We start from the raw sequence: 81,191 nt of genomic DNA on the forward strand, positions 1-81,191 counted from the left end.
TACTGAATATGGATTCGCTGGAACGGGCGATGCGTGCCGTTTACGAAACCGCGCAGAGCACCAATGTGGCTGCTGAGCGGGAACTCGAAGCGCTCGGGCTCACCTTCCCGACCGCGCAGGCGCTCTGGGCGATCGATCCGGACGCGCAGCCCCCCGCGATGAAAGAGCTCGCGACCAAGCTGCACTGCAACGCCTCGAACCTCACCTTCGTCTCCGACCGCCTCGTCGACCGCGGCCTCGTCGAGCGCCGGGAGAGCGAGCACGACCGACGCTCGCGGGTGCTGACGCTGACCACCGAGGGCAAGCGGGTGCGGAAGCTCGCGATCGCAGCGCTCAAGCGCGCATCGCCCCTCGCCGGCTGCAGCAGCACCGAGCTGAAGGCCATCGCGAAGAGCCTGACCTCCCACGACGCGTGACCACTTCCTCAGCCCCCGAGCGGGGGAGCGACTGATGGAGACGTGGACCGCCGCCTCCGTCGACGACCTCGTGTGCGTCGAGCTCCCACGCAGCTCTCGCCTGCTCGCCCTGGCCATGGGGGCCGCGAACGTCATCATGCAGCTCTCCAACCCCGCCGTCGGGCAGGGGGTCGCGCACAGCCGCGTCACCAGTGGGCGCCTCGACGTGCACCCCATTAAACGCACCAGGACGACCCTGAGCTACCTCGCCGTGGCCGTCCTCGGCACCGTGGAGGAGCGCCGCGCGTACCGCAGGGCGGTCACACGGCAGCACGCGAAGGTGCGCTCCGACCGTGACCCGCGAGCCACCGAGGAATACTCGGCCCTCCGCGTCGATCTGCAGCGCTGGGTCGCGGCATGCCTGTTCGTGGGCTCCCGCGACGTACTCGAGCTCGTCGAAGGACCACAGGCTGGCGCATCCGCAGAGCGCTTCCTGCTCGAAGGGCGCGTCTTCGGGACCACCCTGCAGATGCCGCCGAGCGCGTGGCCGGACAACACCGCCGCTTTCGAGGAGTACTGGCGCGGCGAGCTCACGAAGCTGCGCATCGACGACGAGGTGCGCAGCTACCTGCTCGACATCGCCAGGCTCGAATTCGCCGCGGCGGTGCTTCCAGAGCGGATGCGGGCCTGGCATCAGCGGCTCACGGTCGGCTTCCTGCCGCCCGAGTTCCGGCGCGCGCTCCGCGTCAGGTGGACGCCGGCGGACGAGGCCTGGTTCCGGCGGCAGCGCGCCGTCTTCGTGCGAATCGAGCGAGTGCTCCCGCTCGCCGCCTCCGGCCTCGTGTACCGGCTGCTGCTGGCCGACGTGCGCTGGCGCATCCGCCGCGACCGCCCGCTGGTGTGACGGACGCGGGCACCGTCGCCGTGCCCACGCTCGCCCCGCGAGCTCGCGTGCGAGACCCAGGGCGCGCACAGTCTCCCGACGCGTGAACGTAACGTGACGTCCACACTCCCGTAGCAGGGCCCGTCCAGGCTCACAGCATGACCACCCGCGTAGACCCGTTCATCGGCACAGAGCCCACCGCGCTGCCGACGCAGACGGGCCTCGCCGCGACCTGGTGGTGGCCGAAGCCGCAGATCGGCAACACGCATCCGGGCGCCACCTACCCACTCGGGATGGTCTCGGCCTGCGCCTACTCTGGCGCCTACCCGACCGGCTACGGCCGCTACGACCTCAGCCTCGAGGGCATCCCCGAGACGATCTACGACGGCACACTCGCCTCGGGATTCACGCACTTCCAGCAATCGGGCACCGGGGCGATCCGCAAGTACTACAACTACTTCCGCGTCACGCCCATGATCGAGCCGCTCGACGTGCTCGGGCGCACCTGGTCGCTCGACGACGAGGACGCCTCACCCGGCTACTACGCGGCGACGCTCGGCAATGGCATCCGCGCCGAGATCACCGTGGGTCCCAAGAGCGCCGTGCACCGATACACGTTCCCGAAGCACTCGAGCGCCAGGGTCGTCGTCGACTTCTCGCTCGGCGGCCTCGCCATCCCCTACGGAGCCACGGTCCCGCTGCGGGCCCACCTGGAGACCGTCAGGCCCGGCGTCGCGACGGGAGAGATCGTGGCAGAGGGGGCCCCGCTCGCCGTGCACATCGAGTGCGACACTCCCCAGTGGCGCCAGATGCTGTGGCACGATCGGCGCCTCATGCCCGGCGGCACGCGCCTCGACTTCGACCACATCCGCCCCACGACGCTGCGGCCCTTCGGCCTCATGTGGGCGGGGCCGAGCGAGGAGGGCCAGGTCGTCGAGGTGCGCATCGGCTTCTCTCTGCGCGGGGTCGAGCAGGCCGAGCAGAACCTCAGGGACGACTGCGGCGACGGGGAGGGCAGGTTCGCGGACCGACTCGCCGACACCGGGCGCGCCTGGCAGGAGCTGCTCGATGAGGTCCAGGTCGAGACGGGCTCTACCGAGCGCGAGACGGTCTTCTCGACGGCCATGTACCACTCGTTCGTCAAGCCCTCCTTCGCCCTCAACGAGAGCCCCTTCTGGCCAAGCGACGGACCCTTCGTCTTCGACCTGTCCACGATGTGGGACATCTACCGCACCCAGCTTCCCCTGCTCACTGCGCTGCGCCCGGACAAGGCCGTCGAGCTCGCCAACGCGCTCCTCACCATCTGCGAGGAGGAAGGCAACTTCCCGATCGGCTACCGCATGGCAAAGGGCAGCGATCGCTTCTCCCGGCAGGGCAGCGCGCTCGCGCACACCTTCCTCGCCGACCTCTGCCAGCTCGGGCTGCCTGGCATCGACTGGGACTGGGCGCTCGTGCACATGGCCGATGACCTGCGGCGCACGTACGGCGAGGAGTTCCTGCTGCGCGGCGTCGCGCATCCCATCACGCACACCCTCGACCTCGCGTTCGGGTACTGGTGCACGGCCCGCGTCGCGGCCCGAGTCGGCGACCTCCAGCTCGTCCAGCAGCTCGAGAAGCGCGCAGGGCAGTGGCGGGGCGCGTTCGACCCGGCCACGGGCCTGCTCGTCGACTCCAACTTCTATGAGGGCTCCAAGCACAACTACTCGTTCCGGATCCTCCACGACATGGCAGGGCGGATGCAGCTGAGCGGCGGGCCGGAGGGTTTCGTCGCGCAACTCGACGAGTTCTTCGGCTACGGTGCCCCGCCCGTCGTTCAGCCCGGCCGGTCACCCGGCATCGCGGAGCTCGCGGCCGGCTACGCCCTCGGGCGCTTCGAAGGCCTCAACAACGAACCCGACATGGAGGCACCGTGGGCGTACCACTACGCCGGACGCCCGGACCGGACCGCGGAGATCGTGCACGCCATCATCACCCAGCAGTACGCGACGGGCCGAGGCGGCCTGCCAGGCAACGACGACTCGGGCGGCCTCAGCTCCTGGTACGTCTGGGCCTCGCTCGGGCTGTTCCCCGTGGCGGGACAGGCGAGCTTCCTCATCAACGCGCCCGCCTTCGCCGAGTCGTCGCTCGCGGTCTACGGGGAGCGCTTCCGCATCACGACGACAGGGTTCCGCGAACCCGCGCACGGCGGCCCAGTCCAGTACGTGCAGAGCGCCCACCTCGACGGTAGGCCGCTCAGCAGGAGCTGGCTGTCGCCGAGCGAGCTCATGGCGGCGCAGGAGCTGCACCTGGAGCTCGGGCCCGAGCCGAGCGACTGGGGCACCCGCGAACAGGACCTGCCGTCGTCGTTCCCAGCACCAGCATCCGCCCCACCAGCCGCACCCACCTCACCCGCAGCATCCATCCCCGCCACCCCACCCCTCGTCGACGGCCAGCCGGCGACACCAAACCCGGGAGGACCCTCATGAACAAGATCCAGAACCGCCTCGTGATCGTCGTCCGCGCCGATCCAGTCATCTGCGGGCACTCCGTCGAGGCCCGCAACCTGGCGGAGGCCGCACGCCTGCGCGGCTTCGACGAGGTGCGCATCGTCACCTGGCCAATCGAGCGCCTGCAAGCGGCAGGGCTGCCGCTCAAGCCCCTCGAGACGGTCATGCCCTACAGCGATGGCATCTTCGTCGACCGCCCCGCCCCCGTCGGCGACTACAAGGTTCCGGACGGCCGCTACCTCGCTGGGATCGTCGGCCGCCTCGTCGAGCTCTTCACGGACGGGGTGCCGACCGTCTGCATGTCGCTCTACCTCAGCCCCCACACGCTCGCCGTGGCGGAGGCGCTCACCGTCGCCCGTTCGACGGGCCTGCCCGTCAACGTCACGACCATCGCCGAGGCCGTCGGCTCCGACGTCACCAACGTCGTCAAGCACGCCGTCGAGGAGGGCCGCCTCGGCGCGGCAGCCCACATCCTCTCGGCCTACCTGTCCCAGGACGTGTGCGTCGCCGTCTCCGAGTACACGCGCGATCTCATCGTCGGGGAGGCCGCCAAGGTGGACGCGCAGCACGGCACCCGCTACGCCCCCCAGTGCCAGGAGCGCATCGACATCTCCTACCCGGCCATCGACTCGAGCGCGTACGTCGACCTCGCTGACGACGACATCACCGCCGCCGTGGAGGCTCGCGGACTCAAGCGCGACGGCTACGTCATGTTCCTGTCGAGGCTGACAGAGGCGAAGGGCGTCGAGGATCTCATCGCGGGCTTCGAGCAGTCCCGCGTCGCCGACGACCCCGAGATCCAGCTCGTCATCGCGGGACGAGGGCCGCAGGCCGAGGAGCTGAAGGCGATCGGTGCCGGGTCTCCGCTGGCCGACCGCATCCACTTCCTCGAGGACGTGGGCGACGCCGAGAAGCCCTTCCTGATGGCCGGATGCGCGGCGTTCGTGCTGCCCACGAAGCCGCGCCCCGAGTTCATCGAGACCTTCGGCATCGCGCTCGCCGAGAAGATGCTCGCAGGCGGCGGGCCGGTCATCACGACCGTCACCGGCGGCGTCGGGGAGGCCGTGGGGGACCACGCGCTCATCGTGCCCGTCAACAGCCCATCGTCGATCGCGGATGCGCTCAACACGGCGGTCCTCGAGACGAGCGCCGCCGAGCGGCGGCTGCTTGCCGTCCAGGCGCGCGACTACGCGCTCCAGTTCGACCGGCTGGCGGTCTTCGACAAGCTCTTCGACCGGCTGCCTCGAGTCGCGATGGCGGCCTGACCCGCGCGGCACGAGAGTGCCTGCTCGAGTGTCTGTCCAACTTCAGTGCAATTCCGGGGGCTCGCGCCATCGCGAGGTCGATTGGGCCGAATATTGCACCGAAGTTGGACAGGCTGGTGGGTGCCCGCGTCCGCGAGACGGGGCGTCGGCCAAACGGGGCGGCTCAGGCTGCGAGGAGGGCGTCGAGCTTCTCGTACCCCTCTCGTACGCCGTGCTCCATGCCGCTCGCGACGAGCCCGTCGCGCATCTCGAACGACTCGAGCAGACTCGTGCTCGTCACCCGAGTGCGGCCGCCCTCGAGCGCCTCGAACACGATGGTCTCGAGGAGCACGCCGTCCGGAATCATCTCGAAGGTCTGCGTCTGCACGATGCGCTCGTTCTCCCGGACCTCGTGGAACGAGCCGTAGAAGGTCGCGATCTCCTCGCCGTCCTTGAGGTTCACCCACCGGTACGCGCCTCCTGTGGTCGCGTTCCAGTGGTCGATATTCGTCGAGACCTCGTGCGGGCCGACCCACTTCGTGAAGAGGTCAGGGTCGACGAACGCGCGGAACACGCGTTCCGGGGTGGCCTCGAACTCGCGGACGACGGAGACGTTCGGCACGTCTTCGCCAACCGTGACGGCGGTGTCGTTGGCTGATGTGGTGCTCATAATGTGGTTCCTTTCGCTGTTTCTGGGTCTGGTGCTGGGCGCTGCGTGGCGTCGTCCGGCAGGGTCTCGAGCAGCGCGTCGAGTCGGCGAAACCGCGCCTCTGCGGCTGCCTGGTAGCGCTCGATCCACGCGGTCATGAGGCTGAGGACCTCCGCTTCGAGGTGCCGGGGTGCGCGGACCGCGCTGCTCGTGCGGGTGACGAGGCCCGAGTCCTCTAGGACGCGGAGGTGCTTCGAGATCGCCTGCACGGAAACGTCGTAGGGGGCTGCGAGCTCTCCGACGGTCGCGTCGCCGCTGGCGAGCCTCGCGACGATGTCGCGTCTCGTCGGGTCGGCGAGCGCCGCGAAGACGGGGGAGAGCGCGTCGGTGGTCATAGCTCCTCGACTGGGTTCGTCAACCGTGTGGTTGATGAACCCAGTCTGCGACGCGCGGGAGCACTTGTCAACCTTTCGGTTGATGAACCTCAGGCTCGAAGGAGCTGGCGAGCCGCCTCGAGTGCGTCGCGTGCGGCATCGCCATCGACGCGCGCGATCGTCAGGGCGCCGACGACGGCCGCGGTCACGAGTGTGGCCGTGCCCTCAGTGAGGTCGAGCGCGCGGGTGCCCCGCGAGATCGCACGCTCGAGCGTCGCTCGGTAGTCGGTGATCGAGGCGCGAATCTCCCGGTCTTCGGAGAGTGAGCTGGAGGCCGTCGCGAGCAGGAGGCAGCCGCGGACGTCGTTGCGATGCTCCTGGGTCGCTACGGCATCTGAGAGGCGAGCCAGGTAGTCGTCGAGCGCGGATGCGGGTGTCGGATCCGCGAGCAGTGGCGCGAGCAGCGGGTGTACGACGTCGTCCAGGTAGCTCTGCACTGAGGCGTCGAAGAGGCCGCGCTTGCTGCCGAAGGTGTTGTAGATGCTCGATCTGCTCAGGCCGGTAGCGGCCTCGATGTCGCTCGTCGACGCGGAGTCGTAGCCCTGGCGCCAGAAGAGGGTGCGTGCGCCGGCGATGACGTCCTGGCGGTCGAAGCTCATCGTGCGTGCCATGTGGCCTCCGATACTGTAACGTTCGTTGCAGAATACACCGATCCTGGAGCTGACATGCTTATCGCCGCCCTCGTCTTCGCCGCCCTTGCGGCGCTTGTCCACGTCTACATCTTCATCCTCGAGTCGGTCCGCTGGACGGCGGAGTCGACGAGGAAGACGTTCGGCATCCCCTCCCTCGAGGTCGCCGAGACGACCAGGTCCATGGCCTACAACCAGGGCTTCTACAACCTCTTCCTCGCGATCATCGCCGGCCTCGGCGTCATCCTCGCGATCGCAGGGCAGAGCGTGATCGGCGCGACGCTGATCTTCGCCGGAGCGGGCTCCATGCTGCTCGCCGCGCTTGTCCTCGTCACGAGCGACCGCACGAAGCTGCGCGCCGGCACCGTACAGGGCAGCTTCCCGCTGCTCGCCGTGGTGCTGCTATGCATCGCAGCTGCCACGGGAGCGCTCGCCGCCTGAGTCGAGCTGGGCTGACGGGCAAGACGAGCGGGTACGCTCGATCCATGCAGGAAGCGTCCCCAGCACAGCAGGCCACGATCGCCGTCATCACGGTCTCGGATCGGTCTTCGCGGGGCGAGCGCGAGGACCTCTCGGGTCCAGCGGCGCTCGAGGCGCTCGCCCGGCACGGCTACACGGCGGTGACGCTCAGCGTCGTCCCCGACGGAGCCACGGTTGTCCGTGACGCCATCGCCCACGCGGCGGACTCGGACGCGCACATCATCCTCACCCTCGGCGGCACGGGCCTCTCGCCCCGCGACGAGACCCCTGAGGCCACCTGGCCCCTCATCACCCGCGAGCTTCCCGGCATCGCCGAAGCGCTGCGAGCGACAGCCCGCGACCGGGTCCCGACGGCCGTGCTGTCGCGCGGGCTCGCGGGCATCATCGACCGACCGGGGCGCGGAGCGCCGAGCCTCGTCGTCAATCTCGCCGGCTCACCGGGCGCCGCACGGGACGGCGTCGCGCTGCTGGCCCCGCTCATCCCGCACATCCTGGACCAGCTCCGAGGCGGAGATCACACTCCGTGAGTGCCAGCCCCCTCGCCCGAGTCACGAGCGACGAGCTGCTCCTCGCCGAGCACCTCGCCGCCGTCGAGGATCCCCACGCGGGCGCCGTCGTGACCTTCGTCGGCCAGATCCGAGACCACGACCCCGAGGCGAGCGGACGAGTCGTCTCACTCGACTACACCGCGCATCCCGACGCCGAGCACGTCCTCGAGAGCCTCGTCGCGCACCACGCCCGTGACGGCGTGCGGGTCGCCGTGAGCCACCGGATCGGACACCTCCGAGTGGGCGACATCGCCCTCATCGCCTGCGTCGCCAGCGCGCACCGCGGCGACGCCTACGAGGTGAGCCGGGCCCTCGTCGAGGCGGTCAAGGCCGAGGTGCCGATCTGGAAGCAGCAGCACGAAGCCGACGGCGCGACCTCCTGGGTGGGTCTGCCATGACCGGCGTCCCTGTCACGATCGCACGCCGCCCGAGGCTCGTGGAGCCGCAGCTCGAGCCTGCGCCTGGCGACCCGATCGTCGACAAGCACGGCCGGGTGCACCGCGACCTCCGCATCTCCCTCACCGACAAGTGCTCGCTGCGGTGCACGTACTGCATGCCGGCCGAGGGCGTCGAATGGCTGGCCAAGGCGAGCATCCTCTCCACCGAGCAGATCGTGCGCATCGCCCGGATCGCGGCGGCCTCCGGCATCACCACGTTCCGGCTGACCGGAGGCGAGCCGCTCCTGCGTCCGGACGTCGTGGAAGTCGTGCGGCGCATCTCCGAGCTCCGGGGTCCGGATGGCCCCGTCCAGGTCGCGATGACCACCAACGGCATCCGCCTCCCGCAGATGCTCCCCGACCTCATCGACGCCGGCCTCGACAGGCTCAACATCTCCATCGACACGATCAGACGCGAGCGCTTCACTGCGCTCACCAGGCGAGACAAGCTCGACGAGGTGCTCATCGGCATCCGCGCTGCCCAGAATTCCTCCCTGCGCCCCCTCAAGCTCAACGCCGTCGCGATGCGGGGCGTGAACGACGACGAGATCGTCGAGCTCGTGGAGTTCGCCATGGAGCACGACGCGCAGCTGCGCTTCATCGAGCAGATGCCGCTCGACGCCGGACACACCTGGGACCGCGCGCAGATGGTGACGCGCGAGGAGATCCTCGAGTCGCTCGGCGCGAGGTTCACGCTCGAGCCCGTGCCCGGCCGCGGCGGCGCCCCCGCCGAACGGTGGACGCTCGACGGCGGCCCGCACACGGTCGGCGTCATCGCCTCCGTCACGGCGCCCTTCTGCGGCAACTGCGATCGCCTGCGCCTCACCGCCGACGGTCAGCTGCGCAACTGCCTGTTCTCGACGAGCGAGTACGACCTCATGCCGATCCTCCGAGCCGAGGCCGCCAACGCAGGCGACGGTGATGCAGCGGCCGACACCGCGGCGAGCGCCGCCGCCACGGATCTCGCGATCGACGGCCTGCTGCGCTCGTGCATCCACAACAAGCTGCCCGGGCACGCCATCAACGACCCGAGCTTCCTGCAGCCAGCTCGTGGGATGAACGCCATCGGCGGCTGACGACCCGGCGTCGCTTCAGCCTCCCGCGAAGGGCGGCAGCACGTCGACGGATGCGCCCGGCGAGATCGGTGCGTCGGCGTCGGAGGTCCGCACTCCGTCGATCAGGAACGAGCACCGGGACAGCACCTCTGCGATGTGGGCGTCGCCCGAGGGGTTGAGCGTGCGGACGAGCGCGGCCACCGTCGCCGCTTCGATCGTGAAGTCGCTGCCACCGACAGCCTCCGCCGCTCCGGCGAAGACGCGGACGCGGCTCGGGGCGCTCACGACTCCTGCTCCCAGGAGAGCGCTCGAGCCGTCACGAGCTCAGCGAGTCGGCTGAGGGCTTCGGGGGAGTCGGCCGCGGAGCTCTGGCGGCCGAGGGCGAGCCCGAGCGCGAAGGTCGTGAGCGGTGCCGCTGGCCTGGCGACGTTGTGCGCGACATCCTTCGCGACGTCGAGGAGCGCGGCGATGTCGATCTCGTCGTCGATCTCGAGCACGCGCTTGGCCTCGGCGAGCCAGGCGTCGAGTGCTTCCGGTGGCAGGTGCTTGGGAGTCTCGGTCATGGTCTCTGGGCCTTTCCGTGAGCGGTGATGGTCTGCTGTGCGGCGCGGGCATGCTCGGCTGCGCCGTCGACCGAGTCGACCGAGTCGACCGAGTCGACCCAGTCGACCGAGCCGGCCGTGCCGGCAGCGTCGAAAGCTTCGATCGCCGCGTCGGCGCGTGCGGCTGCGAGCTGCTCTGGGGTATCGATGTCGGCGCTGGCGCCGCGCCGGTCAGGCACTCGGGTCAGCGCGAGGGACTCCAGGACGTGGCGGAGGGCCAGCCCGTGCACACCGGACGCTGCGGCCGCATGCTCGAGGGCGAGCCTGAGCGCTGTCGTGCGGTAGATGCCGGCCAGCCACTGCGGGCGTCCATCGCTATCGACGACCACGAATCCGTCGGGGCCGCCCACGGGTACGCCATGTGCCGAGGCAGCCCCCACGGCCGAGGCAGGCGGGGAGCCGTCCCCGTCAAAGTCAGATTCACTGTCAGATTCACCGTCGGACGCCGCCGGGCCGCGGCCGCTCGCCTCCGTGAGCAGCTCGACGAGCGCAGGAGCTCGGGGCAGGTCGCAGGCGAGCAGGAGCAGCCACGGCGCCGACACGCTGGGGAGGGCGGCCGCGAGGCCAGCTGCGGGGCCGCCGAACGCGGGGTCCTCGCGGATCAGCTCGGCGGGCGCCTCCACGGCGACCGCACCGACCACGATGGTGCGGATCGCGCCGGCGTCGTGAGCCGCGCCGAGCGCCACGTCGATGAGGCGCCTGCCCCCGACCTCGAGATCGCCCTTGCTGACGCCACCGAGACGGGAGCCGCGGCCACCCGCGAGGATGACCGCATCGAGACCCGGGGTCGGGCGGCGGCTGCGCGGCGGCGGCGCTACTGCTCGCGCTTCCACGGCCCCGACTTCCCGCCCGTCTTCGCGATGAGCTTGATGTCTCCGATCGTGACCGACTTGTCGATGCCCTTGACCATGTCGACCAGCGCGAGCGCTGCTACCGAGACGGCAGTGAAGGCCTCCATCTCGACGCCGGTGCGGTCGGCGGTGCGCACCGTCGCCGTGATGAGCACGCCGTCGCCTCGCAGCTCGAGATCGACGGTGGCGCCGTGCACGCCGATGATGTGGGCGAGCGGCAGGAGTTCAGCGCACTTCTTAGCACCCTGGATGCCGGCGATGCGCGCTACGGCGAACGCGTCTCCCTTCGGCACTGCGTCGTTGGTGAGGGCCTCGAGCACGTCGGCGCCGCAGTAGACCATGCCGGATGCCGTCGCGGCCCGCACTGTCGGCTGCTTCTCGGTGACGTCGACCATCCGTGCGTGGCCGGCTGCGTCGAGGTGCGTGAAGTTCGTCATGGTCAGAGTCTGGCACCCACGTCCGACATCAGGCGGACCACCTGCACGACGTCGCCCTCTTCAACCCGCTCGACACGCGCATCCACGATGGCGTAGCCGTTCGCGTCGGCGAGGCTGCCCACGAGGTGCGAACCCGAGCCCCGCGCGGCGGCCGGCGAGACCACGACCCCCGAGTCGGTGGTGCGGATGCGCGCCGGCAGGTACTGGCGGCGCCCGGGCGGCGTGCGCCAGCCGGTCGCGGCGCGCGCGCTGAGGCGCGGGTCCTCGACGACCGAGGCTCCCTGCAGGGCGCGCAGGCACGGACGGACGAAGACGAGGAACGACACCCAGGCGCTGACGGGGTTGCCTGGGAGGCCGAAGACGAGGGGGCCGAGCTCGCCCTCGCCGACCCACGGCTCGGCGAGGCGACCGAAGCCCTGCGGCTTGCCTGGCTGCATCGCGACCTTCTCGAACCGCACCTGGCCGCCAGGGGAGAGGAGCTCCTTGACGGGGTCGTAGGCGCCCATGCTCACGCCGCCGGTGAGCACGATCACGTCGCAGCGGCCCGCGAGCGCCTGCAGTGCGGCTTCCAGTTCGGTGACCTCGTCGGACACTCGGACGACGTCGACGAGCTCGCTTCCGTGCTCGATGGCCAGGGAGGAGATGAGGAGCGAGTTCGAGTCGGGGATCTGCCCGCGATCGAGCGCCTCGCCTGGCGCGACGAGCTCGCTTCCTGTGGCGATCACGGCGACGCGCGGGCGTCGCGCGACGGAGACCGTGCCGTACCCGGCCGAGGCCAGTGCGGAGAGCACCTCGGCGCTCCCGCGCGACCCTGCGGTGACGAGCGGGTCTCCGGGCTGGCGGTCCTCGCCGGCCGAGCGGATGTGCACGCCGCGCTTCGCCGGGGCGGTGATGCTCACCCGCCGCTCACCGCCGTCGGTCGCCTCGACGGGCACGATCGCATCGGCGTCCGCCGGGACGGGGGCGCCGGTCATGATGCGGGCGGCCTGTCCGCTCGCGAGGGAGGGGTCGGAGGCGGTGCCCGCTGGAAGGTCGGCCACGACGTCGAGGATCACCGGCGACTCGGGGCTCGCTGCGGCCACGTCGTCCGAGCGGACCGCGTAGCCGTCCATAGCTGAGTTCGTCCAGGGTGGCAGCGCGTATCGCGATACGAGGCTCTCCGCCAGGTACCTGCCGTGGGCTGCCGCCAGCGGAACGGTGTCGTTCGGAAGCTGGCGGGACTCGCCCAGCACGCGTGCAAGCTGCGTCTCGACCTCGATCATGCCCGTGCCCCCGTCTGAGACGCATCCACTCCGAGTGTGCCGCTGGAGGCTCGCAGCACCTGCAGCTGAGGTGTCTGCACCACTCGCACGTCGAAACCGTGCGGCGCGAGGAGCAGCGCCGCCCGCCTGGCCCTCGCGGCGGAGACGCAGTAGAGGTTGAACGGGGCATCCCGCGTGCCCGGGTGCCCTCCCGCGAGCCCGAGAAGTCGCGTTCTCAGCACCTCCGGCTCACGTTCCAGCTGGAGCAGCTCGCTGAGCGGCAGCGACTGGGCGCCTGGCAGCGCATCTACGGCGTACTCGTCCGGCTCGCGCACGTCGATCAGCTGGCCGCGCGAGTCCCGAACCGGATCGAAGTCGAGCGGGGCCGGCCTCGCCTGCGGGGCTGTTCGGTCCTCCTCCGGAGCGGGCGATGCTGTCGGCGGCCGCGAGCTTGCTGTCCGTTTGGCAGTGGTGCCTGCCACGTGGTCGCGGGCGGCGTGATCGGTTGCTCGGAGCGGCACCTCGGAGACGCGCATCGTGAGCGCCTCGACGACGAGGAGCCTGCCGAGCAGCACCTCGCCGATCCCGGTGATGAGCTTGATCGCCTCGGTCGCCATCATCGAGCCCACGACGCCGCAGAGCGCGCCGAGCACACCCGCCTCGGCACACGACGGCACCGAGCCCTCCGGTGGCGGCTCGGGGAACACGTCGCGCAGGGTGACGCCCTTCGCAGGCGCCGGCGGCGTCGACCAGAACACGGTGAGCTGCGCGTCGAAACGCAGCACGGAGCCCCACACGAGCGGCAGGCCGAGGCTCGTGCACGCGTCGGCCACGGCGTAGCGCGTCGGGAAGTTGTCGGCGCCGTCGAGCACGAGGTCGTAGCCCCCGAGGATGCGCTCGGCGCTCGTCCCATCGAGGCGCTCATCGTGCTCCACGACCGTCACCTCTGGCGCGAGGCGCCGGAGGCTGCGCGCGGCGCTCGCGGTCTTGCGAGCGCCGACGTCGTCGATGCCGTGGATGACCTGCCGGTGCAGGTTGCTCGGCTCGACCGCATCCGCGTCGATGATCCCGATCGTGCCGACCCCCGCCGCCGCGAGGTACTGCAGCGCCGGAGCGCCGAGGCCCCCGGCTCCCAGGACCGCGACCCGGCTGGCGGCGAGGCGGCGCTGCCCGATCTCGCCGAGCTCGGGCAGGCGGCGCTGTCGAGCGGTTCGGGCGAGCTCGTCGCCCCGGAGTTCTGGGGACGGTTCGACAAGCGGTGCGAGGCGCATGGCGTCACCCTACCGCCGCATCCCGCGCAGCCAACCGGCAGGCGACCCTGCCCGGTCCACCTCGCGCCCGCGACGCTCGCCGCACACGCCGCCCAGGGCTGACTTGTGGTCGCCATCCGCGAGGAATGACGACCATAAGTGCGCTTTCGGCAGGAATGGTGGGCGGGCGCGGCTGCGCGCGGCGAGCTAGCATGATGGCGTGGGTCGGATCACGGTGCGACGGAGCGTCACACGCCTGAGCCTCGGGAAGCCCCCGAGCAGGAAGGCCGACTTCCTCGCGGCCGAAGAGCCTCTCGAGATCCGCGTCGGCGGACAGCAGCTGGCGATCACGATGCGCACCCCGGGCAACGACTTCGAGCTCGCGGCAGGCTTCCTCGTCTCCGAGGGCGTCATCTCACGCGGCGAGCAGTTCCGCTCGGCGATGTACTGCGCCGGTGCCGACGGGAGCGCGGATGGTCTCAACACCTACAACGTGCTCGACGTCCGCCTCTCCGCTGAGACCCCGCCACCTGACCCCGACCTCGCGCGCAACTTCTACACCACGAGCTCCTGCGGGCTCTGCGGCAAGGCGAGCATCGACGCCGTCGAGCTGACCTCGAACTACGACGTGGCCCGCGACCCCGTCACACTCCAGGCGGCTCGACTCGTGACGTTCCCCGACAAGCTCAGGGAACAGCAGGAGGTGTTCGAGAAGACCGGCGGCCTGCACGCGGCGGCGCTCTTCGACGCCGCGACCGGCGATCTCCTCGTGTTGCGCGAGGACGTCGGACGGCACAACGCCGTCGACAAGGTCGTCGGCTGGGCGGTGCAGAACGACCGGCTCCCGCTCACCGGGACAGTGCTGCAGGTCTCCGGCCGATCGAGCTTCGAGCTCGTCCAGAAGGCCAAGATGGCGGGCATCCCCATCCTCGCGGCCGTCTCAGCCCCCTCATCGCTCGCCGCCGACCTGGCTGAGGCCAGCGGCATGACCCTCATCGGGTTCCTTCGCGGGGAGTCGATGGTCATCTACTCGCGCCCCGACCGCATCCTGGCTGCCGAGGAAGCAGCGCTCGACGCAGAAGCTGAGACCGACGCAGAGGCCGGGGCGGGAGCATGGAGCTAGCGAGCTGGGAGAGCTTCTTCGTGGCGACGGTGGGCGCCGGCGCCGCGCTCGCGGGCCTCATCATCGTCGCCATGTCCGTCAACGTCGCGACCATCATCGCGATCGAGAGCATGCCATCCAGGGCCGGGGCGACGATCGCCTCGCTGCTCCTCATCGTCATCGTCGGTGCGGCAGGTCTCATCCCCGCCATCAGTCTTCCGGCGTTCGGCGCAGTCACGCTCGCCTTCACCCTCGTCGTGGCCGTGCTCTACTGGCGCACGAGCGTCATCGGCTTCAGGAACCCTCACGGGCACCTGCGGGATCACGTGCTGCGCGCACTCTGGAGCATCCTCCAGCTGCTGCCCATGATCGTCGGAGGGGTGCTCGCCTTCGGGGCATCGGACGGTGCCCTGTACTGGGTCGCCGCGGGCTTCCTCCTCACCTTCGCCGGGGCGACGCTCAACGCGTGGGTGCTGCTCGTCGAGATCCTGCGCTAGCGAGCATCAGCGGCCCGACAAGCGCAGCTGCGGTTCGCACCAGAGCGCTGACCACGCACATGCGGGAGCGCGTGAGAAGATGCCCGCATGGCAGAACAGCGATACCGGGTCAGCGAGGCCGCATCGCTCCTCGGGGTCAGTGACGACACCGTTCGTCGCTGGGGTGCAAGCGGCCGCCTCGACCTGCAGGGAGACGCCGGCGCGAAGACCGTCGCGGGCGCTCAGCTCGCGGCCCTTGCCAAGGAACTCGCCGACGGCGACGCCAGAGCCGACTCGGCCGAGCTGCCGCCAGCATCCGCCCGCAACCGGATGCGAGGCATCGTCACCAAGCTGACGCTCGACACCGTCATGGCCCAGGTCGAGGTGCAGGCGGGCCCCTTCAGGATCGTGTCGCTCGTGTCACGCGAGGCCGTCGACGAGCTCGGGCTCGAGGTCGGGAGCCTCGTCGTGGCCAGCGTGAAGGCGACGAACGTGGGAATCGAAGGAGTGCACAGTGCCTAGGAAGCGGAGACCAGGAACGCTCCGGTCCGTCGCTGCCGCCCTCGGGATCCTTGTCCTGGGCACGCTCGCGGGGTGTGCTCCGATGGCAGCCCCGACTGGGCCCTCCGGCGAGGCGTCCGTGTCTCCGTCACCCAGCGAGACCGGCCCGACCGGCAACGTCACCGTGTATGCCGCATCCTCGCTCACCGAGACGTTCACGCAGCTCGCTGGGGAGTTCGAAGCGGAGCACCCCGGAGTCACCGTGACCCTGAACTTCGGCGGCAGCTCGACGCTCGCGGACGAGATCGTGGCCGGCAGCACTCCCGTCGACGTTTTCGCCTCCGCCGATGACGCGACGATGAAGACGGTCGTGGATGCGGGACTCGTCGAATGGACCCCCGCGACGTTCACTCGCAACGCGCTGGTCATCGTGACGCCCAAGGGTAACCCGGCCGGCGTCACGGGCCTCGAGGACTTCGCCGACCCCACGCTGAAGATCGCCGTGTGCGCGGCGAAGGTTCCCTGCGGCGCCGCGAGCGCCAAGCTGTTCGAGCAGAACGACATCGTTCCGAAGCCCGACACCAAGGAGAGCGACGTCAAGGCGGTGCTCACGAAGGTGCGTCTCGGCGAGGCCGATGCCGGACTCGTCTACGCGAGCGACGCGAAGGCCGCAGCGAGCGAGGTCACTGCGATCGAGTTCCCCGAGGCGCTCGACGCGGTCAACAACTACGGCATCGTCCCGCTCAAGGCTGCGCCCAATCCGGAGGCGGCCGCCGCCTTCACCGAGTTCATCCTCACGGCGCGAGGCGTCGAGGTGTTCGATGAGGCCGGCTTCCTCAGCATGACGTGAGCGACGCGCCGGGGAATGCGGAGGGCGGTCGCGGCGTTAACCCCGACCGTGCGGGCATGCCCGCGCGCCAAGATCTGAACCTCTCAAGGAGTACTGTGACCGACTCGCGCACCGCGACACGCGACGCCGAACCGACCCCAGCTGAGTCCGCATCCGCGGGCGCAGCCGCCTCCACGAGCGAGCTCGGCGCGGACCCGCGCACTCGCTTCGTGATCCCACTCCTGCTCGTCTCCGCGTTTGTCGTCATCCTCAACGAGACGATCATGGGCGTGGCGCTGCCGGCCCTCAACGCCGACCTCGGCATCCCGCTGGCGACCGGCCAGTGGCTTACGACCGCCTTCATGCTGGTCATGGCCGTCGTCATCCCCATCACGGGGTTCCTGCTGCAGCGGTTCCACGTGCGCCAGGTGTTCATGGCGGCGATGATCCTCTTCTCGCTCGGAACGCTGCTCTGCTTCCTCGCGCCCGGCTTCGAGGTCCTGCTCCTCGGCCGCATCGTGCAGGCCTCCGGTACCGCCATCATGATGCCGCTGCTCATGACGACCGTGCTCAACATGGTCCCGCCGGAGCGTCGTGGCCGCACGATGGGCAACATCTCCATCGTCATCTCGGTCGCACCCGCAATCGGACCGACGGTCTCCGGCCTCATCCTGCAGGTCTTCGAGTGGCGCTGGATGTTCGGCTTCGTCCTTCCGATCGCCATCGTCGCGCTTGTCCTCGGAGCCCTGTTCATCAAGAACGTCACCGAGCCGCGCCAGGCGAAGATCGACGTGCTCTCCGTCATCCTCTCCGCCTTCGCGTTCGGCGGCCTCGTCTACGGCTTCTCCGGGCTCGGCGAGAGCTCGGCGACGGCCGTCGTCCCCGCGTTCGTCCCGATCCTCGTCGGCGTTCTCGCGCTCGGCGCATTCATCTGGCGCCAGATCGCGCGCCAGAAGACGGACTCCGCGCTCCTCGACCTGCGCGTCTTCACGAGCCGCCAGTTCACGGTGTCGCTCATCCTCCTCGCGGTGAGCTTCATGTCGCTGTTCGGCACGATCATCCTGCTGCCCATCTACATGCAGGAGGTGCTCGGCTACGACACCCTCCGCGCCGGCCTCACCCTGCTGCCCGGTGGCCTCACGATGGGTCTGCTCGCGCCGTTCGTCGGCCGTCTCTTCGACCGGTTCGGCACCAAGCCGCTCATCATCCCCGGCTCGCTCGTCGTGAGCACGGCGATCTGGGGCATGACGATGCTCGGCGAGAACTCCGAGCAGTGGATGGTCATCGCCGCCCACGTCACCCTCTCGATCGGCCTCGCGCTCATGTTCACGCCGCTCATGACAAGCGCGCTCGGCGACCTGCCCAAGTCGAGGTACTCGCACGGCTCCGCCGTCGTGACCACGGCGCAGCAGCTGGCCGGAGCCGCAGGCACGGCGATGTTCGTCGTCGTCATGGCCAACTCGACGCTCGCGGCGGCCGGTGAGGGCCTCGCCCCCATCTCGGCTGAGGCGCAGGGCATCCACTCTGCCTTCCTCGTGGGTGCGTGCATCTCGCTCGTCACCATCGTCGGCACGTTCTTCGTGAAGTCGACGCCGAAGCGCGCCGACGCGGAGATCCCGATGGGTCACTGAGCCTGCTCAGCAGACGGAGGGCCCGGCACCAGAGACTTCTGGCGCCGGGCCCTCCGTTCGTCCCCGCCCGGAAGATCTTCCTCTCGAGATTTGCGAAGATGGGGAGTCGAACATCCACCGAGCTGAGGAGCGACCATGGCTGACGCGCCCGAGATCGTCGAGAAGTCCATCACTTTCGAGGCCGCACCGGAGCGGCTCTGGGCCATGCTCACGGAGCAGGAGTCGTTTGCGAGCTGGTACGCGTTCGGAGGCGCGACGATCGAGGCCGAGCCCGGGGGAGTGCTCGCCGTCCACTGGCCGGAGCACGGCACGTTCCGCGGCGAGGTGACGCTCGTGGAGTCGCCTCGTCGCTTCGGCTACCGCCTCGCCGCGGTTCCGGAGGAGGACCCTCAGCCGCAGAACAGCACCGTCGTCGAGTTCACGATCGAGCCGGCAGACGGCGGGTCTGCGCTGACCGTGCGCCATTCGGGTTTCGAGGGGCTCGAAGGGCTCGCTGCGGATTCGACGTCGGCCGAGATCGAGACGATGGCCTGGACGGCGGCGCTGCCGCTGCTGCGAGAGGCACTCGGCGAGGCCCCGGCAGAGGAGATCCCGCTGCTCTGATCCCGTTGCTCGCTCTGATCCCGCTGCTGTGTGACGGGCGCGGCATCGTGCTTGGACTCAGCAGAAGTTACGGGCTCGAAACATGGGCGTCACGTGCTCGGAAACGAGCAACCGTAGTTTCGCACTAGACAACGCATGATGTCGTGAGCGAAACTTCTCGGAGTCGCAACGACGCGACCACGAAAGGTTTTCACATGACCGACGTCGACCCCACCCTCGAGATGTCAGACGGCGCCTTCCACCGCCTCCTCGGCCCTGAGGCTGAACCCGGCTTCCTCGCCGACTCCGAGCTGCCCGCCTACTGGGGCCGCAAGTGGGGTGCACAGGACGAGGTCGGACGCCTCCGCACCATCATGATGCGCCGCCCCAGCGCCGGCCTCGAAGCCGTCGAGAAGGCGGGGGAATCGACCTGGATGCCCGAGATTGGCGCCTACGTCGACCCGGACCGCCGCTGGTACTGGTCTGGCCGCGAGTTCCCCGACCTCGAGAAGCTGCACAGCGAGTTCGACAGCTTCGTGAAGGTGCTCGAGGACAACGAGGTCGAGGTCGTCATGGCCCCCGACCTCGCCCCCAGCTTCACGAAGTCGGTCTTCACTCGCGACCCGCTCGTCACGATCCCCGGCGGCGCGATCATCGGCCGCCTCGCACCACGCATGCGGCGAGGCGAGGAGCAGTCGATCACGCAGACCGTTGCGGCCCAGGGCATGCCGATCCTCGGCACGATCACGGGCACAGGCCTCGTGGAGGGCGGCAGCTTCATCAAGGTTCGCCCCGACCTCGCGTTCTTCGGCACCTCCGTGCGCTGCAACGTCGAGGGGTACCGTCAGCTCAGGAACATCCTCGAGGAGCAGGGCATCGAGCTCGTCCACTCGCAGATGCCCGGCTACCAGATCCACCTCGACCTCTGCTGCGCCATGCTCGACGACGACCTCGCGCTCGTGAACTCGCGCATCGCCCCCTACGACTTCCTCGACGCGCTCTGGAAGCTCGGCATCGAGACCGTCGACGTCGCACCCCAGGAGGACTGGGCCTGCAACCTCCTCACCCTCGACCGCCGCAAGCTGCTCTTCCCCTCGCACCTGCCGCGCACGGCTGAGCTCCTCAACTCGAAGTACGGCGTGGAGATCATCCCCGTCACCTACCGCGAGATCAACAAGAACGGCGGCGGGCTGCACTGCTCGACGATGGAACTCCAGAGGGACTGGTAAGCGATGTCAGAGAAGGTCACCGGCGGAGAGCTCGTCATCCGAACGCTCGAGGCGCTCGGCGCTGAGCGAGTGGTCGGCCTGCCCGGCCAGCACGCGCTGCCCATGTTCGACGCGCTCGGCGACTCGTCGCTCGACTACCTCGGCGCGCGAGTCGAGAACAACGCGGCGTTCATGGCGGACGGGCACGCACGCGTCACCGGAACCGTCACCCCGCTCCTGCTCTCGGCCGGCCCCGGAGCGCTGACGGCGCTTCCCGGTCTGCAGGAGGCGGCGACGGCGAGCTCGCCCGTGCTGCTCATCTCGGCGCAGGTGCCGACCCCCGGCATCGGCGGCCAGGCCCACGGCTACCTGCACGAGCTGCGCGACCAGGAGTCGCACTTCCGCGGCATCGCCAAGGGCACGTGGAGCATCCGCTCGGTCGACCAGATCGTGCCGACCCTCGTCGAGGCGTGGCGCACGGCGCAGAGCGCCCCGGCTGGCCCCGTCTACGTCGAGGTGCCGCACGACGTGCAGCAGGCGAGCGTCGAACTCGTGGACGGGCAGCTCGGCGGCCTCGCGGCGGAGGCGTACGCGCTCGCTCCAGAGGCCACGGGTGCGCAGCTCGACGCCGTCGCGAGGCTCCTCGTCGAGTCCTCGACGCCGCGCATCTACGCGGGCGGCGGCGTCGTCCGCTCCGGCGCCGGGGAGCTGCTCGAGCAGCTCGCCGAGCAGCTGCAGGCCCCCGTCGTCACGACCTACGGCGGGCGCAGCGCCTTCCCGTGGGCGCATCCGCTCTCGGCCGAGGGGTGGATCGAGGACATCGCGACCACCGAGTTCCTCGAAGCCGCCGACGTGCTGCTCGTCGTCGGCACGGGCCTGAGCGAACTCTCGTCGAACTACTTCCGACTCGCCCCGACGGGCACCGTCATCCACGTCGACGCCGACGCACGTGTGCTCGGCGCGAACCACGAGGGCACGATCACGCTCCGCTCCGATGCCGGCCTGGCGCTCCAGGGAGTCCTCGACCGCCTCCGCGCGAGCGAGCTCGGAGAGCGAGCGGATGCGCGCCCCGCCATCGACGAGCTCCTCGCAACCGTGCGGAGCAGGCTCGACGCGCAGCCCCTCGCCACGGAGCGGGAGCTCATGGACACCCTGCGCTCGGCCATCCCCGACGAGGTCGCAACCTTCTGGGACATGACGATCAGCGCCTACTGGGCCTGGTCGGCGTGGGATGCGCGCGGCGGCGTGTACGAGAACGGGCAGTGCGGCGGGCTCGGCTTCGGGCTGCCGGCGGCCATCGGCGCCTCCTTCGCCTCCCGCTCGCGCGAGACGCCGAACGGCGCCCCCGTCGTCGCGATCTCCGGCGACGGCGGAGGGCTCTACGGTGTTGCCGAGCTGTCCACACTCGCGCAGTCGCAGCTCAGCGTGACCTGGCTGGTCGTCGACGACGGCGGCTACGGCGTGCTGCGCGGCTACATGAACGAGGCATACGGGCGAGCCACGGCGACCGAGCTCACGGGCCCTGACTACCTGGCGGTGGCGCGTGCGTTCGGCATCGAGTCGAGGGCCGTGGAGCTGGACACGCTCGCCGACGAGCTCGCCGCGAGCATCCGCACCCCCGGACCCCGCGTGCTTGTGCTGCCCGCCACCCTCGAGCTGTTCGAGGCGACCCACACGCACCGGCCGGCGGTCCACCGATGAGAGCCCTGCCCGTCGTGCCGCGCAACGAGCCCGCCGCCATCGGCGGCAGGCTCCGGTCGGTGCGCCAGCTTCGCCAGATGACGATCGAGCAGCTCGCCAGTGCGACGGGGCTCAGCAAGAGCTTCCTCAGCCGCGTCGAGCGCGACCAGACGTCGCCGAGCGTCTCCACGCTCGTGCTGCTCTGCGACGTGCTCAACATCGAGGTCGGCGAGCTCTTCAGCGCACCGGATGCGCAGCTCGTCCGCTTCGACGACGCACCGCAGATCAACCTCGGCGGCACCAACGTGTACGAGCGCCTGCTCAGCCCCCGCAACGACCCGCGCTTCCAGGTCGTGCGCTCCCGCGTCGACGCCGGCATGTCCGGAACAGGCGGGGAGGAGCTGTACTCCGTGAACTGCGAGGTCGACTTCCTGCACGTGCTGCGCGGGTCGATCACGGTGGTGCTCGCCTCGGAGACGTGGGACCTCGAATCCGGGGACTCGATAACGCTCGACGGTCGCGAGCCGCACACGTGGCACACGCGCGACTCGACCGAGGGGGTCGAGCTCCTCTGGGTGCTCGCCCCTGCCGCGTGGGGAGGCACGACCTGACCTTGCCCGACCCACTACTGTCGTTCACCGGCACAGACCGAGCGATCGCTCGGCACGTAACGCCCTTGTAAACCCTGCGTGACTTGGCGCCTCCGGCGGCAAGTTGCCTCCTAGATTACGCATGTTGCCTACAGATGATCACTGCTGGTGATCAAGAGAAGGAGAAATTCACATGGCATCCAAGAAGCTCATGAAGGCGGGCCTGGCTGGCGCCTCGTTCGTCGCCCTCACCGCACTGCTCGCCGGATGCTCGTCCGGTGACGCCCCGGAGGCCGACGTCTCCGAGGTCGCCGTCGACGAGGCGGCTGTCGCGCTCCTCCCGCAGGAGATCGCCGACGCCGGCACCCTCACGGTCGGCACCGAGGCGTACTACCCGCCCTACGAGTACCTCGACGCCGACGGTGCCACCGTCATCGGTCTCGACATGGACCTCATCAAGGCCGTCGGGCAGAAGCTCGGCCTCGAGGTGCAGATCGAGAACGTCGCATTCGACACGCTCCTCCCGTCGCTCGACACGGCACGCTACGACGTCGTCGTCGCCGCCATGACCGACACCCCGGAGCGCCAGGAGAACTACGACTTCGTCGACTACTTCAACGCCGGCCAGGGCATCGTCGTCGCAGAAGGCAACCCGGAGGGCATCACCGCCGAGGCCGACCTCTGCGGCAAGGCTGTCTCCGTGCTCCGCGACTCCGCGCAGCAGGGCATCCTCGAAGCCTTCAACACCGACATCTGCGCATCGAGCCCCATCGAGATCTCCGCGCAGGCCACCGACAACGACGCCCTCATCCAGGTGCAGTCCGGCCGCGCAGCAGCGTCGGTCAGCCAGTACCCGGTCGCGAGCTACAACGTCGAGCAGGCAAGCGGCTTCGAGCTCGCCAACGAGGAGCCCTTCCAGCCAGAGCCCCTCGGCATGGCGGTCGCGAAGGACAACCAGCTGAGCGCAGCCATCCAGGCGGCGGTCCAGTCCCTCATCGACGACGGCACCTACACCGAGATCCTGACCTCCCACGGTCAGGAAGGCGGAGCCGTCGAGGAAGTCACCATCAACGGCGCCGAATAGGCCCCGCGGAGACTGACGAACAACAACGGAGCTGAAGAACAGTGAACACCTCGACCGGCCCCTCCACGGGCGCGACGGGAGCGGTCACCACCGCCCCCGCCGCGCCCGCGGCCGACGCCCCCAAAATCGTCCCGCTGCGGCACTACGGCCAATGGATTTTCGCCGCGATCGTGCTCCTCTTCCTCGCGAAGCTTGTCTACGACGTCGCGACGGGATCGAGCATCCGCTGGGAGAAGGTCGGCTCGAGAGTCTTCGCAGAGGCCATCATGCAGGGCCTCCTCATCACCATCATGCTGACCGTGGTGAGCATGATCCTCGGCATCATCGGCGGCATCACCCTCGCCGTCATGCGCATCTCCAGCAACGGAGTGCTTCGTGCCATCTCGAGCGGATTCGTGTGGATCTTCCGCGGGACGCCGATCCTGGTGCAGATCCTCATCTGGTTCAACCTCGCGCTGTTCTTCCCGCAGATCGACCTGATCTTCATCCAGCTCGACACCAACGCCCTCATCCTGCCGCTCACCGCGGCCGTCCTCGGCCTCGCGGCCAACGAGTCCGCCTACATGTCGGAGATCATCCGCGGCGGCATCATCTCCATCGACCCGGGCCAGAAGGAGGCGGCCGAGGCGCTCGGCATGACGCAGGGCAAGATCATGTTCCGCATCATCCTCCCGCAGGCGCTGCGCTCCATCGTGCCGCCCATGGGCAATGAGCTCGTCACGCTCCTCAAGGAGACGTCGCTCGTGTCGGTCATCGGTGCTGGAGACCTCCTCACGAGAGCGCAGCAGATCGGCGCCGCCGACTTCAGCCGCATGGAGATGCTGCTCGTCGCGAGCATCTGGTACCTGATCCTCACCTCGATCGCGAGCATCGGCCAGGGCTTCCTCGAGCGCAAGCTCGGCAAGTCCCGCGGCTTCACGACCCCGGAACCCGTGTGGAAGCGAGTGCTCACCTCGATTCTGCCCAACCGCAGGTCTGCAGGAACAAGCAGAGAGGCAATCCGCTGATGCCCGCATCCGCATCCACATCCGCCGCACCCATGATCGAGCTGCGCAACGTCGCGAAGTCGTTCGGCAGCGTCGAAGTGCTCAAGGACATCTCGCTCGACGTGCACGCCGGCGAGGTCGTCAGCATCCTCGGGCCATCGGGCTCCGGGAAGTCGACGCTCCTGCGCTGCCTCAACCACCTCGAGACCGCCGACCGCGGCGTCATCAGGGTGGCGGGGGAGCCCGTCGGCTACAAGGAGAAGAACGGCAAGCTCTACGAGCTGCGGCCGAACGAGATCGCGAAGCGCCGTCGCGACATCGGCATGGTCTTCCAGCGCTTCAACCTGTTCCCGCACATGACGGCGATCGAGAACATCATCGAGTCGCCCGTGCAGATCCTCGGACACAAGAAGTCGGCGGCCATCGCAGCCGCCAAGGAGCTGCTCGAGCAGGTCGGCCTCGCCGACAAGGGCGACAACTACCCGTCGCAGCTCTCCGGCGGGCAGCAGCAGCGGGTCGCGATCGCCCGTGCGCTCGCCATGAAGCCCAGCGTGCTGCTCTTCGACGAGCCCACCTCGGCACTCGACCCGGAGCTCGTCGGCGAGGTGCTGCAGGTCATGACGAAGCTCGCCAAGGAGGGCATGACCATGGTCGTCGTCACGCACGAGATCGGCTTCGCGCGCGACGTCTGCGACCGTGTCGTGTTCATGGACGGCGGCGTCATCGTCGAGGAGGGCGCCCCGGAGGACGTCATCCAGAACCCCAGGCACGAACGCACGAAGCGCTTCCTGGCGCGCGTGCTCAAGTGAGCGAGCTGACATGACGCGTCCACTGGTGATCTTCACCGACACGACCGACCTCTCGCAGGAGCCCGCCTCGAGGCTCCTGCGGGAAGCGGGCTACGCAACCGCCCACCTCGAGCTGCCGACCTCACCGGGACTCGACGCGATCGTGCCCCGCGAGCACCTCGCCGCCGTCGCCGCGGTCGTCGGCTACGCCCGCATCACGGCGGACGTGCTCGCGCAGCTCCCATCGCTCCGGCTCCTCGCGACGAGCTCCGTCGGCACCGACATGATCGACGCGGATGCGGCCGCCGCCAGAGGCGTGAAGATCGTGACCCTCGCTGGGGTCGCGACGGAGGAGGTCGCGGCGCACGCGCTCACGCTGCTGCTCGCCGCCGAGCGCTCCCTGCTTCGAAGCCTGCAGCTCGTGCGCAGCGGAGAGTGGACTGACGAGGCCACCGAGCGCCTCCGCGTGCCTCGACGCCTCAGCACGCTCACGCTCGGTCTTGTCGGGCTCGGCCGCATCGGCGGCAGGCTCGCCGAGATCGCGCGCCCCAGCTTCGGTCGCATCCTCGCCTTCGACCCCTACGCGCAGGCGGCACCGGACGGCGTCGAGCTCGTCGGCTCCCTCGAGGAGCTCCTGCGCGCGTCCGACTCGTTGAGTCTCCACCTGCCGCTCACCCTCGAGTCGAGGGGCATCATCGGCGCTGAGGCGCTCGCCCTCCTGCCGGACGGCGCCGTCGTCGTCAACGTCTCGCGGGCGGGCCTCGTCGACGAGGCCGCAGTTCAGGCCGCCCTGGCTGACGGCTCCCTGCGTACCTATGCCGCCGACGTCCTCGACGGGGAGCCCCCGCACCCAAGCGACGCCATGCGCACCGACCCTGGCACCCTCATCACTCCGCACACGGCCTGGTGGTCGGACGCGGCACTCGCCGGCTACGAATCGCAGCCAGCGCTCAACATCATCGCCGAGCTCGGCGCACCAGCCGACCCCACCGGGAGCACTCCATGACAGACAAGCCCGGCCTGCCGCACTCGCAGGCAGACGCCACAGCATCCACCCCGGCCGCCGCCCACGAGAGCTTCCTGCGCGACTTCGACACGATGGGCGAATTCGGGGCGACGGGGCATGGCGGCGTCGACCGCCAGGCCGCGAGCGACGCCGACAACGAGCAGCGCCGCTGGTTCCAGGCGCTGCTCGAAGGGCGCGGCTTCACCGTCGAGTACGACCGGATCGGCAACCAGTTCGGGCTGCTCGAGCTCGTGCCTGGCGCGCCGTTCGTGCTCATCGGCTCGCACATGGACTCGCAGCCGACAGCCGGCAAGTACGACGGCGCCTACGGCGTGCTCGCCGCGGCGCACGCGGCGTTCCGCATCGCCGACGAGGCGGCCGCCGGCGGCATCGACGGCGTGAAGTACAACGTCGCCGTCGTCAACTGGTTCAACGAGGAGGGCTCGCGTTTCGTGCCCTCCATGATGGGATCCTCCGTCTACACCGGCGTGCTGCCGCTCGAGAAGGCCCTCGCCGTCCGCGACAAGGCTGGCATCAGCGTTGAGGAGGCGCTGCGGCCCACCGGCTTCCTCGGCGAGGGCACCGGCCCCGTCGCGGCGCTGTGCGCCGAGATCCACATCGAGCAGGGCCGCCTGCTCGAGAACGCCGGCACGACCATCGGACTCGTCACCGCGACCTGGGCTGCCAGCAAGTACCGGGTGGTCGTCAAGGGCGAGCAGGCCCACTCGGGAGCAACCGTCATGGAAGACCGCAAGGATGCGCTCTACGGCGCCTCCCTGCTCGTCGTCTTCGCGCGCGAGCTCACCGACCGCTTCCCCGGCAAGCTGCACACCGCCGTCGGGCAGCTCGACGTCTACCCGAACTCGCCCGTCGTCGTCGCGAGCGAGGTGACGCTGCTGCTCGACCTGCGCAGCGACGACGAAGCCCTGCTCGCCGAGGCGAACGCCCTCCTGGACGCGCGCTTCGCGGAGATCGAGGCGAAGGCCCACGTCGAGATCGAGCGCACCCTGTCGCACTCGTGGGACGTCAACCCGTACCAGCCAGCCGGCGTCGACCTGGCCCGCTCCGTCGCCGAGGAACTCGGCCTCTCGAACGACGAGATCATGACCGTCGCCGGCCACGACTCGACGAACATGAAGGAGCTCGTGCCGACGGTCATGCTGTTCGTGCCCTCCGTCGACGGCATCTCGCACAACGAGGGGGAGTACACGGAGCCCGCCGACCTCGTCGCCGGCCTCGACGTCCTCACCGGAGTCGTGCGGCGCCTCGTCGCAGGCCACCTCTCCTGACCCTGCCCCGCCCTGTCCCTGCCCGCTCCTTGCTCCTGACTCCTTGCCCCCGCCCCTACTCCCCGCTCCAGCGCCGGTCGCTGCGGTCGAGCAGCACGTAGACGGTGCGGATGAAGGCGACCAGGACGCCGATCGCGCAGATGCCGCTCACGACGAGGGACACCCAGAAGATCATCGTGAGCGCCTCCTGCTGCTCGGTGCCGAGCGCGAGCTGGGCGGACGCCAGCGACGACACGACTCCGCTGAGCGCGCCGACGAGCACGAACACCATCCACCACATGAAGGAAGTCGCGGACGACCCGTCGGCCGCGGATCGGAACGAGCCCCTGGAGTGCGAAGTCATGCATCCAGTCTGCCGATCTCGCCCCGCCAAAGAATCCCCGGAGACCCGAGGCAGACCTGGGGCGCCCCGCAGTCGCCGTCCGGCTCAGGCGTGCAAAGATGACCGCATGTCGCGCACCCCGACCGAGCTTCTGAGCCCCGCAGACCAGGAGCGCCGGCGCAGCCTGCGTGTCATGAAGGCGGTGGCGTTGGGGGCCCTTCTCTTCATGGCGGTGGTGTTCGTGATCGCGTTCGCGCTGCAACGAGATGTGCCAGCGTTCGCGTACGTCCGCGCCGCCGCGGAGGGCGGCATGGTGGGCGCGCTCGCCGACTGGTTTGCCGTGACGGCGCTCTTCCGGCACCCGCTGGGCATCCCGATCCCGCACACGGCGATCATCCCGAAGCGGAAAGACGAGATCGGCCGCACGCTCGGCGAGTTCGTGGAGACCGAGTTCCTGCGCGGCGACGTGGTGCGGACGAAGCTGCAGGCCACGTCGATCGCGGCCCGCCTCGGCGAATGGATCGAGCAGCCGGAGCACGCCGAGCGGATCGCCTCGGAGGCCTCCATCATGGCGACGGGGGTGCTCGAGGCGCTCAGCGACGATGACGTCCAGGGCCTCATCGAGGACCTGGCTCGCGAACACCTCGTCGAACCGCAGTGGGCTCCCCCGCTGGGTGAGTGGATGTCGCGCGTCGTCGCGACCGGCGCGCATCGGGGCGCCGTGGACCTGGCCGCCGACAGCGCGGCCGCGTGGCTCGCCGCGAACCAGAGCGCCTTCGATGGCCTCGTGTCGAGGCGTCTCCCCTCGTGGGTTCCGTCAGCGGCGACCAGGCTCGTCGACAACACGGCGTACAACGAGGCGGTCAAGTTCGTCGCGGCGGTGCGAGCGGACGACGCGCATCCCGCCAGGGCCGCTATCGACGGCTACTTGGCTCGCCTCTCGGACCAGCTGCAGCACGACCCGGAGCTCATCGCCCGCTTCGAGGGCGCCAAGGGCAACATCTTCGACAGCCCCCGCATGCGCGAGCTGGCCGCGGAGGCCTGGAACGCCGCGAAGACGGGCCTCCTGCGCTCGCTTGCCGACCCGGCGAGCGCGCTCCGCACTCGCGCCACGGCGGCGCTCGTCGACATCGGGCAGCGGCTGACGACGGATGCGCAGCTCCAGCAGCGGGTGAACACGTGGGTCATCGACGCGGCGGTGTTCCTCGTCGACCGGTACCGGCACGAGATCTCGTCGATCATCTCGGACACCGTCGCGAGCTGGGACGCTGATGAGACGAGCGAGAAGATCGAGCTCATGGTGGGCCGCGACCTGCAGTACATCCGCCTGAACGGCACGATCGTGGGTGCCCTCGCGGGTGTGACGATCTTCACGGTCGCCCACGCCTTGCTCGGCTGAGGTCCCGCGCCCCGCACCCAGCCTCCCGCATCCCGGGTTCCGCACCCCGCACGATCTCGAGGCCCCGGTCGCTCAGCCGTAGAGCTCCCGGTAGCGCCTCTGGGCGGCGGGGTGGAGCGCGATGGGCAGAGTGTCGATGAGGTTCGACGCGGTCAGGTACTGCACGCCGAGCGATCCTTCCGGCACGAGCTGCGCGGCGTCTCGGATGAGGACGTCGACGAGCGCCCTCGCCACGTGGTCCGGGAGGTCGGGCCGGGCGAGCAGGTAGTTGGAGACCCCGATCGCGGGCACCGCTTCGGCGCTCCCGTACGTGCTGGCAGGGACCGCCGTGAGCGTGTAGACGCCGGGATGCTCGAGTTCCAGGGCCGGGAGCGCATCGGTGAGGTCGACGAGTTCCACCGCGGTGTCGAGGTCCTGCACGGCGGGAAGCGGCAGCCCGCCCGACCAGAAGATCGCGTCGACGGTACCGGCTTCGAGGGCCGAGACTGCCTCGTCGAGGTACAGCTCGGAGATGACGCTCGCGCCCGGCCCCTCGAGGAGGCCCAGCGTGGCGAGGAGCCGCCGGGCGGTGAGCGCCGCACCGGATTGGGGCGCCCCGACCGAGACGCGCCGCCCGGCCAGGTCGCCGATGGCGCTGACGGGTCCGTCTGAGCGCACGAAGCACTGCAGGTAGTTCTGGTAGACGCGCCCGATCGCGACCTTGTTCTGCGCGTCGGTCGCCGCCGCGTCGGCGAGCACGATGGCGAGCTCGGCGTCGCGGGCCTGCAGGAGCTCCAGGTTCTCGACGCTGCCACCCGTCGTGACCACGTCGAGCCCCGTCGTGCCGTCTCGGCGAAGCGCTTCGCGGAGCAGCTCACCGAACTGCACGTAGGTCCCACCCTGCTCGCCGCAGGCCATGCGGATGCGAGGGGACGGCTGCCCGAGGGAGCACCCGGCGAGCGCGAGGGTCGCGGCGGCGGCCGAGGCCGCACCGGCGCCGAACAGCAGGCCGCGCCTCGTGAGGGTCACCACGTCCGCACCAGGCTGATGCGGGCGCGGAGCCCTCCTTCAGGGGCGCGGTCGTAGTCGACGGTGGCGCGGTTGGCGCGTGCCAGCTCCCCGACGATCGCGAGGCCGAGGCCGGTCCCCGGCAGGGATCGGTGGTTCGGCGAGCGCCAGAACCGCGTACCGAGCTGGACGAGCTCGTCCTCGTCGACGCCGGGTCCGTCGTCGCTGATCTCGAGCACCGCGCGTGGGCTGTCTACCTCGAACGCCTCGAACGCCTCGGGCGATTCGCTCCAGCCGTCGAGCGCACCGTCAGGCTCTCCTTCGGCTGGCGCCGCCGCGGACCGCCCGGAGCTGGGCGTCGCTACGAACCGGATCGTGACGGTCGCCCCCTCGCCCGCGTACTTCCGCGCGTTGTCGAGCATGGTCTCGACGATCTCTTCCAGGTCGCTCTTGCGACACGCAACCCTGATCTTGTCCTCGCCGTCGAATCGCAGCAGCATGCCCTCGTCGCGAAAGCGCTCCTCGTGGGGTGCCGTGAGCATGGCCGCCGAGGTGAGATGCTCTCGCGCGGCCCCGTCGGCGAAGCCCGTGCGCCTGCCGCTCGCCTCTGCCGTGGCGCGGTGCTCGGCATCGGCGAGCACCAGCATCCGGTCGACGACGTGCTCGAGACGGTCGAGGTCGCCGCCGACGGCTTCCAGCGCCGCCTCCTCCGCCTCGTCGCGCGGGAGGGCGTCGATGCGCAGGCGGATAGCGGCGAGCGGGTTGCGCAGCTGATGCGACGCCTCGGCGACGAACCCCCGCTGCTGCTCGAGCGCATCCTCGACTCCCCTCGACATACGCGCGAACGAGGAGGAGAGGCGCCTGAGCTCGAGGGGACCCGTTGCAGCCGCGAGGTCGGGCTCCCGCTGCTCGGCGAGGGCGTTCGCAGCCGCGTCCAGGGCACGAACGGGACGCAGCACCCAGCTGGTCCAGAACTGCGACGCGGCGAAGAGCAGCAGCAGGAGCAGCAGGCCCGCAAGCGCGACGAGCGCCCACCATCCGGTGATCTGCGCTTTCGCCTCCGCCTGGTTCACTTCGAGGACGACCGCCCCGGATGCGGCGCTCGCGCCGTTCGCGAACGGCTCGGCCACGAGGTGGGTGTCGTCGCTCCACGGGTAGATCGTCGATATGGAGCGCTGCGGCACCGTGCGTGACGCGGCGAGCACCAGCGACGCGACCTGCGGGTCCAGCTCGAGGCCGCCGACGGAGGACACGACCTGGCCCTCGCTGTCGACGACCATCGCCGCTTCGCCGTACGTCTCGGCGAAGCGCTCGAGGTAGCGCTCGAGGCCGGACGCGTCGTCGGCGGCCACCGCCGTCTCCGCGCGCTGCACGATCTGGTCCATCGAGGTGGCACGCTGCAGGGTGAGCTGCTGGGTGCGGTTCACGGCGATGCCCTCGCTCGCGGGGACGATGATGGCGATGACCGTGAGCAGTCCGAAGAGCATGAGGGGCAGCAGCACCTGCAGCTTCATCGCGCCGGCTTCGTCTCGAGCCGGTAGCCGAAGCCGCGGATCGTGGTGATGGCGACGGCGGGCAGCTTCTGGCGCAGCTGCGCGAGGTGCACGTCGAAGGAGCGCGAGGTGGCGGCGTAGGCGTCGCCCCACACCTGGTCGAGGAGCTCCTGCCTGCTCACGGCCCTGCCGAGCCGTTTCGCGAGAATCGAGAGCAGCTCGAACTCGGTCGGCGTGAGCGAGACCTCGGCCCCGCCGACGACGACTCGCCGCGAGAGCAGCTCGATCCTCGCGTCGCCGAGCTGCACCACCTCGGGCTCCGCGGCGGGCGCGCGACGACGGGCGACGGCGTCGATGCGGGCGAGCAGCTCGTGCATGCGAACGGGCTTCACGAGGTAGTCGTCGGCGCCGAGGCCGAGCGCTCGAACCGTCGAGCGCTCGTCGCCGCGGGCCGTGACGACGATGACGGGAACCTGGCTCACCTGGCGGAGCCGCCTGAGCACCTCCAGGCCGTCCATGTCCTCGAGTCCCAGGTCGAGGAGCACGAGCTCGACGTCTCGGTGCTGGAGGAGCACGTCGCTGCCGCGGGCGACCTGCACGCAGGCGTGATCGGCGCGGCCGAGCACGGCCGCGAGGGCGGCGGAGACGGACGCGTCATCCTCGGCGACGAGCACACGCATACCCCCAATGGTAGGCGCGGGCGGAGAAACGAGGTCCACGTAAAGGGAATGTAAGGATCCGCTCGCGCCCCTTGCCCGGTGCAGAGAGTTGTCCAGTACACCCACACCGAGGTGGGGCCACAGCTCCGCCTGCTGGCAGATGAAGATCAACGACGATGGAGAAGTCAATGACGACGACACAAGTGCCGGGCAGCCTGCGCCGCTCGGTTTCCAACACCCTGAAGGGCTCGGCCGGCAACCTCGTCGAGTGGTACGACGTCTACGTCTACTCGGTCTTCGCCTCGTACTTCGAGTTCCAGTTCTTCGACTCCGAGGACAAGAACTCGCAGATCTACATCTGGGCGATCTTCGCCGTCACGTTCCTCATGCGCCCCATCGGGGCCTGGTTCTTCGGCCGCTTCGCGGACCGCCACGGTCGCCGCCTCGCGCTCACGGTGTCGGTGTCGATCATGGCCGGATGCTCGTTTGTCATCGCCCTCACCCCCTCCGCTGCCGTCATCGGCGCCGGAGCCGCCATCATCCTCATCGTCTGCCGCCTCGTGCAGGGCTTCGCGACGGGCGGCGAGTACGGCACGAGCGCGACCTACATGTCGGAGGCGGCAATCCGCGGCCGCCGCGGCTTCCTCTCGTCGTTCCACTACGTGACCCTCGTCGGCGGCCACGTGCTCGCGCAGGCGACGCTCCTCATCATGGTGCTGGCCATGCCGACAGAGGCGATCTCCGAATGGGGCTGGCGCATCGCGTTCGCGATCGGCGGTGTCGCTGCGATCGTCGTCTTCTACCTGCGACGCACCATGGACGAGTCGCTCAGCGAGTCGGCGCTCGAGTCGGTCAAGGACGGCAAGTCGCGCTCCTCCGGCTCGATGAAGGAGCTCATCCTGCACCAGTGGCGCCCGCTGCTGCTCTGCTTCCTCATCACGATGGGCGGCACCGTCGCCTTCTACACGTACTCGGTCACGGGCCCGGGCATCGTGAAGAAGGCGTTCGCGGGCGACGACGTCGTGTCCGGCACGATCCTGAACCTCATCGCACTCACCGTGCTCATGCTGCTGCAGCCCATCGGCGGCTGGCTGTCCGACATCGTGGGCCGCAAGACGCTGCTCGTGTTCTTCGGCGCAGGCGGCGTGCTCTACACGTGGTTCCTGCTCACCTACCTGCCGCAGCAGACCAACGAGTTCGCGGCGTTCGGCATCCTCGTGGGCGGCTTCGTGATCCTCACCGGCTACACGTCGATCAACGCCGTCGTGAAGGCCGAGCTGTTCCCGACGCACATCCGCGCCCTCGGCGTCGGCTTCGGCTACGCCATGGCGAACTCCATCTTCGGCGGCACGGCGCCGCTCCTCTACACGGCAGCCGGCGAAGCGCAGCAGGTGCCGCTGTTCATCGTCTACGTCACCATCGCGATCGCCGCGTCGCTGGTCGTCTACGTCTTCTTCCTCCACAACAAGGGCGCGAACTGGCTCGACGACGAGAAGGCGATGCGGGCGAGGGACACGGACCGGGACGAGAAGCGCGAGGCGCGTCAGACCGCTGGCGCACGCTGAACCGCGCTGACTCCCCCGCTCATCCCCGCTGACCGCCGCTGAGGCGGAACGCACCCACACGGCGAATGCAGGCTCGTTTCCGAACGAGCCTGCATTCCTCGTCTGGCTGCGCCGCGGTGGAGGAGACGAGGCGGGGCGGAGGCGGGGCGCAACCGTGGCACAGGCCTGCCCGGGCGTTCACCTCCGAGCCGCGTTCCGGCAGCGGCAGGGATGGCAGGGCCCACGCGCAGGCTTCCACCGTCGCGCACCCGTACATTGACGGCATGACTTCCCGGATGCTCCCCCTTCGTTTCGGATCCCAGACGGTGCTCATCACGGGCGCGAGCTCGGGGCTCGGGGCGGAGTTCGCCCGCCAGCTCGCGTCTCGCGGCAGCGACCTCGTGCTCGTAGCCCGGCGCGAATCCAAGCTGGAGAGCCTCGCCGTCGAGCTGCGCGACCGGTTCGGCGTGACGGTGACGACGATCGCCGCCGATCTCGGCGACCCGGGCGCCGCGGCCGCACTCAGGACCGAGCTCGAGGGCCGCGGAGTGAGCGTGACGAGCCTCATCAACAACGCGGGGTTCGGCACGAGCGGCGGCTTCCACGAGGAGGACGCCGAGCGGGTGCGCGCCGAGATCGCCCTCAACGTCGCGGCGCTCGTCGACCTCACGCACACCTTCATCGCGCAGCTGCGCGCGGGCGACGGCTTCCTCGTCAACGTCGCGAGCGTCGCCGGCTACCAGCCCACGCCGGGCTTCGCCGTCTACGGGGCGACCAAAGCGTTCGTCCGCAGCTTCACCGAGGCGCTGTGGGCCGAGTCGGCGGGCACCGGGCTGCGCGTTCTCGCGCTCTCCCCCGGCCCCACCGCAACCGAGTTCTTCGAGGTCGCCGGCGAGGACATCGGCTCCGGCCTGCCGAAGATGACGGCCCGCAAGGTCGTCGGCCTCACGCTTCGCGAGCTCAAGAAGCCGAACCCGGGGCCCTCCGTCGTCCCCGGCCCGATCAACACGTCCCTGACGATCGCCTCGAGGCTGGTCCCGCGGAAGCTGCTGCTGCGTGCCATGAGCCGGGCGTCGCGCTCCCGCTGACGACGCGCCCCGCGCTCGGCTTAGCGCAGCAGCTCACCGATCTCGGCGAAGTGCTGGCTGTACCTGTCGACGAGCTTCCGCGCCACCCCGACCGAGTCGACGAGGGGGTGCACGGCGAAGCCGCGCCAGGCGAGCTCGCGGGAGCCGCGCGTCGCGGCTTCGATGACCAGCCGCTCGGCAGACTTCACCTGCACCATCAGCCCGAGCATCTCTCCTTCGACGGGCGCGACTGGCCACGGATGGACGCCATCGGCGTCAACGACGCAGCCGACCTCGACAACCGCGCCGTCGGGGAGCGCGGGCACGAGGGAGCCGTTGCGCACGTTCAGGATCATGGTGGCTGGCCGCCCGGAGGAGAGGGCCGCCATGAGGTCGAGCGCGACGCTCTCGTAGCCGCCGCCCGCGACGTCCTCGACCTCGCGCTCCTCCCCTTCCTCGCGGCTCTCGGCCATGTAGCTCGCCTCGCGCTCGTGGCGGGTGCGCATCCACGACTCGAAGGGGTCGGCGCCGGGGTTCGCGAAGAACTCGCCCTGCTGCGCGTCGAGGTACTCGCCCCTGGTCGCGTCCGCGGCACGGATGCTGGCGTTGGCCTCACGCGTGAACGAGTAGTAGTACAGGTACTCGTTGGGCAGGGCGCCGAGCGCCCGCACCCAGTCGAAGCCGAGCAGGCGCGCCTCCTCGATGCGCTGCAGCGACGTGTCGGACGCGAGCAGCTCCGGCAGGCGCTCGACGCCGTCGACCCGCAGCGAGCGCAGCCAGCCGAGGTGGTTCAAGCCGACGTAGTCGAAGGCCACCGCAGAGGGCTCGCCCCGACCCTCGGGGCCGACCGAGAGGCCAGCCCCGGCGACCGCCGCCGCGCGGCGCATGAGCCCGATCGGGGTGTCGCAGATGCCGACGACACGGTCGCCGAGCACGCCCCGCATCGCCTCGGTGACGATTCCGGCGGGGTTCGTGAAGTTGATCACCCAGGCATCGGGAGCGACCCGCTTGATGGTCTCGGCGAGCGAGACCATGAACGGGATCGTGCGCAGCGCATACGCGAGCCCCCCAGGCCCGACCGTCTCCTGGCCGAGCACCCCCAGCTCGAGGGCGATGCGCTCATCCGCGACCCTGCCGGCCGTGCCGCCCACGCGGACGGCGCTGAACACGAAGTCCGTGCCGCGCAGCGCCTCCTCGAGGTCGGTCGTGACGCTGATGCGCGGCGCGAAGCGCTTCTCGCTCGCGATGCGCTCGACGATGACGCGGATGATCGCCAGCCGCTCCGGCGACACGTCGTAGAGGCTCAGCTCGTCGATGCGCACGGGCGCCTCGTCGGAGGCCACCGCCTCGAACACCTGGGGGACGCGGAACCCTCCGCCTCCGATGATCGTGAGCTTCACGAGAACATCACCTCGACTTTCGCTGTCCGCAGCACGGCGAGCGTCGCCGGGTCCGCATGGTCTTCCGTGACGATCGCAGAGATGGCGGATGCGCCGCACACGCTCAGCAGACCGACCCCGGGGAACTTCGTCGCATCCGCCAGCACGACCGTGCGCTGCGAGGAGGCGATCATTGCGAGCTTCACGGGCACCTCGGTGCCGGTCGTATCGGAGATCGTGCCGTCTGCTCTGATGCCGCTCGTACCCAGGAAGCACACGGTCGCGCGGATCTGCGCGAGCGCCTGCTCGGTCAGCACCCCGACCATCGAGCTGTAGTTCTTCCGCACGACCCCGCCGAGCACGATGAGCTCGACGGCGTCGTCGTCACGAAGAGCGTCCACCACGGCGAGGCTCGAGGTGATGACGGTGATGCGTCGCCCGCGCAGCTGCCTCGCGAGCAGCGCCGTCGTGGTGCCGATGTCGATGAGGACGACGTCGCCGTCGCGGACGAGCGTGGCTGCCCGCGCCGCGATGGCGGTCTTCTGGGCGCTCTGGTGGGTCGCGACCTCGGCGAACGGCACCCGGTCGGGCTCGATGCCGCCACCACCGCGGACGCGGCGAAGCAGACCCTCGGCGCTGAGGGCGTTGAGGTCCCGCCGGACCGTCGACGGCGACACCCCGAACTCGACGGCGAGCTCCTCGACCGTGACCTGACCGTCCGCGCGCAGCGACTGCAGGATGCGAGCCTGACGCGTCGTGGTGAGCATGCGAGGCATCGTAGCAGTCACCAACGAGCACGTCGCAAGCACGAACGAGCGGGACTTGACGCACGAACGATCACCGCGCAGGATGTGTGAGCAACACCGCTGTTGCTACCGAGAGGAGCCGCGATGGCTTCGGCCCATCACGACACACCCCCGACCGACTCGGTCGATGGTGCGCGATTCGATGTGGTCCTCGCGGGCTCCGTCTTCTTCGACATCGTCTTCACCGACCTCCACGGCTCGCCGAGCGCGGGCACGGAGGTGTGGGCAGAAGGCATGGGCTCGACGCCTGGCGGCATCGCCAACCTCGCCGTCGCGGCCAGCCGCCTCGGGCTGACCACCTCGCTCGCCTCCGTCTTCGGCGACGACGTCTACGGCCGCTGGTGCTGGGAGCTGCTGGAGGAGCACGAGGGCATCGACCTCAGCCGTTCGCGGCGCTTCGAGAACTGGCACACCGCGGTCACGGTCTCCGTGGCGCAGGACGGCGACCGCAGCATGGTCACGCACGGACACCCGAGCCCCATCTCGAGCGACGCTCTCCTCAGCGACGGCGTCTCGAGCCGCACCGCGCTCGCCGAGCTCGGCGCCATGACGAGCCTCGAGCAGGAGCCGTGGTGGCTGCGCGCGGCGGCGCACGGCACCCGGATCTTCGCCGACGTGGGCTGGGACGACACGGGTGTGTGGGACCGAGCCGTGCTCGAGCCCCTGTCATCCTGCTACGCCTTCATGCCGAACGAGCGGGAGGCCGTCGAGTACACGCGCACCAGCTCGCCCCTCGCAGCGGCCCGCGCCCTCGCCGAGCACGTGCCCATCGTCGTCGTGACCTGCGGCAAGGACGGTGCCATCGGCATCGACTCCGCGACGGGTCAAGAGGTCCGCGTTCCTGCTGTGCCCGTCCGCGCCCTCGACGCGACCGGCGCCGGGGACGTGTTCGGCGCATCCTTCGTGCTCGGCTCCCTGCGCGACTGGCCGCTCGAGCGGCGCCTCCAGTTCTCGGCGCTCTGCTCGGCCCTCGCCGTGCAGCAGTTCGGCGGCTCGCTCGCGGCCCCCGGCTGGGGCGACATCGCCGACTGGTGGGATGCGACGCGAGCCTCGGGAGACGCCGAGCTCACCGAGCGCTACGGCTTCCTGCAGGACGTGCTGCCGTCGGAGCGCCCCGGCGCGGTCCGCCGCGCGGAGGCCACGTTCCGCCTCGTCGACCACTTCCCCGGAGTCTGACCGGCGCGCCAGAGCCGACCCAGCCGGGCTGTCGGCACCGCATCCGCGACAATTGACCGCTGGTCCCCCATCGCACGAAACGCACCCTCAGCGAAAGAAGGAAGCCGAACATGAACGAGAAGCATCGGAGAACCGCGGCGGTCGCCGGCGGGTTGGCACTCGCGCTCGCCCTCGCAGGATGCGCGCCCGGCACGGGCCAGCAGGCCGCCCCCGATGCCTCCACGGCGGAGATCAGCACGGACATCTCACAGGTCGGCGACGTCACGCTGACCGTCTGGGACCAGGAGGTGCGAGGCGGGCAGAACGAGCAGATCGAGCAGCTGAACGCGGCGTTCGAGGAGAAATACCCGAACGTCACGATCGAGCGCAACTCGCAGGCCTTCGACGACCTCGCGACGACGCTGCGCCTCGCGCTGACCGACGAGAACGCGCCGGACGTCGTGCAGGCCAACAACGGCCGCAACACGATGGGGGCGTTCGTCGAGGCCGGGCAGCTGCGCGCGCTCGACGACTACGCAGAGGCCTACGGCTGGTTCGACCGCTACCAGGAGTCGATCCTCCAGTACTCGACGTACAGTGAGGACGCCAAGGTCTTCGGAGACGGCAACCTCTACGGCCTGCCACAGGTCGGCGAGGTCGTTGGCATCTTCTACTCGAAGGCGAAGCTCGCGTCGCTCGGCGTCGAGGTGCCGGGAACGTGGCCCGAGTTCGAGGCGGCGCTCGCGACGGCGAAGGCCGCAGGCGAGACGCCCATGCAGCTCGGCAACATCGAGCAGTGGCCGGCGGGCCACGTGTTCGGCCCGCTCCAGGGCGAGTACGTGGATGCGGAGACCATCACGAACCTCGGGCTCGGCAACCCTGGCGCGAGCTGGACCACTCCGGAGAACGTCGAGGCGGCGACCGCCCTCAAGGGCTGGGTCGACGACGGCTACTTCAACACGGGTGTGAACGGCACCGACTACGACGCGGCCTGGCAGGCGCTCGCTGAGGGCAACGGCGTGTTCCTCATCGGCGGCTCGTGGCTCGCGGCCGACCTCGAGGCGAGCATGGGCGATGACCTCGGCTTCTTCGTCCCGAAGACCAGCGAGGGGGCGCTTGCGACGACCGGAGGCACTGGACTCCCGTTCGCGATGACCTCCGCGGCAGACAACACGGACGTCGCGGCCGCCTACATCGACTTCCTGACGAGCGACGAGGCTATGCAGATCCTTGCCGACACCGGCAACCTGCCCGTCAACAACTCGGCTGAGCTCGCGCCGGAGTCCGGCGTCTTCGCCGACATCTACGGGGCGTTCGGCGAGGTCACCGAGTCTGGCAGCGTGCTCCCGTACCTGGACTACGCGACGCCGACCTTCGGCGACACCATCGGCCAGTCCCTGCAGGGGCTCATCGACGGGCAGCTGACGCCGGAGCAGTTCACCGAGACCCTCGAGACCGACTACGCCGACTTCATCGCCGCGAATGAGTAGCCTGCGCCCGGTGGCGCCCGCGCAGCCCGAGCGACGCCCCGAATGACGAACTCGAGCGCGACGGCGCGCGAGCGCCGCCCGGCGAAGGGTGCCCGCCGCGGCACTCCCGCCTGGGTGCCGTTCGCGTACCTCGCGCCCGCGTTCCTCCTGTACGGCACGTTCCTGCTGTTCCCGCTCGGCCGGGCCGTGCAGTTCTCGTTCTTCGAGTGGGACGGGCTGGGCGCATCCACGTTCGTGGGGTTCGACAACTACGTGCAGATCGTGCAGGACGAGCGACTGCGGGAGGCGTTCGGGCACGCGTTCGTGCTGATCTTCTTCTACTCGATCCTGCCGCTCGCGGTGGGCCTCATGCTCGCCGCGATCCTCACGCGGGCGCGGGTGCGGGGGCTCGGCTTCTTCCGCACGCTCATCTTCCTGCCGCAGGTCATCGCGATGGTCGTCGTCGCGGTCACGTGGCGGCAGATCTACGCGCCGGACGGCCCCCTCAACGGCCTGCTGCGCCTCGTCGGGCTGGAGAGCTGGACGCGAGCGTGGCTCGGCGACTACACCTTCACGCTGCCGGCCGTCGGCCTCATCGGCTCGTGGGTGTCGCTCGGGCTCGTGACCGTGCTGCTTATGGCAGGGATGAGCCGCGTGCCGAAGGAGCTCTACGAGGCGGCCAGGCTCGACGGCGCGGGCCCTGTGCGCGAGTTCTTCTCGATCACGCTGCCCTCCGTGCGGGGCGAGATCACGGTGGCGCTGACGCTCACGATCGTCGCAGCGCTCAAGACCTTCGACCTCATCTACGTCACCACGAGCGGCGGCCCTGGCACGTCCACGACGGTGCCGAGCTTCGAGGTGTACCGGCGGGCGTTCGAGCTCGGCGAGGTCGGGGCCGCCACGGCCGTGGGCGCCGTGCTCACCCTCATCGTGTTCGCCATCAACTTCGTCGTGAACCGGATCGGAGACCGCGCGTGAACGTCTCCGTGTTCGAGAAGGTCGCCAACTACCTGATCCTGGGCGTCTTCGGGCTGGTCATCCTCGGCCCGATCAGCGTCATCGTCACGCTCGCATTCGGGCCAGAGAACGCGAGCGTCGCGCAGGAAGGGCGCATCTTCCACTGGGAGAACTTCCCCACGGCGTGGGAGGTCGCGCGGTTCGGACAGTACATGCTGACCTCGGTCGTCGTCGCCGTGATCGTGGTCGTCGTCGCGGTGCTCGCGTCGATCCTCGCGGGCTACGCGCTCGGCACCATGAAGTTCCGCGGCGCGACGCCCATCTTCTACCTCTTCCTGCTCGGCATCATGGTGCCGACCGAGGCGTTCATCGTGCCCCTGTACTTCGACCTGCGCACCGTGGGCCTCACGAACACGGTGTGGGGCGTGGCGTTCCCGCAGATCGCCATGTCGATCGCGTTCGGCACGTTCTGGATGCGCACCTACTTCCGCTCCTCCAGCCAGGCGCTCATCGACGCGGCCAAGCTCGATGGGGCTGGCTCCATGCGCATCCTGTGGCAGGTGCTCGTCCCCATCGGCCGGCCAGCCATCCTGACGCTCGTGCTGCTGACGTTCATGTGGACCTGGAACGAGTTCCTCATCCCCCTCGTCATGTCGCCGAACGGCAGCGTGCGCACCGCGCCCCTGGGCCTGGCCTTCTTCCAGGGGCAGTACACGCAGGGCACCGCGCTGCTCGCGGCGGGCGCCATCATGGTCGCGCTGCCCGTCGTCGTGCTCTACATCTTCCTGCAGCGGCACTTCATCCAGGGGATGCTCGAGGGGGCGGTCAGGGAGTAGCTGGCCTGCGTGCTCCTGGCACGGCCCGAGTGGGCTCGCCGGTGTAGTCGGCGAGGAGGGGTGGGGGCAGCGGCCCCTTGATGCGCTGCCCCGCCTGCTTCTCCTCCCACGCGTGGGCGAGGATCCCCACGGAGCGGGAGAGCACGAACAGGCCCCGCGCGAGTTCCGGCTCGACGCCGAGTTCCGCGTAGACGATCGCGGAGATGCCGTCGATGTTCATGGGGATGCGTCGCTCCCCCCGTTCGAGGGCCCGCTCCACTGCGAGCCCGGCGGCAAGGTGCCTCCCGGAGATGTCCCCCGCGGCGAGCGCGTCCTCCACGAGCTGCAGCAGCGGGTCGCGTCGTGGGTCTCTGGGGTGGAAGCGGTGCCCGAAGCCCGGCACGAACACGCCGCGGCTCTTGTGGTCGGCGATCGCCTCGCGGGCGAGCTGATCCAGCGGTACGCCCTCGGTCTCGTGCCGTTCGACGAGGTCGTTCAGCAGCTGCACGCACTGCTGGCCCGCGCCGCCGTGCGTATCCCCGAGGACGTTCACGCCGTTGGCGACGGCTGAGTTGAGGCCGACGCCGCACGTGGCGGCCATGCGTGCGCTCGCGATGGAGGGCGCCTGCGGGCCGTGATCGACGCTCGCGACGAGGGTCGCCTCGAGGAGGTTCGAGACCGTCGCGCTCGGCAGGCTCCCCGTCGTGAGCAGCCAGATCGTGCTCACGAAGCCGACGTTGCCGATGACCTGCTCGATCGGATACCCCCGGAGCTCGATCTCCCCCGGGGCGATCCGGGTCACGCTTGTGCTCCACCACGCCGTGGTGTCGGCGACGGTGGGCTGGTCGGCGCGACTGGCGCTGCTGGTCATACGGCTCGCTCCTCGTGGAATGCTCGGATCTGCGCGGCGTCGTAACCGAGCTCGCGCAGGATCTCGTCGGTGTGCTGCCCGAGACCTGGAGGCGGCACGGTTGGTGCGCTCGGGCGGTCGTCGAGGCGGATGCCGTTGCCCAGCACCCGCAGCGTCTCCCCCTCTCGTCCCGGGAACGGGAGGTCGTGCACGAGCTCACGGTCGATGATCTGCGGGCTCTCGAGCATCTCGGGAACCGTGAGCACCGCTGCCGCAGGCACTCCTGCCGCCGAGAGCCGCTCCTCCCAGTAGGCCGTGTCCTCAGCGCCGAGGGCCGCTTCGATCTCGTCCGTGAGCTCGGCCCTGAAGCGCTTGCGGTCCTCCCGGTCGCGGAAGCGGGCATCCGCCGCGAGCTCCGGGCGCCCGATGACCCGCGTGAGGGCTTCGAACTGCTCCTGCTTGTTCGCCGCGATGTTGAGCGCCCCGCTTGCTGTCTGGAAGGTGCCGGACGGCGCGGCAGTGCCGTTGTCATTGCCGAGCGCTCGGGGCACCTGGCCTGCCACGAGGTGGTTGGAGACGACCCAGCCCATGGCGGTCACGGCGGTCTCCAGCATCGACACGTCGATGCTGGATCCCTCGCCCGTGCGCTCGCGCCCGTGGAGTGCTGAGGTGATGGCGAACGCGGCCGCGAGCCCGCCGAGCGTGTCGGCGATGGGGTAGCCGGTTCGGAGCGGGGAGGTCTCCGGCGTGCCGGTGACGCTCATCATGCCCGAGCCGCCCTGGATGATCTGGTCGTACGCGGGCTTGGATCGGAGCGGCCCCGTCTGCCCGAATCCGGAGATCGCGCAGTACACGAGGCGTGGGTTGATGGCGCGCAGCTCCTCCCAGCCGAAGCCGAGACGGGCGAGCACCCCAGGTCGGAAGTTCTCGCACAGCACGTCGGCCTCGGCGACCAGGCGGCGCATGACCTCCTTGCCCCCGTCGGACTTCAGGTCGAGGGTGATCGATCGCTTCTGGGCGTTCTGCGCCAGGAACGAGACCCCCATCAGCTCGCTGTTCAGCTCTGAGTCCGACCCGAGGCGCCGTGCGAGGTCTCCCCCATTCGGTACCTCGACCTTGATGACCTCGGCCCCCATGAGGGCCAGCTGGTAGCACGCGTACGGCCCGGCAAGGACGTTGGTCATGTCGAGCACGCGCACCCCCGCGAGGGGGCCCGATGTCTTATCCGTCAAACCGTGACTTCCTTTCTGGTGGCGAGCTTCGCGCGGATGACGCGCACGATGACAAACGCCACTGTGATGGCGAGAACGGAGTAGAGGGTGATAGTGATGGGGCTGTCGATCAGCACGCTCGGGTCGCCCTCGCTAACCGCCATCGCGCGGCGGAACTCCGTCTCGGCGAGCGGCCCGAGGATGATCGCGATGAGCATCGGGGCGACCGGCAGCCCGTAGCGCCGCATCGTGAAGCCGATGAGGCCGATGACGACGACGAGCACGAGGTCGAGGATCTTGCCGCTCGTGGCGTAGACGCCGAGCATCGCGAAGAGCGTGATGCTCGCGTAGAGGTAGTGGCGCGGGATCTTGAGCAGCTTCGCCCAGAGCGGCGCGAAGGGCAGGTTCAGGATGAGGAGCACGACCATGCCGATGAAGAAGCTCGCGAGGAGCGCCCAGACGAGCTCGCTCGACCGCTCGAAGAGCAGCGGCCCTGGCTGCAGGCCGTACTGCCGGAAGGCGGCGAGCAGGATAGCGGCGGTCGCCGAGGTCGGCAGTCCGAGCGCGAGCAGCGCGCCCATCGCGGTTCCGGCGGTCGCGTTGCCAGCGGCCTCCGGGCCTGCGACGCCCTGGATGGCACCGAGGCCGAACATTGGCTTCTTCCGGCGCTTGTCGAGCCTGCGCTCGGTTCCGTAGGCGAGGAACGTGGGCACCTCGGCGCCGCCGACGGGGATGATGCCGAACGGAATCCCGATCGCAGTGCCGCGGAGCCATGCGGGCATCGCCTGGCGCAGCTCGCGCAGGGACAGCCAGAGGCGCCCCTTCGATTGGATGAGACCCGTGTCGTCGGAGTAGCCGCGTCGGCCGGCGACCGCGAAGACCTCGCCGAGGGCCAGCAGCCCGACGGTGATGACGACGATGTCGATGCCGTCGAACAGCTCCGGGATGCCCGCCGTGTAGCGGGAGGCCCCCGAGATGGAGTCGATGCCGACGACCGAGATCGCGAGGCCGAGCACGAGGGCGGCGAGGCCGCGGATGATCGACTGCGTCACGACGGCGGAGATGGCGATGAAGGCGAACACGGCGAGCGCGAGGTACTCGGCAGGGCCGAACAGGGTCGCGAGCTCGGCGAGGCGAGGCGCGAAGAACACCACGAGGATCGACGCGAGGATGCCGCCGATGAACGCTCCGATGGCCGACGTCGCCAGCGCCTGCGCCGCGCGACCGTTCTTGGCCATGATGTGGCCCTCGATGGAGCCCGCGATGGCCGTGCTGTTGCCCGGGGTGTTCATGAGGATGCCGGCGATGGAGTCGCCGAAGAGCCCGCCGAAGAGGACACCCGCGAACATGATGAACGCGCCGATGGGGTCGAGGGAGAAGGTGACGGGGAGCAGGAGGGCGACGGCCATCGCGGACCCGAGGCCAGGGAGGACGCCGACGGCGGTGCCGAGCACTGCGCCGATGAGCACCCACAGCATGTTGATGGGGGTGAGGACCGTCAGGAACCCCTCCCCGAGATTGGCGAGCGTATCCATCAGAGGACTCCTACGAAGATGCCGGGGGGCAGGTTGAGGCCCAGCCCGATCGAGAACGCGATCTGCACGATGGAGGACATCGCGAGGGCGAGGAAGATGTCGAAGAACGGGCGCCGGCTTCCGAGCGCCCGGGAGATGCCCCAGAAGAGGAAGGCTCCGGAGAGCAGCCAGCCGAGCGGGGTGAGCGCCGCGATGAACACGATGGTCGTGCCGAGGGCGCCGAGGAGCGAGCGCACATTGGTGCGGGGGCGGATGTGCTCGGCCTGCAGTTCGCGGTCCTGGGCGACGGCGAGCTCGTCGAGGTCGTAGTCGGGATCCTCCTCGATCACTCGCCGCTCTCCGCGCAGCTCGGCCTGGTCGGGTTCGGCGACCCGTTCCGGCTCCGGATTGCGGATCACGTCGATGGCCAGCAGCACCGCGATCACGAACACCGCGACCGTGACGATGGCCGGGAAGACCTGCGGCCCGGGCTGCGAGACGTTGCCGGGAACGTCCATGGTGATCGTGCCGATGGCGAGGCCGATACCGGTCAGCGTGAGGATGCCTGGCACGACGAGGCCCGTTCGGCGACGCCACCAGCCTGGCCTTGAAGTGGTGTCGTGCTGCGTCCACGCGGAGGTGGGGATGACGCCGGTCATAGTCCGAGCTCCTCGATGATCTGGTCGACTCTCGCCTGGTCTTCCTCGATGAACGCGGCGAAGTCGTCTCCCGTGAGGAGGGCCGGCTCCCAGCTGTTCCGCTCGAGGGTGTCCTGCCACTCCGGCGTCGCGGCCATCTCCTCGAAGATGGCGACGAGCTGGTCTCGTTCGGCGTCGGTGATGCCGGGAGGCGCGACGATGCCTCGCCAGTTCGGGAGGTGCACGTCGACGCCCTGGTCGATGAGCGTCGGGACGTCGATGCCATCGATCGGCTCCTCAGCGGAGACGGCGAGGGCACGGAGGTTGCCCGCCTCGATCTGGTCGCTGAATTCGTTGTAGCCGCTGACCCCGATCGCGACGGTGTTGGAGAGCAGCGACGTGAGCACTTCTCCGCCTCCCGCGTAGGAGACGTAGTTGATGTCGCCCGGGTCGATGCCGGCTTCCTCGGCGACGAGCCCGGCGAGGAGGTGGTCGGTCCCGCCGACGCCTCCCCCGCCGATCGCGACGGAGTGCGGGTTCTGCTTCCAGTCGGCGATGAAGTCGTCGAGCGTCTCGTATGGCGAGTTCGCGGGGACGATGAAGACCTCGTAGTCCTCGGCGAGGCGCGCGATGGGGGTCGTGTCCGACAGGTCGACGGTCGACTTGTTGACGTTGATGGCGCCCATCATGACCGTGCCGGTCATCATGAGGTTGGTCGGGTCGGCGCCGAGGCCGACGAACTGGGAGAGGCCGATCGTGCCGCCAGCTCCTGGCACGTTGACGACCTGCACGTTGTTCACGATGCCGCCGGCCCGGAGCGCCTGCTGCGATTCCCTGGCCGCGAGATCCCAGCCGCCGCCCGGGGCGGAGGGCGACATGAAGGTCAGTTTGGTGCTGGGGTCGGTCCCCGTCGTCGATTGGCTCGCGTCGAACGCGGCCACTCCGACGAGCACCATGGTCGCGGCGATGCCCACCGCGCCCATGAGCTTCCGTTTTGCTGTCACGATCACTCCCTTGTGATTGACTGTCCACAGAGCGGACATATCTGTCCACCAGATGGTACGTTAGTGTGACCGGGCAAGCAAACGATCCGAAGCCGGAGACCCCATGACAAGCGCCGACGACGCACCAGCCCAGCGGTCAGAACCGGGCGGCATCCGCGCCGTGAGCCGAGCCCTCGATGTCCTCGACTGCTTCGAGAACGAAGGCCAGTCGCTCGCCATCGCCGACATCGTCCGCCGCTGCGAGCTCCCGCGAACGACCGTGCTGCGCCTCGTCGACACCCTGGTGGGCGAGCGGATGCTGCAACTCCTCCCCGACGGACGCGTGAGCGTTGGCCCCCGCATGATCCGCTGGGGAGCATTCGCGAAGGCAGCCTGGTCGGCTCCGGCCCCCACACTTGAGCGCCTCCGCGAGCTCGCCGAGCAGACGGGCGAGACAGTGAGCCTCTACGTCCGCCGCGACCTCAAGCGCGTCGCCATCGCCCAGGCCCCCGGGCGACACACCATCCGCCACGTGGTCCAGGTCGGCGACGAGCTCCCGATCTGGCTGGGCGCCGCATCCACGACGCTCCTCAGCGGCGAACGCCCGGAGATGCTCGACGCCGTGCTCGCGAAGCTTGACGCGGACCGGGCGATCGACGTCGACACCGCCGCCCTCCGGCGCAGGGTCGACGAGATCCGCGAGCAGGGCTGGGGACTCAGCCACGGCGAGCGGGAGTCCGGCAACAGCGGCCTGGCGATGCTCGTCCCCGAGAACCCCGAGCGACCGCACCTGCAGCCCGTCGTCGTCGTGCTCGGCGGGCCCACCGCGAGATTCGTCGACGCGCGCATCCCCGAGTTCGTCGACGCGCTGCGCGCCTGCGTGCGCGACGTGCCGCGCACCGGGCTGCCCCCGGCACTCGAGTGAGCCGGCGGCGCGGCCGAAGACGGCCAGCGCCCCAGCAGAGCTGGACCAAGGACCTTGAGCAGGACCTTGACCAAGACCTTGAGCAGGACTGTGAACCGACGAAGGAGACGGTGCGATGAGCGCAACGGTGTTCGTGACGGCCCCTCGGCTCGGCGAGTCGGGGGTGCGCGCCCTCGCCGAATCCGGCAGCAGGGTGATCTACCTGCCGGAAGGTGGCGGGCGCGCTGAGGTCGAGGAGATCCTGGCGCGCGAGGCGGTCGACGCCGTCATCTCCCGCACCGTCGAGCTGTCGGCCGAGGCGATCGAGTCGTGCCCGTCGCTTCGAGTCATCACGAAGCACGGCGTCGGCGTCGGCAACATCGACGTCGAAGCCGCGACTCGGCGCGGCATCCCAGTGCTCACCACGCCGGGGGCGAACGCCCAGTCCGTTGCCGAGCTCACGATCGCGCTCATGTTCACCGCCGCCCGCCGGGTGTCCTGGATGGACGCGGAGATCCGGCAGGGCCGCTGGAGCCGAGCGCAGGATGGACGGCAGCTAGCGGGCGCCACGCTCGGCCTCGTCGGAGCAGGCCAGATCGGGCAGCGGGTCGCCCGCACCGCGGCCGCGACGGGCATGCGCGTGCTCGCCTTCGATCCCGGGCTCGGCCTCGACGCCCCCTCCCCCGAGCTCACGATGGTCGGCAGCCTCGAGGAGTTGCTCGGCCAGGCCGACGTGCTGAGCCTCCACGTGCCACTCAGCGAGCGCACGCGCGGCCTCATCGGGGCCGCCCAGCTCGCCCTGCTGCCGGCAGACGCCATCGTGCTGAACACGGCCCGGGGAGAGATCGTCGACGAGCCAGCCCTCGTCGACGCACTCCGCAGCGGACGGCTCTTCGCCGCGGGCCTCGACACCACCTGGGCTGAGCCCATCGAGCCGGGCAACCCGCTGCTCACCTGCCCGAACGTCGTCATCACGCCGCATGTCGGCGGCTCGACCCCGGCGGCGCTCGAGGCCATGGCCCTGGCGGCCGCACGCAATGTCCTCGGCTACCTCGACGGCGCCATCCCTGACGTGCGCTCCTGCGTGAACCCCACCACCCTCTCGGCCGAACGGAGCACCGCATGACCCAGCAGGACCCCACCGAAGCCCCCGCCTGGCCGACCGGCTACTTCATCGGCGAGCGCGCGCCAGAGCTGCCAGCGGCGCTGATCGACGCGTTCCGCGCCATCCCGGTCGCCGTCGCCGGTGACTGCCTCGGACGCTCCGTGGGAGCGGTCGGACTCACCGCCTACCACGGCGACGCTCCCCTCTCGGGGCAGGCCGTGACCGTCAAGATCCGACCGGGCGACAACCTCATGATCCACAAGGCCATGATGGATGCCCACCCCGGCGATGTCATCGTGATCGAGGGCGGCGGCGACCTCAGCCAGGCGGTCATCGGCGGGCTCATCCGCACGACCGCGCTCGCGAAGGGCCTCGGCGGCTTCGTCCTCGACGGAGCCCTGCGCGACGTCGCCGAGTGGCGGGAGGGCGGCATGCCCGCCTACGCCCTCGGGCACACGCACCGCGGCCCCACGAAGGACGGCCCCGGCCAGATCAACGTGCCCGTCTCGATAGCCGGCCTCGTCGTGAACCCGGGCGACCTCATCCTCGGCGACCTCGACGGGGTGCTCGCCGTCTCGGCGCAGCGCGCGGAGTCGCTGCTGCACGACGCGCGTCGGCACCTGGAGCGGGAGGCACGCATCCGCAAGCACAACGAGGACGGCACCTCCGACCCCGAACGGTTCAACGCGCTCCTGCGCCAGAAGGGCCTCCCCGTCTGACCCGGTGCGCCGCCGACCGCCCGCGAGTGTGGCTTGTCAAGCGTCGCGGCCTCCCATGCGCGCCCGCGTACAGTGATCCGTCGGTCGCCGCGGCACTCCTGATCCGCGGCAGAAGAGAGGCTCCCCCCGTGCGACGGTTCGACTGTGATGTGTGCGAGAACGAGGTCTTCTTCGACTCGGTGTCCTGCGAGCGATGCGCGTCCAAGCTTGGCTACGTGCTCGGCCTCGACGACGTCCTCGTCGAAGGGGGCACAGCCGCGGAGGATGCCGGCCTGCGGCGGTGCAGCAACGCCGAGCTCGCCGGATGCACGTGGTTGACCGCGCAGGCCGGCGGGCTCTGCGAGAGCTGCCAGCTCACCCGCACCCGTCCCAGCGACGCCGATGCGAAGGGCCTGCGCCTCTTCCCGATCGCGGAGGAGTCGAAGCGGCACCTGGTGCGCGACCTCACGCGCCTCGGGTTCGCGACGCGCCCCAAGGAGAGCGGCGAGCCCGCCACGGTCGGCCAGACGCCCGTCTTCGACCTGCTGTCGAGCGTGTCGGAAAGCGTCACGATCGGCCACGCCAACGGCGTCATCACGATCGACCTCGCGGAGGGCGACGACAGCTACCGTGAGCAGGTCCGGCAGCGACTCGCCGAGCCGTACCGCACCATGCTGGGGCACTTCCGCCACGAGAGCGGCCACTACTACGAGTGGCAGCTCGTCGAGCAGACGTCCCGCATCGACGAGGCCAGGGAGCTGTTCGGCGACGAGCGCGCCGACTACCAGGCCGAGATCGACCGCCACTACGAGGAGGGCCCGCCGGCGAACTGGCGCAGCGACTACCTCAGCAGCTACGCGACGATGCACCCGTACGAGGACTTCGCGGAGACCTGGGCACACTACCTGCACATCCAGGACACCCTCGAGACGGCCGTCGCCTTCGAGCTGCTGCCCGCGCCAGAGCCGGGCGCGTCCGCCCGTGACGTGGTCGTCGACAGCTGGATGCCGTTCGCGACCGCCATGAATGTCGTCAACCGCTCGCTCGGGCAGCGCGACCTCTACCCGTTTGTCCTACCGGACAAGGTCATCGAGAAGCTCGCGTTCGTGCACTCGCTGCGCGAACCCGCGAGCACCTCGGGCTCGGCCGACTGACGCATCCGCCGCCGCCGTCGACGCCGCCGCCGCCGATAACGCCGACGCCGATAGCGCCGACGCCGAATGGGTCACTTTCACCCCATTTCAGAGGCCGCCACGGGGTGAAAGCGACCTATTCGGCGACGATCGCGGCGTGCGGGTGGGCATTCGAAGACCCTGCCGAGCAGGTCCGTGTCCTCGCGAGCGCGCCGAGCCCAGGCCCGGACGGCCTCATCGGCACTCATCGGCGCGCATCGGCGCGCATCGACGCACCTCGACGCACCTCGAAGTGAGCGCCGAGTCGTGTCGTTTCAGCTACGCGGCGCTCAGCGGGTGATGGCGAGCTGGCCGATCGCGGTCACGGGGGCGACGCGGCCGTCGGACAGCTCGTACTGGCAGCCGACGATGCTCAGCGCGCCGCTCGCGACGGCGTCGCTGATGACGCGCGAGCTGCGCACGAGCGAGTTGATGGTCGAGTACAGGTGGCGGCGACCGACGGCTTCCACGTCGATCTGCGCCTCGTCGACGTACGGGGTCGACTGGTCGCTCGTGAACCACTCCTCCTGCACGGAGGGCTGGATGCGCGCGAGCTCGTCCTTGATGGCGGGCGTCACGTCGCGGGGGTGCGCCGTGGTCTGGTTGATGGCGGCCTTCACCGCGCCGCAGGAGCCGTGCGCGAGCACCACGATGAGGGCCACGCCGAGCTCGGCGACGGCGAACTCCATGGTCGCGGTCGTGTTCTCGTTCGCGATCTGCCCCATGTTGCGGGCGACGAAGAGGTCGCCGAGGCCGCAGTCGAAGAGGATCTCGGCGGCGACACGCGAGTCGGAGCAGCCGAGGAACGCGGCGTTCGGCGCCTGACTGCCCGAGATCTCGGTGCGCCGCGCCGCGCTCTGCTGCGGGTGGAGGAGGTCACCCTTGATGAAGCGCTCATTGCCCTGGACGAGGTCGTCCCACGCTTCCTGGGGAGTGACTCTTGCTGCCGTCATCGTTGCTCCTTCGTGCTGAAACCTGTGACTGCCGACGCGCATCCGGTGCCGGATGCACGTGCCCCGTTCGAGGGTGCGGCGCCGTCCAAGCGTACTCACCCTCGAGCCGTCCCTCTGCGCCGACTGGGACGCCCGGCGTCGACGCTCCGCACCGGATTCGATCACGAAGGTCCGCAGCCGGCCTGAAAATGTGAGAACGTCAGTTCCCAAGATCAGGGTTGATGGGAGGTGGCGCATGCGACGAGGACACAACCTGCTGGCCGTCGGCGAATACAACCAGGCCGTCATCCTCGACTTCATCCGCCGGGCCCCGGACGGGGTGAGCCGCGTCGAGGTCGCCCAGGCCAGCGGTCTCTCGGCCCAGACCGTGTCGAACGTCACCCGCCGCCTCATCGACGGGGGCCTCGTCCGGGAGGGCGAGCGCCTCATCACCGGGCCGGGCAAACCCCGCACCAGGCTGCGCCTCGACGCGACGAGCCGCTACGCCGTCGGCGTGCACCTCGACCCGACCGTCATCACCTACGCGGTCCTCGACCTCGCGGGTGCCGTCGTCGTCGACCACCGCACGCGCACCCCCACCGAGCCGGACCCCGGCGTCGTCATCGCCGACATGACGAGGGAGATCGCCGCGATCCTCGCACGCGCCGGGATCCCCCGCGACCGGGTGCTCGGCGTGGGGATCGCTGCCCCCGGCCCGCTCGACTCGGCGCGTGGCGTTGTGCTCGACCCGCCCATGCTCGACGGCTGGGAGTCGGTGCCGCTGCGCGACGCCCTCAGCGAGGCCACGGGGTTCCCCGTGGTGCTCGAGAAGGACGTCACCGCCGCGGCCGTCGCCGAGCTCTGGCTCGACTCCGGCCCCCGCCGCGACAACTTCGCGTTCCTCTACTACGGCACCGGCATCGGCATCGGTCTCGTCGTCAACCACGAGGTGCTCCGCGGCGCGAGCGACAACGCCGGCGACCTCGGACACATCATGGTGCAGGCGGATGGCCCCGTCTGCTCGTGCGGTCGCCGCGGCTGCGTCGGCGAGCTCGTCGTCCCGCACCGCCTCGTGAAGCACGCCATCCGCATCGGCGCGCTCCCCGGCGAGGAGAGCGTCGACCGGTCCGACTTCGACGAGGTCGACCGGCTCTTCACGGAGTTCGCGGCGGCCGCCGTCCGCGGCGAGCCCCGCTCGATGGAGGTCATCGAGGCGGCGGCGACGCAGATCGCGCGCGCCCTCGTGAGCCTCATCAACCTGCTCGACATCGACACCGTCGTCTGCGGCGGGCCCTTCTGGCGGCGCATCGAGCCAGCCCTGCGCTCACGCATCGAGGAGCTCGTCAACGCTGACGCGGCCCTCATCCCCCACCACCCGATCTTCGTCCCGAACTCGACGATCGGCGAGGACGTCGCCGCCGTCGGCGCCGGCTGCCTCGTGCTCGACCAGACCCTCGCACCCCACACGTCAGCGCTCCTGATCTCGCGCTGAGCGCTGCCGGGTTGCTCCCCGGACGCAGGTCCGGCGCAGGCACCGGCCTCATGCCCCGAGGCCGTTCACCCGTGCCGTCGTCCGTGCGGTCAGCCTGCCGTCAGCCGTGCCGTGAACCCTCCCAGCCCCGGCCGCCGCGTGGCGGCAAGAAGCTCTTGACATGAGTTAGTCCAATCGGTTTACTTATGGCAGGCCGAAGGCGCGACACCGATGTCGAGCCGCACGGAGAACGGTCGTGGAGCAAGGGAGCACCATGAAAAATCGCACACTCGGGGTCGTGGCACTCGCCGCCGCCTCTGTGCTCGCACTGTCCGCATGCGCTGGCGGCGACTCGGGCGGAGGCGACTCGAACACCATCAAGGTCGCCTACCAGAAGTTCGGGCAGTTCACCCAGATGGACGACCACATGCAGAAGGTCAAGGCCGAGTACGAAGCGGCCAACGAGGGGATGACCGTCGAGCTCATCCCGATCGAGGCGCAGGAAGCCGACTACTTCGCGAAGCTCGCCCTCATGAACCGCTCCCCCGCCACCGCGCCGGACGTCATGTACGAGGACACGTTCATGGTCAAGACCGACGTCGAGGCCGGCTACCTCGCCCCGCTCGACGACTACGTCGCGAACTGGGCCGACTGGGAGCAGTTCCCCGAGAACGCCCGCCAGGCCGGACTCGGCGACGACGGCAAGGTCTACGGCATCCCGATGGGCACCGACACGCGCGCCCTCTGGTACAACCAGGACATCCTGAAGGCCGCCGGCGTGCAGGTGCCGTGGGAGCCGAAGACCTGGGACGACATCATCGCGGCCGCGGAAGCCGTGAAGGCGCACGATCCCAATATCCGCCCCTTCAACATCTACTCGGGCAAGGCCATGTCCGAGGGCGCCTCGATGCAGGGCTTCCAGATGCTCCTCACCGGCACTGAGGACGAGCTCTTCAACACCGACGAGCAGAAGTGGGTCACGGGCTCGCAGGGCTTCATCGACTCGCTCTCCTTCGTCGGCGACATCTACCAGGGCGGCCTCGGACCGACCCCGCAGGAAGCGCTCGACAAGAACGTCGGCACCAGCATCAACACCGAATGGATCCCCAACGGGCAGCTCGCGATGAGCCTCGACGGCTCCTGGGTGAGCGGCACCTGGCTCGACTCCGGCTCGAAGCCGTGGCCGGAATGGTCGGACGTCATGCAGGTCACGCCGATGCCGACGCAGGACGGCCAGGACCCGGGCGTCACGAGCATGTCCGGCGGATGGACCCTCGCCATGGGCGCCGGAACCAAGAACCCGGACGCCGCCTGGGACTTCATCAGCCTCGCCCTCAACCAGGAGAACGCGCTGAGCTACGACGTGGCGGCAAGCCAGGTGCCGGTGCGCACCGACGTCGCCGAAGCCCCCGAGTACACGGACGCCAACCCGACGTTCGGCTTCTTCGCGGACCTCGTGCCCGACACGAACTTCCGCCCAGCGAACTCCGACTACTCGCAGGTCTCCGCCGCGATCACGGTCGCCATGGAGGCCGTCATGACGGGCCAGCAGACACCAGAGGAAGCCGCCGCCGCCTACGACAAGGCCGTCATCGGCATCGTCGGCGAAGAGAACACGACGTCGGCGTCGAGCTGATGACCGCCACCCTCTCCCCCGTCTCGGGAGCGCCCCGCGCTCCCGAGACGGGGCGGCCCGCCCCCAAGAAGCGGAAGGCGCTGCAGCGGGTCACCCGCGGCGTGCCGCTGATCCCAGCGGTCGGTCTCCTCGCCGTCTTCCTCCTCGGGCCCGTCATCTCGTCGTTCTACGGCTCGTTCACCAACTCCACGCTGAGCGGCGTCGGCGCCTCGAGCGCGGAGTTCGTCGGGTTCCAGAACTACCTCGACCTCTTCGCGAGCCCCGACTTCCCGAAGTCCGTGCTGATCACGCTCATCTTCCTCGTCGCGTCCGCGATCCTCGGGCAGAACGTGCTCGGTCTCGGCCTCGCCGTGCTCATGCAGTCGTCGAACAAGGTCGTGCGCAGCACCGTGAGCACCATCGTCGTGACCGCCTGGGTGCTGCCGGAGATCGTCGCCGCGTTCGCGGCCTACGCGTTCTTCAGCGACGCGGGAACGCTCAACACGATGCTCGCCGCGATCGGCATCACCGGCCCCAACTGGCTCTACACGCTGCCCCTGCTGAGCGTGATCCTCGCCAACACGTGGCGCGGCACCGCCTTCTCGATGCTCGTCTACCGGGCAGCCCTCAACGACGTCCCGCCGGAGATCACAGAAGCGGCCGAGGTCGACGGCGCGAGAGGCTGGCAGCGCTTCACGCTCATCACGCTGCCCATGATCCGCCGCAGCATCTCGACGAACCTCATGCTCACGACCCTGCAGACGCTCTCGGTCTTCGCGCTCATCTTCGTGATGACCAACGGCGGGCCAGGCACCGACAGCACAACGCTGCCGCTGCTCGCCTACCAGGAGGCGTTCCGCTTCGGCCAGCTCGGCTTCGGCACCGCCATCGCCACCATGCTGCTGCTCGTCGGCGCGCTGTTCTCGGTCGCCTACATCAGGGCGCTCAAACCGGAGGTGGACTGATCATGTCAAGCAACACATCCGTGGCCGCGGCTGACCCCGCCGTCACGACCAGGTCCATCGCGACGGGCGGCCACCACGTCGAGACGAGCATGGCGGCCCCTCGGGGGCGCGCGATGCGCTGGTTCGCGAACATCGTGCTCAGCGTCATCGGCGTCATCTTCCTGCTCCCCCTCGTCTGGCTCCTCCTGGCGTCGTTCGACTCGACCGCGACCCTGTCGGTGAAGTGGCCGGAAGCACCGTCGCTCGACAACTTCCTCGCCGTCCTCACCCCGGAGATCTCCCTTATCCCGCTCTGGAACAGCCTCGTGCTGTCCGGCGGATGCGCGATCGTCACGGTGCTCGCAGCGATCCTCGCCGCGTATCCGCTCTCCCGCTACAAGTCGCGCATCAACAAGCCGTTCCTGTACGGGGTGCTGTTCGGGACCTGCCTGCCGATCACCGCGATGATGGTGCCCGTCTACGCCCTGTTCGTGGCGTTCAACCTCATCGACAACATGTTCGGCACCATCCTGTTCCTCGCCGCGACGTCGCTGCCCATGGCGATCTGGATGATGAAGAACTTCATGGACTCGGTGCCCGTCTCCCTCGAGGAGGCGGCCTGGACGGACGGCGCCTCGGCCATGGCGACCCTGCGGCTCATCGTCGTGCCGCTCATGCGCCCCGGCATCGCAGTCGTGTTCATCTTCGTCTTCATCCAGACGTGGGGGAACTTCTTCATCCCCTTCATCCTCCTGCTGAGCCCCGACAAGCTGCCCGCCGCGGTGAGCATCTTCTCGTTCTTCGGCCAGTACGGCGCGGTCGCCTACGGCCAGCTCGCCGCGTTCTCGCTCCTCTACTCCCTGCCGGTTCTGGCGCTGTACGTGCTCGTGTCCCGCCTCGGCGGCGGCTCGTTCGCCCTCGCCGGCGCCGTCAAGGGCTGACCTCCAACTTCCAACGTTCCCTTCAACGCAGAAAGGCGCTCCATGCCTGACCCCACGCAGTTCGTCGACCTCCGCATCCGCCGGTTCGTGTCCGAACGACTCACCCCCGCCATCTACCGCGAGCGCGAACAGCTCACCGTCACCTCCTGGGACGTTCCGGGCGAGCCCGTACCGTTCGCCGAGGCGGTCACCCAGCAGTTCACGCCCTTCCGAGTCGGTGACGAGTGGAGCCGCCCGTGGGGAACCACGTGGTTCCACATCACCGGCACCGTCCCAGCCGACTGGGAGATGACGGATGCACGCGTCGAGGTGCTCGTCGACCTCGGCTTCGTGAGCGGCCACCCGGGCTTCCAGGCCGAGGGCCTCGTCTGGACCCCGGAAGGCCACATCCTGAAGGCCATCGAGCCCCGCAACACGGCGGTGCCGCTGAAGATCGGCCCAGGCGACAGCATCGACCTCTACATCGAGGCGGCGTCGAACCCGGACGTGCAGGGCGAGTCGGTCTACGCGCCCACCCCCATGGGCGATCTCGCCACCTCCGGCGACGCCCCCATCTACCGCACTCGGGTGCTCGACATCGGCCTACGCGACGTGCCCGTGTGGGAGCTGGCGCAGGACGTGTGGACCCTCGACGGCCTGTGGCGCGAGCTCGGCGAGGAGTCGCCCAGGCGTGCAGAGATCCTCCGCGGGCTCGAGCGCCTCATCGACACCCTCGACCCCGACGACATCTCCAGCACGGCGAAGGCCGGCCGCGAGGTGCTCGCTCCCCTGCTCGCCTCCCCCGCCTACGCGAGCGCCCACCACGTGGTCGCCGTCGGCCACGCGCACATCGACTCGGCCTGGCTGTGGCCAGTGCGCGAGACGATCCGCAAGTGCGCGCGCACCTTCTCCAACGTGCTCTCGCTCATGGACGAGAACGACGACTTCCTCTTCGCCTGCTCGTCGGCGCAGCAGTTCGCGTGGATGAAGGAGCACTACCCGGACCTGTTCGAGCGCATCAAGGTGCGAGTCCTCGAGGGGCGCTTCGTGCCCGTCGGCGGCATGTGGGTGGAGTCGGACACCAACCTGCCGGGCGGCGAGGCCATGGCCCGCCAGTTCGTGGCGGGCAAGGGATTCTTCATCCGCGAGTTCGGCATCGAGCCGCCCGAGGTGTGGCTGCCCGACTCCTTCGGCTACTCGGCCGCGCTCCCCCAGATCGTCAAGGCCGCCGGCTCGAAGTACTTCCTCACGCAGAAGCCGTCGTGGAACGAGACGAACGTCATGCCGCACCACACCTTCAACTGGGAGGGCATCGACGGCTCGCAGGTGTTCACGCACTTCCCACCCGTCGCGACCTACAACTCGGTGCTCTCGCAGGAGGAGCTGCACAAGGCGCAGCGCGATTACAAGGAGAAGGGCGAAGCCAACTCCTCCCTTGTGCCGTTCGGCTACGGCAACGGCGGCGGCGGTCCGACCCGCGAGATGATCGCGGCCGCGGAGCGCACCCGCGACCTCGAAGGGTCTCCCACGGTCGAGATGACGAGCCCGCAGGCGTTCTTCGAACAAGCCGAGGCCGAGCTCGAGCAGCCGCCCGTCTGGTCAGGCGAGATCTACCTCGAGTTCCATCGGGGCACCTACACGTCGCAGGCGCGCACGAAGCGCGGCAACCGCCGCAGCGAGCACCTGCTGCGCGAGGCGGAGCTGTGGGCGAGTGCGGCGACGATCCGCACGGGCGCCGCGTACCCGTACGCGGAGCTCGAGTCGGCCTGGCAGACGGTGCTCCTGCAGCAGTTCCACGACATCCTTCCCGGCTCCTCCATCGCCTGGGTGCACCAGGTCGCCGAGGAGCACTACGAGCGGGTCGCGGGTGAGCTCGAGACGCTCATCTCGTCGGCGCTCGGCTCGCTGACGGGCGCCGGAGAGACGGCGCTGCTCGCGAACGCCGGACCGTACGCGGTGGACGGCGTGCCCGCGCTCGGTGGTGGCGCATCCGGTGCCGCCTCAGGTGCCGCGCCGCACGGCGCCCCGGTGACGCTCACGCGCTCCGGTGACACCCTGGTGCTCGACAACTCGCTGGTGCGCGTGACGATCGACGCGGACGGTCTCGTGTCGTCGTTCTTCGACGTCGCCGCGGATCGTGAGCTGGTTCCGGCCGGCGAACGCGCAGCCGAGCTGTGGATCTACCGCGACACCCCCGCTCAGTGGGATGCGTGGGACATCGACGTGCACTACCAGCGTCACGGCCGCCCGATCCGCTCGGTCGACTCGATCGAGGTCGTCTCGGAGGACGCCGACCGGGTCGTCGTGCGAGTGTCTCGCTCGCACGGCTCGAGCACCTTCGTGCAGGAGCTGTCGCTGAGCGCCGGGCGTCCGACGCTCGACCTGACGACGGATGTCGACTGGCATGAGCGCCAGAAGCTCCTCAAGCTGGCGTTTCCGCTGGATGTGCACGCGGAGCGGTCGTCGTCCGAGATCCAGTTCGGGCACGTCAACCGCCCCATCCACCGCAACACGTCGTGGGACGTCGCACGGTTCGAGACGAGCGCGCACCGTTGGGTGCACGTCGGCGAGACCGGCTACGGGGTGGCCGTCGCGAACGACTCGACGTACGGGCACGACGTGACCCGCACGACCCGCGAATCCGGCGGCACGACCACCCTCGTGCGGGAGTCGCTGCTGCGGGCTCCCACCTTCCCGGACCCGCACGCCGACCAGGGCCGACACGTGCTCCGCACCTCGGTGCGAGTGGGAGCGGAAGTGCTGGACGCGGCCGCCGAGGGCTACCGACTCAACGTCGCACCTCGCGCCGTGACCGGCGCCGCGGCCATCGAGCCGCTGCTGACGGTCGATGACCCGGCCGTCGTGGTGGAGGCTGTGAAGCTGGCCGAGGACCAGAGCGGCGACGTCGTCGTCCGCTTGTATGAGGCTCGCGGTGCGAAGGCTCGGGCAACGGTGACGCCCGGGTTCGCGTTCGAGTCGGTCGCTGAGACCGACCTGCTCGAACGTGACGTCGACCAGACGGCGATCGTGGATGCGGAGGGGGCCCTGGCCCTTTCGGTGCGCCCGTTCCAGCTGGTCACGCTCCGCTTCCGTGGGGTGTCGGCGCTGCGCTGACGACTGGGGAGACCGGGCGGGCAGACTGCGCTGCCCGCCCGGTCGAACGCTGTGGCGAACCGCACCCGCGGACTCCTGGGTGCCGGTTCGCCACAGCTGTGTCTGCGGGCACCTGCGTCTGCGGCGGCTGTCTCTGCGGGTACCTGTCTCTGCGGGCACCTGCGTCTGCGGGTACCTGCGTCTGCGGGTACCTGCGTCAGCGGGCACCTGCGTCAGCGGGCACCTGCGTCTGCGGGCGGCCCCCGCTCGCGGCCTCTCCCTCGACCTCTCCCTCCCTGTCCCGGCACCAAAGTTGTGGGCGGGTGCGCTCGCCAAGCACCGCAACCGCACTTCGCCACACCTCTGCCCGCGCAGCCCGCCGCTCGAAGCCCGCCGCTCGGGACCCGCCGCTCCGGCTCCCATGCCGCTCCGGCTCCCGTGCCACTCGGGTTCCCGTGCCACTCCGCCTCCCAGATTCTCGCCACTCGAGCTCTCTCGCGGCCCCTCCCTCGCTCACTGTCCCGGCACCAGAGTTGTGGGCAAGTGCGCTCGCGAAGCACCGCAACCGCACTTGGCCACACCTCTGCCCGCGAAGCCCGCCGCTCGAAGCTCTCCGCTCGGGACCCGTCACTCCGGCTCCCGGGCCGCTCAGGCTCCCGCCCTCTCGCCCCCCGCCGATCGGCTCCCGGCTTCTCGCCACTCGAGCCCTCCCGCGCGGTCTCTCTCGGTCCCTCTCTCGGCCCCTCCCTCGCGGCCCCTCGCTCCCTGTCACGGCACCAAAGTTGTGGGTAAGTGCGCTCGCGAAGCACCGCAACCGCACTTCGCCACACTTCTGCCGGCGAAGCCCGCCGCTCGGAGGCCGCATCCCAGGCCCCCGCTCGGGCCCCCGGATTCCCGCCATTCGAGCTCTCCCTCTCAGCCTCACTCGACCCTCCCTAGGCCCCTCCCTCTCGACCTTTCGCGCTCTCGGCCTTCCTCGCTCCCGTTCGCGCTCCCCACTGTCGCGACACCAGAGTTGTGGGCAAGTGCGCACGCGAAGCACCGCAAACGCACCTGGCCACACTTCTGCCGGCGAAGCCCGCCGCTCGGAGGCCGCATCCCGGTGCTTCCCAGCGGGACCGGCGTTAGATGGATGGCGGAGCGCGCAGCCCCGACGCGCGCAGGAATGAGCGACGATGCCCACCTTCACGAACATCCATCACCTCGCGGTGACCGTCCGCGACCTCGAGACGAGCGTCGCCTTCTACGAGCAGGTCTTCGGCTTCGCCCCGGCGACCGAGATCGACGACGAATCGCTGCACCGCAAGCTGTTCGCACTGCCGGGCGGCACGAACCTGGGGCTCACGCAGCACGACGGCGGCACCGACAGAGCGAGTGGCGGAGGGTTCTCGCCGTTCTCGCCGGGACTCGATCACATCGGGCTCACCGTCGAGAGCCGTGACGAACTCGAGGCGTGGGCGAGCCACCTGAGCGAGCACGGTATCGAGCACAGCGGCATCGTCGAGGCGCCGTATGGCTACGCGCTGAGCTTCAAGGACCCCGACCAGATCGCGCTGGAGTTCTTCGTCTCGAAGTAGGTGCCGCGCGGGCGCCTCCGGCGACAGCTTCCCCCCGCAGAAAGTTGTGGCTTGGTGCACCTGCTGAGCACCGCAACCGCACCAAGCCACAACGCTGTGCACCTCCCGGCACACGCCGACCACCGCGGTCCGGACCGCACACCGAGGTCGGCTCACCCCGCGCCGCCGAAGAGTTGTGGGCAAACGCTTCTAGCAAGCACCGCAACCGCACCAAGCCACAACGCTGCGCACGGCCCGCCCCGACCCGGCACACGCCCCGCGCACCCTGCGCTATTGCGCACCCTGCGCTATTGCGCACCTTGCGCCGCCGCAGAGTTGTGGGGAAACGCTCCTCACAAGCACCGCAACCGCACCAAGCCACAACGCTGCGCACGGCCCGCCCCGGCCCGGCACACGCCGACCGACACGCACCCAACCGCACACCGAAACCAGCTCGCCCCGCAGCGCACCGCGGCGGACAATGCCCTGCACATCCTGCGTCCCTGCGCACCCGGCACCATCGCAGAGTTGTGGCAAAGCGCTCCTCGCCTGCTCCGCAACCGCATCAAGCCACAACAATTCGCGCGTCCCGGCGCGTCCCGGCGCGTCCCGGCACGCGCCAGACGGCGACGGCGCCCTCAGGAGGGCAGCACCATCGAGAGGGTGTAGCTCCAGACGCAGATGAAGGCGAGCATCCCGAGGCTGTAGCCGATGGAGCTGCGGAGGATCTCCCCCTCCCGCCCGGAGAGACCGACCGCGCCCGCGGCGATGGCGATCGACTGCGGCGAGACGACCTTCGCCGTCGTGCCACCTGCTGTGTTGGCGGCGACGAGCAGCGAGGGCGCGACGCCGATGCGTCCGGCCGTCGCGACCTGCAGGGGCCCGAAGAGGGTGTTGTTGTTGACGACCGAGCCGGTGAGGAAGACGCCGAGCCACCCGATGATGGGCGCCAGGAGCGGGAAGACGGGGCCGACGGCTGCGAGCGCGCTGCCGATGCTCGCGGAGCCGCCCGAGTAGTTCGCGATGTTCGCGAGCACGAGGATGAGCGCGATGAGCACCAGCGCCTGCCAGAGCTCGCGGAACGTGGCGGCGAGCTGCCCCCACAGGTCCGCGGCCTTGAGGCTCGGCGTCGTGAGGAACGACACGATGACGGCGAGCAGGATGGCGGTGCCCGTGGCGCTGATGGGGGCGAAGTCCCAGGTGGTCGCGACGGGGTCACCGCTCGAGAGCGCGATCTCACCGGTGAGGCCCGGAATCGGGAACTTGATGACCGCGGCGGCGAGCGGCCCGTCGACGGCGAAGAGCTGCTTGAACGCGGGGATGCTCCACACGAGGATGAGGCCCGTGAGGATGTAGAAGGGGCTCCAGGCGACCGCGATCTCGCGCACGCTGTGACGTTCCACGGCCGGCGCCTCACCTCCGCCTTCGCGGAAGATGCGCTTCGGCTGCCAGAAGCGACCGAACACGAAGAGCGCGAGCATCGCCGCGAGGCCCGAGCCGAGGTCGGCGAGCTCCGGTCCGAGGAACCACAGCACGGACGCCTGCACGCCGCTGAAGACGACGCTCACGACGAGGGTCGCCGGCCAGGTCTCGCGGAGGCCGCGCCAGCCGTCGAGGATCATGACGAGCAGGAACGGCACGAGGAATGTGAGGGGCTGCAGGAGCAGCATCATCATGCGGGACATCTCGAGCACCTCGACGCCGGCCACCTGCGCGCCGACAATCACGGGAATGCCGATCGCTCCGTAGGCTCCCGCCGCGACGTTCGCGACGAGGGACAGCATGGCGGCCTTCACTGGCTTGAAGCCGAGCTGCACGAGGAGGGCCGCGCAGATCGCGATCGGCACCCCGAAGCCCGCCGCGCCCTCGAGGAACGCGCCGAACGCGAAGCTGATGAGCAGCACCTGGATGCGCTGGTCTGGAGAGATGCCCGAGATGGAGGCGCGGATCACGTCGAAGCGTCCGCTCGCGACGGCGAGGCGATACAGCCAGACCGCCATGACGATGATGTACGCGATGGGCCAGATGGCGGTGAGGACGCCGAGGAGCCCCGACCCGGCGACGGCGGTCCCCGGCATCCCGAACGCGACGAGCGCGACGAGGATCTCGGCGACGACGGCGATGCTGGCAGCGAGCATCCCCTTCATCTTGAGCGCCGTGAGGCAGATGAAGAAGATGGCGATCGGGATCACGGCGACGAGCGCCGACAGCCAGGGATTTCCGAACGGGTCGATGTCCTGCATCCACATGAGAAGCTCCGTCCATCGTGAGGTCGAGAGCGCTGGGGAGCGTGCGCTGGTCTCTGCTCGTCACAGTAGCGGGCATGGGTCTCGCGGGGCGAGCGTTTCGCCGGCGAAGTGCCGCCCGAACTTCTTTCGGTGCCTCGCATTGTTCGTGGGACCGAGGGACGCACAAGTGCGGCCGGGACAGTTTGCGCTGTCACTGCGATCCGCGGTTAGTGACACTTCCTGGCAGAAGTGTTACTAAGGTTGGGGCTTGCCAACATCTGCGGGCGATGCGAACGAGCCGATGCTCGCCATTCCGGCGGTCGGCGTGGCGCTGCACAACTGGCGCCCGTCGGACCCCCGCCTGTTCTCACGTTCCGAGCTGAAGCGCCAGACGGGTGCGTACTCGTCGGCGATACCGACGCGACTCGCAGATTGGTCCCCCACGCTCACGAGCGAGCTCGGAGCAGACCTTGAAGATGCCAGTCGAGCCCTGAGCGACTTCGATCGCCATGCGTCGCTCGTCCTCGGCACGGAGAACACCGCTCTGGCCTCGATGGCGGCGATCCTGCTCCGCACGGAGAGCGCGTCGAGTTCACAGATCGAGAACCTCACCGTGAGTGCCAGACAGCTCGCCCTGGCTGAGATCGGCGCAGGCACCTCCCCGAACTCGCGGACGGTCATCGGCAACGTCCGCGCGATGGAGGCCGCCGTCACGCTGACAGAGCCCCTGTCCGTTGGCACGATCCTGACGATGCATCGCGAGCTGCTCGCGCATCAGCAGGGCATGGAGGCGCACGCGGGCCTCCTGCGCGAGGAGTTGGTCTGGATCGGGAAGGGAAACGCGGGCCCGCGCGAGGCTGACTTCGTGGCCCCGCAACCGGAGCTCGTCCCGCCAGCACTCGATGACCTGCTCCTCTTCGCCGACCGCGCCGACCTGCCCGCGTTGCTGCAGATCGCCGTGGCGCACGCGCAGTTCGAGACGATCCATCCGTTCGTCGATGGGAACGGCCGCACAGGACGCGCCCTCGTGCAGGTCATGCTGCGCGCCAGCGGGATCGCGTCGCACACCACCGTGCCCTTGTCGGCAGGCCTCCTGACCGACCTCAATCGCTACTTCGCGGCACTTGGCGCGTTCCGAGACGGCGACGCCAGTCCGATCGTCCGCACCTTCACTCAGGCTGCGAGGTTCGGCGCCGCGGCGGGTGGGGACCTCGTCGACGCGCTGCGCGCCGAGCTGGCGGCCTCTCGCGAGCTCCTGGCGGGCGTCCGCCCGCAGGCCTCGGCCCTGCGGCTGCTGCCATTGCTCGTCGGGCAGCCGATCGTCGACTCCGCGTTCGTGCAGAGGGCACTTGCTGTGGATGCAGTCACCGCCAATCGCGCCCTTGCTCTGCTGACCGACCGCGGGGTCCTCACCGAGCGCACCGGCAGACGCCGGGGACGGGTCTGGCAGCATTCCGGAATGCTGGGCGCCCTGGACGAGTTCGCGACGGGCATTCGCCGCGCCCGGCGCTGAGCTGTCACCGCATCCACCGTTTCTCTCGACGCTCCTGCGACAGACTGCTCTCATGAGGCGAATCGAGGCAGTTCTCGGAGACATCACGGAGCAGGCCGTCGACGCGGTCGTGAACGCGGCGAACAACGGGATGCGCGGGGGCGGCGGGGTCGACGGCGCCATCCACCGTGCGGGCGGGCCCGCGGTGCTCCGCGACTGCGTGGCCAGGTTCCCGGACGGCCTTGCGACCGGGGATGCGGGATACACGACCGCCGGCGAGCTGCCAGCACGATGGGTCATCCACACCGTCGGCCCCGACTACGGCTCGGGCCAGCGCGACCGCGCGCTCCTCACCTCCTGCTACCGGCGCTCGCTCGAGGTCGCCGACGAGCTCGGCGCCACCTCGGTCGCGTTCCCTCTCGTCAGCGCCGGCATCTACGCCTGGCCGCTCGAGGACGCGATCGCCGCCGCCGTCGACACCATCGCGAGCTCGAGGTCGCAGGTCCAGGAAGTGCGCATCGTCGTGCGCGACCCCGAGATCCTCGCCCGAGTGGAGCGCGAGCTCCGAAATCGCGCCGCTGACGCCTGACGCCCTTCCCGGGCAGGTGGGTCAGAACTCGAGCGTGCCCGCCATCCGCTCTCCCGCGACCTCGACCCAGTCGAGCGTCTCGTCCATGGCGCGCCGGCCAGAGCCTGCGAGCTCAGACAAGGACACGATGCTGACCCCGTCCCGAGCGAGCACCGCCCGCTCCTCGGCGCCGAGGCCCACGCGGCCAGCGATCACCCCGAAGCGTGCGCCTTCCTCGAGCGCGAGCCTGCGCACGAGCGAGGGGACCTTGCCTGCCTCGGACTGCGCGTCGAAGCTGCCCTCCCCGGTGATGACGAGGTCTGCCCCGCGCAGCAGCTCCCGCAGGCCGACCGCCTCGGCGACGGCCACGGCGCCCGCCGAGACCTCCGCGCCGACCGCGAGCAGGCCGAATCCCGTGCCGCCCGCTGCACCAGCACCGGGGTGCGCCGCGAGCGCGAGGACATCGCCGCTCGCTTCCGGTGCCCCGTCGAGCACCTGCGCGAGCCGCGTCAGCCCGGCCTCGAGCAGGGGAACATCGTCGACGGATGCGCCCTTCTGCGGCCCGAACACGGCGGCAGCCCCGGCCACCCCGAAGAGCGGATTCACGACATCGGTCAGCGCGACGAGGCCGTCGGCGGGGAGCCGGACGAGTCCGGAGATGTCGACGCTCTCGAGCGAGTGCAGTCCGCGATTCCCGAGCGGGATGTCGGCGCCAGCGGCGTCGAGGAACCGCACGCCGAGCGCCGACAGCATCCCTGCGCCGCCGTCGGTCGACGCGCTGCTCCCCAGCCCGACGAGCACTCGCCTCGCGCCGTGCTCCGCCGCGAACCTGATCGCCTGACCGAGCCCGATGGTCGACGCTCGGGCGCACGACTCGCGGTCGACCCCGTCGAGCAGCGCGATGCCGCTCGTCTCCGCCAGCTCGACGACCCAGGTGCCGTCCGGGAGCTCCACGAGCTCAGCGTCCACGGGGGCACCGAGCGGCCCCTCGACGCGCACCGACACCACTCGCGCGCCTGGGACCGAGCCGGCGATGGCCGCTGTCGTCCCCTCGCCGCCATCGGCCATCGGCACCTCGACGCACTCGTCCCCGGGCCTGGCGCGCAGCCAGCCCCGCCTGATCGCCGCGGCGACCTCGGCCGCCGAAGCGGTGCCCTTGAACGAATCCGGTGCGATGACGGTGCGGCGCTGCATACCCCCAACCTACCGACCGGAACGCGCCCGAGGAAAGCGTTTCCCGCTAGGCTCCAGATATTCAGGGCGGCACGCACCGTCGCGCGCCGGGGAGGAGACACGTGAGTCGACACGGAAACCACGTCACGCTCGGCGAGGTCGCGCAGGCGGCAGGCGTCTCGATCGCAACCGCCTCGCGCGCCATCAACGGCAGCGCTGGCAGGCGCGTGAACGAGGAGATCAAGAAGCGCGTCCAGGAGACCGCCGACCGGCTCGGCTACTCACCCAACCTAAGCGCGCAGGCCGTCGCGAGGGGCGCATCCTCGACCATCGCCGTGGTCGTGAGCGACATCGCCGACCCGTACTTCAGCGCCATCGCGGCGGGCGTCATGCGCGGCGCCGAGGAAGCCAACCTCATCGTGACCATCGCCGCCGCGGAGCGGAGCGTCACGAACGAGCTCGAGATCGTGCGCACCCTGCGCGGGCAGCGCCCCCGTGCCATCATCCTCACCGGATCCAGGCGCATCGACGACCCGCAGCAGGCGGCCCTCGAGGAGCAGCTGCTCGCATACGACGCCTCCGGCGGGCGAGTTGTGCTCGTCGCCCAGGCCCCTTCTCCCTTCGACGTCGTCGAGCTCCGCAACCGGGACGGTGCGCAGGAGCTCGCACGCCAGCTCGTGAACCAGGGCGGCCGGAGGTTCGGGATCATCACGGGGCCCCTGGAGCTGCTCACCAACCGAGACCGCGTGGATGGCTTCACCGAGGGGCTCGCAGAATCGGACCTCGGCATCGACGACGACGCCGTCATCTCCACCGCCTTCACCCGCGACGGCGGCTACGAGGCGCTGCGCACGCTCCTCTCCCGTTTCCCGGACACCGACACCATCTTCGCGACCAGCGACCTCATGGCCACGGGCGTCCTCACCGCCCTCCGAGACCTCGGCAAGGAACCCGGCCGCGACGTGTCGGTCGCCGGCTTTGACGACATCGCGCTCGTGCGCGACGTGACCCCACCCCTCACGACCGTCGTCGCACCCCTGAGCGACATGGGCTACCGCGCCGTGCGCCTAGCCCTCGCGGAGCGCGGCAAGGACGGCCCCGTCGTGCTGCCCGTCAACACGGCCGTCGTCATCCGCGAGAGCACTCCGCGCCGCGACTGAACCGTTCGCGCGGGCGTCCTCGAGACCACCCGCGATCTGGGCCCGCAGACTAGGCCGGCACCCCATCCTCGATCTCACGCTTGTTTCGGTAAGCGCTTTCCAATACGCTGGTCGAAGTCTCAACGCCGAGACTCAGACGAGAGGATGGATATGACCACGGACAAGCTCGGGATCATCGTCAACGGCGCGACGGGGCGCATGGGCTACCGCCAGCACCTCGTCCGCTCACTGCTCGCCCTCCGCGACGAGGGCGGTATCCCGCTGTCGGACGGCACGCGGCGCCCGATCGAGCTCTACCTCGTCGCCCGCAACGAGGAGCGCCTCCGCGAGCTGGCCGCGAAGCACGGCATCGACAAGTACACGACCGACCTCGACGTCGCCCTCGCCGACGAGGACTTCCCCGTCTACTTCGACGCCCTCATCACGCGACTGCGCGTGCCCGCGATCCGGAAGGCCATCGCCGCAGGCAAGGCCATCTACACCGAGAAGCCCACGGCCGAGAGCTACGCCGACGCGCTGGCCCTCGCCGAGGAGGCGGAGGCGGCCGGCGTCAAGAACGGCGTCGTCCACGACAAGCTCTACCTGCCGGGCCTCATCAAGCTGCGCCGCCTCATCGAGAGCGGCTTCTTCGGCGAGATCCTCTCCGTGCGCGGCGAGTTCGGCTACTGGGTCTTCGAAGGCGACTGGCAGCCCTCGCAGCGCCCGAGCTGGAACTACCGCTCCGAAGACGGCGGCGGCATCGTCGTCGACATGTTCCCGCATTGGAACTACGTCATCGAGAACCTCTTCGGCGAGATCTCCTCCGTCTACGCCGAGACGCGCACCCACATCCCCGAGCGCGTCGACGAGGCGGGAAAGCGCTACACGGCAACCGCCGACGACGCGGCCTACGCGATCTTCGACCTCGCTGACGGACCGATCGTGCAGTTCAACTCGAGCTGGACCGTGCGCGTCAACCGCGATGAGCTCGTCGAGATCCACGTCGACGGCACGCACGGGAGCGCCGTCGTCGGCCTCTTCGGCGCCAAGGTGCAGCCCCGCAACGTCACCCCCAAGCCCACCTGGAACCCCGACCTGCGCGACGAGCACGACTACTCCGCCGACTGGATCGAGGTGCCGCAGAACGATGCCGTCGACAACGGCTTCAAGCTGCAGTGGATCGAGTTCCTCCGCTACGTACTCGAGGATGGCACCCACGACTACGACTTCCGCTCGGGGGCCAAGGGCATGCTGCTCGCCGAGGCCGCCCTCGAGTCGAACGCGTCTGGCCGCCGCGTGTCGCTCGCAGATCAGGCGGCTGCGAAGTGACGGCGACGCAGGTGATCGACAGCACGCGGACGGCGACCGGCACTCGCCTCGCCCTGCTCTCCCCCGCTGGCGAGTCGTCGCGGGTCGAGCTGCTCGAAGCCCCCGCCTTCCAGCGCCCCACGGGCGGGCTCCGCTCCCGTGAGCTGTACGCGGCGGCGCACGTCATCCCCCGTGCGACAGCCGACAACGTGCCTGGCGCGCCTGCCGACATCGACTGGGATGCGACGCTCGGCTACCGGCGGCAGCTCTGGTCGTGGGGTCTCGGCGTCGCCGACGCCATGGACACGGCGCAGCGCAACATGGGACTCGACGCTCTGGCGACGCGCGAGCTCATCGCCCGCAGCTCCGCGGCAGCGCGCGAGGAGGGCGGCACCATCGCCGTCGGCGTCAACACCGACTCCCGCACCGAGGAGATGCTGACCCTCGACGAGATCGAGCGTGCCTACCTCGAGCAGCTCGAGCTCGCTGAGGCGCAGGGCGCGCTGCCCGTCATCATGGCGAGCCGCCACCTGGCCCGCGCCGCGCAGTCCCCCGCCGACTACGCCCGCGTCTACACGCGTGTGCTCGGCGCCGTCTCGTCGAAGGCGGTGCTGCACTGGCTGGGCACCGCGTTCGACCCGGCTCTGCGCGGCTACTTCGGCGCCGACGCCTGGCAGCAGGCGTCCGACCTTGTCATCACCCTCATCGAGGAGCACGCCGACAAGGTCAGCGGCATCAAGATGAGCCTCCTGGATGCGGACGCCGAACGGGCCGTTCGCGCCCGCCTCCCCGAGGGCGTCACGATGTTCACGGGCGACGACTTCAACTACGTCGAGCTGATCGAGGACGACGCGGACGGCATCCACTCCGACGCCCTCCTCGGCGCGTTCAGCGTGCTCGCGCCGAACGCATCCGCCGCCGTGCAGGCCCTCGACGCTGGCGACCCCGCTGAGTTCCGGCGCATCCTCGAGCCGACGCAGGAGCTGTCGCGGCAGGTCTTCGCCGCCCCCACCTTCTACTACAAGACGGGCGTCGCGTTCCTCAGCTGGCTGAACGGCCACCAGAATGCGTTCCAGATGGTGGGCGGGCTGCACGCGGCCCGCAGCCTCCCGCACCTCTCGCGCATCGTGGAGCTCGCGAACACGTCGGGCGCGCTTGAGCGGCCCGAGCTCGCGGCCGAACGCTGGCACGCGATGCTGCGCCTCAACGGCGTCGACGCCACCTCGGGGGTGCTCGCATGAGCGCGCACCCCCGCCTGTCGATCAACCAGGCGACGATCAAGCACGCCTCGCTGCGGCAGGCCGTCGATGCGACCGTGCGCCAGGGCGTGCAGAGCATCGGGCTGTGGCGGGAGCCGGTCGCGGATGTCGGCCTCGCGGAGGCGGCGCGCATGCTCGCCGACTCCGGCCTGCGGTTCTCCAGCCACTGCCGCGGCGGGTTCGTGACGATGCCGGAGGGCGCTGAGCGTCGGGGCGCCATCGACGACAACCGCAGGGCCATCGAGGAGGCGGCGACGCTCGCCGCGGCCGGCGCTCCCGGGTCGTCGGCATCGCTCATCATCGTGGCGGGAGGCATCCCGGAGGGAAGCCGTGACCTCGCGGGGGCCCGCGGCCGCCTCGAGGAGGCCATCGCCGAGCTCGCGCCCGAGGCGCAGGCGGCGGGCGTCACGCTTGTGCTCGAGCCGCTGCACCCCATGTACGCGTCCGACCGGGCGGTGCTCTCGACCCTCAAGCAGGCGCTCGACCTCGCCGATCGTGTCGGGAGCCCCGCCGTCGGCGTGGTCATCGACTCGTTCCACGTCTGGTGGGATCCGGATGCCCAAGAGCAGATCGCCCGGGCCGGGAGAGACGGCCGAATCGCCTCGTACCAGGTGTGCGATTGGGCGACTCCCCTCCCCGCCGACGTGCTGCTGAGCCGCCACCTCCCCGGCGCCGGGATCATCGACTTCGCCGAGCTCACGAGCTGGGTCACCGACGCCGGCTACACGGGCGACGTCGAGGTCGAGGTGTTCAACGCCGAGCTGTGGGCGAAGGACTTCGACGAAGCCGTTGCCGACACGGTCGAGGCCTTCGGAACGCACGTCGGTACCCACCTCGCGCTGCCGGTGCGCGGCTGAGGCCAGACCCCGCACGAGCGAGCAGAGCGCCTGCCCCGATCTGGGGCAGGCGCTCTGCTGTGCCCGCGCTGTTCTGCCGGGGCCCGGGGCGGGCCTGCCGGGGCGCAGTGCCCGCGCTGTCTTACCGGGCCCCGGGGCGAGCGTTCCGGCACACGAAGAGGCCCGCCCACCTTGCGGTGAGCGGGCCCGGCGCTTCGAGGGTCGCGGTTCGACGGGGCGCTCAGTCGCCGCCGAGAGGGCTTCCGAGGAGTTCGCGGATGCGTCCGGCGACCTTGTGGAAGCGCGGGTCCTCGAGCGTCGGCTCGTACTCGCGTTCGCGCGGCAGGTCGACGTCGAACTCCTGGATGATCGTGCCGGGGCGCGGCCCCATGAGCACCACCCTGCTCGCCAGGTAGACGGCCTCGGGCACGGAGTGCGTCACGAGGAGCACCGTCAGGTCCGTCTGCGCCCAGAGTCTCTGGAGCTCGACGTTGAGGTGCTCCCTCGTGAGCGCATCCAGGGCCCCGAAGGGCTCGTCCATGAGGAGGACATCGGGGTCATGCAGGAGGGCCCGGCACAGGGAGACGCGCTGCTGCATGCCGCCAGACAGCTCGTGCGGGAGGGCCTTCGCGAAGTCGGTGAGGCTCGTGAGCTCGAGGAGCTCGTCGCACCGCTTCGACGCTGCCGTCTTGTCGAGGCCTCGCATCTCGGCCTGCAGCAGGATGTTGCCGCGCACGTCCCGCCACGGCAGCAGGGCCGGTCGCTGGAAGACGAACCCGACGTCCTGCCGCGGCGAGGTGACTCGGGAGCCGCGCAGCTCGATGGTTCCCTCGGTCGGCACGGTGAGGCCGGCGACCGCCCGCAGCAGGGTCGACTTCCCGCATCCCGACGGCCCCACGATGGAGACGAACTCCCCCTTGCGGACGTGCAGGTCGACGTCGCGCAGCGCCTGCACGCTGCGACGCTTCGTCTCGAAGCGGATGCCGACGTCGTCGATGCCGAGCAGGTAGTCCTGGTGGCCGCCCGCCGAGGAGGGCGCCGTGCGCTCGTTGACCGTCATGCTCATTCTGCCGCTCCGCTCGGCTCGAAGCTCGCGTCGAAGTAGTCCTCGACGGGCTTCGCCTCCTCGATGAGCCCGGCCGTGGAGAGCACCCCGATGGTCGCCTCCCAGTCTGCGGTCGTGTTGACGCCGGGCGCGTTGCCGTCGCTCTCGGGGGATGTGAGGAGCGGGATGGTGTTGTTCCACTGCTCGATGAGCACTTCCGCCGCGGGCATCTGCGGGTCCTTGCCGTCCATGGCCGCGACGGCATCCTCAGGCGCCTCGGTGGCTGCCGCGTACGCCTCGGAGGTCGCGGCGACCATGTTCTCGACGAGGTCCGGGTTGCTCTCGATGAGATCGGTATTGGCGACGAGGCCGTTGCTGAAGAAGTTCAGTCCGACGTCGGAGTACTTCAGGTAGGTGACGTCCTTGCCGCTCTGCGCGGCGATCGTCGGACCTTGATCGTGGGCGAAGCCGATGAGCCCGTCGACCTGCTCGTTGATCATCGCGGCCATCTTGCCGGCGGCGTCGAGGTTCTGCTGCGTGACGTCCCCCTCTTCCAGGCCGGCGGCTTCCAGGTAGAGCGGGAACGTCGTCGTCGGCGCGTCTCCCGCGGAGGTCGCGATGGTCTTGCCCTTGAGGTCGGCGGGCGTCGAGATACCGGAGTCGGTGAAGACCTGCACGGCGGACGGCGTGGTCTGCAGGAAGACGCCGACGCTGCGGATGCTCACACCCTTGTCGATGTTGGCGAGCACAGCCGGGGTGTCTGCCCAGCCGAAGTCCACCTGCCCTTGGCCGACGGCCTGGGCGGTCTTCGTCGACCCCTGGCCCGCCTGGATAGTGAGGTTGATGCCGTGCTCTTCGAAGATGCCCTGTTCGACCCCGTAGTAGAAGGGGGCGTGCTCGCCGTACGGGTACCAGTTCAGCATGAGCGTCACGTCGGTGAGGCCGGCTTCGCCGTCGGCTCCGGCTGCTCCCGGTTCGGGGGATGCGTTGCCGGAGCACGCGGTGAGGAGGAGCGCGCTGGCGGCGACGGCGGTGACGAGCCCGTTGCGGATTGTCTTCTTTGACATGAGGGGCCTTTCCAGTTGAGGGTCGAGGCGGTGTGGGTCGAGAGGGTGGGAGATGGCTGCTGTCAGCTGTCGAGGTTGCGACGCGACGCGTGCCAGGGCACGAGGAAGCGCTCGGCGACGAGGATGACGGCGAAGAGGAGGATGCCGAGGAGGGACATGATGATGAGGGCGGCGAACAGCATGGCGGTGTCGACGTTGCCGTTGGCCTGCAGGATGACGTAGCCGAGACCGGCGTTGGCGCCGACGAACTCGCCGACGACGGCTCCCGTGACAGCGAGCGTCGCGGCGACCTTCATGCCGGAGAGCAGCTCCGGCAGCGCGGCTGGGAAGCGCACCTTCACGAACGTCTTCCATCGCGAGGCACCCATGGTGCTCGTGAGCTCCAGGATCTCGGGGTCGATCGTGCGGAGACCGCTGATGCCGGCGATGACGATGGGGAAGAAGGCCATGAGCACGGCGACGAGGATCTTCGGTTCGGGACCGAACCCCATCCACACGATGAAGAGCGGGGCGATGGCGATCTTCGGGATGACCTGCGCGAACAGGATCAGCGGGTAGAAGGTGCGCTCGAGGGTGCGCGAGTAGACCATGATGACGGCGACCGCGACGCCGAGGACCACGGAGAGGACGAAGCCGATGACGGTCTCGACGGTGGTCACCCACGTGTTGTCCCACAGGTACTGCGGGTTGTCGGTGAACGCCGCGAGGGTGTCGGCGGGCGATGGCAGGATGTAGGAGGCGACGGTTCCGGTCTCCGTCACGGCCCACCAGGCGGCGAACGCGACGATGAGGAAGATGGCCGGGTAGGTGTAGCCGGAGAGTCCCTTGGCGATGGAGCGTCGCTTCACGGGTGGGGGCGTTGCGTCAGTCGGCGAGCCGATGACTGGGGTGTTGGTGGTTGCGCTCGTCATGCGGAGCTCCTTACAGCGTTGTAAGAGGGGACTCGGTCGAACGCGGCACCCGGTTGAGCTCTGACGGTGGGTAACCGCTTTCCCGATTGCTCCAACATAACGTGGAATGATCCGCGAGACAACCGTCAGTGATCAAGGGAGCGCTTTCCGATTCGCCGCACGGCCGAGCCCGGGCCGAGGGCAACTCCCCGCCCCCGCTCCCAGGCGCCACCCGAGCTCGGTTCGTAGCCTCGAGCACATGAGCGCTTACGACTACTTGATCATCGGCGGAGGAATGGTCGCGGATGCGGCCGCCCGCGGCATCCGCGAACGAGACGAGACGGGCACCATCGGCATCCTGAGCGCCGACGTCGACGAACCCTACGCGCGGCCCGCGCTCTCGAAGAAGCTCTGGGTCGACCCCGACTTCACGTGGGAGCAGACGCCGCTCGGCACGAGCGACGCGACGGGCGCCGAGATCACGCTCGGCACGCTCGTGACGGGCATCGACCGCGAGGCGAAGAGCGTCACGACCGACACCGGCAAGACCGTCAGCTACGGCAAGCTGCTGCTCGCGACGGGCTCGAAGCCCGTCGAGATCGACGTGCCCGAGAGCACGCGCATCCTCTTCTTCCGCTCGGCGAGCGACTACCGGCGCCTGCGCGAGCTCAGCGAGGGGAACGCCCACGCGGTCGTCGTCGGCGGCGGATACATCGGCACGGAGATCGCGGCGGCCCTCGCGCAGAATCACGTGGAGGTCGACCTGGTCTTCCCCGAGGAGGTGCTCGGCGCATCCACGTTCCCGCCGTCGCTCGCCGAACGATTCCAGGAGCTGTTCGTGGAGCACGGCGTTGGGCTCGTGCCCGGGCGCCGCGTCGAGCGCGTGCGCGCCGAGGTGCGGGCACCCTACGACGAGGCGACCGCGGAGGCAGCCGAGACCATAGCTGCCGCGGAGCCCGCGGCTGGCGCCCCTTCCCCCGAGACCACCCCGGATGGCGTGACCGTCGTGTTCGACAACGGAGCGGAGACGGAGGCCGACTTCGTCGTGTTCGGCCTCGGAGCTAAGCCCGTCGTCGACCTGGCGGAGGACTCCGGCCTCGTGGTCGACGACGGAGGCGTGGTCGTCGACGAACAGCTCCGCACCATCGACCCGTCCATCTGGGCGGCCGGCGACATCGCCGTCTACCCGGACCCGGTCCTCGGCCAGACGCGCGTCGAGCACGTCGACAACGCCACCGAGATGGGGGCGGCCGCGGGCCGTTCGATGGCGGGCGCCGCCGAACCGTACTCGCACACCCCGTACTTCTACTCGATGGTGTTCGGCACGCGGTGGGAAGCGGTCGGCACCCTCGACCCGGAGCTCGACGTGCTGGACGCGGCGCTCCCCGAGTCTGGCGAGTCCGATCAGAGCCGCGTCAGCTACTTCCGCGACGAGTCGGGGGCACCCGTCGGCGTCCTGCTCTGGGACGTCGGCGAGAGCGAAGCACTCCGCGACGCGGCCCGAGCCGTCATCGACGAGGGCGTGACGTCGACCGAGGAACTGCGCACCCGCATCCGCTGACGCCGTCCCACCAGCGCCTGCGCCAGCGACTGCCCACCGGCAGACGCCGAAGGCCCGCCACCTGGGCGGGCCTTCGTGGTCTGCGGCAGTGCCGCGACGGCGGTGCTACTCGGTACCGACTGCCGCGTCGGCTCCGTCGCGCATCTTCTGGATGTGCTCGTCGTGCTGGTTGCCGATCGCGGTGTCCGCGTGGTCTCCGGCCGCGTCGAACGCGTGGTCGGTGAACTGCTCACCCTGCTCGCTGTTCGTCGCCTGCGCTGCCTTGTCGCCGATGTTCTCGAATACCATTCGGTCTCCTTCACTTCGTCGGTTCGACGCGAATGCGCCATACGGAGAGTCCAACATCCGCACGTGGATGCGCGGTGTGCGGCAGCTTGGCGCGACTCAGGCTCACGGCCGCCCGGCTGGTACCGTGCCCATCCGTTCCGCGCGGAGGTCCTCGAGCTCGAGGCCCCGCTCGGTGCTCGGGAAGCGCGCGGCGGTCGAGCGCACCAACGCTGCGGAGAAGTTCGCGCCGAAGAGCTCGCTGCCCGGCTGCAGGGAGAAGCTGTCGTGCAGGGTGCCGACGAGCACGGGGTCGAATCCGGCCGCATCCACGAGCAGCGAGGCACCGGCGATGTCCGCGGGGTCGTCGCCCGCGATGCCGATCCCGCGCCTGCCGACGGCGCCTGCGGGCTTCGGCCCCTCGTCGAGGTCGTGGTAGCCCATGTGATTGAAGGCCTTGACGACTCGCGACTCGGAGAGCAGCTCCTGGACGAGCTCGCTTGTTGCCGCGAACGGGTTGTTGAGGTCGTCGCGCACGCCATCGATCTCCCACCAGTAGTTCATGGCGTCGATGACGAGCTTCCCGCGCAGCTCGTCGCGGGCAATGGCCTCGTGCCCGTCAAGCGGCAGCGCCTTCCCGAGCGGCAGCGCGAGGATGACGATGTCGGCCTGCCGGGCCACCTCGGCGCTGGTGCCCGTGGTCGCGCCGGGCACGAGCACGTCGATGATGAGCTCGATCTTGCTCGGGGAGCCGGAACCCGCGATGAGCACCCGGTAGCCGCTCGCGATGAGGAGGCGGGCGAGTACCGTACCGACCTTGCCGGCCCCCAGGATGCCGATCGTGGGCAGGCTCGCTGCCGACTGACCAGGGGTGGGCTGAGCGTCAGACATTGATGGACTCCTTCGCGAGCAGGGCGCGCACGCGGGGTGCGACCTCGGTACCGAGCAGGGTGATGGTCTGCGAGCGCGCATCGACTGGCAGGCCGATGACGTCGTATTTGAGGTCGAAGCGGCTGATACGCAGCGCCTCGACCATGCGCACGATCTTCTTCGCGACCGTGTCCGGGGAGCCGACGAACAGGGCGCCCGTCTCGAGCTCCTGGAGGTAGCGGTCTTTCGTGGGCGGGTAGAAGCCGCGTTCCCTGCCCATCATCTCGACCATGGGCTTCCACGACTCCCACCAGGTCTCGGCCGCTTCCTCGTCGGTCTCGGCGACGAGGCCGAGCGCGTGCTGGCCGACGCGATTCGCTGGCATCCCGAACTTCTCGAGCGCGCGATGGTAGAGGTCGACGTGGCCGGCGAATCGCTCGGGCTGGCCGCCGATGATGGCGAGCATGAGCGGCAGACCGTAGCGCGCCGCCCGCACGACCGAGTCGGGGCTGCCGCCGACGCCGACCCACGTGGGGATGCCGCCAGGGCGCATCGTCGGGTGCAGGGTCTGGTCGACGAGCGGCGCGCGGACCGTGCCCGACCAGGTCACCGAGGAGTTGCGCTGCAGCTGCATGAAGAGGTCGAGCTTCTCCTCGAAGAGCTGCTCGTAGTCGGCGATGTCGTAGCCGAAGAGCGGGAACGACTGGGTCTGGGATGCGCGCCCCACGACCATCTGCGCGCGCCCGTTCGAGAGCGCGTCGAGGGTAGAGAACTCGTTGTAGAGGCGAACGGGATCGTTGGTGCTGAGCACGGTGACGGCGGAGCCGAGCCCGATGCGCTCGGTCGCCGTGGCGATGCCCGCGAGGACGACGGGGGTCGCGGAGTCGACGAAACCCTCCCGGTAGTGCTCGCCGATGCTGAAGACGTCGAGGCCGACCCGCTCGGCGAGGCGTGCCTCGTCGACGAGCAGGCGCACCGTCTCGGCGTCGGACATGGGACGGCCGTCGACGTTCGGCACGTCGCCGAACGAGTTGAGGCCGATCTCGAATCCGAACTGGGCTGCATCCACTGCGCTCATCTGCGTGCCCTTCTGCGTGCTCATAGGTCCTCCAAGTAGTTGACGCGTCAATCATGCATCCGAGTAGTTGATATGTCAACTACGTGGCATGATGGGGCGACACGAACGACGGAGGACACATGGGCACGCAGAAGCGAACGCAGATCAGCGCCGAGGAGCTGCGGGTCTGGCGCGGGTTCATCGAGACCACGAGCGTGCTGAACTCGCGCCTCGCGAGCCGCATGCAGAGCGAGTCCGCGCTGTCGACGGGCGACTACGGCGTCCTGCTCGCACTGCGCGAGGCACCCAGCCGATCGCTGCGCTCGTCGGAGCTCGCGGCGACGATCGGCTGGGAGCGCAGCCGCCTCTCGCATCAGCTCGGCCGCATGGAGAAGCGCGGCCTCCTGCGCCGCGACCCCTGCGCCGACGACACTCGGGGTTCGGTGGTGAGCCTCACCGAAGAGGGCGCCGCCGCGTTCCGGCGCGGCTCGGTGCCCCACCTCAAAGCCATCCAGGAACTCTTCCTCGACGCTCTCTCGCCCGAGCAGCTGACCCAGGTGGCGTCGATCACGGAGGCCCTGAGCGAGCACCTGGGGCTCGACGAGGCGGAGGGCGGCGCCGACCGTGCCTGAGGCTCTGCGCTCCGCGACGGTCGTCGTCATCGGCGGCGGCCAGGCGGGCCTCTCGGCTGGCTTCCACCTGTCGCGGCGCGGCTTCGCGAGCGCCCTCGACGAGCCGGACGCCGAGCACACCTTCGTGCTGCTGGATTCGAACCCGAAGCCGGGCGGCGCATGGCAGCACCGCTGGGAGTCCCTGACGATGGCGACCGTGAACGGCATCTTCGACCTGCCCACGTTCGCTCGCACCCCTGGCAGCGAGGACGAGCCGAGTCGCGACGCGGTCCCCCGGTACTTCGCCGAGTTCGAGCGCGCGAAGCCCCTGCCCATCCTGCGCCCGGTCAGGGTGCTCGAGGTGTCGCGCGCCGACGACGACCCTCAGGGAGCGCTCCTCGTCGCGACCGACGGCGCCGGCCGGTGGCGCGCCGACGCGATCATCAACGCGACCGGCACGTGGAACAACCCGCTGCTGCCGAGCATCCCTGGCCAGGGTTCGTTCCGCGGCACGCAGCTGCACACGCGCGACTACGTGTCGGCGTCGGCGTTCAAAGGCCAGCGGGTAGCGGTCGTCGGCGGCGGCATCTCGGCGGTGCAGCAGCTCGAGGAGATCTCGCGCGGGGCGCAGACGTTCTGGTACACGCGACGCGAGCCGGTCTTCCTCGAGAACGGCTTCAACCCGGAGGTGGAGGGACGCAGCACCATCGCGAAGGTGACGGCCGACGTCGAGGCGGGCGAGCCGTCGAGCAGCGTCGTCTCGTACACGGGCCTCGGCTGGTCGCCCTACGCGGTGGCTGCCCGGGATCGGGGCGCGCTCGAGCGGCGGCCCATGTTCACCGCCATCGAGCCGGACGGCGTGCGCGAGGCCGACGGGTCCTTCACACCGGTCGACACGATCCTGTGGGCCACGGGGTTCCGCGCCGACCTCGCACACCTCGACGGACTCGGGCTGCGCAACACCCGCGGCGGCATCACGATGCGCGGCACGCAGGTCGCTGACGAGCCGCGCATCCACCTCATCGGCTTCGGCCCGTCGCAGTCGACGGTCGGCGCCAACCGGGCAGGACGAGACGCGGTGCGGGCGATCGAGAAGCTGGGGCTGCAGCGGAGCGAGCGCCCCGCGGGCCCACGGGAGCCCTCGGTCAGGCGGTGATGTGCCACTGCCCAGCCTCGGTGCGTACGGTCGCGGCATGACCACCCCACAGAACGCGTCCCCCGCATCCGACGACTCGGCCGGCGGCGAGAACCTGCGCGACATCATCGAAGAGGTCGAGGGCGAGCACGGCCGGGAAGGTGCAGCCGCGATGGCCGACAAGCTCCGCGACCGCACCGAGGAGACGAAGCAGGAAGACGAGGACCCGGCAGAGGAGCAGAACTAGGCGCGTGCGTGGCACGCATTGCAGGCGCTAGCGTCGTGACATGACTCGCCCCAGCGCCACCCCCACCGTCCAGGTCGACGACGATCGCTTCCGCGTGACCGAGTGGCGGTTCGCGCCCGGAGCGGAGACCGGCTGGCACACCCACGAGCTGCCCTACGTGGTGGTGCCGCAGACCACCGGCACCCTGACGGTCGAGACGACGTCGGCGGACCCGCTCGCCATGGACTGCACAGCGGGTGTCAGCTATAGCCGAGAGCCCGGAGCCCACCACAACCTCGTCAACGACCGGGACGAACCATTCACGTTCGTGGAAATCGAAGCAAAAGCCGGGCCATCCGCCTGAGTCGCGGTGCTAGGTTGCGGGCATGGCTCCCCGCTTCCTGACACCATCTGTCGTCGCGTGTGCGGCGTTGACGCTGGTCGCGCTGACCGGATGCTCGCCGTCGGCGGCACCCGAATCCGCCGCCCCGACCGTCACGGTCACGCAGACCGTTCCGGCGTCGGCACCGCCGGCCACTCCGGTGGAGACGGCAACCCCCACGCCGGAGGTCCCGGCGTGCTCCGGACTCACGCAGGAGGAAGCCGTCTCGGCGTCGATAGGCTCCATCGCCCCGTTCCCCGGGCTCGAGTCGCACGAGTGGGTCGCCGCCACGCAAGACGCGGCAACGTACGACGAGTGCGCGGAACTCTCCTACGTCGTGGTGACCCTGTATGGCGGCACCGTCTCGACGCCGTGCCACATCATGCTCTTCAACCAGGGCCGGTACCTGGGCACCGCGACCGCGGACGCATACGGCTTCCTGCCCAGCGTCGCCCGCCTGGACGACGCGAGCATCGAGGTGACCTACACGTACACGCTGCCCGGTGAGGCGAACGCCGAATCGAGCGGGCGGGTCCAGGCGACCTTCACGTGGGATGAGGACACGCAGTCGGTAGTCATGGACGGCGACGTGCCACCCACGGACTAGGCGTCGGGCTCGGCCGCAGGCTTGGCGCCGGGCCTGGCGCCGGGAGCTTCCAGCACCGCTTTCGCGGCCTGGACGCCCACGCGAGCGCCGTGGAGCACGAACCCGAGCAGCGCCCCGCATCCGCCGAGCACGATCACCGCGATCCCCCACTCCGGCATCGGGATGAGGACAACAAGGCCGGTCGCCAGCGCAAGGTATCCGGCGATCATCGTTGGGCGCTTCGCCCGCACGTGCGCCGCGACCCACGCCACATCGCTCGACATCGTGCTCGGCGTGCGGATGCCCGCGAGCGAGTTCCGCTGCAGCTGACCGGAGGCTGCCGCGCTCGCCATCCAGACCACGAGGAGTCCGGATCCGATCATCACGAGCGAAAGTACGCTTCTGAGCACCAGGGAGTCGTCCATCCACCCCAGCGTAGCCGGACCGGTCCGCTCGCCCCGCC

The 81,191-nt window shown here is 69.7% G+C and carries 82 protein-coding genes; 52 read left to right on the forward strand and 30 right to left on the reverse strand.

Features of this window, described 5'->3' with window-relative positions:
- Positions 1–8 precede the first annotated feature (8 nt).
- From GV007_RS15595 to GV007_RS15610, 4 genes are all read left to right on the forward strand, one after another.
- Entirely contained in the window at positions 9–416 is a 408-nt protein-coding gene (locus GV007_RS15595; protein ID WP_104242245.1) for a MarR family winged helix-turn-helix transcriptional regulator, read from the forward strand.
- A gap of 34 nt (positions 417–450) precedes the next feature.
- On the forward strand, positions 451–1,299 hold the full coding sequence (locus GV007_RS15600; protein WP_160073990.1) for an oxygenase MpaB family protein: 849 nt from the start codon (positions 451–453) through the stop codon (positions 1,297–1,299).
- Between the two features lie 137 nt (positions 1,300–1,436).
- Positions 1,437–3,743 carry a glycoside hydrolase domain-containing protein gene (locus GV007_RS15605; RefSeq protein WP_160073992.1) on the forward strand — a complete coding sequence of 769 codons (2,307 nt, stop codon included), beginning with the start codon at positions 1,437–1,439 and terminating at the stop codon, positions 3,741–3,743.
- On the forward strand, positions 3,740–5,029 hold the full coding sequence (locus tag GV007_RS15610) for a glycosyltransferase (protein WP_160073994.1): 1,290 nt from the start codon (positions 3,740–3,742) through the stop codon (positions 5,027–5,029). Before GV007_RS15605 ends, GV007_RS15610 begins: the two co-directional genes overlap by 4 nt.
- Before the next feature lie 163 nt (positions 5,030–5,192).
- Here the strand turns inward: GV007_RS15610 and GV007_RS15615 are convergent, their stop codons facing one another.
- The 3 genes from GV007_RS15615 to GV007_RS15625 form a co-directional block, all read right to left on the reverse strand.
- Positions 5,193–5,678, reverse strand: coding sequence for an SRPBCC family protein (locus GV007_RS15615; protein ID WP_160073996.1), 486 nt, complete (start codon positions 5,676–5,678; stop codon positions 5,193–5,195).
- Entirely contained in the window at positions 5,675–6,052 is a 378-nt protein-coding gene (locus GV007_RS15620; RefSeq protein ID WP_160073998.1) for an ArsR/SmtB family transcription factor, read from the reverse strand. Before GV007_RS15620 ends, GV007_RS15615 begins: the two co-directional genes overlap by 4 nt.
- A gap of 89 nt (positions 6,053–6,141) precedes the next feature.
- Complete coding sequence (locus GV007_RS15625; RefSeq protein WP_160074000.1) at positions 6,142–6,702, reverse strand: TetR/AcrR family transcriptional regulator; 561 nt, start codon at positions 6,700–6,702, stop codon at positions 6,142–6,144.
- Between the two features lie 54 nt (positions 6,703–6,756).
- Between GV007_RS15625 and GV007_RS15630 the strand changes: the two genes are divergently transcribed.
- Genes GV007_RS15630 through moaA form a run of 4 tightly spaced genes read left to right on the forward strand, consistent with a single transcriptional unit; the run spans position 6,757 to position 9,261 of the window.
- Complete coding sequence (locus GV007_RS15630; RefSeq protein WP_160074002.1) at positions 6,757–7,161, forward strand: DUF1304 domain-containing protein; 405 nt, start codon at positions 6,757–6,759, stop codon at positions 7,159–7,161.
- A 44-nt stretch (positions 7,162–7,205) separates the two neighbouring features.
- Complete coding sequence (locus GV007_RS15635) at positions 7,206–7,727, forward strand: MogA/MoaB family molybdenum cofactor biosynthesis protein (RefSeq protein WP_160074004.1); 522 nt, start codon at positions 7,206–7,208, stop codon at positions 7,725–7,727.
- Positions 7,724–8,146 (forward strand): molybdenum cofactor biosynthesis protein MoaE, encoded by a 423-nt coding sequence (locus GV007_RS15640; RefSeq protein WP_160074006.1) that lies wholly within the window; start codon positions 7,724–7,726, stop codon positions 8,144–8,146. Before GV007_RS15635 ends, GV007_RS15640 begins: the two co-directional genes overlap by 4 nt.
- Entirely contained in the window at positions 8,143–9,261 is a 1,119-nt protein-coding gene (gene moaA / locus GV007_RS15645) for a GTP 3',8-cyclase MoaA (protein ID WP_160074008.1), read from the forward strand. The genes GV007_RS15640 and moaA overlap by 4 nt, the downstream gene beginning before the upstream one ends.
- A gap of 15 nt (positions 9,262–9,276) precedes the next feature.
- Here moaA and GV007_RS15650 read toward each other — a convergent pair whose 3' ends face one another.
- Genes GV007_RS15650 through GV007_RS15675 form a run of 6 tightly spaced genes read right to left on the reverse strand, consistent with a single transcriptional unit; the run spans position 9,277 to position 13,642 of the window.
- On the reverse strand, positions 9,277–9,525 hold the full coding sequence (locus GV007_RS15650) for a MoaD/ThiS family protein (protein WP_160074010.1): 249 nt from the start codon (positions 9,523–9,525) through the stop codon (positions 9,277–9,279).
- Positions 9,522–9,803 carry a DUF6457 domain-containing protein gene (locus tag GV007_RS15655; RefSeq protein WP_160074012.1) on the reverse strand — a complete coding sequence of 94 codons (282 nt, stop codon included), beginning with the start codon at positions 9,801–9,803 and terminating at the stop codon, positions 9,522–9,524. Before GV007_RS15655 ends, GV007_RS15650 begins: the two co-directional genes overlap by 4 nt.
- A complete protein-coding gene (gene mobA, locus GV007_RS15660; protein WP_160074014.1) occupies positions 9,800–10,675 on the reverse strand; it encodes a molybdenum cofactor guanylyltransferase in 876 nt (291 codons plus the stop codon). Before mobA ends, GV007_RS15655 begins: the two co-directional genes overlap by 4 nt.
- On the reverse strand, positions 10,657–11,130 hold the full coding sequence (gene moaC / locus GV007_RS15665; RefSeq protein ID WP_104331413.1) for a cyclic pyranopterin monophosphate synthase MoaC: 474 nt from the start codon (positions 11,128–11,130) through the stop codon (positions 10,657–10,659). Before moaC ends, mobA begins: the two co-directional genes overlap by 19 nt.
- 2 nt (positions 11,131–11,132) lie before the next feature.
- Complete coding sequence (locus GV007_RS15670; protein ID WP_160074016.1) at positions 11,133–12,392, reverse strand: molybdopterin molybdotransferase MoeA; 1,260 nt, start codon at positions 12,390–12,392, stop codon at positions 11,133–11,135.
- Positions 12,389–13,642, reverse strand: a complete 1,254-nt coding sequence (locus GV007_RS15675; protein ID WP_160074018.1) for a HesA/MoeB/ThiF family protein — start codon at positions 13,640–13,642, stop codon at positions 12,389–12,391. The genes GV007_RS15670 and GV007_RS15675 overlap by 4 nt, the downstream gene beginning before the upstream one ends.
- A gap of 199 nt (positions 13,643–13,841) precedes the next feature.
- On the opposite strand from GV007_RS15675, the gene fdhD reads away from it, so the two are divergent.
- The 14 genes from fdhD to GV007_RS15745 all read left to right on the forward strand — a co-directional run bounded on the left by fdhD (position 13,842) and on the right by GV007_RS15745 (position 27,373).
- A complete protein-coding gene (gene fdhD, locus GV007_RS15680; protein ID WP_160074020.1) occupies positions 13,842–14,744 on the forward strand; it encodes a formate dehydrogenase accessory sulfurtransferase FdhD in 903 nt (300 codons plus the stop codon).
- Positions 14,735–15,220 (forward strand): hypothetical protein, encoded by a 486-nt coding sequence (locus GV007_RS15685; RefSeq protein ID WP_160074022.1) that lies wholly within the window; start codon positions 14,735–14,737, stop codon positions 15,218–15,220. The genes fdhD and GV007_RS15685 overlap by 10 nt, the downstream gene beginning before the upstream one ends.
- A gap of 87 nt (positions 15,221–15,307) precedes the next feature.
- Complete coding sequence (locus GV007_RS15690) at positions 15,308–15,721, forward strand: TOBE domain-containing protein (RefSeq protein WP_160074024.1); 414 nt, start codon at positions 15,308–15,310, stop codon at positions 15,719–15,721.
- 82 nt (positions 15,722–15,803) lie between these two features.
- Positions 15,804–16,550 carry a molybdate ABC transporter substrate-binding protein gene (modA, locus tag GV007_RS15695; protein WP_160074026.1) on the forward strand — a complete coding sequence of 249 codons (747 nt, stop codon included), beginning with the start codon at positions 15,804–15,806 and terminating at the stop codon, positions 16,548–16,550.
- 56 nt (positions 16,551–16,606) lie between these two features.
- Entirely contained in the window at positions 16,607–18,160 is a 1,554-nt protein-coding gene (locus tag GV007_RS15700; RefSeq protein WP_104242206.1) for an MDR family MFS transporter, read from the forward strand.
- A 135-nt stretch (positions 18,161–18,295) separates the two neighbouring features.
- A complete protein-coding gene (locus GV007_RS15705; RefSeq protein ID WP_160074028.1) occupies positions 18,296–18,763 on the forward strand; it encodes an SRPBCC domain-containing protein in 468 nt (155 codons plus the stop codon).
- A 194-nt stretch (positions 18,764–18,957) separates the two neighbouring features.
- Positions 18,958–19,971: a dimethylarginine dimethylaminohydrolase family protein gene (locus tag GV007_RS15710; protein ID WP_104331405.1), complete on the forward strand. Its 1,014-nt coding sequence runs from the start codon at positions 18,958–18,960 to the stop codon at positions 19,969–19,971.
- A gap of 3 nt (positions 19,972–19,974) precedes the next feature.
- Positions 19,975–21,651, forward strand: a complete 1,677-nt coding sequence (locus GV007_RS15715; protein WP_160074030.1) for a thiamine pyrophosphate-binding protein — start codon at positions 19,975–19,977, stop codon at positions 21,649–21,651.
- Entirely contained in the window at positions 21,648–22,241 is a 594-nt protein-coding gene (locus GV007_RS15720) for a helix-turn-helix domain-containing protein (RefSeq protein WP_160074032.1), read from the forward strand. The genes GV007_RS15715 and GV007_RS15720 overlap by 4 nt, the downstream gene beginning before the upstream one ends.
- A 172-nt stretch (positions 22,242–22,413) precedes the next feature.
- Positions 22,414–23,304, forward strand: a complete 891-nt coding sequence (locus tag GV007_RS15725) for an ABC transporter substrate-binding protein (protein ID WP_104242197.1) — start codon at positions 22,414–22,416, stop codon at positions 23,302–23,304.
- 41 nt (positions 23,305–23,345) lie between these two features.
- Complete coding sequence (locus GV007_RS15730; protein ID WP_104242195.1) at positions 23,346–24,311, forward strand: amino acid ABC transporter permease; 966 nt, start codon at positions 23,346–23,348, stop codon at positions 24,309–24,311.
- Positions 24,311–25,099 (forward strand): amino acid ABC transporter ATP-binding protein, encoded by a 789-nt coding sequence (locus tag GV007_RS15735; protein ID WP_328809503.1) that lies wholly within the window; start codon positions 24,311–24,313, stop codon positions 25,097–25,099. The genes GV007_RS15730 and GV007_RS15735 overlap by 1 nt, the downstream gene beginning before the upstream one ends.
- A 10-nt stretch (positions 25,100–25,109) precedes the next feature.
- Complete coding sequence (locus GV007_RS15740) at positions 25,110–26,084, forward strand: NAD(P)-dependent oxidoreductase (protein ID WP_160074034.1); 975 nt, start codon at positions 25,110–25,112, stop codon at positions 26,082–26,084.
- Positions 26,081–27,373, forward strand: coding sequence for a M20 family metallo-hydrolase (locus GV007_RS15745; RefSeq protein WP_160074036.1), 1,293 nt, complete (start codon positions 26,081–26,083; stop codon positions 27,371–27,373). Before GV007_RS15740 ends, GV007_RS15745 begins: the two co-directional genes overlap by 4 nt.
- A gap of 55 nt (positions 27,374–27,428) precedes the next feature.
- On the opposite strand, the gene GV007_RS15750 is transcribed toward GV007_RS15745, so the two are convergent.
- Complete coding sequence (locus tag GV007_RS15750) at positions 27,429–27,716, reverse strand: hypothetical protein (RefSeq protein WP_160074038.1); 288 nt, start codon at positions 27,714–27,716, stop codon at positions 27,429–27,431.
- A gap of 106 nt (positions 27,717–27,822) precedes the next feature.
- Between GV007_RS15750 and GV007_RS15755 the strand changes: the two genes are divergently transcribed.
- Positions 27,823–29,094, forward strand: coding sequence for a DUF445 domain-containing protein (locus GV007_RS15755; protein WP_160074040.1), 1,272 nt, complete (start codon positions 27,823–27,825; stop codon positions 29,092–29,094).
- Between the two features lie 72 nt (positions 29,095–29,166).
- Here GV007_RS15755 and GV007_RS15760 read toward each other — a convergent pair whose 3' ends face one another.
- From GV007_RS15760 to GV007_RS15770, 3 genes are read right to left on the reverse strand one after another with little or no spacing between them, the layout of a single operon-like run.
- Positions 29,167–30,105 (reverse strand): TAXI family TRAP transporter solute-binding subunit, encoded by a 939-nt coding sequence (locus GV007_RS15760; protein ID WP_160074042.1) that lies wholly within the window; start codon positions 30,103–30,105, stop codon positions 29,167–29,169.
- Positions 30,099–31,595, reverse strand: coding sequence for a sensor histidine kinase (locus GV007_RS15765; RefSeq protein ID WP_160074044.1), 1,497 nt, complete (start codon positions 31,593–31,595; stop codon positions 30,099–30,101). Before GV007_RS15765 ends, GV007_RS15760 begins: the two co-directional genes overlap by 7 nt.
- A complete protein-coding gene (locus GV007_RS15770) occupies positions 31,592–32,254 on the reverse strand; it encodes a response regulator transcription factor (protein ID WP_160074046.1) in 663 nt (220 codons plus the stop codon). Before GV007_RS15770 ends, GV007_RS15765 begins: the two co-directional genes overlap by 4 nt.
- 167 nt (positions 32,255–32,421) lie before the next feature.
- Between GV007_RS15770 and GV007_RS15775 the strand changes: the two genes are divergently transcribed.
- Entirely contained in the window at positions 32,422–33,798 is a 1,377-nt protein-coding gene (locus GV007_RS15775) for an MFS transporter (RefSeq protein ID WP_236558539.1), read from the forward strand.
- Positions 33,799–34,061: 263 nt separating this feature from the next.
- Complete coding sequence (locus GV007_RS15780) at positions 34,062–34,865, forward strand: SDR family NAD(P)-dependent oxidoreductase (RefSeq protein WP_236558541.1); 804 nt, start codon at positions 34,062–34,064, stop codon at positions 34,863–34,865.
- A 20-nt stretch (positions 34,866–34,885) separates the two neighbouring features.
- Here GV007_RS15780 and GV007_RS15785 read toward each other — a convergent pair whose 3' ends face one another.
- Together GV007_RS15785 and GV007_RS15790 are read right to left on the reverse strand one after the other, a co-directional pair.
- Entirely contained in the window at positions 34,886–36,244 is a 1,359-nt protein-coding gene (locus GV007_RS15785; RefSeq protein WP_160074048.1) for a 6-phospho-beta-glucosidase, read from the reverse strand.
- Complete coding sequence (locus GV007_RS15790) at positions 36,241–36,990, reverse strand: DeoR/GlpR family DNA-binding transcription regulator (protein WP_160074050.1); 750 nt, start codon at positions 36,988–36,990, stop codon at positions 36,241–36,243. Before GV007_RS15790 ends, GV007_RS15785 begins: the two co-directional genes overlap by 4 nt.
- A 123-nt stretch (positions 36,991–37,113) precedes the next feature.
- Between GV007_RS15790 and GV007_RS15795 the strand changes: the two genes are divergently transcribed.
- The 4 genes from GV007_RS15795 (at position 37,114) to GV007_RS15810 (ending at position 41,446) form a co-directional block, all read left to right on the forward strand.
- Positions 37,114–38,205, forward strand: coding sequence for a PfkB family carbohydrate kinase (locus tag GV007_RS15795; protein WP_160074052.1), 1,092 nt, complete (start codon positions 37,114–37,116; stop codon positions 38,203–38,205).
- Between the two features lie 110 nt (positions 38,206–38,315).
- Positions 38,316–39,674 (forward strand): ABC transporter substrate-binding protein, encoded by a 1,359-nt coding sequence (locus GV007_RS15800; RefSeq protein WP_160074054.1) that lies wholly within the window; start codon positions 38,316–38,318, stop codon positions 39,672–39,674.
- Between the two features lie 42 nt (positions 39,675–39,716).
- The gene (locus tag GV007_RS15805; RefSeq protein ID WP_160074055.1) at positions 39,717–40,631 is read left to right on the forward strand and encodes a carbohydrate ABC transporter permease; all 915 of its coding nucleotides are present in this window, start codon (positions 39,717–39,719) and stop codon (positions 40,629–40,631) included.
- Positions 40,628–41,446 carry a carbohydrate ABC transporter permease gene (locus tag GV007_RS15810; protein ID WP_160074056.1) on the forward strand — a complete coding sequence of 273 codons (819 nt, stop codon included), beginning with the start codon at positions 40,628–40,630 and terminating at the stop codon, positions 41,444–41,446. Before GV007_RS15805 ends, GV007_RS15810 begins: the two co-directional genes overlap by 4 nt.
- Here the strand turns inward: GV007_RS15810 and GV007_RS15815 are convergent.
- From GV007_RS15815 to GV007_RS15835, 5 genes are read right to left on the reverse strand one after another with little or no spacing between them, the layout of a single operon-like run.
- The gene (locus tag GV007_RS15815) at positions 41,436–42,296 is read right to left on the reverse strand and encodes a citryl-CoA lyase (protein ID WP_160074057.1); all 861 of its coding nucleotides are present in this window, start codon (positions 42,294–42,296) and stop codon (positions 41,436–41,438) included. The genes GV007_RS15810 and GV007_RS15815 overlap by 11 nt on opposite strands.
- The gene (locus tag GV007_RS15820; RefSeq protein ID WP_236558543.1) at positions 42,293–43,507 is read right to left on the reverse strand and encodes a CaiB/BaiF CoA transferase family protein; all 1,215 of its coding nucleotides are present in this window, start codon (positions 43,505–43,507) and stop codon (positions 42,293–42,295) included. Before GV007_RS15820 ends, GV007_RS15815 begins: the two co-directional genes overlap by 4 nt.
- Positions 43,504–45,021 (reverse strand): tripartite tricarboxylate transporter permease, encoded by a 1,518-nt coding sequence (locus tag GV007_RS15825; protein WP_104240575.1) that lies wholly within the window; start codon positions 45,019–45,021, stop codon positions 43,504–43,506. The genes GV007_RS15820 and GV007_RS15825 overlap by 4 nt, the downstream gene beginning before the upstream one ends.
- Positions 45,021–45,659 carry a tripartite tricarboxylate transporter TctB family protein gene (locus GV007_RS15830; protein ID WP_160074058.1) on the reverse strand — a complete coding sequence of 213 codons (639 nt, stop codon included), beginning with the start codon at positions 45,657–45,659 and terminating at the stop codon, positions 45,021–45,023. The genes GV007_RS15825 and GV007_RS15830 overlap by 1 nt, the downstream gene beginning before the upstream one ends.
- Positions 45,656–46,642: a Bug family tripartite tricarboxylate transporter substrate binding protein gene (locus GV007_RS15835; RefSeq protein ID WP_236558545.1), complete on the reverse strand. Its 987-nt coding sequence runs from the start codon at positions 46,640–46,642 to the stop codon at positions 45,656–45,658. Before GV007_RS15835 ends, GV007_RS15830 begins: the two co-directional genes overlap by 4 nt.
- Before the next feature lie 103 nt (positions 46,643–46,745).
- On the opposite strand from GV007_RS15835, the gene GV007_RS15840 reads away from it, so the two are divergent.
- From GV007_RS15840 to GV007_RS15860, 5 genes are all read left to right on the forward strand, one after another.
- A complete protein-coding gene (locus tag GV007_RS15840) occupies positions 46,746–47,546 on the forward strand; it encodes an IclR family transcriptional regulator (RefSeq protein ID WP_160074060.1) in 801 nt (266 codons plus the stop codon).
- 115 nt (positions 47,547–47,661) lie between these two features.
- Positions 47,662–48,651: a hydroxyacid dehydrogenase gene (locus GV007_RS15845; RefSeq protein WP_160074062.1), complete on the forward strand. Its 990-nt coding sequence runs from the start codon at positions 47,662–47,664 to the stop codon at positions 48,649–48,651.
- Positions 48,648–49,349, forward strand: a complete 702-nt coding sequence (locus GV007_RS15850; protein ID WP_160074064.1) for an RraA family protein — start codon at positions 48,648–48,650, stop codon at positions 49,347–49,349. The genes GV007_RS15845 and GV007_RS15850 overlap by 4 nt, the downstream gene beginning before the upstream one ends.
- 128 nt (positions 49,350–49,477) lie before the next feature.
- Positions 49,478–50,482 (forward strand): zinc-binding metallopeptidase family protein, encoded by a 1,005-nt coding sequence (locus tag GV007_RS15855; RefSeq protein WP_160074066.1) that lies wholly within the window; start codon positions 49,478–49,480, stop codon positions 50,480–50,482.
- A gap of 104 nt (positions 50,483–50,586) precedes the next feature.
- A complete protein-coding gene (locus tag GV007_RS15860; protein WP_160074068.1) occupies positions 50,587–50,757 on the forward strand; it encodes a hypothetical protein in 171 nt (56 codons plus the stop codon).
- Between the two features lie 33 nt (positions 50,758–50,790).
- Here the strand turns inward: GV007_RS15860 and GV007_RS15865 are convergent, their stop codons facing one another.
- On the reverse strand, positions 50,791–51,453 hold the full coding sequence (locus GV007_RS15865) for a carbonic anhydrase (protein WP_104240568.1): 663 nt from the start codon (positions 51,451–51,453) through the stop codon (positions 50,791–50,793).
- A 235-nt stretch (positions 51,454–51,688) separates the two neighbouring features.
- Here GV007_RS15865 and GV007_RS15870 point away from each other — a divergent pair, with 235 nt between their 5' ends.
- The 6 genes from GV007_RS15870 to GV007_RS15895 all read left to right on the forward strand — a co-directional run bounded on the left by GV007_RS15870 (position 51,689) and on the right by GV007_RS15895 (position 61,052).
- Entirely contained in the window at positions 51,689–52,924 is a 1,236-nt protein-coding gene (locus GV007_RS15870; RefSeq protein WP_160074070.1) for an ROK family transcriptional regulator, read from the forward strand.
- Positions 52,925–53,177: 253 nt separating this feature from the next.
- A complete protein-coding gene (locus GV007_RS15875) occupies positions 53,178–54,539 on the forward strand; it encodes an extracellular solute-binding protein (protein ID WP_104240566.1) in 1,362 nt (453 codons plus the stop codon).
- The gene (locus GV007_RS15880) at positions 54,539–55,483 is read left to right on the forward strand and encodes a carbohydrate ABC transporter permease (protein ID WP_160074072.1); all 945 of its coding nucleotides are present in this window, start codon (positions 54,539–54,541) and stop codon (positions 55,481–55,483) included. The genes GV007_RS15875 and GV007_RS15880 overlap by 1 nt, the downstream gene beginning before the upstream one ends.
- An 89-nt stretch (positions 55,484–55,572) precedes the next feature.
- Positions 55,573–56,403 carry a carbohydrate ABC transporter permease gene (locus GV007_RS15885; protein WP_160074382.1) on the forward strand — a complete coding sequence of 277 codons (831 nt, stop codon included), beginning with the start codon at positions 55,573–55,575 and terminating at the stop codon, positions 56,401–56,403.
- A 42-nt stretch (positions 56,404–56,445) separates the two neighbouring features.
- Positions 56,446–59,496, forward strand: coding sequence for an alpha-mannosidase (locus GV007_RS15890; RefSeq protein ID WP_160074074.1), 3,051 nt, complete (start codon positions 56,446–56,448; stop codon positions 59,494–59,496).
- 1,154 nt (positions 59,497–60,650) lie between these two features.
- Complete coding sequence (locus tag GV007_RS15895; protein ID WP_160074076.1) at positions 60,651–61,052, forward strand: VOC family protein; 402 nt, start codon at positions 60,651–60,653, stop codon at positions 61,050–61,052.
- Between the two features lie 617 nt (positions 61,053–61,669).
- Here GV007_RS15895 and GV007_RS15900 read toward each other — a convergent pair.
- Positions 61,670–63,280, reverse strand: a complete 1,611-nt coding sequence (locus GV007_RS15900) for an L-lactate permease (RefSeq protein WP_160074078.1) — start codon at positions 63,278–63,280, stop codon at positions 61,670–61,672.
- 247 nt (positions 63,281–63,527) lie between these two features.
- Here GV007_RS15900 and GV007_RS15905 point away from each other — a divergent pair, with 247 nt between their 5' ends.
- Both GV007_RS15905 and GV007_RS15910 read left to right on the forward strand, forming a co-directional pair.
- On the forward strand, positions 63,528–64,772 hold the full coding sequence (locus GV007_RS15905; protein WP_228502994.1) for a Fic family protein: 1,245 nt from the start codon (positions 63,528–63,530) through the stop codon (positions 64,770–64,772).
- Positions 64,773–64,824: 52 nt separating this feature from the next.
- Positions 64,825–65,340 (forward strand): O-acetyl-ADP-ribose deacetylase, encoded by a 516-nt coding sequence (locus tag GV007_RS15910; RefSeq protein ID WP_160074080.1) that lies wholly within the window; start codon positions 64,825–64,827, stop codon positions 65,338–65,340.
- 21 nt (positions 65,341–65,361) lie between these two features.
- Here GV007_RS15910 and GV007_RS15915 read toward each other — a convergent pair whose 3' ends face one another.
- Positions 65,362–66,513 (reverse strand): glycerate kinase, encoded by a 1,152-nt coding sequence (locus tag GV007_RS15915; RefSeq protein WP_160074082.1) that lies wholly within the window; start codon positions 66,511–66,513, stop codon positions 65,362–65,364.
- Positions 66,514–66,614: 101 nt separating this feature from the next.
- On the opposite strand from GV007_RS15915, the gene GV007_RS15920 reads away from it, so the two are divergent.
- From GV007_RS15920 to GV007_RS15935, 4 genes are all read left to right on the forward strand, one after another.
- Entirely contained in the window at positions 66,615–67,652 is a 1,038-nt protein-coding gene (locus GV007_RS15920) for a LacI family DNA-binding transcriptional regulator (RefSeq protein WP_160074084.1), read from the forward strand.
- A gap of 150 nt (positions 67,653–67,802) precedes the next feature.
- Positions 67,803–68,960: a Gfo/Idh/MocA family protein gene (locus GV007_RS15925; RefSeq protein ID WP_160074086.1), complete on the forward strand. Its 1,158-nt coding sequence runs from the start codon at positions 67,803–67,805 to the stop codon at positions 68,958–68,960.
- On the forward strand, positions 68,957–70,180 hold the full coding sequence (locus tag GV007_RS15930) for a dihydrodipicolinate synthase family protein (protein WP_160074088.1): 1,224 nt from the start codon (positions 68,957–68,959) through the stop codon (positions 70,178–70,180). Before GV007_RS15925 ends, GV007_RS15930 begins: the two co-directional genes overlap by 4 nt.
- A complete protein-coding gene (locus tag GV007_RS15935; RefSeq protein WP_160074090.1) occupies positions 70,177–71,055 on the forward strand; it encodes a sugar phosphate isomerase/epimerase family protein in 879 nt (292 codons plus the stop codon). The genes GV007_RS15930 and GV007_RS15935 overlap by 4 nt, the downstream gene beginning before the upstream one ends.
- A gap of 220 nt (positions 71,056–71,275) precedes the next feature.
- Here GV007_RS15935 and GV007_RS15940 read toward each other — a convergent pair whose 3' ends face one another.
- The 3 genes from GV007_RS15940 to GV007_RS15950 all read right to left on the reverse strand — a co-directional run bounded on the left by GV007_RS15940 (position 71,276) and on the right by GV007_RS15950 (position 74,057).
- Positions 71,276–72,100, reverse strand: a complete 825-nt coding sequence (locus GV007_RS15940) for an ABC transporter ATP-binding protein (RefSeq protein WP_160074092.1) — start codon at positions 72,098–72,100, stop codon at positions 71,276–71,278.
- Complete coding sequence (locus tag GV007_RS15945; protein WP_160074094.1) at positions 72,097–73,146, reverse strand: ABC transporter substrate-binding protein; 1,050 nt, start codon at positions 73,144–73,146, stop codon at positions 72,097–72,099. Before GV007_RS15945 ends, GV007_RS15940 begins: the two co-directional genes overlap by 4 nt.
- A 62-nt stretch (positions 73,147–73,208) precedes the next feature.
- Positions 73,209–74,057 carry an ABC transporter permease gene (locus GV007_RS15950; RefSeq protein WP_160074096.1) on the reverse strand — a complete coding sequence of 283 codons (849 nt, stop codon included), beginning with the start codon at positions 74,055–74,057 and terminating at the stop codon, positions 73,209–73,211.
- Between the two features lie 238 nt (positions 74,058–74,295).
- Between GV007_RS15950 and GV007_RS15955 the strand changes: the two genes are divergently transcribed.
- Positions 74,296–75,597 carry an NAD(P)/FAD-dependent oxidoreductase gene (locus tag GV007_RS15955; protein WP_160074098.1) on the forward strand — a complete coding sequence of 434 codons (1,302 nt, stop codon included), beginning with the start codon at positions 74,296–74,298 and terminating at the stop codon, positions 75,595–75,597.
- A gap of 105 nt (positions 75,598–75,702) precedes the next feature.
- Here the strand turns inward: GV007_RS15955 and GV007_RS15960 are convergent, their stop codons facing one another.
- From GV007_RS15960 to GV007_RS15970, 3 genes are all read right to left on the reverse strand, one after another.
- On the reverse strand, positions 75,703–75,885 hold the full coding sequence (locus tag GV007_RS15960) for an antitoxin (RefSeq protein WP_160074100.1): 183 nt from the start codon (positions 75,883–75,885) through the stop codon (positions 75,703–75,705).
- A 102-nt stretch (positions 75,886–75,987) separates the two neighbouring features.
- Positions 75,988–76,752: an NADPH-dependent F420 reductase gene (locus GV007_RS15965; protein WP_160074102.1), complete on the reverse strand. Its 765-nt coding sequence runs from the start codon at positions 76,750–76,752 to the stop codon at positions 75,988–75,990.
- Entirely contained in the window at positions 76,745–77,833 is a 1,089-nt protein-coding gene (locus tag GV007_RS15970; protein ID WP_160074104.1) for an LLM class flavin-dependent oxidoreductase, read from the reverse strand. Before GV007_RS15970 ends, GV007_RS15965 begins: the two co-directional genes overlap by 8 nt.
- A gap of 95 nt (positions 77,834–77,928) precedes the next feature.
- On the opposite strand from GV007_RS15970, the gene GV007_RS15975 reads away from it, so the two are divergent.
- Genes GV007_RS15975 through GV007_RS15995 form a run of 5 tightly spaced genes read left to right on the forward strand, consistent with a single transcriptional unit; the run spans position 77,929 to position 80,749 of the window.
- Complete coding sequence (locus tag GV007_RS15975) at positions 77,929–78,420, forward strand: MarR family winged helix-turn-helix transcriptional regulator (RefSeq protein ID WP_160074106.1); 492 nt, start codon at positions 77,929–77,931, stop codon at positions 78,418–78,420.
- Positions 78,413–79,555, forward strand: a complete 1,143-nt coding sequence (locus GV007_RS15980) for an NAD(P)-binding domain-containing protein (RefSeq protein ID WP_201297725.1) — start codon at positions 78,413–78,415, stop codon at positions 79,553–79,555. The genes GV007_RS15975 and GV007_RS15980 overlap by 8 nt, the downstream gene beginning before the upstream one ends.
- Positions 79,556–79,592: 37 nt before the next feature.
- Positions 79,593–79,781 carry a hypothetical protein gene (locus tag GV007_RS15985; RefSeq protein WP_160074108.1) on the forward strand — a complete coding sequence of 63 codons (189 nt, stop codon included), beginning with the start codon at positions 79,593–79,595 and terminating at the stop codon, positions 79,779–79,781.
- 40 nt (positions 79,782–79,821) lie between these two features.
- Entirely contained in the window at positions 79,822–80,124 is a 303-nt protein-coding gene (locus GV007_RS15990; RefSeq protein ID WP_160074110.1) for a cupin, read from the forward strand.
- Positions 80,125–80,146: 22 nt separating this feature from the next.
- Positions 80,147–80,749 (forward strand): LppP/LprE family lipoprotein, encoded by a 603-nt coding sequence (locus GV007_RS15995; protein WP_160074112.1) that lies wholly within the window; start codon positions 80,147–80,149, stop codon positions 80,747–80,749.
- Here the strand turns inward: GV007_RS15995 and GV007_RS16000 are convergent.
- On the reverse strand, positions 80,746–81,191 hold a 446-nt coding region (locus GV007_RS16000; RefSeq protein WP_236558547.1), incomplete at its 5' end, for an SdpI family protein. The two genes, GV007_RS15995 and GV007_RS16000, sit on opposite strands and share 4 nt — an antisense overlap.

This window comes from Pseudoclavibacter sp. 8L (assembly GCF_902506465.1).
Taxonomy (GTDB): domain Bacteria; phylum Actinomycetota; class Actinomycetes; order Actinomycetales; family Microbacteriaceae; genus Pseudoclavibacter.

Bases quoted from the DNA above. Each gene is read 5' to 3' on its own strand.
- GV007_RS15595 (WP_104242245.1), top strand. From the start codon at position 9: ATGGATTCGCTGGAACGGGCGATGCGTGCCGTTTACGAAACCGCGCAG.
- GV007_RS15600 (WP_160073990.1), top strand. From the start codon at position 451: ATGGAGACGTGGACCGCCGCCTCCGTCGACGACCTCGTGTGCGTCGAG.
- GV007_RS15605 (WP_160073992.1), top strand. From the start codon at position 1,437: ATGACCACCCGCGTAGACCCGTTCATCGGCACAGAGCCCACCGCGCTG.
- GV007_RS15610 (WP_160073994.1), top strand. From the start codon at position 3,740: ATGAACAAGATCCAGAACCGCCTCGTGATCGTCGTCCGCGCCGATCCA.
- GV007_RS15615 (WP_160073996.1), bottom strand. From the start codon at position 5,678: ATGAGCACCACATCAGCCAACGACACCGCCGTCACGGTTGGCGAAGAC.
- GV007_RS15620 (WP_160073998.1), bottom strand. From the start codon at position 6,052: ATGACCACCGACGCGCTCTCCCCCGTCTTCGCGGCGCTCGCCGACCCG.
- GV007_RS15625 (WP_160074000.1), bottom strand. From the start codon at position 6,702: ATGGCACGCACGATGAGCTTCGACCGCCAGGACGTCATCGCCGGCGCA.
- GV007_RS15630 (WP_160074002.1), top strand. From the start codon at position 6,757: ATGCTTATCGCCGCCCTCGTCTTCGCCGCCCTTGCGGCGCTTGTCCAC.
- GV007_RS15635 (WP_160074004.1), top strand. From the start codon at position 7,206: ATGCAGGAAGCGTCCCCAGCACAGCAGGCCACGATCGCCGTCATCACG.
- moaA (WP_160074008.1), top strand. From the start codon at position 8,143: ATGACCGGCGTCCCTGTCACGATCGCACGCCGCCCGAGGCTCGTGGAG.
- GV007_RS15655 (WP_160074012.1), bottom strand. From the start codon at position 9,803: ATGACCGAGACTCCCAAGCACCTGCCACCGGAAGCACTCGACGCCTGG.
- moaC (WP_104331413.1), bottom strand. From the start codon at position 11,130: ATGACGAACTTCACGCACCTCGACGCAGCCGGCCACGCACGGATGGTC.
- GV007_RS15670 (WP_160074016.1), bottom strand. From the start codon at position 12,392: ATGATCGAGGTCGAGACGCAGCTTGCACGCGTGCTGGGCGAGTCCCGC.
- GV007_RS15675 (WP_160074018.1), bottom strand. From the start codon at position 13,642: ATGCGCCTCGCACCGCTTGTCGAACCGTCCCCAGAACTCCGGGGCGAC.
- GV007_RS15685 (WP_160074022.1), top strand. From the start codon at position 14,735: ATGGAGCTAGCGAGCTGGGAGAGCTTCTTCGTGGCGACGGTGGGCGCC.
- GV007_RS15690 (WP_160074024.1), top strand. From the start codon at position 15,308: ATGGCAGAACAGCGATACCGGGTCAGCGAGGCCGCATCGCTCCTCGGG.
- modA (WP_160074026.1), top strand. From the start codon at position 15,804: ATGGCAGCCCCGACTGGGCCCTCCGGCGAGGCGTCCGTGTCTCCGTCA.
- GV007_RS15700 (WP_104242206.1), top strand. From the start codon at position 16,607: ATGCCCGCGCGCCAAGATCTGAACCTCTCAAGGAGTACTGTGACCGAC.
- GV007_RS15705 (WP_160074028.1), top strand. From the start codon at position 18,296: ATGGCTGACGCGCCCGAGATCGTCGAGAAGTCCATCACTTTCGAGGCC.
- GV007_RS15710 (WP_104331405.1), top strand. From the start codon at position 18,958: ATGACCGACGTCGACCCCACCCTCGAGATGTCAGACGGCGCCTTCCAC.
- GV007_RS15715 (WP_160074030.1), top strand. From the start codon at position 19,975: ATGTCAGAGAAGGTCACCGGCGGAGAGCTCGTCATCCGAACGCTCGAG.
- GV007_RS15720 (WP_160074032.1), top strand. From the start codon at position 21,648: ATGAGAGCCCTGCCCGTCGTGCCGCGCAACGAGCCCGCCGCCATCGGC.
- GV007_RS15725 (WP_104242197.1), top strand. From the start codon at position 22,414: ATGGCATCCAAGAAGCTCATGAAGGCGGGCCTGGCTGGCGCCTCGTTC.
- GV007_RS15735 (WP_328809503.1), top strand. From the start codon at position 24,311: ATGCCCGCATCCGCATCCACATCCGCCGCACCCATGATCGAGCTGCGC.
- GV007_RS15740 (WP_160074034.1), top strand. From the start codon at position 25,110: ATGACGCGTCCACTGGTGATCTTCACCGACACGACCGACCTCTCGCAG.
- GV007_RS15745 (WP_160074036.1), top strand. From the start codon at position 26,081: ATGACAGACAAGCCCGGCCTGCCGCACTCGCAGGCAGACGCCACAGCA.
- GV007_RS15750 (WP_160074038.1), bottom strand. From the start codon at position 27,716: ATGACTTCGCACTCCAGGGGCTCGTTCCGATCCGCGGCCGACGGGTCG.
- GV007_RS15755 (WP_160074040.1), top strand. From the start codon at position 27,823: ATGTCGCGCACCCCGACCGAGCTTCTGAGCCCCGCAGACCAGGAGCGC.
- GV007_RS15765 (WP_160074044.1), bottom strand. From the start codon at position 31,595: ATGAAGCTGCAGGTGCTGCTGCCCCTCATGCTCTTCGGACTGCTCACG.
- GV007_RS15770 (WP_160074046.1), bottom strand. From the start codon at position 32,254: ATGCGTGTGCTCGTCGCCGAGGATGACGCGTCCGTCTCCGCCGCCCTC.
- GV007_RS15775 (WP_236558539.1), top strand. From the start codon at position 32,422: ATGACGACGACACAAGTGCCGGGCAGCCTGCGCCGCTCGGTTTCCAAC.
- GV007_RS15780 (WP_236558541.1), top strand. From the start codon at position 34,062: ATGACTTCCCGGATGCTCCCCCTTCGTTTCGGATCCCAGACGGTGCTC.
- GV007_RS15790 (WP_160074050.1), bottom strand. From the start codon at position 36,990: ATGCTCACCACGACGCGTCAGGCTCGCATCCTGCAGTCGCTGCGCGCG.
- GV007_RS15795 (WP_160074052.1), top strand. From the start codon at position 37,114: ATGGCTTCGGCCCATCACGACACACCCCCGACCGACTCGGTCGATGGT.
- GV007_RS15800 (WP_160074054.1), top strand. From the start codon at position 38,316: ATGAACGAGAAGCATCGGAGAACCGCGGCGGTCGCCGGCGGGTTGGCA.
- GV007_RS15805 (WP_160074055.1), top strand. From the start codon at position 39,717: ATGACGAACTCGAGCGCGACGGCGCGCGAGCGCCGCCCGGCGAAGGGT.
- GV007_RS15815 (WP_160074057.1), bottom strand. From the start codon at position 42,296: ATGACCAGCAGCGCCAGTCGCGCCGACCAGCCCACCGTCGCCGACACC.
- GV007_RS15825 (WP_104240575.1), bottom strand. From the start codon at position 45,021: ATGGATACGCTCGCCAATCTCGGGGAGGGGTTCCTGACGGTCCTCACC.
- GV007_RS15830 (WP_160074058.1), bottom strand. From the start codon at position 45,659: ATGACCGGCGTCATCCCCACCTCCGCGTGGACGCAGCACGACACCACT.
- GV007_RS15840 (WP_160074060.1), top strand. From the start codon at position 46,746: ATGACAAGCGCCGACGACGCACCAGCCCAGCGGTCAGAACCGGGCGGC.
- GV007_RS15845 (WP_160074062.1), top strand. From the start codon at position 47,662: ATGAGCGCAACGGTGTTCGTGACGGCCCCTCGGCTCGGCGAGTCGGGG.
- GV007_RS15850 (WP_160074064.1), top strand. From the start codon at position 48,648: ATGACCCAGCAGGACCCCACCGAAGCCCCCGCCTGGCCGACCGGCTAC.
- GV007_RS15865 (WP_104240568.1), bottom strand. From the start codon at position 51,453: ATGACGGCAGCAAGAGTCACTCCCCAGGAAGCGTGGGACGACCTCGTC.
- GV007_RS15870 (WP_160074070.1), top strand. From the start codon at position 51,689: ATGCGACGAGGACACAACCTGCTGGCCGTCGGCGAATACAACCAGGCC.
- GV007_RS15875 (WP_104240566.1), top strand. From the start codon at position 53,178: ATGAAAAATCGCACACTCGGGGTCGTGGCACTCGCCGCCGCCTCTGTG.
- GV007_RS15880 (WP_160074072.1), top strand. From the start codon at position 54,539: ATGACCGCCACCCTCTCCCCCGTCTCGGGAGCGCCCCGCGCTCCCGAG.
- GV007_RS15885 (WP_160074382.1), top strand. From the start codon at position 55,573: ATGGCGGCCCCTCGGGGGCGCGCGATGCGCTGGTTCGCGAACATCGTG.
- GV007_RS15890 (WP_160074074.1), top strand. From the start codon at position 56,446: ATGCCTGACCCCACGCAGTTCGTCGACCTCCGCATCCGCCGGTTCGTG.
- GV007_RS15895 (WP_160074076.1), top strand. From the start codon at position 60,651: ATGCCCACCTTCACGAACATCCATCACCTCGCGGTGACCGTCCGCGAC.
- GV007_RS15900 (WP_160074078.1), bottom strand. From the start codon at position 63,280: ATGTGGATGCAGGACATCGACCCGTTCGGAAATCCCTGGCTGTCGGCG.
- GV007_RS15910 (WP_160074080.1), top strand. From the start codon at position 64,825: ATGAGGCGAATCGAGGCAGTTCTCGGAGACATCACGGAGCAGGCCGTC.
- GV007_RS15915 (WP_160074082.1), bottom strand. From the start codon at position 66,513: ATGCAGCGCCGCACCGTCATCGCACCGGATTCGTTCAAGGGCACCGCT.
- GV007_RS15925 (WP_160074086.1), top strand. From the start codon at position 67,803: ATGACCACGGACAAGCTCGGGATCATCGTCAACGGCGCGACGGGGCGC.
- GV007_RS15935 (WP_160074090.1), top strand. From the start codon at position 70,177: ATGAGCGCGCACCCCCGCCTGTCGATCAACCAGGCGACGATCAAGCAC.
- GV007_RS15940 (WP_160074092.1), bottom strand. From the start codon at position 72,100: ATGAGCATGACGGTCAACGAGCGCACGGCGCCCTCCTCGGCGGGCGGC.
- GV007_RS15945 (WP_160074094.1), bottom strand. From the start codon at position 73,146: ATGTCAAAGAAGACAATCCGCAACGGGCTCGTCACCGCCGTCGCCGCC.
- GV007_RS15950 (WP_160074096.1), bottom strand. From the start codon at position 74,057: ATGACGAGCGCAACCACCAACACCCCAGTCATCGGCTCGCCGACTGAC.
- GV007_RS15955 (WP_160074098.1), top strand. From the start codon at position 74,296: ATGAGCGCTTACGACTACTTGATCATCGGCGGAGGAATGGTCGCGGAT.
- GV007_RS15960 (WP_160074100.1), bottom strand. From the start codon at position 75,885: ATGGTATTCGAGAACATCGGCGACAAGGCAGCGCAGGCGACGAACAGC.
- GV007_RS15965 (WP_160074102.1), bottom strand. From the start codon at position 76,752: ATGTCTGACGCTCAGCCCACCCCTGGTCAGTCGGCAGCGAGCCTGCCC.
- GV007_RS15970 (WP_160074104.1), bottom strand. From the start codon at position 77,833: ATGAGCACGCAGAAGGGCACGCAGATGAGCGCAGTGGATGCAGCCCAG.
- GV007_RS15975 (WP_160074106.1), top strand. From the start codon at position 77,929: ATGGGCACGCAGAAGCGAACGCAGATCAGCGCCGAGGAGCTGCGGGTC.
- GV007_RS15985 (WP_160074108.1), top strand. From the start codon at position 79,593: ATGACCACCCCACAGAACGCGTCCCCCGCATCCGACGACTCGGCCGGC.
- GV007_RS15990 (WP_160074110.1), top strand. From the start codon at position 79,822: ATGACTCGCCCCAGCGCCACCCCCACCGTCCAGGTCGACGACGATCGC.
- GV007_RS15995 (WP_160074112.1), top strand. From the start codon at position 80,147: ATGGCTCCCCGCTTCCTGACACCATCTGTCGTCGCGTGTGCGGCGTTG.